Below are 113,481 nucleotides of genomic sequence, written 5' to 3'. Positions count from 1 at the left end.
CTGCGCCCGATTGAAGAAGTTTGTACGTGTAAGGGATTTGTACCCCCATGCCTGGGATGCTGGAGAGGTCAGCCGGTCGAGGCAGAAGGGGTGAAGGCGTGGATGCGGAGCGCATGCTGCAGTCGCTCACCGGGATGCTCAGGGAAAGCCACCTGGCCGGCTTCGACCAGCTGCCCGACTTGATCGCCCGGCACGCCGCAGAAGCGGGCCTGGCAGATGTGCGGATCTACCTGGCGGACCTGCGTGAGGAGGTCCTGCGGGAAGTCACCGGGCTCGGACTGGACGCAGCGCACGGCGGTGACGTCGTATCCGTGGAGGGCACGCTGCCCGGGCGGGTGTTCGCCAGCAACCGCCCTCAGGGGGGCGGCGGTCCTGATCACGCCGGCTGGTGGGTGCCGATCCTTGACGGCACCGAGCGGCTGGGCGTCCTGCGTGCGGACCTGACCGACGGTGCCGACCTGGAGCAGCTCAAGACGGTGGCATCGCTGGTCGGCATGCTGGTGGTCAGCAAGCGGCCCAGCAGCGACGCCGCCGCGCGCCTGTCGCGTACCCAGACGATGAACGTGGCCGCGGAGCTGCAGTGGAATCTGATGCCACCGCGGGCATTCGCCAACCGTGACGTGGTCATCGCGGCCGCGATGGAGCCGGTGTATGAACTCGGCGGGGACGCATTCGACTACGCGATCGCCGCAGGCACGGTCCACCTGGCGGTCTTCGACGCCATGGGGCACGACAGCCACGCCGGGCTGGCGGCCAACCTGGCCGTGGCCGCGTGCCGCAGCCAGCGCCGCCAGGGAGCCGATCTGGCCACCACCGGCGAGCGCATCGAGCAGGTCCTGGTCAGCCACTTCGGCCACGACAGATATGTCACCGCGATCCTGGCCAACCTCAACGCCCGCACCGGACGGTTCAGCTGGATCAACCGCGGCCACCTGCCCCCGGTCCTGATCCGCGGCGGCCGCTGGACCACCACCCTGTCCTGCCCGCCCGCACACCCCCTGGGCACCGAACTGAACCTGGGCGCCACCCTGTGCCGCGAGCAGTTGGAGCCCGGTGACCGCGTCCTGCTCTACACCGACGGCATCACCGAGGCCCGCGACTCACGCGGCCGCGCGTTCGGCCTCAGCCAGTTCACCGACTTCATCATCCGCCACCACGCCGACGGCCTGCCGGTGCCCGAAACCCTGCGCCGCCTCATGCGCGCCGTCCTGGACCACCACGGCGGCGAACTCGGCGACGACGCCACCGTCGTCTGCTTGGAATGGCGCGGCCCCAGCCGTAACACCGAACTGCGTCCATCCGCCTTCCATCTCGCCCGCGGGCCGGACCGGTCCTGACCGGGGTCCGGCCCGCATCGGGCCTTCAGAACCCGGGGCGGCCGACAGACCGTTGCCCTTTCTTGCTGAGCGTCGGCGCCCGGCCGGCAGGACGGGTCCCGTATGTGCTCGCGCTGGTGCGTATCCCACGCGGCCGCGTGGCGGCTGCGGTCAGGGAATGGCGAGGACGATCTTGCCGGTGGTGCGGCCCAGCTCACCGATCTCGTGCGCCTTCGCAGCCTGTCCCAGCGGCAGGACCGTCTCGACCACCGGCTTCAGCGCGCCCCGCTCCACCAGGGCGGCGATCTCGCGCAGGCCCAGGTGGTCGGGCTCGACCAGGACCCATACCGCCCGTACCCCTTCCGGGGCGGCGGGGACGTCGTCCGGGCCGGGCAGAGTGATCAGCCGGCCACCGGCCCGGAGTACCTTCAGCGAGCGCTCGGCCGTCTGCCCGCCGAGTCCGTCCAGCACTACGTCGATGTCGGTCACAACGTCTTCGAACCGTGCCGTGCGGTAGTCGATCACCTCGTCCGCGCCCAGCTGTCGCACCAGGTCGTGCTTGCCGGCACTGGCCGTGCCGATGACGTACGCACCGCGGGCCTTGGCGATCTGCACCGCGAAGTGGCCCACTCCCCCGGCCGCCGCGTGCACCAGCACCCGCTCACCGCGACGCACCTTCGCCGCGTCCACCAGGGCCTGCCAAGCAGTCAGCGCGGCAAGCGGCAGCGCCGCTGCCTCCACGTGCGTCAGGTTCGCCGGCTTCGGGGCGAGGTGCCGGGCCGGCGCCACCACGTACTCGGCGTATCCGCCCGCCTGGCGCGGGAACAGCGGCATCCCGAAGACCTCGTCACCGGGACGGAACATCCCCACGCCGGGTCCGACGGCCTCGACCGTGCCGGACACGTCCCAGCCCACCGCCGGCACGGCGTCCCACTCGATCAGGGCACTGCTGGCCGTTTGGCCACTATGTGACAGGATCTGGCCATGGGTGAAACGCGAGGGATGATCATGGAGGACGATCGGGACCGAGCGGAGGTGGTGTCCCAGCGGCACCGGATCGCCGTGCTCGCCCTGCCCGGAGTCCCGCCCTTCGAGCTCGGCATCCCCTCCCGTGTCTTCGGCAGCGTGGAGGACGCCGAGGGCCGCCCGCTCTACGAGGTCACCGTCTGCACCGCCGACGGCGCCCCCGTGCCCAGCGACGCCGGTTTCATCGTGCAACCCGCGGCCGGCCCCGAAGCCCTCGCCGCGGCGGACACCGTGATCCTCCCGCCCACACACGCCATGCCCGAACTGGGCCGCGGCGGCCCGCTGCCACCCGAGGTCACCGCGGCCATCGCGGGCATCCGGCCCGGCACCCGGCTGGTGTCCATCTGCACCGGCTCCTACGTGCTCGCAGCGGCCGGGCTGCTCGACGGCCGACCGGCCACCACCCACTGGAACCTGGCCCCGGAGTTCCGCCGGGCCTACCCGCACGTCAAGGTCGACGAAGACGTCCTCTTCGTCGACGACGGCGACGTACTCACCTCCGCAGGCGTGGCCGCCGGCGTCGACCTGTGCCTGCACATGATCCGCCGTGATCACGGCGCGGCCGCCGCCAACCGCGCCGCCCGCATGTGCGTCGTACCGCCGTGGAGGGACGGCGGGCAGGCCCAGTACATCGACCGCCCCGTCCCCGAACCCACCGCCACCAGCACCACCGCCACCCGCGCCTGGGCCCTGGAACACCTGGGCGAGCCGCTGTCCCTCGCGCAGCTCGCCGAACACGCCCGGATGAGCCTGCGCTCCTTCACCCGCCGATTCCGCGACGAAGTCGGCATGACCCCCGTGCAATGGCTCACCGCACAACGCCTGGAACTGGCCAAGCATCTGCTGGAGAGCACCGACCTGCCGATCGACCTGGTCGCACACCGGGCCGGCTTCGGCACCGCGAACTCCCTGCGCGCGCACATGAGAGCCGGCATCGGCATCTCACCCGCCACCTACCGCCGCACCTTCAGCCCCAACGACCTTGTCGGAAGCCGCGGTTGACGAACGTCATGTGTGTCGGGCCGCAAAGTGGGGTGGCCATGTGCGGGGCGCTTCACTGGCAGGCGCAGTGCGCGAGTCGCCGGTGCAGCCGAATCGAAGGGCCGGCAGGTGGCCCGCAGGAGCCGTCGCCGGTGCCGGCAGACACCATCGCCGCCGGGGCGGGAGAGCCCCCGGGAAACAGGGGTGGGCCCTGTGCCTGGCCCCGGTTATCCTGCCTCGTCCTGAACAGGCCAGGGAGGTCCCCCTATGAGCAGCACCACGTCGTCCTTTCCCGAGCGGATCGAGCTCTCGGGGGAGGGTCTCGTCCTCCGCGACTGGACGGAGGCGGACCTGGACGCGATGCCGGAGCTGTTCAACCACCCCGACATCGCGTACTGGACACCGATCGTCTCCCCCTTCGGCGAAGCGGCCGCCCGTACACGGCTGGACCGGGACCGGCAGCTGCGGGTGGAGGGCACGGCCATCCTGCTCGCCATCACCGTCGCCGGCGGCGCACCGCTCGGCGAGGTGATGCTGCGGCGTGCACCCGAGGGCACGGAGCTCGGCTACGCGGTCGGCCCGGCGCACCGCGGCCAGGGGCTGGCGGCGCGAGCGGTGCGCGTGATGGCCGCGTACGCCTTCGAGCAGCTGGGCACGGAGCAGGTGATCCTGGAGCTGGAGGCCGAGAACGCCGCCAGCGTCGCCGTGGCCAGGAAGGCGGGCTTCAGACTGCTCGACGTGCCGCTGATCACGGGTGAGGAGAAGGGGCGGCCCTACGCCCTGCAGACGTGGGGTCTGGACCGCCCCTGACCCTCAGCCTCCATCGCGAGCACCGACCGCACGCTCGCCCCAGGCCCATGACCGCCGGCTTCCAAGGTGGAATCCGCTCATGGACCAACAGTTACGGGACCGCCCCTAGTTCGGGCTCGGGTCTGGGTTGGGGTTGCGGTTCCGGTTGCCGCGCTGGTGCGGCCTTCGGTTCCCACAGTTTGGTGGTGCGTACGTAGGCGTGGACCACTGAGGCCATCGCCAGAATGAGAAGTGGGCCGAACACCCAGGGGTGTTCGGCCATCTCCGCTGGAAGATAGCGATATGACACCAGCAGCGCGGCGAAGACGGCTGCGCCGTAGGTGACCAGCCAGATTCCTGACCGATCCCAGCCACGTTCGAGTGAGCGCAGCCCTGCCTCGATCGTGACGGTGAACACCACGCCGGCAACGAGATCCGCGCCGTAGTGGTAGCCGAATCCCAGCGTTGCGCCGAGCGTGGCAATCAGCCAGAACGTGCCTGCGAATCGCAGAATGCGTGGGCCCTTGCGGGAGTGAATGAAAATCGCGGTAGCCCACGCCGTGTGCAGGCTGGGCATGCAGTTGCGTGGGGTGATCTCGTCGAATGGCATGCGGTGCGGGGTGGTGAGCGGTGACGGCGTGTCCGGCCACAGGTTGGCCACGGCCCAGTGCCCGCCGTCGGCGCCATAGGCGAAGACGGGTCCGACCACCGGGAAGAGCATGTAGATGCCCGGGCCGAGAAGGCCGATGACCAGAAAAGTGCGCACGAGATGATGGCTTGGGAAGCGGCGCTCGGCCGCCACGTTTCGCAGCTGGTACATCGCGACGATGACCGCGGCCATCGGGAGCTGAGTGTAGACGTAGTCGAGAACATGGGCGCCGATCGGACCGCTGGCCGAGACGAGCCGGCCCACCTGCCACGAGGGGTTGCCCAGTGCGTGATCGGCGGTTGCCACGTACTGGTCGAGCACCGCCGGGCGGGTCTTCGACGTGATGAGCAACCAGGTGTCGCCAGTCTTGCGGCCGGCCACGAGCAGCAGGCCCAGCCCGACGCCCTTCAGCAGCAGGACTCGTTCCTGGCCTGTGCGGCGCGTGACAGCGATGACCGCATAGCCCAAAACCACCCACAACGCGCCGTTTCCGAAGGGGTGGCCGTCGGTCACCTTGACATGGACCGCCCACCGCACGAGAAAGAAGACGACGTCGATGCCGATCGCGACACCAACCGCGATGAGCCGTTGCCGCCAGGTGAGGACCACCATCATCAATGCCAGACTGGCGTACAGCAGGAAACCCGACTTGGGGGGAAGTATCACCTCTTGCGCCTGAGTGGTGATCGGCCCCGGCAGACCGTAGCGACGTGCGGCAATCTCGAGCGTGATGAGGAATGCGAGGGTCACCACACCCGCTGTGGCCCACAGCATCGCCCGTGGTTGGCGCCCTGCGGCGAACGAAATTCTGTTTATTCGCGGAAACATCCGCGATGGTCTAGGTATCAATGGTTTTGGCCGATTTGTTAGTTATTACTTGAACAGGTCATTCTTCGTGCCGGATAGCATGACTTCGCGGTGAAAGACAGGCGATGAGGGCGCTCGTCTTGAGTTCGATCATGCCATCGGAGCGGTGCGGGCGGGTTGAGTTGGTCATGGGTTGTCCGAAGGTCGGTCGATTCTGGCCGATGTTCCAGCGCCTTGGGAATGACCATGAACCTGGCTCGCGGTCACAAGGCCTTCTACCGCACCGTGGTGCCGGACCAGGGGGATGAGGAGACCTGGCATCGGCCGACCAGAACTGACCGAGCACATTGCTCGCCATCTCGGCCGCCTGGCAGGGATTCAGCCACTGTCAGCCCGTGCTGAGTGGCGGGGTTTACAACGCGTCGAGTTGGTGGTCGGCCCAGACATGGCTTTCGGGTAGCAGGTCGGTGATGAGGACCAACTCGGCGCAAGGTCCTCCCGTGAAGTGGTAGACGTTCACCGCGGTGATGATCCGGCCGTCCTGGGCACGGGCCGCGGCCGCCATGGTGTGGTTGTCCCCTCGACACCGCGCGTGAGCGACATGCGCTGCCGCCTGGATGAGTTCGTGGTCGACGTCGCGGGTCTGCGTGGTCGTCTTCTCTGCCTTCGCCAGGTGTCAGGCGACCTTGACCCGCGTAACGAGGGTGCGCAAGCGAATATCGGCCGGGTTGTCTGTTCCGTCAGTTGATGTAGGGGCGGATCATGCTCTCTTGCGGTAACGAAGACGAGCGAGATGCGTGCCCGGCGCCCGTGAGGCCGACCGGGACGGGGCAGACCGCCGATCTCAGTCAGCACCAGCGTCGATGCCTTGCCCATCGCCCTCAGCAGGCCACGTGGGACATGGGACAGCGGTCCGGATCCGCAAGCCACACCGCTGCGCAGCGCTCGGCGAACCGGCTTCGTCGGCCTGGGGTTCAAGTTCACGGTTGGATCCAGGCCCAGCCCCTGGGCGGACAGCCATGGTGGGGCAACGCCGTCCGGGTCGGCGCCGCCGGCGACCTGAGCGTCCAGTTCGCCCAGGGCGGTGGTGGGCTTGGCCGAAACAGCGCGGCAGGCATCGACGATGGGCACGGCCCTGTCCGCCCTGTCGTGGCGGTTGCCCGTCCGGCCCAGACCAACGAATGCTAACCGTTCATACGAGGTTATCTGGTTGGAGTGGGTCTCGTTGGCCTAACCTCTCAAGTGAAGACAATCGGTTAGGAGTAGGTGCCGTGATAGATCGAGAACGGCACGACAGGCTGCTGGACCTCCTCAACACCACTCCGGTGGCGGGCGGGGTCGTCCAGGATCAGCTGGAAGACCCCGCAAGCCGCCGAACCCTGGCAGAAAGATCGCGGCGGCAGCGGCACCGCAGCCGAGCGCGAACACCTCCTACGGGCCCGTGACGCCCTCCAGGAAGTGGTACTCCATGTGATCATTCTGGGCCGGCGTGGCACCGCTCCGCCACCGCGCAACCATGCGTGATCCGAATGATCAGACGGAAAAGAATAATGACCTGCCCGGTTTCCCGCACCCATCGAGCGTTCGGAAATTCTCGGCTCATTCCCCAATGGCTCATGATCGACAAATAGCGGACGCCACAGACCAAGAACTAGGATCGGCGGGAGTACACGCTTCACAGCGCCATGAGGGGCTGCCCCCGGCCACCCACGCAGGAGGTCCGCGATGGCGACGCTGCTGTCCGTCAACGTAGGAACGCCCAAGAACGTCTCCTGGCAGGGGAGAACCGTCCACACCGGCGCCTGGAAGTCCCCCGTGGACGGGCCACGAATGGCGCGACGGCTGAACATCGAGGGAGACGGTCAGGGAGACCTGGCAGGCCACGGCGGCGAAATACGCGCCGTTCTCGTCTACCAACTCCAGTCCTACCAGTACTGGCAGAAGCAGCTCGGCCGTGACGACCTGACCTTCGGGATCTTCGGGGAGAACTTCACTGTCGACGGCCTGCCCGACAACGAAGTGTGCATCGGCGACAGGTACCGCATCGGCGAAGCCGAATTCGAAGTCACCCAGCCCCGCGTCACCTGCTACCGCGTCGGTATGCGCCTGGGCGAACCCACCATGGCTGCCCTCCTGGTCGCCCACCACCGCCCCGGCTTCTACCTTCGCGTCATCACGGAAGGAAGCGTCCAGGCCGGCGACGAGATCACCCTCACCCGCAAGGGCCCGGAGGAACTCAGCGTCGCGGACACCGACGCGCTGCTCTACCTTCCCGACCGCGACCCAGAAAAGCTGCGCAAAGCGCTGAACGTACCCGCCCTCAGCCCCGGTTGGCAGCAGTCCTTCCGCGAACTCGCCGCCGCTCTGCCACCGACGCAGGAGCCGGGCTGGCCAGGCGAACGCGCCGGCGCCCGGCCATCCAAAGAGGCACCGGGATGGCCGGGCTTCAAGACCATGCGTATCTCCCGCATCGCCCGCGAGACACCCACCGTCTCCTCCATCTACCTCGACACCACCGACGGCACCTCTCTACCGCAGGGCCGCCCGGGCCAGTACCTCTCCATCCGCCTGGCCGTCGGCGAGGCCGCACCCACCGTGCGCAGCTACTCCTTGTCCTCCGCGCCCTCAGCCGGGGCCTACCGGATCAGTGTCAAGCACGAGCCCCACGGCCAGGTCAGCCACTACCTCCACACCAGCCTCCACCCCGGGGACCTCGTGGACGTCGCAAGCCCCCGCGGCACCTTCGTACTCGAAGAAGGCACCGACCCGGTCGTCCTCGTCTCCGCGGGCATCGGGGCCACTCCCGTGCTGGCCATGCTCCACCGACTCGCCGACCAGCAAGCCCCACGCCCCGTCTGGTGGATCCACATCGCCCACGACCGCGCCCATCACGCCTTCGCCGACGAATCCCACGCCCTGCTCGCACAACTCCCCCACGCCCACGAGCACATCTACTACACCGCGGTCAACGCCCCGGCCTCCGAGCCCGACTTGCCCCACGTCACACTGGGTCGGCCGACCGCCGCATCGCTGGCGGCCATGGGCATCCCCGCCGACGCCGATGCCTATCTCTGCGGACCGACCGCGTTCATGAACGACTTCAGCGCGTTCCTGCACGATCTCGGCCTGCGTCCCGAGCGGATCCATACCGAACAGTTCAGCGCGCTTCCCGCCATCAACCCCGGTGTCACACCCACGGCCGTGATCCGGCCGCACCAACCGAGCGGTCCCCCGGGCTCCGGCCCTCTGATCACCTTCGCCCGCAGCGGCATCACCACACCGTGGTCACCGGCTCACGCCTCCATTCTCGAGCTCGCCGAGGCCTGCGACGTCCCCACCCGCTGGTCCTGCCGCACCGGCGTCTGCCACACCTGCATCACCCAACTCGTCGCCGGTGACATCACCTACACCACCCCGCCCCTCGAACCCCCAGAACCCGGCACCATCCTCGTCTGCTGCAGCGAGCCCACCACCGAAGTCATCCTCGACCTGTGACACTTGGCCTGCTTGCCTGCCGCAAAGGAGCATCCCTCGCGAACTTGAGCCAGAACCCCGGCTCGTGAAGCACGGCTCGGCCGGAAGCCACCGGTCGTCCAGTGCCTTCCGGCCGGACGTCGATGCCGAGGTTGTGGTATCGGCGGCAGCGGCTCGATCCGTGCCCACAAGTCGTCGTCGGCCCAGAGCGGGTGAGGAGCGGCCTCGTAGCTCAGGCCGCAGGCTCCCTGATTGGCACCGCCCGTCCGGCCGGCCCGGTGACGACTCAACTCTCAGGCATCAACGGGTGTGACGGCCCTGCGTGAACGGCTCGAAGGTGCGGCTGAAGTACCAGGTGTCCTGGGCGATCCCGGAGCAGGAGTTGGCGTCGGCGGTGCCGACGCAGCCGCCGTTGTCGCGCTGGAGCGCCCAGAACGAGAGGGTGTCGATGCCCTTGGCGACGGCCCATTTCTCGGCCGTGACCGCGTCCTGGGTGGTGAAGGTCTCCTGCGGCCCGTAGTCGTCGATGCCGGGCATCTCGGTGACGCCGATCATGCCCCAACTCCGGCCGAGGGCCCGCCAACGTTTTGGACGGTGCTATTTGTGGCTCTGTCAGAGGTGCGTCGTAGATTCCGGTCGTGCCCGAGCCTTTGAGTGAAGATGTCAGACAGTTGTTGAACGACTTGCCACCTGGCCGACTGATCGGGCCGTGTTGTGCTCCGCATCCCGTGGTGTGGATGAGCGACGGACCGGTCATGGACGCGGCCGACTGGTGGAAGCGTCTGTACACACGTCGTTGTGAAACCGGCCTGTATCCACTGCTGCTTGAGTACCCCGATGACTCATTCCAGCCGGTGGGCGGTGACTACGGGGCTGACGTCGATGCCGCTTCGTACTTCCTGAGCCAGTGGAAGGACGGCTCTTGGTTGCCTTTCCAGGAGTGGCCCGGTCTGGCGAGGCCGGCGGCGGCGGTGACTGACGTTGACGTGTGCGCGGGTGAAGTGGCGTCCGCCCTCGTCCGCGACGGTCGAGCCCGGTGTCTCGCACTCGTCCAGGTCACGCGGGGGGCCGATGCGCCCGCCGCCCTGAGCTGGCTCGGGATGACGAATCACATGACTGCGCAGGAGCTGTCGGCAGTGCTGCGCTCCTGGGAGGACCGGTTCGGTCTCCGTATCGTGGGCTTGGGACACGGAAGCTTGTATGTGTCTGTTGCCGCTCGGCCGACGGATGCCCACCAGGCCCGTGTCCTCACCGCCGAGCACTACCTCGCCTGTCCAGATGTGTTCTACGTGGACCCGAGCCTCGACTGGTCCACCTACCACGAGGACCTCATGAAGCGTCGTGAATGGTGGTTCTGGTGGGACTGAGAATCTTCTACTCGGTGAGAGAGAGGTAGCAAATGTGAGTGGCGGCGACGCCCGCGGAGGCGAGGAAGTCAGGACACCGGCCCACCGGACACCGCCGACGGCATCGCCCTGGCCAGCCGGCCCGCTCCAGCGAGCTTCGCGCCGCCCCCAGGTGTTCCGCAGGTCGGAACCGCATCCGAGGGCAAGCCAGTCGGCCGGTTGGGCACCGCAGCGCGTCCCCACAGCCGCGACGAGTTCGGCGAGGACACGCATACCATGCCGGTCGTGGCGATGTTCGTGCACTTGACGTCGGCGGCGAACGCGCCGCGCATCCGCCGTTCCGGCATTCGTGCCGTCAGTGTCGGTCAGGGCGGTACCCGTGGGGTGTACTGCTTCCCCGTGCTGCCGTCGTACGCCCTCACCCATCAATGATCAATGGTTGCGCGAGCTGGCCCGGTTCGGCAGCAGGGGCGGACTGGTGGCCGTCCACCTACGCGCCCGGAACGATGACACGCGCCTATTGACGGCAGTCCCCAACTCTCATTTCGGCTGGAAACGCCTGCGCGCACGCTGATCAGCACCCGGCCGGCCCGTGGCACGGGAACACCCGTGCGCAACGCGCCCGCCACTCCCCCGCGTCGTTCCGTCGGCCAGGGCCCCGGGTTACTGCAGCACCCTCCCGAGCTCCGCAAGCAGCTGCGCGTCTCCGAACGGCTTCACCAGCCACCCCGTGGCGCCGGCCTTCTCGCTCTCGTCCACCTTGGACGGCTCCGGCTTCGAAGCCAGCACGATGATGGGCGTGGACGTGTAGCGCTCGTCCTTGCGTGCCTCGCGGATCAGCGTGACCCCGTCCACCTCCGGAACCATGATGTCGGTGATGATCGCGTCGTAGGTGCCCTGTGCGGCGAGGAGGTCCAGCGCTGCCCCGCCGTCGGCCGCCTCCGTCACCTCGAAGCCGTTCAGCCGCAGGACGTCGCCGACGGACCGGCGCACCACGTCGGAATCGTCCACCAAAAGGATCTTCTTCGCCACGATGCCCTCTCCGCTTCTCTTCCGGAGCCTTCCCCTGACCACTCACACTTCACCGGCGGTCTGGGAACGAAACCTCATGCGTTCCCCGGTGCCCGGCCGGGCCCGGGCTCGGACGGCCCGGCCGCCGGGAGGCTGAGGAGTGGGGTGTTCTGATCAGAAGGCCGTGTGGGCGAACCAGTGGTCAAGCGTCGCGGATTGGCCCGTCACCTCGAAGGTGGCCTCCTTGTACGACCGACGCCCGTAGAGCAGCAGCAGGAGGTCGGCAGCCTGCGCCCGTACCGTCGTCCGCGCGTCGGACGGCGCGGTGTCGGCTTCCGCTCGGGGCAACAGGCGGAAGCCCTCCGGCTCCAGTCGGACCCGCCACTCTTCGCCGGTGCCAGTGCCGGAGTCGGCGCACTGGAACACGATGGTCTCGCCGCCACCGTTCAGTTGGGCCACGGCCGGGGCGAAGAGATGGGCGTTGGGCAGGTTGACGAGGAATTCGTCGACTCCATCTGCTGCCAGCTCCGGGTCGAGGGGTGACTCGCGGCCGACGGAGAGCTCCGCGTCGACCCGGTGCACCAGCGTTTCGAACAGCATCCTGCGGGCCCAGAACCGGGCGTGCTGGTCCTCGCCCCAGGCCCACATGGGCGCCTCGGGATCCGTGGCCTGGAGCACGGCGGCCACCTGCGGGATGCCCGCAGCCACCCAGTGGGCGTATTCCCGCGTGCTGTCCGGCAGCCCCAACTCCACGTCGCGGTTCCGGGGCGGCTCCTGCACCAACCGGGACAGCAGGGTGCAGAACCAGCGCTGCAGACTCCCCACGTGGCGGGTGAGGTCGGCAATCGTCCAGTCGGGGCAAGAGGGCACAGGAGTTGCCGGGTCCACGCCCTCGACCACCTCGACCAGGCGTGCCGTCTCTCGCTCGATCGCCTGCCGGTAAGTGGTGTACGGCAGCGGGTGCACCGCCGTTCGGTTGCTGTCCACTTCGCATCGCCCTTTCGTTCGCGGGACTCGTCCCGCCGTCATCAACCGCACCGTCGGCGTGCCAGGTGCAGGTGCCAGGTGCCAGGTGCCAGGTGCCAGGTGTCAGGTGTCAGGTGTCAGGTGTCAGGTGTCAGGTGTCACCGGGGATCCTGCATCATGATCCACCATCCCGGGCGCCCGACGTCCTGTGGATCCCCGTGAGCAGCCCGGTCTGAGCTGTGCCACCCATGGCCGGGTACGGGACGGGGGGCGAAACCCCGACGACGGGTCGCGGCAGGCGACCGCGTCACTGCGGCGCGGCCCGACGCCGGTGACGTACACGATGAAGGGCTCGCACGGTGATACGACCGCACGTGGACGGGTGATGCGCCCCGGGCCGTCTCCCGGCGTTGCCGACCAGCTGGTCAAGCGGTACGTCGGCCGGGTTCGCGGAACGCTTCGGGAGAAGCCTGTCCGCCCAGAGGGGGCGGCAAAAAGCAAAGGCAAGGAGGTCACCCACTCCTTGCCACTCTCAACTTATAGCTCATGGGGGGCCTTGCGGCAAGCCCCCGGTCGTGTTGCAGAATCTCCGGCCGAGGCCAGAACCTGCGGGAATCGGGGATTCGCGAAGTACATGCGTTCTGTGACGAAACATGGGTCTGCGGAACGTAGAACTGCCGGTGGGACTCGCGGTGCGGTTGCGGCACTCGGCGCGGTGCAGCCGGCCGAAGTGCAACGCGGAATGGGGGCTTTGATGATGGACGTGATCGTGGTCGGCGGCGGACCGACCGGTTTGATGCTCGCCGGCGAGTTGCGGCTGCACGGGCTGCATACGCTCGTACTGGAGAAGGAGGCGGAGCCGACCAGAGTGGTCCGCGCGCTCGGCCTGCACGTGCGCAGCATCGAGGTGATGGACCAGCGGGGTCTGCTGGAGCGGTTCCTCGCGCTCGGCCGGCAGTACCCGCTCGGTGGTTTCTTCGCCGGCATCACCAAGCCCGCGCCCGACCGGCTGGACACCACGTATCCGTACGTGCTCGGCATCCCACAGCCCACCACCGAGCGCCTGCTGACCGAACACGCCACCGCGCTCGGCGTCGAGATCCGGCGCGGCTGCGAAGTGGTCGGGCTGGGCCAGGACGACCACGGGGTGACCGCAGAGCTGGCCGACGGCACGCAGCTGCGCTCCCGCTACCTCGTCGGCTGCGACGGCGGCCGCAGCACGGTGCGCAAGCTGCTCGGCGTGGGCTTCCCCGGCGAGCCCACCAGGGTCGAGACGCTGCTGGGCGAGATGGAGGTGGCTGCGCCGCCGGAGACGGTGGCCGCGGTGGTGGCCGAAGTCCGCAAGACCCAGGTGCGGTTCGGCCTCGGGCCCATGGGGGACGGGGTGTACCGCGTCGTCGTGCCCGCGGAGGGGGTGACCGAGGACCGCTCGGTCCCGCCGACCCTCGAGGATCTCAAGCGGCAGCTGCGGGGGTTCGCCGACACCGACTTCGGCGTGCACTCACCGCGCTGGCTCTCCCGCTTCGGCGACGCCACCCGGCTGGCCGAGCGCTACCGGGTCGGCCGGGTGCTGCTGGCCGGCGACGCGGCGCACATCCACCCGCCGATGGGTGGGCAGGGCCTCAACCTCGGCATCCAGGACGCGTTCAACCTCGGCTGGAAGCTGGCCGCCGAAGTGGGTGGCTGGGCGCCCGAGGGGCTGCTGGACAGCTACCAGGCCGAACGGCATCCGGTGGCCGCCGCCGTGCTGGACAACACCCGCGCGCAGATGGAGCTGGCGTCCACCGAACCGGGTCCTCAGGCCGTACGCCGGCTGGTGTCGGAACTGATGGACTTCGAAGAGGTGAACCGGTATCTGATCGAGAAGATCATCGCGATCGGGGTCCGCTACGACTTCGGCGAGGGCCACGAACTGCTCGGCCGGCGGCTGCGGGACGTGCAGCTGAAGCGGGGGCGCCTTTACGAGCTGATGCACAGCGGCCGCGGGCTGTTGCTCGACCAGACCGGCCGGCTCTCGGTGGCGGGCTGGGCGGACCGGGTCGACCACGTGGTCGACGTCAGCGAGGAACTGGACGTGCCCGCGGTGCTGCTGCGGCCGGACGGCCACGTGGCATGGGTCGGTGACGACCAGCAGGAACTGCCCGGTCAGTTGCGCAGGTGGTTCGGCGCCGCTGTCGGCTGAGCGCGCGGCTGTGGCCGTGAAACGGCCGGGCTTGTCTCCGGCCGGGTACGGCGCCGTCCGGTGCCGTACCCGGCCGGCTCGAAGCTTCGCGCAGCACGCCGGCTCCGGAAAGTTCCATGTCAACGCCGGCCACGGTTCCATCCCGGGTGTGCCCCGCCGCCCGACGGGCGAGAGTGACGCTCTACTTGAGGCCGCTGAGCATGACGCCGCGGATGTAGTACTTCTGCAGCAGCAGGAAGAGGATCAGGACCGGCAGGATGCTCAGGACGAGGCCGGCCATGACGATGGGCATCGTGCGGGTCGGGTCGACGTAGTCCTGCAGGAGCTGGATGCCGACGGGAAGGGTCATCACGTCCGGGTTGGCGGTCGAGACGAGCAGCGCCCAGATGTACTCGTTCCAGGCGTCGACGAAGGTCAGCAGGCCGAGCGTCACCACGACCGGCTTGGTCTGCGGCACCACGATCCGCCACCACACGGCGAACTCGCCGGCCCCGTCGATGCGCGCGGCCTCGAGGACCTCGTCCGGGATCGAGACCATGAACTGGCGCATCAGGAAGATCCCGAAGCCGTTGACGAGGAAGGGCATGGCGAGCGCCACGATGCTGACGGTCAGGCCCGCGCCGCCGCGCCCCAGCAGGTCGTTGCCGCCCGCCAGCGGCCAGTGCACCAGGATCAGGAAGTGCGGGATGAAGAAGAGGAACGGCGGGAACATCATCGTCGACAGCACGAGACGGAAGATGAAGTCCCGGCCGGGAAAGCGGAGTTTGGCGAGCGCGTAGCCGGCGAGTGACGACGTGAGCAGCACCGAGCCGGTGATCACGGCGGTGGCGATGACGCTGTTGCGGAAGAGTACCGGCAGGTCGAGCTGGTCGATCGCGGCCCTGTAGTTGGACAGCTCGAACGCCTTGGGCAGGAACCGGTACGGCAGCGTGCCGGACTCGCCGGGACCCTTGAAGGACGTCATCACCATGTCGAGGAACGGCACCACCGTGAGCACGGCGCCGGTCACGACCACCAGATACGACAGCCACGGGAAACGGCGGCGGATCATGCGTCCTCCCCTTTGCGCCGGAAGATCCACAACTGCACCAGGGTGACCACGAGGACCACCACGAACAGGACGAAGGCGGCGGCGCTCGCAGTGCCCCAGTCGCCGTAACTGAAGGCCTGCCGGTACATCTCCAGCGCGGCCACATTGGTCGCGTCACCCGGGCCGCCCTTGGTCATCACGATGATCAGCGCGAACGACTGCAGCCCGGTGATGAACTGGGTGATGCACACGAACAGCAGGGACGGCCGCAGCAGCGGCAGCGTGATCTTCCAGAAGACGGTGACGGGGCCGGCGCCGTCGAGCGCGGCGGCCTCGTAGTACGACTCGGGAATGGACTTCAGCCCGGCGGTCAGGATGAGAATCGCCGTGCCGACCGCGGCCCAGGCCTGTACGACCACGACCGAGGGCAGCGCGGTGCCCGGGTCCTGCAGGAACGCGATGGAGCCGAGCCCCAGGGCGTTGAGGACGCCGTTGACGAGCCCGCCCGGCTCGTACATGTACTTCCACACGTTGCCGATGGCGACGACGGTCGTGACGATGGGCAGGAAGTACAGGGTGCGCCACAGCCCCTGGAACCGCAGCTTGTCGATGCAGGTGGCGACGAGCACCGAGCCGGCGAGCGCCAGGGCCACGGTGCCCAGGGCGAACAGCAGCGTATTGGTGAGGATCGGCGCCAGGAACGTGGATCCGTCCGCGAAGAACCCGGCGAAGTTGTCCAGGCCGACCGGGTCGATGTCGCCGAGGTCGAACCCGGCCCAGCGGGACATCGACAGCAACAGCGCGAAGCCGAGCGGCAGGATCAGGAAGACCGCGAAGAACAGCAGCGTCGGCGCCAGGAAGAGATAGGCGACGAGGACCTGGCGGCGCCGGGCCTGGATCCGTGCCCGACCACGGCCGTCGACGGCGGGCCCGGCGGACTGCCGGCTCGGCACCCGCTCGGGCGACTCCGGCGCCAGGGTGTTCACCATGAGCGCGACACCTCCTGATCGACCTGACGACGGGTGGTGCGCAGCGCCTCGTCGACGGACTGCTGGCCGGTCCACAGCGCCTCGATGTTCTTGCGCAGCAGCGACTTGGCCTGCTGTGCGCCCGGCACGTTCGGCTCCGGCACCGCGTACGCCAGCGCGTCCAGGAACGGGCGCAGGTTCGGATCGCTGCCCTCGCCGAGGAGCGTGCGCATGTCGTCGGCGCGACCGGTCAGGGAGCCGACCGACACCTGCAGGGAACTCATCCGGGTCGCTGTCGCGCCCTTCTTGGCGCTCTTCACGCTCACCTTCTCGGTGTTGAGCCAGCGCAGGAACTCCCAGGCCTCGCGTGGGTGCTCACTGGCCGCGTTGACCCCCAGCATGAAGCCGGTGGAAAGCGTGGCGCGCTTGTCGTCGGCCTCGGGGACGGGCAGCGGGGCGACGCCGACGTCGCGGTAGTCCTTGCCCATCTGCTCCTTCAGGCTGCCGGTCCACCAGCCGGCGCTGACCACCATCGCCACCTGCCCGGACGCGAACGCCTTGTAGACGTTGATGCCGGGGGCGCTCGCGCCTTTGACGACGAGACGGTGCTCCAGATCGAACACGGCCCGGCCGGCCGGCGAGTCGATGGCGGTGCTCCTGCCGTCCGCGGAGACGAACGTTCCGCCGGCGGCGTTGAGCAGGGCGAGCGTCTGGCCGACGGTGGTGGAGTCGTCGTAGGTCGACAGCCCGAACCCCTGGACCAGCGTGTTGCCGTACCGGTCCCGCTTGGCGGTGCCGTAGGCCGCCTCCTCCAGCTCACGCCACGTGCGCGGGGGGCCGTCGATGCCGGCCTCGCGCAGCAGCCGCTTGTTGTAGTAGAGGGCGTACGTCTGCACCTCGGTGGGGTAGCCGTAGACCTTGCCCCCCACGGACGAGGAGCGGACCGCGGCCCCGCCGTAGCCGCGCCGGATCTCCTCGGCGTGCTCGGCCGGAGCGGGCCGCAGGACGCCGGCCTGGACGAGCTGGCCGTTCCACAGGCAGTACGGGTGGACGATGTCGGCGCCCTGGCTCGCGGCCTGCCGGACCATGAACGTGGTCAGCAGTTCCGTGAACTCGACGGCCGTCGTCCGTACCTTCACCCGGTGGTGGGTGGCGTTCCATTCGTCGACCGGTCCCTGCAGGGCCTCCTTGAGCTCCCCGCTCGCGTAGTGGGAGAGCAGGGTGAGGACGATCGGATCCCCTGGGCGCCCGGTGCCCTGGTGCGGTGCGGCGCATCCGGCGGCGAGCAGCGCCGAGGGGAGCGCGAGCGCGAAGTGCCGGCGGCTCAGGCCGCCGGTGCGGCGTGACAGCGTCATCCGGCGGCCTCCCGGCGCATCACACGGAACACCCGGGTCGTGGTGAAACCGGCCTTGCGGTACAGGCGGCCCGCCGGGGACTGCTCGCCGGTCCACAGGAACCACGCCGAGTGCGCGCCGCGCGCCCGCATCCGCTCCAGCACCAGGTGCAGCAGGATCTTGCCGAGTCCGGTGCCGCGCATCTCCTCCAGCACACCGAACGGGCCGAACCGCTCGTCCACCGACTCGTACGCGCCGTGCATCGCCCAGCCGACCAGCCGGCCCGAGGGGTTTCGGACGACGACGATCCGGTCGAGCGGCGTGCCTGCGACCAGGCACTCCCGGATCGCGCGTGCCCAGTCCGGGCTGAAGTGGCTCCCGGCGAGCGCGACAAGGTCCACCAGGTCGTCGTCGGACGGGGTGGCGAACCGGTAGCCCTGGGCCGTCAGTTCGTCCGCGCGGAGCGCGACACTCTCCGGGAGTCGATAGCCGACCAGGCCGCGGTCCATCGCCGCCGCCTCGTACAGAGTGCGGAAGTCCAGGGATTCGAGGAGCCCCGCCGCTTCCGGGTACGCCTCGGCGTCCAGGCCGGGGAGGATGTAGTGCGGGGTGTACGAGGAGAAGTCCACCCTGGTACGGCCGTGGCTGTGCAGCCAGTCGAGGACGTCGGTCAGCAGCCGGCGGCCGAGACCGCGCCCGCGGACGGCCGGGGCGACGAAGAAGAACGGGATCCAGCCCTGCTCCGGCTCCAGGTCGGTGCCGGTCATCGGCGTCAGTCGGCGCACGGCGTAGGCGGCGCCGAGGACACGGTCGCCGTCGACGGCGACCCGAAGCCCCTCCGGATCGAAGTTGGCGTCCAGCAGCACCAGGGAGCGGAAGCGGTCCGGGGTGATCGGGTCGGCCGGCGCACTCCGGCGCCACGCCTCCACCAACCGCGGGCCGTCGCCCGCGCGAAAGCCACGAATCCCGGCCCGGGGTTTCGTCGTGCGATCGGTCGTCGGCGGGGATGTCGTCATCGACGGGTAGTCCTTCCATACGCAGGTCGCGGACGGCATGGAACATCGCCCGCGGCGCTGCCTCTGTCTGGTGGGGGGTGCGCTGCGGCCATGGGGATGGGGCCCGCATGGCGGGTCGGCAGCCGGGGCGGCGCCTCCTGGGAGACACCTCGTGGGCGACGCCGGTGGCCGCCAGGGCCCTCCGCGGCTCGGGGTGGCCCCGGGGCCCGAGGGCGTGGCTGAACCGGACCACGGTCGTCTCGGAGATGTTGCCGGCCGCGGCAGGCTCGGGGGTCCCGCCCGACGGACCCGGCCGGGTCGGCCAGGATGTGGTCCGCGATCCGCTGCTCGGCAGGGGCCAAGGCGGGGCCCGGCGGTCGGCGCGGACGCGCAACGGGTTGCTGTGCAGGGCTGTTGAGTCGTATGAGGGTCCGCTTCTTTTCGGGGCAGAGCAGCAGGCCGCAGCGGAAGGCGAGGAGGTCTCAGGGGTAGAGCAGGGTGTCGTCGCCGGCCCAACGGCCTGGCGGCGCCGGCGGATCGCACAGCGGCAGCGGGTCGTCGCCCGCGTCGACGGTGCGCCGCAACCGGTCGGACCCCCACAGCAGGTCGATGAAGTGACGGTGACCGGTCCCCTCCATGCCGCCGTCCGCAGTGCACCAGGCGAAGTCGTCCGGGTACAGCCGCCGTAGCGTGGTGAGCATCGCGACGGCGGTCCGTACGGGAGCGAACGCCTGGCGGTCCGTGATGTGGAGCTGGACCCCGCGCAGCGGCTGTCCGGCGTGTTTGTGGAAGGTCGGTACGTACCGCAGATCACGGAAGTGCACTCCGGGCAGGGCGAGCTCGGCGAGTGAGGGTGCGAACCGCGCGTCGATGTACGGGGCCCCGACGATCTCGAAGGGCTGCGTGGTACCACGGCCCTCCGAGAGGTTCGTCCCCTCGAACAGGCAAGTGCCGGGGTAGACGGTGGCCGTGGCGGGCGTCGGGATGTTCGGCGAGGGCGCGACCCACGGCAGGCCGGTGGCCTCGGCGCTCAGGGCACGCTGCCAGCCGACAGCCTGGATCACCGTCAAGTCAGCGGCACGGCCCGTCACTTCGGGCACGGCTGAGGCGTTGAGATGCCGGGCGAGTTCGCCGCAGGTGAGGCCGTGCCGGACGGGTATCGGGGCGCGCCCGACGAAGCTGGCCCACGCCGGGTCGAGCAGCGGGCCCTCGCTGACGAGTCCACCGAGGGGATTCGGCCGGTCGGCAACCACGAACCGTACACCCGTACGGGCCGCCGAGACCAGCAGGTCGAACATGGTCCACACGTAGGTGTAGAACCTGGCTCCGATGTCCTGCAGGTCGAACACCAGAGCGTCGACGCCGCTGTCGATCAGCAGTTTGTCCAGGCGCTCACCGCTGCACCGGTATGTGTCGTGGACCGGCAGTCCGGTGGTGGGGTCCGCCTGAGCGGCCTCGCTCCCGCCGGCCTGGCCGGTCCCGTGCAGACCATGCTCCGGACCGAACAGGGCGACCAGCCGTGCGCCGGCCTCGAGCAGCGCAGGCGCGGCCGGGCGCAGGTCGGGGAGGACGCCGGTGTGGTTGGTCACCAGCCCCAGCCGACCGGGCCCGGCAAGTCCGGGCGACGCGTGCAGTCGTGCGATCCCGGGCGTCACCGCGACGCGGTCGTCCGTGCTCATCCTTTGCCCCCGTCTGCCGGTGACATCCCGAAACGGCTGACCGAAATTTACTAGCATGTCATGGAATTTTGCAATGACATATCACCAGTTCGCGCGGGGTCTTTTACGGCGGCCGGGACAGCGCGGCGCGAGGTGCGCCGAAGCCTCGGAGAGGTCCTTACAAAGGCCTTGAACATGCCGGTGGGTGAGAGGTGGGTCCAGTCGTCGGCGCGGTCGGCCAACGGCGCCGCCGGCGACGGCGGGCCACCATCACCCGTTGCGACAAGGCCGCCGAGTCCCGAAAGCAGCTGTCACCCTCGTATCACTCCTGATGCGGGCGTGACACTTGACGGCAGTCGCTGGTACACGCGACCGAGTCGTCGGCGCACGGTCCCCGCGTCGAGGACGTCCAGAATCCTGGTCTTCCGCCGGTGTCACCCATCAGGTTCGGCCGGAAGCGGCGTGCGTCGCAACTTCGAGAGCCGTGCGCGTCAGGTTCGGGGTCGTCGGCCGACAGGGAGGTTCCGTCCGGCGGTTCGACCCAGGTCGTGCCGCTGTCGGCCAGTCGGCTCCGGCAGCGCAACAGAAGTCCCCAGCTGCGCTGGGCCTTGGCACTGCCGACCGCAGCCGTCTCATCGAGCACGGCGTACACCCGTCTCCGACCAGCCCGCCCCCTGTGACCCTCGCTGATGCCACAGCAGGAAATCGCAGCCCGATGGTTTTGTGCAGCGCCCGGCCAAAGCCGTGCGGAGGCATCCGAGCCGCGCGCCGCTACCCTGCCGAATACCCGTCAGGTGTTGACGGCGTTCCGGACCTTGCGCACGAGCTTGACGACGCCCCAGACGATGAGGCATCCCAGGACGAGCAGGACCAGGATCGCCTGCCACAGGGGCATCTTCTTCCCGGTGGACGAGCTGCCGTGGGTGCGGCCGTAGGAGTAGCCGCCGCCCCTCGACTTCCTGTGACTGCCGCCCTTGCCGATGCCACCACCGCTCTTGCTGATACCGCCCCCGCTCGCACCGCCCGGCTTCGACGACAGCGCGATGTACGACACGGAGTCAGGCGCCGGCATGGCCTGGGCCGTGGCGGGCGCCAGCCCGAACAGGGCGCCGATCAGGAGGAGTACGGTTGCCAAACGCATAAGAGATCCCCGTGTGGTGGGTCCGAAAGGCGGTCGCGCCAGGGCGCAGCGTTGCACCCTAAGGGTTGTCCCGCAACTGATCTTGGCATGAAGGTGGTCGGTCAGGACTAAATCCTGGGGACCACTGGGGCGCTCCGCCGCCACGATCGCGTCGTTCTCGTGGACTGTCTGGTTTGATCACTTGGTGTCCAAGGTGGCCCAGGGTGCGACGCGGTTGCGGGTGGACCCGCCTGGGGAAATGAGCGGCAGGGTCCTCCTAATACGCGGTACGGTGCGCCGATGTCAGCGATCAAGAAGTTCCAAGTCACCTTTGACTGCGCAGAACCTGAGCGCCTCGCTCGCTTCTGGTGTGAAGTGTTGGGGTACGTCGTACCGCCGCCACCGGAGGGGTTCACCACCTGGGAGGATTTCAACCGCACCCTGCCTCCTGAGAAGCAGGGATCATGGTTCGCCTGCAGTGATCCTTCAGGCGTGGGCCCGCGCCTGTACTTCCAGCGCGTCCCCGAGGGCAAGATCGTCAAGAATCGGGTGCATCTCGACGTCCGGGTCGGCACCGGGCTCGTGGGGGACGAGCGCCTCGCCACGCTCGAAGCCGAGTGCGCACGATTGGTCGCGCTCGGCGCGACCCATGTGCAAACACTGTATGCCGATGAGGAAAACGAGTCGTGCATCCCGATGCTGGACATCGAGGGCAACGAGTTCTGTATCGACTGACCCCCTAGTTCGGCGGGCGGCCCTCGTGGACCCAGGACACTCCGTGCCGACGGCACGCGGCGGTTGATCAGCAGTCCGCGGGGTGACGGCCTATGTGAACGCGGCTGGTGTCGTTCTCGGCCCTGTGCCGCCGCCGCGGAGGCCGGGCAGCCGGGCAGCCGGGCAGCCGGGCAGCCGGGCGAGGTTATCCGTGGTGCCTGGTCCGGGTGGGCAGCGCGAACAGCTTGGAAAACAGGCAGTGAGAAGCCGAATCCAATGACGCCGACATGGATCGACGCCCCGCGGTCGTACCCGAGTCTCGTGGCGCGCCCGCGCGTCCCGCCCGCCGACGGCTCCGCCGAAGGTGCGTCAGTGCACGGTGACCGATGCGGTGGTGGCCGATCCGTCAGTCCAGCCGTGGCGGTGGGCGGTCACCTTCACGGTGATCTTCTGGCCCTTGTCGGCCTTCACCAGGGCGTAGGCGGACTTGGTGGCTCCGGTGATGGTCCTGCCGTTGCGCTTCCAGGAGTAGGAGTACGAGGTGGCGGTCGGTGACCAGGTGCCGTGTGCGGCCGTCAGCTTGTAACCGACCTTGGCGGTGCCGCTGATGGAGGGTGCCTTGGTGGTCTTCAGGGGAGGGCCGACGGCGACCGTGACGGCTGGTGACGTGGAGTTGACCGAACCCGCGCCGTTGCTGACCGTGACCTTGCACGAGATCTTGTGGGTGTAGTCGTCCGAGGTCAGGGTGCGGGTCGCGCCGGTGGCGTCGGAGATGGTCCTGCCGTCCCGCAGCCACGACCATGCGGCGGTCGCGTTGTAGCCGGACCAGGCCGCGGAGCACGTCAACTTGGAACCGGTACGGGCGGTCCCGGCCACCGTGGCCTTTGTGGTGATCTGCGGCTTGGCCAGCAGGGTCTGGGACCGGCTCCACACCTGGGAGGTGTAGCGGTCACTGGTTCCGGGGGCGTACACGGCCGTTCGTCCCAGCACCGTGGCCCGGCCGTCCGGTCCGGCCGCCACTTCGCCCGTCAGGGCGTCCATGTCCGGCACGTCGGCGACCGGCGTGGTGTTGAGTGCGGTCGCCTTGCTCCATATGCCGTCCGCCCGGACGGCCCACTCCAGGTAGTGGTCGTTGCCGTTGTCGATGCCGGGTGTCTGCGGCCACACCACCTGTACGGTGCCGTCGGCGCCGATGGACGCGTCCACCTGCCGGTTGACGTAGCCGGTGGACAGCGTCCTGGGCGCGGACCAGGTGCCGGTGCTCGCGCTTCGGGTGACGGCCTGGACGATCGGCATGCCGGCGCCGGCGTTCCAGCCTGCCCACACATAGGTGATGTCACCGTTCGGGGCCGTGAGGGGGCCGCTGTCGTCGTTGTCCTGGAGGGACGGTACGGCGGTCTTGGCGGGTCCCCAGCTGCCGGCCGGCGAAGTCCTGGTGACGGACTTCAGATTCTCGACCCCGTTGGCCGAGGCGCTCTGCCACAGCACGGTGGTGGCGCCGCGGGCATCCATCGAGACCCCGACATCGCTGGACTGGGCGTCCGTACCCGGCAGGACGGCCGGGCTGCTCCAGTCGCCGCCGGCAGTGGCCCGGGTGGCGGTGGAGACGACGTGGGCCTCGTCGAGGCTGTCGTAGGCGTCCCAGACCGTGGTGGCCGCGCCGTCCGGAGCCACGTCGAGTGCGATATCCCAAATGCCGCCACTGGAGAAGGACCCCAGGCGGTGAGGCACCGACCAGGCCGTCGCGCCGGGGGCGAGGGTGGCGGTCATCACCTCGTGGTTCAGGTATCCGTCGCCCTGGTCCCATACGGCGGTGACGGTGCCGTCGGCCGCCGCGGCCAGCTCGGGCATGGACAGGTCCAGTCCGTCGTAACCCGTGACCGTGGTCGGATCCGACCACATGCCCGCCGCCGGGTCCCAGCCTGCGGAGAGGGTGGCGAGTGTGCCGTCGTTGCCGTTCCCGGTTGTCCAGGCCGCAAGGGCGTGCCCGTCCGCGGTCACGGCCAGCACGGCCTGGGCGGCGGCGTCACCGCTCGTGAACAGAGTGTGGGGAGCGGACCACGTGCCGCTGTTCGCTGGCTTGACGGCGGCCTGGATGTCCCAAGCAGTGGCATCGGCCGCCTTGTTGCGCCACAGGGCGAACGCCGTGCCGTTTCCGGCCACCTTGACGTCGATCAGGCTCTGCTGGCCGTCGGCGCCGGTCAGGCCGGTCGCGGGAGTCCACGGGCCGGCCGACGCCGTGTATCCGGCGGCGGTGGCGGGCACCGCGGTACCCACCGCCAGTGCGGCCGCAGTCGCCGCCAACGCGGCAACCGCGGCTCTCGGACTCCGTACGTTCAGTGCCACTACGGCTCCTGTCTCACACGGGCGCACGTGTCACGCCCGTCCACGTGTACGAACCGGGGGCCCCTGATCGAGCAGGGCCGCGTCCGGTCAAACCTGCGCCGCGATGCCGCACGGCTGCCCGCACCCCACCACGACGACGCACTCCCCCGTCGAACGCGATGACGACAGTATCCGGCCAAGGTTTACAGCAGCCGCTCCTCGCATCTCGGAATGATCAAGATTGCGGCTTCCGGGCGGATCCGAGGAAGGCGCCTCCGCCGTTTCCGTTGGCCTTGGCACCAGGCCGAGGTACGTGAACAGGAGGCCTTCGCGCGCCGGGCGGGTCGCGGAGCGGCTCAACCGCATCCGGTTCTCCTGGCCGCCGACGGTACGCAGTTCGGCCCCGCCGACGCGGTACGCAGTGCGGCGCCGCGCTTGCCCACCGGGCCGCGAAGTCAGTGACGCGTCAGGCGACGTTCGTCCCGGCACCCTCTTGTCCCAGGCGCGGGTGAAGATCTGCGTGATAGGTTCGGCGTCGCTGTGCGCTGCTGCGAACCGAGGAGGTGAGACCGATCAACGCTGTGACAGGTCGGGCCTCCCTCTCTCACATGGCCTGGGGAGAGCCCGCAGAAGGCTTCCCGAAAGGCTTCAATCGCTATGCGCTTCACCTCTGAGTCGTCGTCCGACGGCGTCTCCGAACAGCTATTCACCCTCGGTGAGATTCCCGGCGTGCTGTGGACGCCGGAAGGTGCCACCGGTACTCGTCCCCTGATCCTGATGGGCCACGGCGGCGGCCAGCACAAGAGAGCCACGGACATCGTGACCCGTGCGCGCCGTTTCGTGGCCGAGTGTGATTTCGCGGTGGTGGCAGTCGACGTGCCCGGCCATGGCGACCGGCCGACGGATGAGGAGTACGACCGGATCGCGACGGCGAATCAGGCCCGCGTGGCTGCCGGTGAGGAGTTGGCTCCGCTGATCGCTGGTTTCCAGGCGCTCGTAGCCCGCCAGACCGTCCCGGAGTGGCAGGCGGTTCTGGACGCGGTCCAGCAACTCGAGCACGTCGGCGCTGCTCCGGTGGGCTACTGGGGTGTGTCGTTGGGTTGCGGGCTCGGCGTTCCGTTCGTCGCTGCGGAACCCCGGGTCCGCGCCGCGGTGCTGGGCCTGGGCGGGGCGCTGGCATCGGCCGAGGCCGCCGCGCGGATCACGGTCCCGGTGCAGTTCCTGCTGCAGTGGGACGACGAGCGGGTGCCGCGGGCTCAGGGCTTGGCGCTGTTCGACGCCTTGGCCTCGGCCGAGAAGACTCTGCACGCCAACCCCGGCAAGCATGGGGAGATCCCGGCCTTCGAACTGGACAGCACCCTACGGTTCTTCGCCCGGCACCTCGGCTGATACCGCCGTCCGTGGTCCGCGACGCGCCGATCGGCATCTGTTGACGATCGGCGCGTTCAGCGAACACTGGTCGGCGTGGCCGACAAAGTGCAGGTTCGGGAGACCGAGGACGACGAGGGCCGACGCCTGCTCCGGTTCATCCGGAGAGGCAGCGGGTCGGTGGTGACCCATCACCGGCTCGCCTGGGTCGACGTAGGTCAGCCGCTGACGCTGCCGCGCAAGGTCGCCGGCGCCCGCCAGGCCGCCGTACCCGCGGCGTTGGACGCCCGTCCTGGTGAGAACGGCGCCGGGCAGGTCCAGGTCACTCAAGAGGAGCTGCGCACCCGCAGGGAGGCCGGAGACGTGGTCGTGCTGGACGCGAAACTGCCCGTCACCGCCGGGGACCTGGCATGACCGACAACCTCGTACCGGTGCACCCGGGTCTGGCCGGCGGACCGGTGTACCTCGACTACAACGCCACCACTCCCGTGGATCCGCGAGTGACCGAGGCGATGCTGCCGTACCTGACGGACTTCTTCGGCAACCCCTCCAGCAACCACCCCTACAGCACTGAGCCGCGGCAGGCGCTGGCCAGGGCGCGCGCACAGGTCGCCGGTCTGATCGGTGCCCGCGCCGACGAGGTCGTGTTCACCTCCTCCGGCTCCGAGGCCGACCTGCTCGCGCTGCGCGGTACGGTCCTCACCTCCGGGCATCCGCGCCCCCACGTGATCACGCAAGTCACCGAGCACCCGGCCGTGCTGGGGACCTGCCGCTCGCTGGAGCGCCTGCACGGGGCGCGCGTCACCGTGCTGCCGGTCGACGGCAATGGCCTGGTCGACCCGGCCGCGCTGGCCGCCGCGCTCACCGACGACACGGTGGTGGTGTCGGTGATGGCCGCCAACAACGAGACCGGCGCCCTCCAGCCGATCACCGAGCTCGCCGCCCTCGCACACGAACGGGGGGTGCGCTTCCACTGTGATGCCGCCCAGGCGGCAGGGAAGATCTCCCTCGACGTCGAGGAGCTGGGCGTGGACCTGCTCACCGTCGTGGGGCACAAGATGTACGCCCCGAAGGGCATTGCCGCGTTGTACGTCCGCGACGGCGTGAGGCTGGAGCCGGTGGCCTACGGCGGCGGCCAGGAGCGCGGCCTGAGAGCCGGGACGGAGAACGTCGCCCTCGCCGTGGCCCTCGGTGCCGCGGCCCGGATCGCGGCCGGTGACCCCAGCGACGGCACCCAGGCCCGGATCGCGGCCCGGCAGCGCGGCCTCCACCCGCGGCTGGCGGCCGCGCTGCCGGGCCGCGTCCACCTCAACGGCCCCGACAAAGGGCGGCTGCCGAACACGCTGAACGTCAGCATCGACGGCGTGATCGGCCATGAACTCCTCACCGCCGCCCTCGGGATCGCAGCCTCGACGGGCTCGGCCTGCCACAGCGGCAACCACACTCCCTCCCCGGTGCTGACCGCGATGGGCTTGGACAGCAAGCGGGCGCTGGGGGCGCTGCGGCTGTCACTCGGCCGCTGGAGCACACCCGACGACATCGAGACGGCGGCAACACAACTCGTCAAGGCGGCTGCCGCGCACTGACCGTGCCTGCCGGCCGGCCATCGATCCGACGAAGAGCTGGAGAGAGCGAAGAGCAGGAGAGAGACATGACCGCCCCTACCCCGCAGGCGCTGTCCGCCCGCACCGCGCCAGGATCGTCCACCCTCACCCCGCAGGGAATGTCCGCCCGCACCGCGCACGCCGGCGAACGCCGCGCCCCCGAGGGGCCGTCCGCCTCAGCAGGGACACCCCGCTCGCCGTTCATGTTCGCATCCATCGCATGATCCGACTGTCGGTCGGCCTCGAAGACGCCGACAACCTCGTCGCCGACCACGCCCTGGCCCTCGATGCCGCCCGACTCCTGTGCCCGGCCCGGTGCTGCCGGCCCTCGCCGCAGCACCGGGCGCGCTTCTGTCCCCCTCGGCTCCGGCCGCCTCATCGGAAAGACCGGCCCATGACGAGTACCGCCTCGGCCAGCACCTCCGGCATATCCCCTCAGCCCGAAGCTCAGCGCCGCATTCTGGCCGTTCTGGTCACCTCCCAGATCCTCAGCGGGGCCGGTCTCGCGGCAGGCATCACCGTCGGCGCGCTGCTCGCGCAGGACATGCTCGGCTCCACCGATCTCGCGGGCCTGCCCAGCGCCCTGTTCACCACCGGCTCCGCCCTCGCCGCCGTCGCCGTCGGCCGCATCTCCCAGGCCCGTGGCCGCCGCCCCGGCCTCGCCGCCGGGTACCTCACCGGCGCCATCGGCAGCGCCGGCGTCATCGCGGCCGCCGTCGCCGGCAACCCCGTCCTGCTGCTCATCGCCCTGTTCGTCTACGGCGCCGGGACCGCCACCAACCTCCAGGCCCGCTACGCCGGAGCCGACCTCGCCGCTCCCGCCCACCGCGCCCGCGCCGTCTCCACCGTCCTGGTCGCCACCACCCTCGGCGGCGTGGTCGGCCCCAACCTCGCAGCCCCCACCGGCACCCTCGCCGGCACCTTCGGCATCCCCACCCTGGCCGGACCGTTCCTCCTCTCCGGCGCCGCCTATGCGCTGGCCGCCCTCGTCCTGGCCCTCTGGCTGCGCCCCGACCCCCTGTTGCTCGCCCGCAGCCTCGACCTTCAGCAGCGGGCGGCGGCCGCCACGGCGAAGACCGCGGGCAACCCCGAGCCGACCCCTGCGGAAGAACGCGGTCCGGGCTTGATGCTGGGCGCACTGACCATGGTCCTCACCCAGCTCGTCATGGTCGCGATCATGACGATGACCCCCGTTCACCTGCACGAGCACGGCCACGGCACCGCCGCCTCGGGTCTCGTCATCGCGGTCCACGTCGGCGCCATGTACCTGCCCTCGCCGCTGACCGGCTGGCTCGTCGACCGCTACGGCCGCAGCGCCATCGCCGCCGCCTCCGGCCTCACCCTCCTCGCCGCCGGGATCACCGCGGCAGCCGCGCCCGGCGACTCCGTCGCCCTGCTCGCCCTCGCGCTCACCCTGCTCGGCCTGGGCTGGAATTTCGGCCTCGTCTCCAGCACCGCGATGATCACCGACGCCGTGCCGCTCGCCACCCGTGCCAAGACCCAGGGCATGGTCGACGTCTCCATCGCCATCGCCGGCGCCACCGGCGCCCTCGCCTCCGGCGTCGTCGTCTCCGCCGCCGGCTACCCCATCCTCACCCTCACCGCCGGCATCCTCTCCCTCGCCGTCCTCCCCGCCATCGCCGTCACGGCGAGCAGCCGGTGAACCAGGGCGCCTCGCCCGCCGAAGCCGACCTCACGTCGACGGCAGGATGGATCTGCTCTTAGTCATCCCAGGCTGCGCCTGCGCAAAGCTGAAAGAGGCCGCCCCGCTGGGCTATTGGCCAGCTTCTGTGTCTCCACGAGCCCGATCTGCCGGTGTACGGCGCCTCGCTGATGCAGGGTGCTCGTCGGCTCGCGGTGGGTCGCGCGGAGGCATGCAGGGACCGCATGGAGGGACCGCGCGTCCAAGGGATCAAGCGCTGCGCGGTGTACCCCTTAGCGCTCTCCGGTCGTCGCAGGCAGGGCGTGCAAGTCTCCGGCTACGGCCGATTGCACAGCGGCAGCGCCGCACGCCCCGAGCCGGCTGAGACATATGGCCGTGACCAGGCACTTGGCCCCCGCGTGGCCCGCCGTCCCGGGACCGGCGGGCCGACGCCTCGAAGGGCGCCGACGCGGGGTAAACGGAACCTACGCTTCCGCACGCAAAAACGGAAGCCCCATCTCCCCTTGACCCTTCGACGTGCACAGACGCACCCTGAAGCGCATGAGCCGAGCCACCGACACCCACCGCGTCGTCGAGTACTGGACGGACAAGGACACCCACGTGATCTTTCCCGTCGAACGAAGCGAAGACGTCGACCGCATGAGCGACGAGCAGTTGATCTCGAAGTACGGGAACCCCGAAGACGGGGCAGTCGCGCGCATCGTCCCGTAGATCGATCACTCCACCGCCCGGCCCCACCTCAGGCCCGCTCCAGGGCCGAGGGCCGTCACCCGCAGGACCGTCACCCACGCTGACGGCGGCTACCGCAGCAGTGGCCTGGTCACCGGGGACCGCCGCGAGCGGCCGGTCCGTCCTGGAGGTCCGCTGGGCGATTGGGCGAGCCGGCGCCGCGCATGCCTCGCCCGCCCGCCCGCGTCCCGGCAGGCCCACGTGACCCCCACCAGGCCAAAGGCCGAGCTGCGGAACCTGCTATTTGCCGTCCAGCGCCGCCACCAGGCGCGGCAGGTCGCCGCCGGCCACGATGAGGGCCAGGTGATCGTGGAAATCCCTGCTGCTGACGATCAGGCCGTCGCGGATCCGCAGCACCTGGATGTTGGCGACCTCGACGTTCCGCCCGGTCACCCGGTGGTGCACCTGGTAGGTCCATTCGGCGACGATCACCTCCGGGTCGTCGGTCTCCCGGATCACCACATTCGTCGCGGTCAGCTCCACGGGCGAATGCACGGAGACCGCCGCGAACCGTTCGTCGAGTGCGGCCCGCCCCTCGAACCGGCGCGGCCCGAGCGGCTCGAAGACGGTCTCCACCACGGCGTCCTCGGCGTACAGCTCGGCCAGCTCCGGGAACCGCCCCGTGGTGATGCCCTTGAGCAGCTTCTGGAAGACCTCGCGCGGTGACAGCGCTTCAGACATGATCAACCCCCAGCCGGACCTGTCGCTAGAATCGGACTAGCGACTCCGGATTCAAACGATACGGACTGGCGACTCCGGTTGTCCAGGGTGGGTCTGCCGTCGGCGGAGAAGGGTGGGAGGGATGAGCGGCGCTCAGGAACGCCCGCTACGGGCGGACGCGGCCCGTAACCGGGCCAGGCTGCTGGACGTCGCCACGAAGGTGTTCACCACGCGTGGCGTCGGCGTGCCGACCGAGGAGATCGCCCGGGCCGCCGGGGTCGGGGTCGGCACGCTCTTCCGGCACTTCCCGACCAAGGAGGCACTGCTGGAAGCGGTGATGGTACGCCGGCTGGAGGCGATCGCCGCCCAGACCGCGCAGCTGGCCGCCGAGTCCGAGCCCGCCGAGGCCTTCTTCGGCTGCTTCCGTCTGGTGATCGACCGGTCCGAGGGCAAGAACGAGTTCGCCCAGGCCCTCGCCGCTGCCGGGGTGGACGCGCACGCGGCCCTGCAGGAGTCCAGCAAGGTGATCCGGGCGCAGCTTGCCGAGCTGCTGGCCGGGGCGCAACAGGCCGGGGCGGTCCGCTCGGAGCTGACCCTGCCGGAGCTGATCGCCCTGCTGGTCGGCACCAGCACGGCGATGGAGCACCTCGGAGCCGATCCGGCGGCCCGGCAGCGGATCTTCGAGGTGGTCTTCGACGGGCTGCGTCCGCGCTGAACCGACGCCCTGTCATCCCCGGGCTCTGCGCAACGGGGCGCGTGCCGACCCGTCGTCGCGAGCATGGGCGACGCCCGACTGACAGTTGACAGTGAGGATGTGTGGTGGCCCTTGGAATCGATCATCCTGGAAGTTCCGAGGCGCCAGATCCGACTGCGGCTGGTGAACCGGCCATGGCGGTCCGACCGGCGCCCGTACGGGACGGCAACTGTCCATGCCGACAGCAGACGTACCGTGTCGTCGTCTCTCACCTCGAACACGCCGATGCGCAGCAGTCGGCGAACATGGTTCTGGTGTCGCCGTGGAAGGGTTCGGGCGCTGTCTTCGGCTCGGCGGTGGGCAGCTGTGGAACGGCAAGGACCACTGCGGGCTGTGCGGGTCCGCGGCGGCCGGGGCCTGAGGACCGTCGCAACTCCCGAGGCCGTCGAATAATCCCGTGCCGCGCCACTGGTGGACGTGCAGACTCGCCTCATGGCGGACATGAGGGCGTTCCGGGACGCGGTCACGAGCTGGGCGAGGGGCGGTCCCGAAGGGCCGGCGCGCTCTCTGGCGGAAAGCCTCGGGGCGCGGACCGCGGTGCTCCTGGAAGGGCTGAGCGATCTCGCGGCCGTCGAGGCGCTGGCCACCCGGCGTGGCCGGGACCTGGCCGCCGAGGGGGTGTGTGTCGTGTCGATGGGCGGGGCGATGAGCGTCGGCCGCTATGCCGGCCTCCTCGGGCCGCCCGGCCTCGGTCTGCGCCTGACAGGACTGTGCGACGAGGGCGAACGGGGCTTCTACGAGCGCGCCCTGACGCGGGCGCAGGCACCGCTCCAGGACATCCATGTATGCGCTGCGGATCTGGAGGACGAACTCATCCGCGCGCTCGGCACGGCAGGAGTCGAGGAGATCCTCCGAGCCGAGGGCGACTTTCGCGCCTGGCAGACCTTCCAGCGCCAGCCCGCGCAGCACGGCCGGCCCCGGCATCAACAGGTGCGGCGCTTCCTCGGCACGAAGAAGGGCCGCAAGATCCGCTACGGCCGTCTCCTCATCGAGGCCCTCGCACCGGACCGGACACCGCCCCCGCTCGACGGGCTCTTCGCGAGACTGTGAGGTCGTGGCCGGGCTGCCGTTTCGATCGTGCTCGACAGCGGACCAGCGCGGGGCTGCTCCTCATCGGGAACAACGCCCCAGGGCCATCAGGGTGGTCCCAGGCCGTGTCGGGAGGGCGGCACGGGAACCGTTCGCCATGCTGGGCCGGAGGGCATCCTTCCCGGCGACAAGGAGCACAGCATGCCGACGGACCCGGTCGCACGATTCCTGGCGGCCCTGGACCCGGAGCACCGGCAGGCCATCGGCGCCGAACCGCGCGAGGAACAGCAACGGCTCGCGGCTGCCTGGGAGCGTGAGCTGGAAGCGGACGACGAGCTCGACACCCTCGATGAGCTGTCCCCGCCGGCGGCGGAGGCCGAGGCGGCTCGCCGCGTCCTGGACCGTGAAACCGACTAATGCTCCACGCGGCCGCCCGGCCGAAGTCGCCGGCGAGGCCGAGCGGAGCGTTGACGCGGCACCCTCGGCTCCCTCGCAGGTGCCCGGATCCGCAGCCGATCCCGTGATTCGTGCGGTGGGTGGCTCCACCCTCACCGGCAGGAAGCCGGTGGTTCATCGGGAGCGCGAACGGTCACGTTGAACCGTCGGCCGAGCCGCAGGGAGCGGTCGGGCACGTGCGGCCGGCCGGTGACCGCCGTCGAGAGCGAGCGAGCCGCTGAGACCGGCCCGCTCGCACGGATGTCAGTAGGTCAGGTCAGTACTTCTTCGCCCCGGCCACGATCGCCTCCCGGATGCGGTGGTACGTTCCGCAGCGGCAGACGTTGCGGATCTCATCGAGGTCGGCCTCGCTGATCTCGCGCCCTTCTTCGCGGGCCTGGCGGACCTTGGCGACGGCGGTCATGATCTGGCCGGGCTGGCAGTAGCCGCACTGGGCGACGTCGTACTCCAGCCAGGCCTCCTGCATGGGGTGCAATTGTTTGCCGACGGTGGCGGGCAGGCCTTCGATGGTGGTGATCTCGTCGTCCGGCTCGATGTCCTTCACCGGTACCGAACAGGGGTTGAAGGCCTTGCCGTTGATGTGGCTGGTGCAGGCCTGGCAGACGCCGAGGCCACAGCCGTACTTCGGTCCGGTGACGCCCAGAACGTCCCGGAGCACCCACAGCAGCCGTACGTCGTCCTCGATGTCCACCGTCACGGCCTTGCCGTTGAGGATGAAGGTGTGTTCGGGCACGTGGACTCCTAGTAGGCGCGGCTCAGGCCGTCGGTGGGCGACGCGGGGACGGGCGGGGTGGTGGGCAGCGGCTCGAAGCCGAGCGGTTCCGCGTGGTTGATCGGGAAGGTCGTCGGCATGGTGCCGGTGGCCCGGCCGTAGGCGCAGGCCACGGCGGCCATCGCTCCCGCGACGGCCAGCTCTCCGGCGCCGCCGGGCTTTCCGGTGGTCGGCGGCATGACGACGATCTCCAGCTCCGGCGGAGTGTTCCACTGGCGGGTGTAGAAGTAGTTGTCCCAACTGCCTTCCAGGAAATGCCCGTTGGTGAGGTGAAGGCCGGAGCTGAGCGTGATGGCGATTGCGTCCATGATGCCGCCCATCATCTGGGCCTGCAGGCCTCGGGGATTGACAGCCAGGCCCACGTCGACGGCGCAGACCACCCTGGTGACGCGGGGCCCGCTGTACGCGTCGCGGATCTTCCGGCCGGTGGTCTCCGGCCGGCAGTCGATCTCGGCGAGGACCGCGACGTACGCGTGGTACTCGGGGTGGATGGCGATGCCCTGGGCCGTCCCGGCGGGCATACTCCGGCCCCAGTCACCGACCTCGGCGACCTTGTCCAGGACGGCTCGCGCCCGATCGTCCTTGAGGAGTGCGCGACGGAAACGGTAGGCGTCCCTGCCCATCCGCTTCGCCAGCTCGTCCACCACCAGCTCCTGCGCGCACCGCACGTTGGGCGAATAGATGTTACGCATGGAGCCGGTGTTGAAGCCCTTGTCGGTCTCACTGAGCAGCTGGGTGACGACTCCCAAGTCATACGGGGTCTGCTGGGTGAGCGTGAAGATCGTCTCGGAGAAGGTGAGGCCGCCGACGGGCAGACTGGCGGCTTCGGAGGTGATGATCTCACCGACGCCGTGGCCGAAGTCGGTGGCCACGGAGGTGTGGCGCTGGTGGTAGGTGAGCACCTCGCCGAGCGCGTAGGTGGCCCGGGCCCGCGAGGTGGACATGGGGTGTGTCCGGCCCTGGCGGAAGTCGTCGGTGCGGTGCCACATCAGCTTGACGGGCTTGCCCATCGCCTGGGAGATCTCGGCGGCCTCGGCGGCGGCATCGTGGAACAGCTTGCGCCCGAAGGAGCCACCGCCCTCGGTGACATGGACCTTGACCGCGGTAGGGGGCAGGCCCAGCTTCAGCGCGATCTGCTCCTGCGCGGTGATCGGCGACTTCAGACTGGCCCAGATCTCGGCCGAGTCCTTCCGGACATCGGCGACGGCACAGTTGGTCTCCAGCGCGCTGTTGGAGGCGAAGTGGAAGGTGAAGCGGGCGTCGACGGACTTGGTAAGCAGATCGAGTGCGGGGAGCGGGAGTTCGGCACTGCGGAGCTCGTCCCGTACGGTGGTGTCCGACTTGCCGTCCGCGGTTCCCGGCCCCCAGGTGACCTTCAGGGCGCGGACCGCGTCGATGCACTGCCCGAAGGTACGGCCGCGTACGGCAACACCGGTGGACACCGGCACGACGTCGGTGATGCCGGGCAGCGCCCGTACCTCCTCCAGGTTCGCCACCGAGCGGACCGTGCCGTTGATCGTCGGCGGCCTGCACACCATGGCGGGCAGGGCACCCTGCACCTGCAGGTCCATCGCGAACTTCTTGCGCCCGGTGACCGCCTCGAGCGCGTCGATGCGCCGCTGCGCGGTCCCGACGATCCGGAACTCGGACGGCTCCTTGAGAGTGACGGACACCTGAGAGGACGTCACTGCAGCCGCTTTCTCGGCCAGTTCCCCGTAGGTGAAGCTCTTGCCGGTCACCGTGGAGGTGACGACCCCCGCCTTCGCGGTCAGCGTGTCGATCGCCTCCCCCAGTTCCAGGGCCGCTGCCTTCAGTAGCCGGCCGCGGGCGACGGCGGCCGCCACCCGGATCGGGGTGAAGGTGGAGATCGTCGTGTTGGACCCGCCGGGGTGAGCTGGTTGAACACCAATTCCGGCCGGGCGTCGGCCAGGGAGACGCGGATCCTCTCCAGTGGCAGGTCCAGTTCCTCCGCGATGAGCATGGCGCTGGAGGTGGTGATGCCCTGCCCGACCTCGGCCCGCGGCAGCGCGAAGGAGGCCGTGCCGTCGGCGTCGACGCGGATCGTGATCAGGTTCGCGGTGGGCAGGGTGGCGTGGGTGAGCATGTCGTTGAGGTCGTAGATCTCGGCGGGGCCCGGCACGGAGGGCACCACCGCGTCCGCCGCCGTGGCGAAAATACCCTCGCCCAGCTGGGCCGCCACGGTCAGGGTCGAGGCGGCCACCACGTACCCCAGGAATCTTCGACGTCCGATGCCGTCCGGCTCTCCGACAGCCTCGTTCGGCTGCGGGTGGCGATGAGCTCCCATCAACTGTCCTCCCGACCACGAAAGTGGGGTGCGCACGGATGTGCCGCGACGGAGGCGCGGAGGCGCCCGCCCCCACGAGCGCAACCGGTCGGTTCACGGCGGCTCTTGACTGTGCACGGTTCGCGCGCGGCGCGGAAGATCTCCGTAGCGCATCTCCTCGTAAGCCTCACGGCCATTCACATATGCGGCCGGTGGTCGGCGCCTCCGCGTCCCCGTGGCCGGTGCCCTCCGCCGTCCCCGTGGCCGGTCAAGGCGTCCCCGGGCCCGGCCAAAAGGGCAGACGCCCTCCGCCTTGCCCTGTCCGAAGCGGCGGACGTATCGGGCGGGGAGAGCCCGATGGCGTCGCTGCGCTCCCTGGCCGACCGCCCCTGGGGGACGGAACCCGAGGGCACGACCGCCCGGCACGGGGCCATGTCGGGACGGTCACCTCATCGGCTTCACTATCTCGGAGCGGATCCGGAGCGTGGTCCTGGCCTCGCCCTTCAGGTTGACGGTCAAGGCGGTGTTGAGGGTCATGTCCGCCACCCGGGCCCAGGTGTTGCCGTCCACCCAGGCGCAGACGGGGTAGGTGAGCTTCGCCCCGTCGGCCCAGGTCCGGGTCACCACCTCGCAGCTGACTCTGATGCGGGAGCCGGACGGGGTGACGTCCTTCGTCGGCACCAGCACCTTCACCCGGGTGGTCCTGGCGCCGTTGTCCGCCAGCACGCGGGCGCGCATCGCGTCGGTGTTCCTGAAGCGGCCGTACATGCCGGTCACGACGAGATCGCCCCGGTTGCCGCCGTCCGGGCGGTACACCGCGACGATGCCGTGGGCGGCCTTGGCGTCCCAGCCGAGCCGCCGGCTCCTCTCCAGCGTCCGGCCGAGTGCCGGCGAGTCGTCCCTGGTCAGCTTGTAGCGGCCGTCGAGCAGTGCCCCGGGCACGGTCAAGGTGAACTCGGCCCGGGGACAGCTGCTCTCGATCTTCTTCCCGACCAGCACTGGCGTCGCCAGGAGCGCGATGACCAGAAGGAAGACCCCACCGATGATCCCGGCCACGAGGCCGACCCGGCTCGTCTGCGGCGGGGCGTCCCAGGGGCAGAGGGGCGTCCGGTACGGCGACTGCGGCGCCGGAGGCATGGACACGCCAGAAAGGTACTCGACGGCGGCGAGACGTCAGCGTTCGGCCGCCCCGGTCTTGACGGCTTCCCGCGGGGCAGACACAGCGGGACCGACCATCCACCACAGCGCAGCACGACACTGCGGCGTCCTATGACAGCGCGCACACATTGAGGGACCGGCTCACCCCTGTCGGCGTCACCCATGCCCGCGCCGCCCCCACCAAAAGGAGGGCGTTTCTTCGCACACAGCAAAAACAGGGTGGCTCACCCGTAAGATCGCTGTCCTAAGGCGGCTGTGGCCTGTAGATCTTCCCTGACCCGCCACAATCGCCCACGGGGGATTCAACCTGGCTACCGACCGAGGAGCGAAGGATGTCCCAAAGCACGACCAGCACCACCGAGTTGACTTCGCAGTACGCCACCCAAGTGGCCGGCGACCTTGAGCGCAATGTCAAGGAGCAGGAACGCATTACGGCAGAACTCGCGGCGCTGCAAAAAGAGTTGGCCACCCTGCAGCATGACCACACGGTGCTGGTGAACCTGCAGCAGGCACTTGGAGCCGCAGCTCCGGCCGCCGGGCCTGCCCACATCGACAGCACCGTTGTGCCTTCCCCCAGGAAGAAGACCGGAGCTACGCGCCGGCCCGCGCGGACGGACACTGCGGAACAGCCCAAAGCCAGGAAGAGGGCCGCCACGAAGTCCACGGCCAAGGAGGCGGCCCCGAAGACGGCTCAGCCCACCTTGGTCGAGCTCGTCCGCCGGCATCTGACGGAACAGAAGGAACCCCGTTCTGCCGCGGAAGTCGCCCAGGCGCTCGGCCAGGTGCATACCAAGCGTGGCATCCAGACCAACGTCGTGCGCACCACGCTCGAGAACCTGGTGGCTCGGAACCAGGCCCAGCGCTCCAAGCAGGGCGCTTCCGTCTTCTACACCGCTTCCGACGCGGCAGAGTCGACAGCGGCACCCACGGACGAGGCACGGCCCGAGCCTGCTGAATGACCGTGGGCACAGGGCCCTCCGCCATGGCCCCCATGCATGCATGAGACACCACTCGGTGGTCGGCGGTGGTGTCCCCGCCGGTTGGGGTTTCCGCTGGGAGGCTTCGGGGACTGCGATCGACCCGGACGAGGCACAGCCGTACCTCAACGGCACCAGCCGCCCTGGACGGTGCAACAGAAGACGGACCCGTCGCTCGCGTGAGGCGGACCGGCCTCGAGCGTCCGGCTTGACGGCCACCAGGTCGAGGCATGCCCCGAGGCCGGCCCGAGCCTGCCGGCCAGTGGCGACTCTCCGCTCGCGGCCGCAGTCGTCCTGATATCGACGAAACTCAGCACTCCGCGTGACCCAAGCACGATTCGAGCCCGATGCCTGCCGGAGGGGCCGGCCGGCCGACGTCTTGACGTCAACGGCGGCAGTGAGGATTCTCATGGGCAACACTTTGTGTCGTACATGACAATCCGATGCGTGGCGCAAGGGATCCGCGGGTCTGCCGGCCCCGGACATCCGGGTCCGTCGACTGCGCCATCCCGCCGACCGAGGGAACGTGGGTTGTGACCGTGCGCAGAAGCCCGAACCGTCGCCACCGCAGAGACGTCGCCGTCGTGTCGTTGCTGCTCCTCGTCCTGGCCATCGTCTTGAACCCCACGCCGAGTTCGGCGGCGGACGACGACTGGTGGATTCCGACGTCCCGGCCCGTTCCGGACTCCCAAATCAACGTCACCGGCGAGCCGTTCACGGGCACCGATGCCAAGGGTGAGGTGCGGGGATTCGCCGACGCACACGACCACCTGTTCGCGAACGAGGGCTTCGGATGACGCCTCATCTGCGGCAAGACGTTCTCCTTGGCCGGAATCGCCGACGCGCTCAAGGACTGTCCCGAGCACTACCCCGACGGCTCGCCGGCCGTCTTCGACTTCATCACCTAGGGCGGTGACGGCAGACACGACCCGGTCGGTTGGCCCACGTTCAAGGACTGGCCCGCGCGCGACTCGCTCACCCACCAGCAGAACTACTACGCGTGGGTGGAACGGGCCTGGCGCGGCGGTCAGCGGGTGCTCGCCTCGTCACCAACGGTGTGATCTGCTCGGCGTACTTCTTCAAGGACCGCAGCTGCGACGAGATGACGTCCATCCGGCTGCAGGCGAGGATGACGTACGACCTGCAGGCCTACGTCGACCAGATGTACGGCGGCCCCGGCAAGGGCTGGTTCCGGATCGTCACCGACAACGCGCAGGCCCGCGATGTCATCGAACAGGCAAACTGGCCGTCATCCTCGGGGTCGAGACCTCCGAGCCGTTCGGCTGCAAGCAGATCCTGGACATCGCACAGTGCGACCAGCACGACATCGACGCGGGCCTGGACGAGTTGTACGCGCTCGGCGTGCGCAGCATGTTCCTGTGCCACAAGTTCGACAACGCGCTGTGCGGGGTCCGCTTCGACTCCGGCAGCCTCGGAACGGCGATCAACGTCGGTCAGTTCCTGTCGACCGGCACCTTCTGGAAGACGGAGAAGTGCGCGGGACCACAGCACGACAACCCCATCGGCAGCGCGGCGGCCCCCGGCGCGGAGGCGAGGCTCCCGGCGGGCGTCACGGTCCCCTCGTACGCCGCGGACGCCCAGTGCAACGTCCGCGGGCTCACCGACCTCGGTGAGTACGCCGTTCGCGGCATGATGAAGCGCCACATGATGCTGGAAGTCGACCACATGAGCGTCAAGGCCGTCGGCCGCGCGCTCGACATCTTCGAGGCCGAGTCCTACCCCGGTGCCATCTCCTCGCACAGCTGGATGGACCTGAACTGGACCGAACGGGTGTATGGCCTCGGCGGCTTCATCGCCCAGTACATGCACGGCTCCGAGGCGTTCAGCGCCGAGGCCAAGCGCACGGACGCGCTCCGCGACAAGTACGACGTGGGCTACGGCTACGGCACCGACATGAACGGTGTGGGCGGCTGGCCGGCACCCCGCGGGGCGGACACCGCCAACCCTGTCACGTACCCCTTCCGCAGCGTCGACGGAGGCTCCCTCGTCGACCGGCAGACCACGGGTGAGCGCACCTGGGACCTGAACACCGACGGAGCCGCGCACTACGGCCTGGTGCCGGACTGGATCGAGGACATCCGGCTCGTGGGCGGCCAGGAGGTGGTGGACGACCTCTTCCGGGGTGCCGAGTCCTACCTCGGCACCTGGGGAGCGACCGAGCGGCACCAGGCGGGAGTCAACCTTGCCAAGGGGGCCTCGGCCACGGCCAGTTCGGCCGAGTGGAACCCGTTCACCAGCTATTGCGGCGAGCCGGGCCGTGGACGGCGTACGGGACACCCGCTGGGCCAGCGACTGGAGCGACGGCCAGTGGCTGCGGATAGACCTGGGCTCCACCCACCTGGTCGGGCGGGTCACGCTCGACTGGGAGCGTGCGTACGGGAGGTCGTACCGCATCGAGCTCTCCACGGACGGCGTGAACTGGCAGACGGTCTGGTCGACCACCACCACCACCACCGGCGACGGCGGCCTCGACACCGCGCGGTTCACCGGCACACCAGCCCGCTACGTCCGCATCACGGGCACGGAACGCGGGACGGGGTGGGGGTACTCGCTGCGCGAGGTCGGCGTTGACAGCGGCTGACGACGGCTGCGCCGAGGCCGCGAGTCGTTGTGGGCCACGCACGGTTCAGCCGCCGCTGCCGATGTGAACGCCGAGGCCAGGCCGCGTCTGCGCCTCAGCCGCGCGTGGCCACGTACAGGCTCTGGGTACTGCGGCCGAGCGGGCCCTTCTCGTCGTGAAGAGCGGACTCGGCGAGGCCGATGCCCGCGCCGTCCACCATCGTCCGGGCATCCAGGCAGACCCACTCGCCCTGGGGGTGGCGGTGCAGGCTGACGGTGAGGTCGCTGTTCACGAAGACATAGCGGTGGAAGTCCAGCTCGGCGCTGATGCCGTTGCCCGAGTCGGCGGCCGTCAGCACCCGGCTGAGCGGTGTGACCTCCTCCCCCGCGACCAGCGGAACCCTCATCCGCATCCACGCCGTGGCCGGGCCGCGCTCGAGGAACGAACCCGCGGCGAAGCGCATCTCCATGGCGGTGTGGTAGCCCTGCTCCCACGGGATCGGGAAGAACGCCTTCTGCGGTACCGCACCGGGCCCGGGTACCGTCGGGCCCGGCGACACCTCCGGCACCGAGTCCGGCGCCGTCCTCATCAACAAAGCCGTCGCCCGCATCACTTGCTCCCCGCCGTCGGGTGTCAGGCCGACCTCCACGAGCTCGACGCTGCGCCCGGCGCGCAGCACGCGCGTGGCCACGGTCAGCGGCCGTATGGGTACCGGCCGCATGATCTCGTACGTGAGCCGGGCGACGCGCATGCCCGGCCGTCCGCCCGGCCGCTGCTCGACGGCCAGAGCGAGCAGTGCGGCCGGCGGACCGGCGTGCTGGGAGTCGGCGTCCCAGGGCCCACAGGTGTAAGCGGTGGGCAGGAACCGGCTCGCGGCCTCCCGCTCGTAGAAGGCCTCGGCTCCCGACACCGGCATGGCTGTCCCTCCCTGGCGCGCGGACTGTTCCTCGCCCATGTTACTAAGCGCTTGCTCACATGGGGAGGAGAGCACACCCCGGCGTCTGCCCGAGCGCCTGCAACCCGCTACTGGCGCGGCCGTTCGAAGGTGAGCAGCAGGCCCTCCACCGCACCCGGCCCGACGCGGCCCTTGACGTCGGCGGACGTGATCGCCTTCAGTCCCCAGCCGTCCTCGGCGTGCTTGTTGAGGACTTTCTCCAGCTTGTCGCTGTCCAGGGCATCACCGATCAGCGACTCCCGGAAGCTGACGACCTTGTACTCGTACGTGTAGGCGTGGCTCATGGCTGGGGGTTCTCCTGAGGGGTCGGTGCTGCGGTTGCCGGGGTCAGTCAATCATCGTTCGGCGCCGAACGGGCCGCGAGGTTCCTCGGTCCGGAACAGCGGCCGGCGCCGGTGCGCTCCCCGCCCCAGCCTGCCGATGCGGTGTGCCTGCCGGACGGCGGCCGGCGGCAGTTGTGCAGGTGTGGTCATTGAACGCCCGGTTCGAGGCCTCCCGCGGACGGCCGGAATTTCGCTTGCTCGTCATCTTCAGGTCACCATGGATGTCATGGGTGCTCGCTGCGATCCAGTCCACTGGAGCGCCCCCCTCACCCGAACCTGAAAGAGGGACGCACGTTGGGACGCATGCTCAAGCGCGGGCTCATCCCGCTGGTCGCGGTCGGTCTTGCCCTTCCCGGGGTGTCGGTCAGCACGGCATCCGCGGCCGGCGGACCGCTCACGCTCGCCGTGTTCGGAGACTCTCCGTACGGCAGGTCGGCGTACGCGCCCGCGGGCCAGACCGCCGACACCGCGCAGTTCCAGAAGACCCCGGCGTTCATCGGCACCATCAACAGTGACCCGACGATCAGCGACGTCATCCATGTGGGCGATATTCACTCGGGCAAGGAGTTCTGTACCGAGGAGTACGGCGCCTCGATCGCGTCCATGTGGCAGACCTTCACCAAGCCGCTCGTGTACACGCCGGGCGACAACGAGTGGGCCGACTGCCACAAGGCGTCGAGCCTCAACTCGCCCGGTCAGGGCGGCGGCTTCTACGACTCGGCCTCCGGTGCGATCGACTACATCGGCACCGGCGGTCTGTCGACCGACCCGGCGGACTGCGTCAGCTACCACTGCGGCAACCCCGTCGACAACCTCGCCAAAGTCCGGCAGGACTTCTTCACGCGGCCGGGCCACACCCTCGGTGACGGGAAACTGAACGTGGTGTCGCAGGCCACCGCCTACGACCCGGGCCACCCGGCCGACGCGCAGTACGTCGAGAACGTGCGGTGGGCGCAGGACGACATCGTCTTCGTGACCATCAACGTGCCGGGCGGCTCGAACAACGACACCGACCCCTGGTACAAGATGCCGACCCCGAGTCGGGCACAGATCGACGAGCGGACCAGCCGGACGGCGGCCGATGTCCGCTGGCTGGACGCCGCGTTCGCCGGCGCTCGGGCCCGGCATGCCAAGGCCGTGGTGATCTCGGCGCAGGCCGACATGTGGGACGTCGACGGCAAGACCAAGGACCACCTCGCGAACTACGAACCGATCATCAGCGAAGTCGCCGCGCAGACCGCCGAGTTCGGCCGCCCGGTGCTCATGCTCAACGGCGACTCGCACCTGTACCGCTCGGACAACCCGCTGTCGCCGACAGCGGCCTGCACCGGCGAGACGGACCCGGCCACCGGTGCCGGCGTGTGCGCCCACGACCCGGGCGACAACGCGTGGAACGAGCACCCCTACTACAACGTCTCGAACTTCCACCGGATCGTCGTGCACGGCAGCACCACCCCGCTGGAGTGGCTGAAGCTGACCGCCGATCCCCACGCCAACCACGCCACCACCGCCACCACCTACGGCCCGTTCAGCTGGCAGCGGATGCCACAGCCGCAGCTGTAAACCCCGTCGAACGCACCCTCACGCCCGGCCGCACGGCACGCCACCCGCGGCGCGCGGCCGGTCACGGTGTCCGATGTGGACGCCGTGGCCGGTCGCGTTCCCGCCGGAGAGCCCGGTCACGTCGAGCCGGCGGACGAGTTGTCCTCCGGCCGGCGACCGACGCTCACAGGTTGATCATGTGGCCGGCCAGGCCGTGCACGGCCTCCTTGACCGCTTCACCCAGCGTGGGGTGCGCGTGCACGTTGCGGGCCACCTCATGGACCGTCAGGTCCCACTGCTGGGCCAGAGTCAGTTCGGGGAGCAGCTCGGTGACGTCCGGGCCGATCAGGTGGCCGCCGATCAGCTCGCCGTACTTGTTGTCGCTGATCAGCTTCACGAAGCCGGTGGCGTCGCCGAGTCCGTGCGACTTGCCGTTGGCGGTGAAGGGGAACTTGGCGACCTTGACGTCGTAGCCCAGCTCGCGGGCCTGGGCCTCGGTGTAGCCGAAGCTGGCGATCTGGGGCTGGCAGTAGGTCGCACGCGGGATCATGGCGTAGTCGAGCTCCATGGTCTCCGCGCCGGCGATGGTCTCGGCGGCGACGATGCCCATCGCCTCGGCGGCGTGCGCGAGCATCAGCTTGGCGGTGACGTCGCCGATGGCATAGACGTGCGGGACGGAGGTCCGGCAGCGTCCGTCCACGTCGATCGCGCCGCGCTCCGTCACCCGTACGCCCACCTTGGCCAGGCCGTAGCCCTCGACATTCGGGGCGAAGCCGATCGCCTGAAGAACCTTGTCGGCCTCCAGGACCTGCTGTGAGCCGTCCTTGGCCGTGACCGTGACCCGTACCTGCGGGCCCGACTCGTCGATGGCGTCGACCCGGGTGGAGGTCAGCACATCGATGCCCAGCTTGCGGTACTGGCGGGCGAGCTCGGCGGACACCTCGGCGTCCTCCAGCGGGGTCATACGGTCCAGGAACTCGACGATCGTCACCTTCACGCCGTAGTTGTGCAGCACGTACGCGAACTCCACGCCGATCGCCCCGGCGCCCGCGATCACGATCGACTGCGGCAGTTCCTCGGCGAGGATCTGCTCCTCGAACGTCACCACCCGGGAAGTACGGCGAGTACCGGGGAGCAGCTTCGGCGTGGCGCCGGTGGCGATGATGCAGTGGTCGAAGCCGATGGTGCGCGTCGAGCCGTCGTACCCCGCCACCTCGAGCGTGTGCGGGTCGAGGAAGGTGCCCCGGCCGTCGAGCTCCGTGATCTTGTTCTTCTTCATCAGGTAGTGGACGCCCTTGACCCGGCCGTCGGCGACCTTGCGGCTGCGGCGGTAGGCCTCGCCGTAGTCGAAGGACACCTGCCCGTCGACCCTGATGCCGAAGGTCTTCGCCTCGTGGGTGAAGATGTGCGCCAGCTCGGCGTTGCGCAGCAGCGCCTTGCTCGGGATGCAGCCCACGTTCAGGCATACCCCGCCCCAGTACTTCTCCTCGACCACGGCGACGCGCTTGCCCAGCTGAGCGGCGCGGACGGCGGCGACGTAGCCGCCGGGTCCGGCTCCGAGGACCACGACGTCGAAGCGTTCGTCGAGCTCGGGCATGGGGTTTCCCCTCTCGTGGAGCGGCCTCGGGCATCGGACGGGACCAACCGGCCTCAACGATCATCCCCGCGCCGGACCGGCCGCCGCAACCGCTTCTCGTCGACCTTGCCGGCTTTCGTCCGCAACACCTCCTCCACGCGGCGCGACCTCACTTCCGACGGCCCTCCTTCGGCCGCGAGGTGTGGGCCACAAGGAGCACCAGCAGCCCACAGGTGGCGACCAGCAGCCGGCCCGGGCGGGACGCGTGGGCGAGTCCCGCGGGGCTCGTACCCGCGACCAGACCGCCGGCGAGGGCGATGCCGAGCGCGGAGCCGAGTTGTCGTGCGGTGGACGTGATCGCGCCGGCCACGCCCGCCCGGGCGGGCGGCAGTCCACTGACCGCGGTGTTGGTGATCGGCGCGTTGGCGAAGCCGAACCCGATGCCGATGAGCAGGTAGGCGAAGAGGAGCAGGAACACGCTCGTGTGCTGGTCGAGCTCGACAAGAGACAGGCCGCCGGCCGTGATGAACCCGCCCGCCACAGTCAGCGGCAGCCGCGGGCCGATACGACCCACCAGACGGCCGGACCAGGGTGCGCAGACCGTCGCTCCGGCCGCCATGGGCAGGGTCGCCGTCCCGGCGGCCAGGGGCGTGTATCCCCGGGTGTGCTGCAGATAGAAGGTGTTGAGCAGCAGCGTCGCGTTCAGGGCGACGAAGACGGCTACCGCTCCCAGGACCGCTCCGCTGAACGCAAGGCCGCGGAAGAGGCGCAGGTCCATCAACGGCTCGGCGCGGCGGGACTCCACCCACACGAATCCCGCCGTCGCGGCAGCGGCGACCCCGTAGGCAGCCGACGCCGCGGCCGACGTCCAGCCGATGCGGGGGCCTTCGATGAGGACACCCACCCCGGCCCCGATGACCACGGCCAGCAGGGCCTGGCCCGGAACGTCAAGCCGCCGTGCCCGAGCCGCGCGGGACTCGGGCACGAACACCGCGCTGAGGACCAGGGCGGTCACGATGACCGGGGCGTTGCTCCAGAACAACGACCGCCAGCCGAACGCCGCCACCAGCGCGCCACCGGTGACGGGGCCGACGGCCATGCTGAGTCCGAAGACAGAGGCCCAGACGCCGATCGCCTGTGCGCGCTCCCTCGGGTCGGGCATCGCGTTCACCACGATCGCGAGAGCCACGGGGCTGAGCATCGAAGCACCGATCCCCTGCACCGCACGAGCCGCCACGAGCGCGCCCACCGAAGGAGCGAGTGCGCAGACCAGCGAGGCCGCGCCGAACACCGCCAGCCCTGACTGGAACACCCGCCGGCGCCCGAACCGGTCGGCCAGCGCGCCCGAGGAGATCAGCAGAGCGGCCAGGACGACGGTGTAAGCGTCCACGGTCCACTCGAGGCTGCGCGTCCCGACGTCCAGGCCGCGCCCGATGGCCGGCAGGCCGACGTTGACGATGGTGGTGTCCAGACCGACCAGAAACATGCTCAGGCAGCAGACGGCCAGCACCGTCCAGCGTCTGCGGGCGCTCAGCACGGGCTGAACAGGAGGAATCGTCGTCGTGGTCATGATGCGCCTCTCACATCCGGGATGTACTGCCCGGCCAGGCTCGGACAGGTGTGCGATCACCGACCAGCACTTTTGCGAAGACCGCAAAAGGCCGGACACTGAGCGGTGTGGACGAAGAGCTGGAGCAGATACTCGACGGCATCGGACCCCGGTTGCGCACCCTGCGCCGCGACCGCGGACTGACGCTGGAGGCACTGGCGGATGCGACCGGACTCTCGGTGAGCACGCTGTCGCGTCTGGAATCGGGCAAACGGCGACCGACCCTGGACCTGCTCATCCCGCTCGCGCGTACGCACCGTGTCGCCCTCGACCACCTGGTGGCCGCTCCGGCCACCGGAGATCCCCGGGTGCATCTCACGCCGCTGCGCAAGGGTCACGGCAGCGTCGTGGTGCCCCTGACCCGGTACCCGGGGCGGGTGCAGGTGTTCAAGCACGTACTGGCTCCCCGCGAGCCGAAACTGGTGACCCACGACGGCTACGAGTGGCTCTACGTCCTCGCGGGCGAACTTCGACTCGTCCTCGGAGAACACGAAAGCACCCTCCACCCGGGCGAGGTGGCCGAGTTCGACACCAGGGAACCGCACTGGTTCGGCCCCGCGCACTCAACACCCGTGGAAATCCTGCACCTGTTCGGGCCACGAGGCGACCAAGCCGTCGTCCGTACGAGGCCTTCGGCAACCGAGTGATCAGTGGGTGGCCTGGCGGACGAGTGCCTGCCATGATCGCCATCATGGGGATGACCATCGCACCGGCCGGGGTGGCCGACTTCCACCAGGTCCTTACTGATCACCCCCGTTACTGGGGCGAACGCGACCTCCGGCCGCTGCACCTTCTGGCACTGGTACAGGAGTTCGGTTCCACCTGCTTGGTCGCCCGAGCCGAGGACGGAATCCGTGGGTACATCTTCGGGTTCGTCACCCCGGACGGCACCGGGTACGTGCATCTGATCGCCACGCGGGACGACGCCCGTGGCACCGGTCTCGGGCGTCGTCTGTACACGGCGTTCGCCGAAGCAGCGGAACGTCACGGTGCACGGCGGTTGAAGGCGATCACATCCATCGAGAACACCGGCTCAATCGCGTTCCATCGCAGCCTCGGCTTCGATACGGAGATCGTCGACGACTACAACGGCCCTGGTCGGACCATGGCCGTCTTCCACCGAGATCTGCCGCTCAGCGTCTCGTCGCCCTGACCATCCAGCCGTCACTGGCGATCGCCCCCCAGGCCGTAAGAGGTCGTTTCTTATGGTCAGAGCTAGCCGTTAGGTGGTTCATGACGGATCTGGTGGAGCGGCTGGTGGCGGATGAGTTGTGGGTGCTGTTCCGGCGGGTGGTGCCGCCGACGGAGGTTAAGCGTCCGCAGGGTGGTGGCCGACGGCGTGCGGGCGATCGTGAGGCCTTGGCGGCAATCGTCTTCGTGGCGACCTCGGGCTGCACGTGGCGGCAACTTCCGCCGGTCTTCGGACCCTGCTGGCAGACGGTCTACCGGCGTTTCGCCCAGTGGAGCCGGGACCGGGTCTGGGGCCGGCTTCACCGCGTCATCCTGGATGAACTCGGTGCTCCCGGCGACCTGGACTGGTCGCGATGCGCGATCGACTCCGTCAGCGTCCGCGCGGCAAAAGGGGGCCACTGACCGGACCGAATCCGACCGACCGGGGCAAGATGGGTTCGAAAATCCACCTGCTTACCGACCGAAACGGACTGCCTTTGTCGTTAGGCGTCTCCGGCGCCAACATGCACGACAGCAAGGGCCTTGAGCCGCTCGTGCGGGGCATCCCGCCCATTCGCTCCCGGCGAGGCCCCCGCCGCCGAAAGCCGGCAAAGCTCCACGCCGATAAGGGTTACGACTATGACCATCTGCGCCGCTGGCTACGCCAGCGAGGCATCCGGCACCGCATCGCCCGCAGGGGTATCGAGTCCTCACATCGGCTGGGCCGTCACCGCTGGGTGGTCGAAAGGACCGTGACCTGGCTGGCCGGTTGCCGACGACTGCACCGTCGCTACGAGCGCAAGGCCGAGCACTTCCTCGCATTCGTCGGCATAGCCGCAGCCCTCATCGTAAACCGCCGACTCAATACAGCCCGGATGGATCGGACAGACGGTGCACCTTGAAGTCTGGCTTGCCTCGGTCCACGGGCTCGGACTCCTTCAGGACACCCGAGGCCGCGCCGAGACTCCTTCCCAGGCGATAGAGGACCACGCTTCCGCGGTCAGGTAGCGAGGGGGCCTCGTCGGCGGGAGGATGAGGAGGACGGCACGCACCGCATGGGCGGTGCAGACGGCGACGGCTGCTCCGCGACCTGCGGGAGGCGTCGTGAGCACAGTTGAGCTCACGGTTCAGGCAACGATCTCGATGATCTTGCTGGTTGATCCCTTCGCGCGCGGCATCTTCTTCCGTCTGCTCACCGAGAACGAGCCTGAGCGGCGGCGTGAGTACGTAGGCCGGATCATGGTGACCGTCGCGGTCACGTTGGGCGTGGCGGCCCTCGTGGGCAAGGAGTTGCTCGATCTGGTCGGCATCGATCTGGGGGCCTTCGGGTTCGCCGGTGGTCTGGTGCTCACCCTGATGGGATTCGAAATGCTTTTCGGCGGTGAGCCCCCGCGCGCTCAGGGCGGTGCTCGGGCGCATGAGGAGCCCGAACCGAAGTCGGCCGAGGACTCGATCGTGGTGCCTTATGCCATTCCCTTCATGGCGGGGCCGGGCACTATCACCGCGGTCATCACGATCGCTTCGGCCGGTGGCGGCTGGTCCGGTCCGATCGCGGCGCTCATCGCGGTGGGCATTACCGTGGCGCTGATCCCGGTGGGGCACCTGCTCCTGGCCAACAGGCTGAACCTGTCTCCTCAGAGCACCGCCATCCTGACGCGGTTCGGCGGCCTCTTTGTCGTCACGATCGGGATCCAACTCGCGCTCGGCGGGATCAAGACCTACTTCGGTATCGAATGAGGTCAGGACCGGCGAGTGAGGTCAGGACCGGCGAGGCGGACCTGATCGGTCTGCCGCTTTCACAGGTGGTCTATGGGTGTTGAACAGGCGGCGGTCCGGAGACGGCCGGGTCCAGGTAGGCGGGTCCGGGCAGGCCCTTGCGGCGCATGGCAATACCGGTCAGCGCCTCGAAGATGGCCCGACGGGCGTTCATCGTGGTGGTGTAACCGGGATCCAGGTCCGGGACGACCTCGACGACCTCCACTCCCACCACGGGTGTCTCGTGGCAGATCCGGCGCAAGGCGGGTAGAAGCTCCCGGTTGGTCAGACCTGGCGGCTCCGGGGCTCCGGTGCCGGGTGCGAAGGCCGGGTCCAGCACGTCGATGTCGAGCGATACGTACAGGTACTCCGGCCCGTCCAGCGCCTCGTCGATGGCCTGTTGGAGAACGACGTCGAATCCGCGTCGGTCGATCTCGGCCATGAAGTGTGTGCGCATCCCGTGCTCGCGCATCCAGCCGAACAGCTCGTCGTCGGGTGCCATCGCGCTACGTAGGCCGATCTGGAGGAAGTTCCGCCCGGGGACGTGCTCGTCCTCGATCAACCGACGGATCGGTGTGGCGTGCGTGACCAGGTGACCGAACATGTCGTTGTGGCAGTCCGGATGTGCGTCAAAGTGGACCACTCCGACCTTGCCGGGCCCGTACACATCCGCTAGGGCCGCGGCATCCGGCCACAGGATCGAGTGGTCCCCGCCAAGCACGACCGGAATCGCGCCGGTCTCGGCGATCTCGCGGACCAGTGCGCGGATCGGCTCCATGGAGTTGTCGATGCTGAATGGGTCGACCGCGGCGTCTCCATAGTCGACCACCGTCAACTCGTCGAACGGCCGGATGCGGGTGCTGGGGTTGATCAGCCCCTGCGGAACGTTGGGCAGGATCCGTTCGTCGCCCCGAAGCGCACGTGGCCCATAGGCCGTTCCCCGGTGGCCCAGGCCCATGTCCACCGGCGCCCCGAGGACCGCCACGTCGACGTCGCCGGCGCGCAGGTCGTCCTTGTTGAGGCACAGCGGCACCCCGAAGAACGTGGCGATGCCGGCGTAGGTGGGGACGAAGGTGTACCGCTGCAGGTTGATCGGCCCGGGTTCGCGCTTGGGGTCATGTGAGCGGTCGAGTTCCATCTTCCAGGCATCCAAGGGTATCCCTGCCACGGCCGGCTCCCTCCTGCGCCCTGCGTTGCTGGTCAGAGGACTGGCTTATGGACAGAGCCTCTGGTCCCGCATGCACATACATCCAGGATGCGCGCCCACGAGGCCCCATGCCTGTTTTGTGCCCGACCGGGCGGCGCATCGCACTCACTGATGGCCGCTCGCGAGCACAGTTCCTTCGATGACACGGACCGGGAGGCCATCAAACTCGGGCGCGAAGACGCCGATGACCAGACTCGCCAGGCCATGCGCAACGAGCGCGATCAGCCAAAAGAAACGATTTCTAAGTCCGGGCAGGCGTGGGGACGTCGAGCGAGCTCCGTCAGCACACGAGGGACACGATCCGGCACGCGGCTGCGGCAGGCTGCCGACCTCGCGGATGCGGACGCGGGCAAGGGGGGCCGGGTGCGATGCCACTGGATCCGTCTCCGCCTTGGCCGAGGTGGCCCTGGTAGTCACCGAGGATGTGGGTGGCGAAATCATGGACGGTCCAGCCGGGGACTGCCGTCCTGCTCCACTCGCTGGGCCGCACACCGCGCGGTTCGTCGAGGAGTGGGCCGGGTCCGGCCCCAGTGGGCGAGCGTCGAGCGGCCTGCCGAGCCGTGAGAGGTCGGCCGGGCCGTCGGGCGGGAGACTCATGGAGAAACCCTGAGAGCCTCGACAGGGATTTGGTTGAAAACGTAACGCCATCAGCCCGTTGGGAGCCGCACCGTCCCCGAGATGCAGGGGCGCAGTCGGTCCCATAGCGTGGACATTAAGAGTGCGTCCAGGGTGTTCCTCTCCCTTGCCGTGGGATTCGGCGGACGGTCCCCTCACCGCGAGAATCACCACACCCTCAGGAGACATCATGGCCACGGTTCCCGTTTCCACCCGCCCGGTCTCGGTCAATGTCCTGGCCGGAATCAGACTCGTCAACGGAGCCGCCGGTCTGTTGGCACCGGAGTTGCTCATCCGGCGGTTCGACCCCGACCGCGATCCGCCCAGCCCGGCAGCCATCTACGCCTTCCGCCTCTTCGGCATCCGCACGGTCCTCCTCGGCCTCGGTCTGCTGACCCACAGCGGCGAACGGCTGCGGGCGGACCTGTGCGAGGGCATCCTGATCCACGGCAGTGACACCGCGACAGCGGCCTCGCTCGGTATCCACCGGCAAGTCCCGCCGCACACCGCGGTGATGACCACCCTCATCTCGGCCGTCAATACCGCCCTGGCCATCAGCGCCAGTGCCTCGCTCGCCAACTCGCCGAAGGACAAGCGGACGTGAACGCGGAGCCCCAGGCCACTCCCCCCGCCGAGACGGGCTTCGACTACGTCGTCGTCGGTGCCGGCCCGGGTGGTGGGCCGCTGGCGGCCAACCTCGCCGCCGCGGGGATGCGCACCCTGCTCCTCGAGGCCGGCGGTGCCGAGGAGAACGACAACTATCTGGTGCCCGCCTTCCACGCCGACGCCTCCGAGGATCCCGTCCAGTGCTGGAACTACTTCATCCGGCACTACGCCGACGACCAGCAGCAACGGCGCGACAGCAAGCTCGTAGCGGACAGGGGCGTCCTCTACCCGCGCGCAGGCACGGTCGGCGGGTGCACCGCGCACCATGCGCTGATCACCGTCTATCCGTACAACCGCGACTGGGATGCCATCGCGGAGGAGACCGGTGACGCGACCTGGCACAGCACGGCCATGCGCCGGTACTTCGAGCGGCTGGAGCGCTGTACCTACCGGCCGCGGCCCAAGGAGCCGCCCGGCAACGCGCTGCTGGCCGCGCTGCTCCGGGTTCTGCCCCTCGTGGCGGACCGGTACCGCAACGACGCCCGGCACGGCTTCGACGGCTGGCTGCCGACTGCGCTGGCCGACCCCCGACTGGCCGTCCAGGACGAACAGTTGCTGAAGGTCATCCTCTCCGCCGCTGAGGACACGCTCGCCGACTTCCTCGACCGGCCGCTGGCCCCCCTCGAGGGGCTCGGCTCCTTGGTCGACCCCAACGACTGGCGGGTGCAGACCCACGCGCTGCAAGGGCTGTGGCAGATCCCCATCTCCACGGCGGGCGGCCGCCGCAGCGCGGTACGCGAACGTGTCGAGGCCGTGCAGCGCGCTCATCCGGATCGTCTGGTGGTCCGTACTCACGCGCTGGCCGCTCGGATCGTGCTGGACGAGGACAACACGGCGACCGGCGTCGACTACCTGGACGAGGAACACGCCTACCGGGCCGATCCCCACAGTCTGCCGGGTTCCGGACCACCGGTGCTGCACCGGGTTCTCGCCTCGCGCGAAGTGATCCTGGCCGCCGGGGCGTTCAACACACCCCAGCTGCTGATGCTCTCCGGCATCGGACCACCTGAGGAACTGCGGCGGCACGGCATCCCCGTGCGTGTCGGCCTGCACGGGGTGGGCGCCCATCTCCAGGACCGGTACGAAGTCGGCGTGGTCAGCCGGATGGACCGCGCGTTCCCCGTGCTCAAGGACTGCGACTTCCACGCCCCGAAGCCCGGGACCGAACCGGACCGCTGCTACCGGGCGTGGCAGCAGGGCAAGGGCCTCTTCACCACGAACGGCGCCGTCCTCGGCATCACCCGCAAGTCGCGCCCGGACCTGGACGCCCCCGACCTGTTCATCTTCGGCGGCCCCTTCGACTTCCGGGGATACCGTCCCGGCTACTCCCTCGGCCTGACCCACCACAAGGACCGCTTCACCTGGGCCATCCTCAAGAGCCGTACCCACAACACGGGGGGCCGGGTCCGGCTGCGCTCCACCGACCCGCGCGACACACCCCTGGTCAACTTCCACTACTTCACCGAAGGCACGGACAAGGAGGGCCTGGACCTCGAAGCGATGGCCGACGCAGTGGAGTTCGTGCGCGGAATGAACCGCAGGGCGGGCGCCGTGATCCTCGGGGAGCTGTGGCCCGGCGAGGAGGTCGACGACCGTGACGCCGTCCGCCGGTTCGTCCAGGACGAGGCCTGGGGCCACCATGCGTCGTGCACCTGCCGGATGGGGCGCGTCGACGATCCCTCAGCGGTGGTCGACAGCGCCTTCCGGGTCCGCGGGGTGGACCGGCTGCGGATCGTCGACGCCTCGGTCTTCCCCCGCATCCCCGGCTTCTTCGTCGCCGCCCCCATCTACATGATCAGCGAGAAGGCGAGTGACGTGATCCTCGACGAAGCGACCCACACCTGAACCCCGCACGACCGCGCCATCCCTGCGCGAAACGATCAGGAGCCACCCAAGGAGTATCGCGATGAGCACGCACCGACGCGCCGCACGGCGTTCCCCGGCCGGATACCGCACGTCACTCCCCTGGCGGATCATCACCAGTGCCGCCCAGTACATCGACCGCCGCGTCGGCTGGGACAGACTGCCCGTCGTCGCGGGCCTGCTGACGCTCTTCGGACTGCGGATCAGGCTCCGTCAGAAGAACCTCTACGACACCGGCCGGCTGCCCGCCGTCAACCAGCCCGAACCCGCACCACCGTCCGCGAGTCACCGGGTCAACCGGACCGCCGACGGCAGCCACAACGACCTCGGCGACCCGCGGATGGGCATGGCGGGCACCCGCTTCGGCCGGAACATTCCGCTGGAGTCCATCGCCCCGGCCGCACCGGAGGACGTACTGTCCGCGCCCAGTCCGCGCGAGGTCAGCCGCGCCCTGCTCACCCGCGACGAACTCATCCCGGCCGAATCCGTCAACTCCCTGGTCTCCGCCTGGCTCCAGTTCATGATCCGCGACTGGTTCAGCCACGGTACGAGCCCCACGGACCGGCCCTGGGAGGTTCCCCTGGTGGACGACGACCCCTGGCCGGAACACCCCATGAAGATCCTGCGGACCCCGGACGACCCGACCCGTGACCCGCAGGCGCCCCCCGGTACGCCCGACACCCGTGTCAACGTCTCCTCCCACTGGTGGGACGCGTCCCAGATCTACGGGAAGAACCAGGCCGAGCAGCACCAGCTGCGCACCGGAGAACTGGGCAAGCTGCACCTGTGGGACGACGAGCAGGCCCCTGTCCCGGCGGATCCCTCGCAGGACCCCACGCGCGTCCCCGGCTTCTGGTTGGGCCTCGCCATGATGCAGGACCTGTTCACCCGGGAGCACAACACGATCTGCGACCACCTGCACGGCGCCTACCCGTCCTGGAGCGACGAGGAGCTGTTCCAGCGTGCCCGGCTCGTCAACGCCGCCCTCCTCGCCAAGATCCACACCGTGGAGTGGACACCGGCCGTGATCAGCCATCCCACCACCGTCAAGGCGCTGCGCGCCAACTGGTGGGGCATCGCCGGCGAACGCGTCCACAACCTGTTCGGCCGGATCAGCGACAGCGAGGTCCTCAGCGGCATCCCCGGCGGCGAGACCGACCACTACGGCATCCCGTACTCCCTCACCGAGGAATTCGTGGCGGTCTACCGCATGCACCCGCTCATCCGTGACGACTGGCATCTGCGCTCCGTCGCCGACGACACGACCCTGCGTCACTGCACCCTGCGCGACATCTCCGGCCCGGGAGCGCTGAAGTTCCTGGAGACCACGGAGATGGCCGACCTGCTCTACAGCTTCGGCACGCTCCATCCCGGGCTGGTCACCCTGCACAACTTCCCCGGTTTCCTCCAGGAGTTCGAGCGGCCGGACGGGCATCTGCAGGACCTCGCGGCCACCGACATCCTGCGCTCCCGGGAGCTGGGGGTGCCCCGCTACAACGCGTTCCGACGGCTGCTGCGGCTCAAGCCCGCGGAGAGCTTCACGGAGCTGGCACACGATCCGGCGTGGGCCGAGCAGATCGAGCGGCTCTACGACGGCGACATCGAGAAGGTCGACCTGATGGTCGGGCTGTACGCGGAAAAGCTCCCGGCCGGATTCGCCTTCAGTGACACGGCGTTCCGCATCTTCATCCTGATGGCCTCGCGCCGGCTGAACAGTGACCGCTTCTTCACCACGTACTACACGCCCGAGGTCTACTCCAAGGCCGGCATGGCCTGGATCGACGACAACAGCATGGTCACCGTCCTGCTGCGCCACCACCCCGAGCTGCGTACGGCCCTGTCCGGGCTGAACAACGCCTTCGTGCCGTGGCACAACGCCGCAGGAAGGGACACCTGAGATGGCGGTCACGGAAAGGCTTCGGCAGGAGCGCGCACGCCAACTCGCCGCGGCTGCCGAGCGGTACCGCGCGACCAGCGACGAGCGCCGGGACGTGGAGCGGCAGCAGGATGCCGGCGTCCCCTTCCCGGACTCCCGGCAGGCGCTCGCCGCGCGCGCCATGCGCCTGCTGGACCGGCACGCGGTGCCGGCCGCCCTGGCCGTGGAGGCCGTGCGCGCGGAACCGCTGGCCGCGCCCGACGCCTACGAACGCATCCTCGGGGTGTCCAAGGACCTGCAGGCGTGGAGCTTCCTGCCGCGTGGTGCCCGGGTGGCGCGCACCGTCGCCCGGATATCGGTGCGGGAGAACGGCCGTGAGCTGCCGCTCGGCACGGGCTTCCTGGTGTCGCCGAGCCTGCTGATGACCAACCACCACGTGCTCGCGGACGTGGAGGCGGCCCGGCAGTGCTTCGTCGAGTTCGACGCCCAGGTCACCGTCGACAACACCCCTCAGCCGGCGACCCGGCTGGAACTGGACCCGGACGCGTTCTTCGTGGCCGACCAGCGCCTGGACTTCGCCCTGGTACTGGTCGCCCCCGGCCCGGACGGGCGACCGCCGGGTGAGACGTTCGGCTGGAACCGGCTCAGCGTCCAGCCGGGCAAGTTGGTCATCGGCGAGCCCGTCAACGTGATCGGTCACCCGATGGGGCGCCTGAAAGAGATCGCCGTCCGCGACAACATGCTCCAGGTGCGGCTCGACGACTTCCTCCAGTACAAGACGGACACCGAGCCCGGCAATTCCGGTTCCCCGGTCTTCAACGATCAGTGGGAGGTCGTCGCGCTCCACCACAGCGGGGTGCCGAAGACCGACGACCAGGGGCGCGTCCTGCGCACGGACGGCCAGGTGTGGCAGCCGGGCGACGGCGACGACGCGGTCGACTGGGTGTCCAACGAGGGCGTGCGCGTCAGCTCCATCCTGCGGCACCTCGCAGAACTGCCGTCCGGCACCCGGTCGGGTCCGCTGGCGGACATGGGCACCGAATCCGGCCTGGGCCTGGCGGAGTCCGCGGTGCCGGCAGCGGTGCCCGCTACGGCGCCTGCGGTCTCCGTACCCGGACCGGCCGCCGCGACTGCCCGCGCGCACACGGGGCTGCGCGCCCGGGACGGCGCGTTCGGCGGCGAGCGCCATCTCGTCTTCCTGCACGGGCGCTCCCAGGAGCGCAAGGACCCGGAGGACCTGCGCCGCGACTGGACGGCCGGTCTCAACCAGGGGCTCGTCCGCGCCGGGCTCCCGCCGATCGACCCGGCCGACGCCTGGTTCCCCTACTACGGCGATCGGCTGGTGCAGGTGCTCTCCGCACACGAGGCCGTTCCACGGGTCACCGAGGCCATGAGTCTCTCCCCGGCCGAGGCGGTTGCCCCCGCCTCGCCCTCGGCCCGAGCGGTGTACGAGGAGATGATCGGCGAGGCCGCCGTCCGGTGGAACATCCCCGAGGAGAGGCAGCCGGACGTCGAGCGGATCGGCCTGGGCGACGTCGTCGGAGGCCTTCACCGGCAGCTGGGCTGGCTGGCCGCGAGGAGTGACCTCGACGCGTGGACCATTGCCCTGGTCCTCCATGACGTGGCCGCGTATCTCGACGACCGGCGCGTCCGGGACGCGGTCCTGGACTGTGTGCTGGAGACGCTCCCGGAGGAGGGGGAGGTGATACTCGTCAGCCACAGCCTCGGCACGGTGGTCGGCATGGACCTCACCACACGGCTGTCTCCCGCGCTGCGTACGATCCACCTCACCACGGCGGGCAGCCCGCTGGGACTGGACAGCGTGTACAAGAGGCTGCTCATCAGCGGGCCGAAGCGCCCCGACGTGGTGGCGGACTGGCTCAACGCGTGGTCCCCGTCCGACGCGGTGGCCATCGGATGCCCGCTGGCCGACGAGTGGGCGGGCACGGTGACCGACGTCGCCGTCGTCAACGCCCGCGACCGGGCCCACAATATCGCGGAGTACCTCGCCCACCCCGAGGTCGCCGGTGAGATCGGCGGCCGGCTCGGGCTCGGCTGATCGCGTGTGACCGCTGCTGCCCACGCCGGCCACGAATCCCCATGCTGTGCCCGCGTGAAGGACCTTGGCAGTCAGATCGCGTACGGGGACAGCGGCGGCGCCACGAAGACGTTCACCCATCCGGTGAACCTCGGTTGGCCGGCGGCCCTGAACCGGCAGGCCCGGGTCCTCGGCCACTGCTGCGGATACGGCCGTGTCATGGCCGAGTGAAGTCGGTCGGCAGTAGCGGGATCACCCTCTGACGAGGCAGAAGGGATGCCCGGCCGGATCGGTGAGGACCCGCCACCTGTCCTCACCCGGCTGGTGATCCGGCTTGCCCGCGCCCAGCCCCAGCAGCCGGGTCTCGGCCTCGTCCAGGTCCTCGACCGTGAAGTCGAAGTGGAACTGCTGGGGAACGGTCTGGTCGGGCCAGCGCGGAGCCCGGTAGTCGCCGACCCGTTGAAAGCCGATGAAGAGTCCGTCCTCCCCCCTGAGGCCGGCGAACGCGGCGTCCGACTTCGGGTGGCGCGCGAGGCCGGTGGCCTGCTCGTAGAACGCCACCAGAGCCAGCGGATCGGCGCAGTCGAGGGTGATCGCTGTCACCCTCATCTGCGGGAACATGGCACCTCCGGACTGATCGGCGGACGCTCGCTGTGCACACCCTAGAGGTGGCCGCCTGCCCGTCGGCTCACCTGCCACGGGCGACGGTACCGTCGCGCGGCCGGCGGGGCGGTCACAGCCTCCGCACGACGGCTTCCCCGATCCCCGAGGTGGACCCGGTGACCAGGGCAACGTCGTGGCCACCGCGGGCGACGGGGCTCACGGCTCGTGGTGGAGGACGACTTCGGTAGCCGGTCGGGCGCGGCAGACGAGCGTGGTGCCGGGCGACTGCCCGCTACCAACGGCGCCGCCGATACGCCGTACGCCGTATCGGCGCTCCCGAGGACATGGCCCGCGCGGGCGCACTCCGGCATTCCGCTGCCGGAGGCGCGACCGCGCGGGCGGTCGCCCCGGGCGCAGTCGCTTATACCGCGAGCCACACCGCGTGGTCGGGCGGGAGCAGGCCATCGGAGACCGGTCCGCTCGACAGCAGGACCGAGGTGTGGGCGGGCAGCCGGTACGCCTCGGCCGAGAGGTTGACCAGGCAGACGAAGCCGGGGGCGCGGTCGAAGGCCAGGACTCCCTCGGGGGCCTCCCGCCAGGTGAGGGTGCCGTCGCCGAGCGCGGGGTGCTCACGGCGCAGGCGCAGGGCGCGGCGGTAGAGCTCCAGCATCGACGTCTCGTCGCCGGTCTGCGCCTGGACGCTCAGTTCACCCCACACGGCGGGCTGCGGCAGCCAGGGCGTGTCGGCGGCGTCCTCGGGGCTGAAGCCGTACGGTGCGGCCTTCCCGGACCACGGGATGGGCACGCGGCAGCCGTCGCGGCCTCGGTCGGTGTGTCCGGACCGCTCCCAGACGGGGTCCTGAAGGACGTCCTCGGGCAGGTCCTCGACCTCCGGCAGGCCCAACTCCTCACCCTGGTAGATGTACGCCCCGCCGGGCAGGGCGAGCATGAGCAGGGCGGCCGCGCGGGCACGCAGGGTGCCCAGTTCCAGGTCCAGGGGGCCTTCGGGACGGTACGGCTCGTTCGCGGTCCACCGCCTGACCGCCCTGCGTCCGTAGCGGCTCGGGTGGCGCACGACGTCGTGGTTGGACAGCACCCAGGTGGCCGGCGCGCCCACCGCGCCGAGCATCGCAAGCGAGTCATCGATGACCGCGCGCAGGTCCTTCGCACTCCAACTGGACATGAGGAAGTCGAAGTTGAACGCGGTGTGCAGGCCGTCCCGGCGGACGTACGCGGCGAGCCGCTCGGGGGTGTCGGCCCACGCCTCGGCGACGAACGACCGGTCGCCGGGGAACTCGTCGGCCACCCTGCGCCAGGCGCGGTAGATGTCGTGGACCTCGTCGCGGTCCCAGTGGGGGTGGTCGACGTGCTGCCGGGGCCGCTCGTCGGCGGTCTCCCGGGAGAGGAGGGGGCCGAGCACCGCCGGTTCCTGGTGGGGCGGCAGGTCGGGAAGTTCGGGGTGCTTGATGAGTCCGTGGGCGACGTCGATACGGAACCCGTCGACGCCCCGGCTGAACCAAAAGCGCAGGATCGACTCGAACTCCGCGCGTACGTGGGGGTGTTCCCAGTTGAGGTCGGGCTGCTGGGGTGCGAACAGGTGCAGGTACCACTCCCCGTCGGGCAGCCGGGTCCAGGCCGGGCCGCCGAAGCAGGAGACCCAGTCGTTGGGCGGTTCGGCGCCCTCGGGTCCGCGGCCGGGCCGGAAGACGTACCGCTCGCGTTCCGGGCTGCCGGGTCCGGCCGCCAGGGCCGCCTGGAACCAGGCGTGCTGGTCGGAGGTGTGGTTGGGCACGATGTCGGGGATGACGCGGATGCCGTGCCGGTGCGCTTCCTCGATGAGTTGCTCGGCCTCGGCCACGGTGCCGAACAGCGGGTCGATCGCGCGGTAGTCCGCCACGTCGTAACCGTGGTCCGCCATCGGTGACTTGTACCACGGGTTGATCCAGATGGCGTCGATACCGAGCGACTTGAGGTACGGCAGGCGGGAACGGATACCGGCGATGTCGCCGACGCCGTCACCGTTCGCGTCGGCGAAACTGCGGATGTAGACCTGGTAGATGACGGCGCTGCGCCACCACGGTGCGGTGCGGGACATGGTGTGGAGTGAGTCCTTAGGGGGTCTGGGACGGTACGGGGGGTCCGGGACGTGCAGTGCCTACTTGGCCGCGCCGGCGGTGAGTCCGGCGACGATACGGCGCTGGAAGAGCAGCACCATGGCCACCAGGGGAACGGTGACCAGGACGCCCGCCGCCATCTGGCTGCCGAACGGGGTCTCGAACTGGGTGGCGCCGGAGAACTTGGAGATGGCGACCGGTGCCGTCTGCATGGCGGACTTGTTGGTCATCGACAGGGCGATGAGGAACTCGTTCCAGGCCGCGATGAAGGTGATGATCGCGGTGGTGAAGATGCCCGGTGCGGCGAGGGGAATGATGATCCTGCGGAACGCCTGGCCACGGGTGCAGCCGTCGATCATGGCCGCGTGCTCCAACTCGTCCGGCATCTGCCGGAAGAACGTGGTCAGGTTCCACACCGCCAGCGGCAGCGCGAACGACATGCTCGGCACGATCATGGCCTGGTAGGTGTTGATCCAGCCGATGTCCGTGAACAGCTTCAGCAGCGGAACCACGATCGAAACCACCGGGAACATCGAGGTGGCGATGATCAGCGTGAGGATCAGCCGCTTGAACCGGAACTGCAGCCGGGCCATCGCATAGGCGGTGAACGTGGCCAGCAGAAGCGCCAGCGCGCTGGTGACGCCCGCCACGATCAGGCTGTTGAGCAACGCGCGCGTGAACCCCTGGGACGGGTCGAACACGGCCCGGTAGTTCTCGAACGACACCGGGCTGGGAAGCAGCGAGGTGTCGAAGATGTCGGAGGTGCGCCGCAGGCTGGACACCAGCATCCAGTAGAACGGGGCCAGACAGTAGGCCACCACCGCGGCGACGCCCACGTACAGCAGCCGGTTGCGCCATTTCGCCGTGAGGGTCATGCCGTCACCTCCGTGCGGCGGAACGCCAGGATGCTCCGGCGCCCGCTCCTGCTCGCCTTTGCGGCGTCGCGGTCGCCGACGAGGTCCGCGCCGAGCAGCCGGACGAAGGCGAGCGCGATGAGGAGGACATAGAGGAAGAGGATCACCGCGTAGGCGGAGGCCGGTCCGAATCGGACGTTGGAGGCCTCGTTCTGCGCCAGCATGGACAGGGTCTCCACCGAGTTCTTCTGCGCCCCGACGAGTATGTAGGGCAGGTCGAACATCCGCAGCGCGTCCAGGCACCGGAACAGCACCGCCACCAGCAGCGCGGGCTTCACCAGGGGGAGGGTCACGTGCCAGAACTGGCCCAGGGCGCCTGCTCCGTCGATGCGGGCCGCCTCGTACACCTCCTTGGAGATCACCTGCAGGCCGGCCAGGACCAGCAGCCCGATGAAGGGGGCGGTCTTCCACACCTCGGCGACGATGACCGCGACCTTGGCGTGGAAGCCTTCGGTGGTCCACAGGATCTGGTGGCCGATGATGGCGTTGGCGATGCCGTCGCTGTTGAAGATCCACCGCCACAGCAGGCCGGAGATGGCCGTGGGCACCGCCCAGGGCACGAGGATGCCGGCTCTCACCAGGGCGCGGCCCCGGAACGCCTTGTGCATGATCAGTGCCATCGCCACACCGATCACCGTCTCCAGTCCCACGGTGACGACCGTGAAGAACGTGGTGTTCCAGAAGGCGTTCCAGAACCGATCCCCGGCGGCGCCGAACACGTCGGCGTAGTTGCGCAGTCCGACGAACGGCTCGGTGGTGCGGATGAAGCCGGACTTGGGGTCCAACCCCTTCGGCCCGTACAGCGATTCGTTCAGCGCCATGAGCGTCGGGTAGAGCACCACGATCGCCAGCACCAGCAGCGTCGGGGAGACCAGCAGCGCCGCCATCCGACCCGAGCCGGCGGTCGCCCGGGCCCGGCGGCGCGGACTCACCGGTGCGGATCGCCGCCCGGAAGCGTTGTCGCGTTCGTGGACGGTGGTGCCGGGCGGGATCGTCGTGTCGGTCATGACCCGCTCCTCACTGCGCCGTGGACTTCTGCAGGGCGCTCTGCAGGTCCTTCAGCGCCTGCGCGCTGCTCTTGCTGCCGGTGAGCGCGGCGTACGCCTCCTGCTGGATCGCCGAGGTCACGTCGCCGTACTGCACGACGCGCGGACGCGGCACGGCGCGCAGGATGGACCGCTTGAGGACGGGCAGGTACGGATACTGCTTGACCAGCGACGCCTCGTCGTACAGGTGCGCGTACGGCGGGGCGAGGGAGGCGTCCCGCAGGAACGTGCTCGCGCTGTCCTCACTGCTGAAGAACTTCATGAAGTCCACGGCCGTGGCCTTGTTCCTGGCGTAGGACGACAGGGCGAGGTTGTGCCCGCCCAGGCTGGAGGAGCCGGGTCCGTTCAGTCCGGGCAGCGGTGCGACCGCGAACTTCCCCGCCAGCTTGCTCTTTTCGGCGAGCGCGTACACATACGGCCAGTTGCGCAGGAACATCAGCTTGCCGGACTGGAACGCCTGACGACTGTCCTCCTCCTGGTAAGTGATGGCCTCCCTGGGAATCGTCCCGTTCTTGACGGAACCGGCGAGGAAGTCCAGGCCCTTCCTGGCTTCGGGAGTGTCGACGTCCGGCTTGCCGTTCGCGTCGGTGACGACACCGCCCGCGGAGCCGACGGCCTCGGCGAAGTTGACGGTCAGCCCCTCGTACTTCTGGAACTGACCGGCGTAGCACGACATGCCCTTGGCCTCGGGGAGCTTCTTCGCCTTGGCGCAGTCCGCCGTCATCTGCGACCAGGTGGTGGGGGGCTGCGCGATGCCGGCCTTCTTGAGCAAGTCGGTGCGGTAGTAGAGCAGTCCGCCGTCCGAACTGGCGGGGGCCGCGTACAGGGCGCCCCGGTACTTCGCCGTCTCGACCACGGGCTTGAGCATGTTCCGCAGCGGGAACTGCTTCTCGGGCAGGCGGTCGATCCACTGGTGGGCGGCGAACTCCGAGGTCCACACGACGTCGAGGGAGAGCACCGTGTAGGCGTCGGACTTCGTCTCCGCGTTCTGGATCATCTGCTGCCGCTGCGAGTCCGCGTCCGTCGGCAGCTGCACGAAGGTGACCTTCTCCTTCGGGTGCAGCGTGTTCCAGCGGTCGATGACCTTCTGCACGACGCCGGACGTGTCCTTTCCGGCCACGTAGGTGATGGGGCCACGGCCCTTGAACGACGTGCTCCCGGCCCGCTCTCCGGAGCCGCTGCCCCCGGACGAGCCGCAGGCGGTGAGGAGGAGCCCGGCGGCGACGAGCGTCGCCGAGCACTGGAGGGCTCTGGTGGTCCTGATCTTCACTGTCTCTCTCCTGGTCGTGCGGAACCGAAGACGCGGCTTGTCGCTGTTGAGACTGTGTTGTCATGGCACTTCACGGGACGAAAATGCAGTTCAAAGCCTTGAACAATGGGTTCGTGGCGGCGACTTCAACCCCAGCGAGACAACGCTTGCACGCTAGGAGTGCACCTGGGGGAAGTCAATCCGTAACTCGTCGGTAGCTCGAACAGATTTAGAAGGACTGCGCAGCTTATTAAGGGACAAAAGGGACCTATTTCCCGCACGTGCGGCGGCGTGACAGCGCTGTCACGGCAGGGTGGGAAATGAGGCATCGCCTGTGCTAACTTCCGCTCATGTCACCCGCCCAACGGCATCCCACGATGGCCGACGTCGCCGAACGGGCCGGCGTCTCTCCCTCCACCGTCTCCCGCACCCTGCGCGGGCTGCCGACCGTCTCGCCCGAGGTCCGCGCCCGGGTCGAACAGGCCGCCCGTGAGCTGAACTTCGCGGTCTCGCGCCAGGCCGCGAGCCTCGTCACGGGTAGGACGGGGGTCGTCGCGGTGCTCGTACCGACGCTCAACTCGTGGTTCATGGGATCGGCGCTGTCCAGCCTGGGCCCGGTGCTGCGCGCGGCCGGCATGGAGTTGAACGTCTACGTCATCCCCGACCTGGCCGAGCGCACGTCGTTCTTCGAGCGTCTCCCGGCCCGCCGGAACGCCGACGCGCTGCTCGTCTTCGGATTCGACCTCACCGACGAAGAGACCGCGCGGCTGGACGACCTCGGGATGCCGGTCATCTACGTCAGCCAGCACGCCGAGGGCCGGCCGAGCGTGTACGTCGACGACGTGGCCGGAGCCTTGAAGGCCACCCGGCATCTGCTCAACCTGGGCCACCGCCGGATCGCGTTCGCACCGACCACGGGCGCCAGCGGGTTCACCTTCAGCTCGCGCGAACGGCTGCTCGGCTACCGGCAGGCGCTCGCCGAGGCGGACATTCCCATGGACGACGATCTGGTGGTGACGATGGCGGCCGACGACCGGCGCGGCCTCGTCGCGGGGGTCGGACACCTGCTGAGCCTGCGGGAGCCGCCCACCGCTCTCTTCGCCGAGCAGGACGAGTTGGCCGCCGCCGTCATCCACACCCTGCGCCAGGCCCGGATACAGGTACCCGAGCGGATGTCCGTCATCGGCTTCGACGACCACCAGGTGGCCGAGTGGTTCGATCTGTCCACGGTGGCCCAGTCGCCGTCGGAGATGGGCCGGGCAGCGGGTGAACTGGCCCTGAAGCTCATCGACGACTCCGAGGCGGACCATGCCCGGCACGTCGTCCTGCCGACCCAGTTGATCCCGCGGGCCACCACCGCCCCCGTGGCCGCGCCCCAGGACGACGACCAGAACCACCAGCAGCCCTCTTGACCGCGCGGCAGGGCCGAGCAGGCACGCGGAGGAAGGTGGCCGGCTTCGCCGTCGGTCCGGTCCGGCGGTCTCACCAGGCCATGGCGTCGAACAGCGCGGCCGCGTCCGGTTCCCGGCTGCGGCCCAGTGTCTGCTCGGCCCAGATCACCTTTCCCCGCGGCGCATAGCGTGTGCCCCACCGGTCCGCGAACTGGGAGACCAGGAACAGGCCGCGGCCTCCTTCGTCGGTGGTGGCCGCGCGCCGCAGCCGGGGCGAGGTGTTGCTGCCGTCCGACACCTCGCAGACCAGCGTGGCCCCCAGCAGGATCCTGACCCGCACGGGCGGAGCGCCGTACCGGATCGCGTTGGTGAGGAGCTCGCTGAGGATCAGTTCCGTGGTGAACACCGAGTCCTGCAGTCCCCAGTCGTCCAGGCGGCGGCTGACGTCCGCACGCACCTGGGACACGGCCCTCACCTCGGACGGCACCTCCCAGGTCGCGACCCGGGACGGGTCGAGCAGCCGAGTCCGGGCGACCAGCACCGCCACGTCGTCGGTGGGGTGCTCGGGCAGCATCTTCTCCATGAGGGCGTGGCAGGTCTCCTCCGGTGTCTGGTCCGCATGGGCAATGGTCGAGCGGAGGATCTCCAGGCCCTCGTCGACGTCCCGTCCGCGGTTCTCGATCAGGCCGTCGGTGAACAGGACGAGACGGCTGCCCTCCGGCAGTTCCAGCTCGCCGGCCTCGAAGGGGTGCCCGCCCACCCCCAGGGGCGGCGACAGGGGAAGGTCGGGGAAGGTCACCCTGCCCCGGGCATCCACCACGGCCGGTGCGACGTGTCCGGCTCGGGAGAGGGTGCAGTGCCCGCCGACCGGGTCGTAAATGGCGTAGAGGCAGGTGGTGCCGGTGAGCGGTGCACGGTCGTCGGCGGCGGTCGCCGTCTGTGTGTCCAGCCGCGTCACCATCTCGTCGAGGTGGCCCAGGAGTTCGTCCGGGGGCAGGTCCAGCGAGGAGAAGTTCAGCACCGCGGTCCGCAGCCGTCCCATCGTGACCGCGGCATGCAGGCCATGCCCCACGATGTCGCCGACGACCAGCGCCACCCGGAAGCCGGGCAGCGGAATGACGTCGAACCAGTCGCCGCCCACGCCGGACTGCGCCGGCAGATAGCGGGAGGCGATCTCCAGCACGTCCTGCTCCGGAAGGCCCAGGGGCAGCAGACTGCGCTGCAGCGTCACGGCCAGGGCGTGCTCACGGGAGTACCGGCGCGCGTTGTCGATCGCGACGGCCGCCCGGGCGACCAGTTCCTCGGCCACCGCGACGTCCTCCTCCTCGAACCGCGGGGAGTCGGCGCCCCGCCAGAAGTTGACCATGCCAAGGACAATCCCTCGGGCCCGCAGAGGGACCGTGATCAGTGAATGGATGCCGTAGTCCAGCGCCTCCCTCGCCCCCTCCGGGTCCTGGGCCCGCCAGTCCTGGGCGGTGTGCAGATCCGGTACCCGGACGGCCTTGCCGCGTTGCAGCGCCGCCACCATGGGTGTGTCGGCCACCACGAACTGGATCAGATCTCCCACCGGCTGCAACGGATGCCCGGCCCGCGATTCGCGCAGGGCGGTGCGCCGCATCCGGTGCACCGCGCCCGTGGGCTCCTCGCCGCGCAGCACGGAGTCGAGGAGTTCCACGGTGACGAAGTCGGCCATGCGCGGGACCGCCACCTCGGAGAGTTCCTCGGCCGTGCGCTGCACGTCGAGTGTGGTGCCGATCCGCATGCCAGCCTCGTAGAGGAACGACAGCCGGCCCCGCGCCACCTCGGCCTGGCCGGACAGCGCTGTCAGCTCCGTGGTGTCACGGAAGGTGGCGACCAGGCCCTGGGCACCGCCGTACGGTGCGGTGTGCCGGATGTTCACCGCCAGCAGCCGGCCTCCGACGCGGATCACCTCGTCGGTGGCGGCTTCAGCGGAGACCAGCATCCGTGTCAGACCGGACCCCAGCCCCAGCTCCGTCACCTGCCGCTGGTCCGCGTTCTCGGGAAGGCCCAGCAGCCGGCGCGCCTCGTCGTTGGCGAGCAGCAGTCGCCCGTCGCCACCGACGATCAGAACGCCCTCGCGCACCGCGTGCAGCACCGCGTCGTGGTGCTCGTACATCCGGGTCATCTCGGCCGGGCCGAGCCCGTGGGTCTGCCGCAGCAGCCGCCGGCTGACCAGAGCCGTGCCACCGGTCGCGAGGACGAGGGCCACCCCCACCGCACCGAGCAGCATCGGCAGCTGCTGGTTCAGCACGTGGCCCAGGGGCGCGAACTGGATTCCGGCACTGATCATGCCGACCACACGTCTGCTCGCGTCCATCACGGGGACGACCGCGCGCACGGCGTTGGTGGGCCGGCCGTGGAACGTCTCCGTGAACGCCTCCCCGGCGGCGGCGCGGCCGACGCCCTGTGCCTTCGTGCCGATCAGCGCGGGGACCGGATCGGTGACGCGGACTCCGTGTTCGTCGAGGACGCTGATGAAGTCGACGCCGGATCCCTGCTTCGCCTGCTCGGCCGCCGTCTGCAGCCGTGCCGTCGGGTCCGGTGACTGCAGCGCGAGTGCTGTGCCGGGCGCGTGCGCGAACGCCTCGGCCGCGGCCAGTGAACGGTTCCTGGCGCTGCGCTCGGCGTCGTACCGCCCCTGCAGGACCAGGGCGGCGGCCGACACCGCGACCACCACCAGCATGATGAGGGCCTGCAGCAGAAAGACCTGCGCGGCGAGGGTGCGCACGCTCAGGGACGGCGCAAGGCGGCGTCCCGGTGACGGCCATGGGCCTGGACGACGGGACGGCTCGGATGACCTCCGTGTGCCGGGCGGTGGCGCCGCCCTCCCCCATGGCCAGCGGGAACGTCCGCTCATGCCCCTTTTCTAACACTGCGGCTCCTCGCTCGGCGACCGGTGTGTCCGCCGTCGCCGAGGGTGACGACGAGGCGCGACGACTGCCCTGGCCCGGATCGCGGCATGCCCGGCGGGGCAGCCCACACGCCGGCCGCCGTCCTCTTCATCGGTGCAGCTCGGCCCGGCCCTGCGGGTGGCAGGACCGGGCCGGGCGCCTTCTGGGCGTGATCTGTCAGCCCTGACGGGCTTTGAAGCGGGGGTTCTTCTTGTTGACGACGAACACCGTGCCGCGGCGGCGCACCAGCTGGGCGCCGGGCTTGGACTTCAGTGAGCGCAGGGACTTGCGTACCTTCATGACTCGGTTCTCCTCGTGCTCAGGCGCACACGGCGGTCAGCCGCGATGCGTGGCCGGACGGCCGTAGCGGCGCTGGAAGCGTTCGATGCGCCCGGCGGTGTCCACGACCCGCGCGGTGCCGGTGCAGAAGGGATGGCCGGCCGACGAGATCTCCACGTCGATCAGCGGATAGGTGACGCCGTCCTCCCACACGATCGTCTTGGACGCGGCCGCGGTCGAACGGATGAGGAACAGGGTGTCGGCGGCCCGGTCGCGGAAGACGACCGGCCGGGTTTCGGGATGGATGCCAGACCTCATGGGGCTTGTCTCCTCGTGGCCGTCCGCCGGGAGGGGCGACGGCGTGGTTCAGCGTTCCTCGCGGAAGGTGACGTGCCGGCCGACGACCTGGTCGTACTTGCGCAGGACGAGCCGGTCGGGGTCGCTCAGACGGTTCTTGCGCGTCACGTAGGTGACGCCGGTCCCTGCCGTCGACTTCAGCCTGACGACGGGACGCACGGTGCTGCGTGCCATGAGGTTCTCCCTTCGCACACCCGGTCTTGACCCGGGCATGTCATTTGTGCTCAACAAGGCGGTGCGCTGCGGCATTCCCGGTTCCCGTCGTGCCGCCCGAGCCGGAAACCGGCTGGGCCGCACGACCGGAACGGTGGTCGTGAAGGGCGGTCGCCTACGCGGCGGAAACGCTCCACGAGGCTTCAGCCGAACGATCGTCCTCATGGGCAGAAGGTGAGGCCCGGGGACACTGTCCCCTTCACCACCACGGTGCTTCCAACCACACGAGGCCCGCAGGCATTCCCACCCTCCGCGTGCCGTACGGCGCCCGCCGCCAGGCGCATCCGGAGCCGGCCACTGACCAGGTGGACGGCCTGCTCACCTGACCGGCGACCCCGGCGATCAGGGGCGCCGGGCCCGGCAGGTCGGTCCGACCCCCGTCCGGAAGGCCACCGTCGGTGCCCCGGCCCGCCATGGCCGCCGCCACCGTCACCAACCCGGTCCTCGCCGAGGTCGTCCGCCCGGGATTCGTCGAAGGACGTCACCGGGGCAGCCTGGTACTGCTCGCCGCCGACGGCTCGGTGGAACTGGCACTCGGCGACGTGACATCCCCCCTCTTCCCCCGCTCCTCCAACAACCCATGCAGGCGGCGGGTGTGCTCCGCGCCGGCCTGAAGCTCGCAGGCGAACGGCCGGCCCCGGCGGCCGCGAGCCACTCCGGTCAGGGCTTCCACCGCGACCTGGTGGGCCTGATGCTCGACGAGCACGCACTGAGCCCGAAGCACCTGCGGTGGCCGCCCGCCCTCCCCCTGGACCAGGGGGGACAGGAGGCCTACCGCTACGAGGGCCTGCCGCCGCAGGTCTTCGGCTCGGACGCGGGCGACCCGGACGCCGTGCCGGGCACGCTCCACGGACGTCACCGAGTGGGCCGTCGTGTCACTTTCGCCAGAACAGGTGGTGTGTCACCCCGCTCGGGCTGGGCACGACATCGAGGTGGAACCGGTCGAGCAGTTCATCCGGGGACTCCCAGAGTCGCAGTCCGGACCCGAGCTCCACCGGCGAGACCGCTACATGCATGGTGTCGACGAGGTCGGCGTCGAGGAACTGCCGGATGGTGGTGACGCCGCCGCCAAGTCGGACGTCCTTGCCCTGCGCCGCCTCCCGTGCCTGCTCGAGGACTGTGGCCGGGTCGCCGTCGACGAAGTGGAACGTGGTGTCGGAGAGCGTGAACGAAGGACGCTTGTGGTGGGTCATGACGAACACCGGGGTGCGGAAGGGGGGCTCGTCGCCCCACCAGCCGCGCCACTCATGGTCGTGCCAGGGCCCGCGCTGCGGCCCGAACTTGTTGCGGCCCATGATCTCGGCACCGATGTTGCGTGCGTAGTCCCGGATGAAGTAGTCGTCGAGTCCCCGGCTCCCCCCGGGGTCGGTGCGCATGGGCCAGCTCGCCGTGGCGCCGGCCCAGGCGAACATCTTCCCGGGATCGACGTGGCCGAACGGCCTCTCCAGGCTCTGGTCCTCACCGGCACCGATTCCGTCACGCGAAACGTTGAAGTTCTGCACCCTCAGTAGCTGAGTCACCTGTTTCTCCTGCACTGTCGACTACGGTGGTGAGACTCACCGGGCCGGAAAAACTCATCGCTGCGTACGTGACAGGCCAGAAATCCGGCTACCTGGTTCCCTCTGATCATCGAACATGTCCTAGCCGACCAAGCGGCGGCGCCAGTCCAGCGGCGTGACGGTGATGGCCCCGCCCGGGTCATGGTCCCACTCGGCGTGGAGGCCGGCTGCTTCGAGAGCGGCCACTACCTCGTGGCCGATTGCCGCGGTGGTCTCGGAAGTTCCGTCGAAGCCGCCGTAAAGGAGCGTCAGTCCGTGGCCGGCCGCGGCGGCGTCCGTGCACTGGGAGTGGAAGTAGACGAAGCCGCGGGCGTCGGGGCCGCCTTCGCCTCCGATCTCGGACTGGCCGCAACTGCGGCAGCAGGTGAAGTTCTCGCGAGCGGTGATACCGGCCTCCTGCAGCGCGCTGAACGCGCGGGTGAGGCGTTCCGGGTCGGTCTCCCCCTGCCATGTGGCCTGCTCCGCGACGCGCTCGATCCACATCCGGTCGGCGAGCTCCTTCGCCTGCTCGCGCGAAACGGGTCGGCGGTCCTCGGTCACGAGGTATTCCTCTGCGAGCTCCGCCAGTTCGGCGCGGGAGACGTAGCCGCCGACCAGCACCTGGCGCACGCACCGCTCCAACTCCTCGCGTTCCACTGCGTCGAGGTCGAGCGGCGGCACTTCGCGGGTGGGGCCCATGTCCAGCAGTGACCAGGCCGGACCAGCGTCCCAACCGGTCTCCTGGCGGGCCCAGCCGGTCAACGCGGCGATCACGGCGTCGGGCCTGTCGACCAACGCCTGGAAATGCCGGTCGGCGGCGCCGTCGCGGTGCTCCAACGTGTAGCCTCCACCGGCCTCGTGCCAGACCTGAGCGAAGACGTCGGGCAGGTCGGGTATCCGCTGGACCACCAGGAACCGGTCACCGTCGGCACCGATACGCCGGACCAGACCGGCCAACTCCTCGCCGGACACCCGGACGTGCCGCTCCCCGTTCTCCGTCTTCACCGCGATCTCGAGCATGCGCAGACTCTGTCACACCCCTCTGACAGCCGACCCGCGGCGACGCGTTCCACGCCGGGCCGGCAGGATCCAAGTGCCTCTACCGCAGGCCCGCCACCTTCACCGCGTCGTCGCCGTGGCGCGGTGCGAGCGCCGCAGTGGAGTCCGGGCCGGACGCAAAGGCCGCCGCCTCCCGCGGTGTCATGGGCGCCTGCGCCTACGATCGCACCGTGAGTGTATGGACGAAGAGCCTGGACGCGGCGGGCATCCGGGAGCCGGGGCTGCGCCAGGACTACGACTCTCCGCGGCACCTCGTGCGGCGCTTTCGCCGGGCTCCGTACCTGGCGGCGACACTGCTGCTGCCACGGCCTGTACTGCCGCACGTCGTAGCGGCGACCACGGTGATGCACCACGGTGACAACCTCCTGGACACCGGGCCCTCGTCGCAGCGCAGAGCAGCGTGGGCGTCCTGGGAGCAGGAGGTACGCGAAGCGTTGACGACGGGCGAGAGTGACTCCGCCCTGGTCCGCACGCTGGTGAACACCGTGTCCGCACATCCGCGGCTGCGGCAGACGGTTGAGTCCTACCTGTCGACCGCGACGGCCGAACTGGACTTCGCCGGCTTCGCCACCGAGCAGGACTACCAAGCCTACGTCGACGCCTACTCGTTCCCCGCTTTCATGCTGGTCGGCGCCTTGCTCGGGCCCAAGACCGACGACACCCGGTACCGGGCCGCGTGCCGGACCTTCATCGAAGGCAGCCAGCGTCTCGACTTCGTCAACGACCTCGCCGAAGACGTGCGGGAAGGACGAGTGGGTGTCCCGGCCGCAACGCTGGAACACTTCTCCCTCACCCTGGAAGACCTGGCCGTCGGCGACGGCGGGCCGGCCCTGGAAAAGCTGGTGGAAGACCAAGTCACCGCGGCCCGCGGCGCTTTGGTGGCCGCCAGGGAACTGCCGGCGTTGACCCCGGCGCCCAACCGGCGGCTGATGAGCGCCCTGGTGGAGATCGAACTGCTGACCGCCGACGCGGTTCGCGCGCGAGGCGCCGCAGTAGTGCGCGGTTCCGTGTCCCCGCCCCCGACGAGCACACTGCGGGTGCTCGCGCGCCGGCTCCGCAGTCGTTCCTGAACGCCCCTGCCCGACGGAACTCCGCGTCGCGTCCCTGACGCTGGGGTCCGGTGCATGGAGGCAGGTCCCACTGCTGTCACCGGGCCCCAGCTATGACCTCTCATGCCCGTGAAGGTGGCGCCTACACCGATTTCTCCGGATACGGTGACCGTCCGGACAGCCCTGTGGGCCCGGGCAAATGCCCGGGCCCACAGGGGCGCCGCGTGCTTCCGACGGGCTACCAGCGGTACCAACGGCCCCTACGGCCGCCGCTGTCCGCGGAACGGACAACGAAGCCGAGCAGCCAGACGATCAGCACGATCACCGCGATCCACCACAGTGCCTTCAGCGCGAAGCCCGCGCCGAAGAGGATCAGGGCCAGCAGGAGTACAAGAAGCAGGGGAACCATAGTTATCAACCTCCGCTGCTCCTGGTTCCCTGCGATTCCGCGAACACTCGCTCGATTCGGCCCGTTTTTTCTTTGAATGCGCGGGCATAGGTTTTGGTTTCCCGATCCGGCCACACCCCGCGGGCCTGCGCATCGGGGCCGAGGTCGCGCGGATGTGGGGCTCGAGGAGTCGGAGGAGCTTGGCGCGGTAATCTGCCGATCATGGTGGACTGGGGGATTCGGCCGGCTTCGGTGGCGGACGTCGAGGCGGTGGCCGAGCTGCGGGCGGTGGCGCTGCGGGCCGATCTGGAGCGGCTCGGGCGGTACGACGAGCGGCTGGTGCGGCAGCGGCTGCGGGACGGGTTCGTGCCCGCACACACCTGGGTGATCGAGGTGGGCGGCGCATTCGCCGGGTGCGTGTCGTTGCGGCCGGCAAAGGACGCCCACTGGCTGGAGCACTTCTACCTGGCCCCGCACCTGCAGGGCGGCGGCATCGGTACGGCCGTACTGCGCGGGCTGCTGGAGCAGTGCGACCGCGACGGCACCCTGGTCCGGCTGAACGTGCTCCAGGGCAGTCCGGCCCGGCGGCTGTACGAGCGGCACGGGTTCACCGTCGAGACCGAGGATCCGGTGGACGTGTTCATGATGCGTGAGCCGGCCGTGGCCGTGTGCCCCGACACCCCCTGCGCAGGGGTATCGGGGGTCACCGGCGTCGCGGCCGGGAGCGGTGTGCCGGCGCAGGGCCAGGTCTCACTTCGTCCCTGAGGGAGCTCGGCGCGGCAGCTTCCAGTTCGGTCGCGGGAAGTGACAGGTGTAGCCGTTCGGATAGTGCTCCAGGTAGTCCTGGTGCTCGGGCTCGGCCTCCCAGAAGTCGCCCACGGGCTCGACCTCCGTGACCACTTTCCCCGGCCACAGTCCGCTCGCCTCGACGTCCGCGATGGTGTCCACGGCGACGCGGTGCTGCTCGTCGTCGGTGTAGTAGATCGCGGACCGGTAGCTGCGCCCGATGTCGTTGCCCTGGCGGTCCTGCGTGGTCGGATCGTGTATCTGGAAGAAGAACTCCAGGATGTCCCGGTAGCTCGTGGCCGTGGGATCGAAGAGGATCTCGATGGCCTCTGCGTGGTCGCCGTGGTTGCGGTACGTGGCGTTCGGTGTGTCGCCACCGCTGTACCCGACACGCGTGGACACCACGCCCGGCTGCTTGCGGATCAGGTCCTGCATGCCCCAGAAACAACCGCCCGCCAGTACGGCTCGCTCGGTTCCCTCTGTCATCGGTCGCTCCCTCACGTTCGAACCTCGGCCCGGCGTGGTCGTTGACGTGCCGGCCGCGCGTTCATCCAGCTTATTGCTACGTGAGGGTAACCATCCAAGGGTGCAGGGCGGTCGCCCCCTTGCGGTGAACGCCGACCGGAGCGGGAACCGAAGGCGTTCGCGTCGGCCGCGTCCTGTTCCGCCGCCGCTCCGGCGGTCAAGCCGCTCCCCCGCCCGCGCTCGGGGTCGGGCCCGCGGCTATCGAGAAGGCGAGGACGAGACCGCTGTCGGCTGCGCGGGCGGACGTCAGCGCGACGCCGCGCGGAAGTTCGGTGACGGCCACGGTCCGGGGCTCGAGCTCGGCCCGCAGTCCGGAGGCCGCGGGCAGGGAAGCGAGGTCGTCCACCGCCGCGCTGCGGCCGAGGATGCTGATCGTCGTGGGCGTGACGGTGAACGCGTTCGACGTCGTGGTCACCTCGGCCCGCACGGTGACCGGCAACCCCAGACGGCCGACGCTCCCGCTGAGCAGCAGGTCGCCGTCCTGCCCGCCGGCTGTCAGGCCCTCACCGAGCGAGCCCACGCGCCGGGTCACCTGGTCGTATCCGACGGTGGCGGTCCCGGTGCCGCCGGCGCTGTCGCCATCCGTCGTGACGTCTTTCAGGCGGACCGTCACATCCATCACGGTGTGCTGACGGCGTACGCCCTCGGCGCTCACCTCGACGTCCCCGACCTCACCGCCAAGTGTGCGCAGCCCTGCGAGCGGCGTGGTGAGAGCGGCGTGCACCGGGCCTTCCGGCTTCAGTCGGTGCGAGGCCCGGGCGGCGACCTGCCCCTCGGTCCTGTGTTCGACAAGCAGATCGGTCGCGCAGGTGAGGGCGGCCAGTGTCGCGGTCACGGCCACGAGGATGCGGGGCCTCTTCCGACGGTTCGATGTCACGTGGGCACTCATTCCGGATCGTCGGGTCGGGGGCGGGTGGTGAGACGGTCAGGCGTGCAGCTGCGGGAGGATCCAGTCGAGGCGGCGGGGTATCCACCAGTTCGCCCTGCCCATGAGGAACATGGCGGACGGCACGAGGACGAGCCGGACCACCGTGGCGTCGACGATCACGCTGATCGCCAGTCCCAGGGCGAGCATCTTCACGACCACGGTCGGCGAGGCGGTGAAGGACAGGAACACCGCGGTCATGATGAAGGCGGCGGCGGAGATGACGCGCGCCGTCGCGGACAGTCCCTCTCCCACGGCACGCCGGTTGTCACCGGTGCGATGCCAGGCCTCGGCGATCCGGGAGAGCAGGAAGATCTCGTAGTCCATGGACAGTCCGAAGACGATCGCGAACATCATCATCGGCACGTACGACTCGATGGGCACCGGTTCGGACAGCCCCAGCAGTGAGTCGCCCCAGCCCCACTGGAAGACGGCGACGAGCACACCGTAGGACGCGGCCGTGGTGAACAGATTGAGGACGACGGCCTTGAGGGGGATCACCACGCTGCGGAAGACCGTCATGAGCAGCAGGAAGGCGAGGACCAGGACGATGCCGATGACGGTCGGCAGCCGTTCACCGACCGTGTCGCGGAAGTCGGCCTGGCCGGCCACGCTGCCGGTGAGATAGGCCTCGGCGCCGGTGCCGCCGAGGGCCTCGGGCAGCGTACGCCCGGAAAGGGTGCCGAGCAGGGCATCGGTGGCGGCGTCCTGCGGGCCCGTGGCCGGGGTGAGCGTGGTGACGAGGATCCGCCCGTCGGCGCTCGGCTCGACGGGGGTGAAGGACGCCACGCCCTGGGTGCCCTTGAGAGCAGCGGTCACCTCGTCGGAGATCCGGTCGGCGGACGCGTTCACGTCGCTCACGTCGACCACGGCGACGATGGGGCCGTTGGCCCCCGTGCCGAAGCCCGGCCCGGCGGCGTGCGCGATCCAGTCGTACGCGGTACGGGTGCTGCTGCCGGGCCGGTCCGCGCCGGCGTCTACGTGGCCGAGGCGGATCGACAGCAGCGGTACGGCGCACACGCCGAGGACCGCGAGGCCGGTGGCCAGGAACTGCCAGGGGCGCCGGGAGACGAGTTCCGCGTAGCGGTGCCAGCCGTCGCGCGTTCCCGTGCTCTCGGCGACGGGGCGGCGCAGACGGAGCCTGTCGATGTGCCTGCCGACCAGGCCCAGGGCTGCCGGGACCAGGGTGAGGGCGGCACCGGCGGTGACGACGACCGCGAGGGTGGCCGCCAGGCCGATCTTGCCGATGAAGCTCAGCCCGCACCCGTACAGACTGAGCATGGCGACTGCGACGGTCAGGGCAGCGATGAGGACGGCACGTCCGCTGGAGCCCGCCGTGCGGGCCGCGGCCTCGACCGGATCACGCCCCTCGATGAGGTCCTGGCGGAAGCGCGTGGTCAGGAACAGGGCGTAGTCGATGCCCACGCCCAGGCCGATCATGCCGACGAGGGTCGTGGCGGAGGTCGCGAGGCAGACCGTGGTGGCGACGATGCCCACGATCCCCAGGCCGACTCCGACGCCGACCAGCGCGGTGACCAGCGGCAGCAGCGCGGCGAGGATGCTGCCGAAGGCCAGCAGCAGGATGACCAGGGCGGTGACGACGCCGACGCCCTCGCTCAGTTTGTCGTCGGCGGGTTCACGGACCACCTGTTCCAGGTCGCCGCCGTAGGCGACGCCCAGGCCCGCCGCCCGGGCGGGTTCCGTCGCCGTGTCCAGTCGCGCCGTGTAGTGGTGGCCGAGGTTCTTCAGCTGCTCGTCGAAGGAGACGGTGGTGTAGGCGGTGCGTCCGTCGTCGCTGGTCACGAGCGGGGAGGCGGCGGTGACGTGCGGCACGCCGCGCACGTCGGCGAGGGTTCGGTCGAGTGCGGCATGCCGGTCGGCCAGGGTGCCCGAGCCGGTGTGGAAGACGACCTTGCCGCTGGGCCGGCCTGCTTCGGGCATGGAGGTGGCGAGCAGGTCGGCGCCGGCGTGGGAGGCGGTGCCGGGCAGGCTGACCTGGTCACTGAAGGTGGGTGCGGCGATGTGCCGTCCGGCCAGAGCGGCGAGAAGGAGCAGCAACCAGGCGACGATGACCGCCGTCGGATGCCGGGCACAGAGGCCGCCGAGGCGGGCAAGGCCGCCGCGGACCGGCGCGGGGTCCGTCAGCGGATGCGCGTCGGCGCGCGTTTCGGCCGGCGCTGTGGGGTGCTGCGAGGGTCGGGGCACCGTGTTCTCCCAAGAAAGTGTCACGAGTGACACGAACTCTAGAGAGGGATGACACGAATGACAATTGGCATCCATGACAGATTTTGGCGCGCTGCGCTTCACATGACAGGGGTGTCAATTGACAGTCGCGACACCATGGCGGAGGCTCGGCCCATGCCGAGTGAGAGCACCCCCGCCGGACTGCGCGAACGCAAGAAGGAGGAGACGCGGCGCCTGCTGCTGGAAGGCGCAGCCCGCCTGTTCAAGGAGCACGGCTTCGAGGACACCACGGTCGCGGACATCGCCGCGTACGCGAACGTCTCCGTGCGTACGTTCTTCCGGTACTTCGAGAGCAAGGAAGCACTGCTGCTGCCGGACGGCGTCCAGATCTTCGCCTACGTCGAGAACGCCCTGTCCGAGCGTCCGGCGGACGAGGAGCCCCTGGACGCGGTGTGCAACGCGCTGCTGGCGGCGGCCAAGCCGTTCTCGGCCTCCACCCTGACCGCCCTCGGTCACCCGCTCGAGGACATCGAGAACGTCATCACGACCCGTCTCGTGCAGGCCTTCTCCGACTTCGAGGAGCGGCTCACCATCCTGGTGCAGCGCAGGTTGCCCCCGGACACGCCCGACGCCGACCTCCAGGCCGCCGTGATCGCGTGCGCGGCCCTTTCCGCGGTGCGCGCGGTACTGCGGACGCGCCGGGCCCGTCGTGCGGCCGGCATCACGGACACGGGTCCGGCGCCCCTGCAGCGGGCCTTGGGGATGCTGCGCGCGATCGGTTCTCCTGAACGGCCGTGACGGCGTGTGAAAAGGAGAAGCACCCCGCAGGCTGGAGTTGACCGCCGTCGCAGGCCGGCCGAGCGTCGATGACCAGGGAGTTCTCATGGCGTCGAGAGGTGCGGAGCGAAGGGGAGCCACCCGCCAGGGCCACTACGGAGAGGAACTCTTCGGTCCGGAGCACCTCCAGGAGGCCGAACGGATCGACGCCGCCGCACTGATCTACGACCCCGTCACCACGCACCGTCTGCGGGCTCTGGGCGCGGGGCCGGGCAGCCGGTGCCTGGACGTGGGTGCGGGGACCGGAACGGTGGCGCGCCGGCTGCTGGAGGAGGCGGGCGTCGAGGAGGTGGTCGCCCTGGACCGGGACACCAGCGGCCTGGACGCCCTCGCGGGCCCCCGGGTGCGGGTGGTCACCGCCGATCTCACGGACGAGAGCCTGCGCCTGGGCGGCTTCGACCTGATCCATGCCAGGTTCGTCCTCATGCACCTGCCCGAACGGCGCCGCATCATCTCCCGGCTCGCGGGATGGCTGAACCCGGGAGGCCGGCTGGTGATCGGCGATGCCGTCGAGGTGCCGAATGCCCTGGACACCTCCTCCGCCTACCGGCGGACGATGGACGCCATGTGGCAGGCGCTGAGGTCGACGATCGGCACCGACACGTCCTGCGTCCCGGCCTGTCCGCACTTCCTGAGGGAGGAAGGCCTGCGGGACGTCGCCGCGGAACTCTTCTGCCCACCGCTGGTCGCGGACAGCCCCCTGGCTCGCTTCTGGTGCGAGACCTGGGAACGGATGCGGCCCGCGTTGCAGGAGACCGGCCGGGTGGACGCCGCCGTCGTCGACGAGGCACTCGCCTACCTGGCCTCGCCCCGACTCGCCGAACTCGGGCCCGGCATGGTGATGGCCTGGGGGCAGCGGAGCTGAGGCGGGCAAGGCCGGCCGGTGACGCGCCCTCGTCACCCTTGGACCCTGCTCCCCCCGCCCCTTAAACCCCGCCCAACTCCCCCGCGACGGCCCCGCCCTGGCTGTCCGTCACGCAGCTCACGGCGGGGTCGGCAGCGGGCGGCGGCCGGACGTGTGCACCAACTGCCCGGTAATGTCCCGTCCTTGGCGGCATGTGTGGGCCACCTCTCGTTCCGCTCGCGTATCAGCAGGTCAGCGCCGTCCGGCTGATCTCCCGGGCAACCCCGAACGGCCGTGCCAAGTGGCCCGGCCAAGGGGACGAGGCTAGCGTCGTACTAAAATTTCCGGCTTGTTACGGAGCTGGAGCCGGACAACCCCAGGCAGACCTGCGGGCCCGCCAGCGCCCCGGAGGCTTCCGGGCACGAGACGCGAGGACCGGATGGCAGCCATACACGAGGGCAGCGCTCTCGGCCTGCTCGACGAGGAAATCCGCGAACAGCTCGGCGACACCGCACGTTTCTCCGCGGGGCCCGCCGCCTCGCCGCGCACGCTGGTCGATGTCTTCGACGCGTCCGTGCGTTCGTACCCGGACGAGCTCGCCCTGGACGACGGCAGCACGCGCCTCACCTACCGCGCGCTCGCCGTCGAGGTCGAGCGGCTGCGCCGGCGACTCGCCGAGGCGGGGGTGGGGCTCGGGGACCGGGTCGGCGTGCGGGTCCCCTCCGGGACCAATGATCTGTACGTCGCCGTTCTGGCCGTACTCGCGGCCGGTGCCGCCTACGTTCCCGTCGACGCCGAGGACCCCGACGAGCGGGCCGAGCTGGTGTTCGGGGAGGCGGAGGTGCGGGCCGTCATCGGGGCCGGCCACCGGATCGACGTGGGCGACTCGTCCGGCGAGCCTGTCGGACGGCCCGGTGTCGAGCACGACGCCTGGATCATCTTCACCTCCGGGTCCACCGGCACACCCAAGGGCGTCGCCGTCACACACCGCAGTGCCGCCGCCTTCGTGGACGCCGAGGCGGCCCTGTTCCTCACGGACGAGCCGATCGGGCCCGGAGACCGGGTCATGGCGGGACTCTCCGTCGCCTTCGACGCCTCCTGCGAGGAGATGTGGCTGGCCTGGCGGTACGGGGCGTGTCTGGTGCCCGTGCCCCGGTCCCAGGTCAGGAGCGGTGCCGACCTCGGCCCCTGGCTGGTCGAGCAGGAGATCACGGTGGTGTCCACGGTGCCGACGCTGGCCGCGCTGTGGGAGCCCGAAACCCTCAACGACGTACGCCTGCTCATCTTCGGCGGTGAGGCCTGCCCGCCCGAGCTGGCGCAGCGGCTGGTCACGGAAGGGCGCGAGGTGTGGAACACCTACGGGCCCACGGAGGCGACCGTCGTAGCCTGCGCTTCGCTGATGACCGGCGGCGGGCCCGTGCGCATCGGACTTCCGCTGAACGGCTGGGAGCTCGCCGTCGTGGACGAGGGCGGGAAGCCCGTGGCCATGGGCGGCAGCGGGCAGCTCGTGATCGGCGGAGTCGGGCTCGCGCGATACCTCGATGCCGGGAAGGACGCGGAGAAGTACGCGCCGCTCGAGTCCCTCGGCTGGGAACGGGCGTACCGCAGCGGTGACCTCGTCAGGGCCGAGCCCGAAGGGCTGGTCTTCCTGGGGCGGGCCGACGAGCAGATCAAGCTCGGCGGCCGGCGGATCGAGCTGGGCGAGGTCGATGCCGCGTTGCAGGCGCTGCCGGGCGTCGCGGGCGCGGCCGCCGCGGTGCGCACCGCCCGCAGCGGCAACCAACTGCTCGTCGGGTACGTCGTCACGCAGGACGGCTGGGACCAGGGGGCCGCGGTCGAGAGGCTGCGCGCCGAGCTGCCCGCCGCCCTCGTGCCACTGCTCGCCCCCGTCGACGAGCTGCCCACCCGCACCTCCGGGAAGGTCGACCGAGGCGCGCTGCCCTGGCCCGTGGAGGGACTGGAGTCCGGTGGTGGGAAGGCCGAACAGCTCTACGGCACCGAGGCCTGGCTCGCCGAGCAGTGGACGGAGGTCCTCGGCATCCCGGTGAGCGGCGCCTGCGACGACTTCTTCGCGATCGGCGGCAGCAGCCTCGCCGCCGCGCGGCTCACCACCCTGCTGCGCACCCGCTACCCGAGCGCGGCCGTCCTCGACATCTACCAGCAGCCGGTGCTGCGCAAGCTGGCCCGGCGGCTCGAGGCCTCGGCGCAGGAGGACGGCACGGCCCGGACGGTCACGCCGGTGCCGGTGCGCGCCCAGGTCGTCCAAACCCTCCTGCTGCTGCCGCTGTTCACCCTGCTCGGGCTGCGCTGGACGCTCGCCCTGGCCGCGGTCGGCAATCTGCTGCCCGGCTACTCCTGGCTGCCGACCGCCTCCTGGTGGCCGATCGCCGCCGGTGCCCTGCTGCTGTTCAGTCCGCCGGGGCGGATCGTGGTGGCGGCGGGCGGTGCACGGCTGCTGCTGCGGGGCGTGCGGCCCGGGCGGTATCCGCGCGGCGGGAGCGTCCATCTGCGGCTGTGGACCGCGGAGCGGCTCGCCGAGTTCAGCGGGGCGACCTCGCTGACCGGGTCGTGGCTGGAGCGGTACGCGCGGGCGCTGGGCGGCAAGGTCGCCGCCGACGTGGACCTGCACTCGCTGCCGCCGGTCACCGGCATGCTCAGGCTGGGGCGCGGGGCCGCCGTGGAGTCCGAGGTGGACCTGTCCGGCCACTGGCTGGACGGCGACCGGCTGGAGATCGGACCGGTGCGGGTCGGCGCCCACGCGGTGGTCGGGACGCGCAGCATGCTGTTCCCGGGGGCCCGCGTGGGCAAGCGGGCCGAGGTGGCGCCCGGTTCGGCGGTCACCGGTCAGATCCCGACCGGCCAGCGCTGGGCCGGCGCGCCCGCGGCCAAGCTCGGCAAGGCCAAGCGCAACTGGCCCGAGCAGCGTCCGCAGCGGGGCACGTACTGGCGGTTCATGTACGGCGTGACCGGCTTCGGGTTGAGCGCTCTGCCGCTGCTCGCGGCAGTGGCGGCGCTCCTGGTGGCCGGGCTGCTGGTGAGGCCCGGCGACGGGATCGGCGAGGCGCTGCCGCACGCGGCGCTTGCGCTGGTACCGGCGACGCTCGCCTTCGGACTGGCGTACGCGTTGCTGATCCTCGTCGCCGTACGGCTGCTCAGCCTGGGCCTGCGCGAAGGCACCCATCCCACGCACGGCCGGATCGGCTGGCAGGCGTGGACCGTCACCCAGCTGATGGACCGCTCCCGGGAGACGCTGTTCCCGCTGTACGCCGGGCTGGTGACACCGGTGTGGCTGCGGCTGCTCGGGATGCGCGTCGGGCGGGGCGCCGAGGTGTCCACCGTCCTCGCCCTGCCGACCCTGACCACCGTCGGTGACGGTGCCTTCCTCGCGGACGACACGCTGACCGCGCCGTACGAGCTCGGCGGCGGCTGGATGCGGATCGGGCGCGCGGAGATCGGACGACGGGCCTTTCTGGGCAACTCGGGGATGACGGCCCCGGGCCGTAGCGTGCCGGACGGCGGTCTCGTCGGGGTGCTGTCCGCGACACCCAAGAAGGCCAAGAAGAACACCTCGTACCTGGGCCTGCCGCCGGTGAAGCTGCCGCGCAGCGCGAACGACGGTGACCGCAGCCGTACCTACGACCCGCCCGTCCGGCTGCTGTGGGCACGCGGATCGGTGGAGCTGGGCCGGATCGTGCCGGTGCTGTGCTCGGCGGCACTGGCCGGGCTGACGGTGGTCGCGCTGTCCGCGCTCGGGGTGTGGGCGCCGCTGCTGTCGGGGCTGGTGCTGCTCGCGGCGGGTGCCGTGGCGGCCATGGTGTCGATCGTCGCCAAGTGGCTGCTGGTGGGGCGGCACCGCGCCGGGGAGCATCCGCTGTGGAGCTCCTTCGTGTGGCGCAACGAGCTGGCGGACACGTTCGTCGAGGTGCTCGCGGTGCCGTGGCTGGCCGGTTCGGTGCCGGGCACGCCGGTGACGACGGCGTGGCTGAGGGGCCTCGGCGCACGTATCGGCAGGGGCGTGTGGGTGGAGAGTTACTGGCTGCCGGAGACGGATCTGGTGACCTTGGAGGACGCCACGACCGTGAACCGGGGCTGTGTGCTCCAGACACACCTCTTCCACGACCGGATCTTGAGGACGGATACTGTGGTGCTCCGTGAGGGCGCCACCCTGGGCCCTGGCGGGATCGTGCTGCCCGGCAGCACGATCGGGGCCCGTACGACGCTGGGTCCCGCGTCGCTCGTCATGGCCGCGGAGTCCGTCCCCGACGACACCCGGTGGCTCGGCAACCCGATCGAGGCATGGCGTCGCTGAGCGCGGGCCGCTCGGCGCCGACGGGCGGTGCACCGGCGGCACGGAGGACCAGCACAGCGCAGGGAGCAGACGCAGCAGTGGCAGTTCAGCAGTCCATGGGTCCGGACCCGTACTTCCCGGCCAACGGCGATCCCCGTTACCGGGTGCACCGCTACGAGCTCACGCTGGACTACCGCCCCGGCCCGAACCGGCTGGCCGGCACGGCTCGGATCAACGCCATCGCGGGCCGGGCGCAGCTGACCGAGTTCCAGCTGAACCTGGCCGACTTCAGGATCGGCCGGGTGCGGGTGGACGGCCGGCAGCCGCACTACACGCATCGGGGCGGCCGGCTGCGCATCCGGCCGGCGAAGCCGCTGCGGGCCGGGGCCGCCTTCACGGTCGAGGTGCACTGGTCGGGCAACCCGCGGCCGGTGGCCAGCCCCTGGGGCGGGCTCGGCTGGGAGGAGCTGGAGGACGGGGCGCTGGTGGCCAGCCAGCCGGTCGGGGCGCCGTCCTGGTACCCGTGCAACGACCGGCCGGCCGACAAGGCGTCGTACCTGCTCTCGATCACCACGCCGTCGGCGTACTCGGTGGTCGCGGGCGGGCGCCTGCTGACCCGTACGACGAAGGCGTCGACGACCACCTGGGTCTACGAGCAGGCGGCGCCCACGTCCAGCTATCTGGTCGGGCTGGCGATCGGCAAGTACCAGACCGTGCTGCTGGGCGACCCGGGGCCGGGCGGCGTGCCGCAGCACGGGCACATCCCGGCGCAGCTGCTCCCGCGGTTCTCGCGGGACTTCGCCCGGCAGCCCGCGATGATGGAGCTGTTCCAGGAGCTGTTCGGCCCGTACCCGTTCGACGAGTACGCCGTGGTCGTGACGGAGGAGGAGCTCGATGTGCCGGTGGAGGCACAGGGGTTGTCCCTGTTCGGCGCCAACCACGCGGACGGGGCGCGGGGTTCGGAGCGGCTGGTCGCGCACGAGCTGGCGCACCAGTGGTTCGGCAACAGCGTGTCTCTCGCCGACTGGCGGCACATCTGGCTGAACGAGGGCCTCGCCAAGTACGCGGAGTGGCTGTGGTCGGAGCGCTCGGGCGGCCGTACCGCCCAGCAACTGGCCGCCTCCGCGCACCGGTCGCTGTCCACGCTGCCGCAGGACCTGCGGCTGTCGGACCCGGGCCGCAAGCTGATGTTCGACGACCGGCTCTACCAGCGGGGCGGCCTCACCGTGCACGCGGTGCGCGTCGCCCTGGGCGACGAGGCGTTCTTCCGCATGCTGCGTGGCTGGGCCGAGCAGCACCGGGGGGCGGCCGTGACGACGGCGACGTTCACCACGCACGCGGCCCGCTACGCGGACGAACCCCTGGACGGCCTGTTCGCGGCATGGCTGCACGAGACGCGACTGCCCCCGCTGCCCATGGCCGACTCACGGCTGGCCGTCTAGGGATGTGACCGCATGGGTTCGCCGGGCTGGTGGTCGCGGCGGTTGGATGTGCGATGACGTCCGTTCCGGTCGCTGGAGGCGTGGTGGCCGAGCGTGTCCGTGGACCGGCCCTGGCCTGCCTTCGCACCCACACAGCCGTTGGCCGCGTAGCATGTCCAGCAGGAGCGCGGCCCCCTGAGGTCCGAATCCGACCCACAGCCAAGGCAGTTGTGGCCTACTAGGGGCACCGGGATCCAATGAAGGAGCGCAGGAGTGGAACGGAGTCGGGGGGCGGATGATGTCTGTGACGACCTTCGTTTTGTCGCCGCGTGTGGAGAGACCGGGTGGCAGCTGTGAGTGACCGTCACACAGAGCTTTTCGTAGCCCCGGACAAGAGCCGGTTCGGCCGCGTGGCACTGGCAATCGTACCGGCGGTCATCGTGCCGGGCATAAGCATGACGCGCATGCTCGCGGGCGGGCGCGGCACCAGTGAGGGTCTCGGGCCGACGGCGGTACCGGCGGTCATCGTCCTCGTCGCGCTCCCCTTCCTGTGGTACGTGGCCTATGCGGTCCTGCACACCATGAACACGTATGTGGCACTCGTGGACGGCGCTGTCCTGGTGCGCAACTGGGCGCGCCGGCTGACCATCATCGAAGGGCCCGGCTTCGTGACCCGGACCCATATCGACTCCAGCGGGATCGCCGGCGAGGTGCTCATCGTGGGGGACGACCGTGCCGCCGTCATGCTCAATCCCCGCCAGTGGCGTGAGGCCGAACTCAACAGGGTGTGGCGTAAGGCGGCTCTTCAGCAGCAGTCCGGGGGTATGCCGACCCCACGTGACCTTCGCAAGCGTTACCCCACCATCCGGATACCTCTCTACATCCGGCATCCCGGCATCGTCTATACATTCTGGACCATCCTCGTGATTCTCTACATCGGAGTGGTGGTCAACGTCTTCGCCCGCATCTGAGGGTGCGGCGAACCGGACGCCGACGAGGTGGGTGCAGGCCACGGATTCCCTCGCCGCGTGACAGAACCGCGTCCAAGATCACGGGGAAACCTCAGACTCCAGGAACGCCCAGAGTTCCGGGTTTTCAGACGGTCCGCCGATGCTGCCCGGCCTTTGCTGATGAGCTGCGTTCCGGCCGGGAGGTGCGGTCGGGCCGCGGGCGGTCACAGCACTGGCAGAACGCCCGCACAACGGCAGCGACGTGCTGCAGGCAAGGGCGTGCACGGCGCGCCACTCCTGGGGAGCGGCGCGCCGTGGTTCGGTGGCCGCGTGCAGCGGCTGAGCCGCCGGCACGCCGGGGACGTCAGCGGCGGTGGTCGCCCCGGTAGTCGCGGTCGTCGCCGCGGTAGTCGCGGTCGTCGCCGCGGTGGTGGCGGTGGTCGCCCTGGTAGTCGCGGTCGTCGTCGCGGTAGCGGCCCCAGGAGGTGGCGTCGACGAAGCGGCCGTGGTCGTTGCGCAGGGTGGCGGTGTCGGCGCTCCGGTCCCACACGGAGTGGCGGCGGTCCTGGTAGAGGTCGGTCTCGCTGTCGCGGCCGAATCCCGTGTGGACGCGGACGGTTGCGCGGCCCTCCAGCCAGTAGCCGCGGAAGGTGTAGGTGTTGCCGTCCCGGTCGGACAGCGTCCAGCCGCTCAGGTTCACGCCGCGACGGCCATGGTTGGCGATCTCCACCCACTCCCGGTTGAGGGACTGGTTGGACCGCTCGTAGCGGTCGTGGGTGCCGTACTGCACGTCGCCGATGGTCACTTGAGCGCGGTCCCAGTGCGCCCCGGGACGATCCACGGCGGAGGCGGGCAGCGCGACCGCGCCCACGGTGACGGCGGCCACGACGGCGGCTGCGGCCAGACGGAGCGGATTCACAGAAGCGGAAGCGGACACAGGGTCCCCCTTGCAGAGTGCGGGCACGCCCGGGGATCACGGAATCGGGCCCGTGGGCCGGGGTGCGGTGGTTGAGAAGCGGCCTGTCGGCCGCACACGCACACCCTGCCTGCCCGAAGAGAAAAAACGGGGCATACACGATCCGTATTACACGTTGCGCACATATCGGTGACACTCGTCTGCAACATGCATCTAGGTAGTGAACCGTCCATGTGTGCCTTGTCACGCCGCCCTTCACTGGGACACACATCGACCTGCCACCCGAAAGTGGGCAACAACCGTCGGGCGCGCAGGCTGGGCGCCGACCGCGAGCTGGGCTTCGAACACCCCTTCGCACGGGAGGGCTACGCGCTGTTCGGCCGCCATGCGGTGGGGTGGTGCCCTTCCCGTTCGCGCAACCACGGGTCACGTTCTGCTCGACGGCGGTCCGAGACCTGCCCGGCTCCGTGTCCGCTGCCGTCGACGGCAGCGGCCCGGTGGCCGCCGTTGCTGCAGGTGGACTGAGGGCGATACCGGGCCGCTGCGTTCTTCTGTCGAGGCGGTGAGGCAGGTGCTACTCGGTCACCTTCAGCAGCTTGTTGGGCGTTCCGCTGCTGACGTCGGTGAGCTTGCCAGCGGTTGCCGCCCCGGTCAGGGCCGAGGCGACCTGGGCAGGTGTGGCGTCCGGATGCGCGGCGAGGTAGACGGCAGCGGCTCCGGTGACATGGGGGGTGGCCATGGAGGTGCCGGAGATCGTTTTGGTCCCCTGGTCGCTGTCGTTCCAGTCCGAGGTGATGTCCGAGCCCGGTGCGTACAGGTCGACCGCGGAGCCGAAGTTGGAGAAGCCGGACTGGGCGTCGCCGACGGTGCTGGAGGCGACGGTGATGGCCTCCGGCACACGGGCGGGTGAGCTGTTCTTGGCGTCGGCCGAGTCGTTGCCGGCGGCGACCGCGAAGGTGACGCCCGACGCTATGGCCTTGCCGACCGCAGCGTCGAGGGCCGGGTCGGTGCCTCCGCCCAGGCTCATGTTGGCGACGGAGGGACCCTTGTGGTTCTTGGTCACCCAGTCGATGCCGGCCACGACCTGCTCCGTGGTGCCGGAACCGTTGCTGTCCAGGACTCTCACGCCGACGATCTTGGCCTTCTTGGCGACCCCGTGCGCGGTTCCGGCGATGGTTCCCGCGACGTGGGTGCCGTGGCCGTTGCCGTCGTCGGCGGTGCTGTCGTTGTCGACCGCGTCGAACCCATAGCTGGCGCGGCCCTCGAAGTCCTGGTGGCTGATGCGTACACCGGTGTCGATGACGTACGCGGTCACGCCCTCCCCGGCCTTGTCCGGGTAGGCGTACTTGTGGTCGCCGGCCGTGTCGGTCTGGTCGATCCGGTCCAGCCCCCAGGAGGGCGGGTTGTCCTGGGTGGCGTCGATGTGGAACTTCTTGTTCTGCACCACGGTGGCGACCGCCGGGTCGGCAGCCAGGCGCTTGGCTTCCGTCTCGGTCAGGCTCGTCGCGGAGAACCCGTCGACCGCCGATCCGTAGGTCCGGGCGAGCCTGCCGCCGTACTGTGCCGCCAGATCCGCCTTCTGTGTTCGCGACGCGTTGTGGTCCAGCAGGACGATGTAGCTGCCGGAGACGGCTCCTTCGGCGTGCAGGCCGTAGACCTTTCCCTCCGCGGGGCGTTCCGCGTGGGCGACGGGCGATACGACCACGGCGATGCCGATGACGGCGATGCCGATGACGGTCGCGGCCGAGGCGATCGCGGTAGCGAGCTTGGCCTTGCCCGTGCGTTTGTGATGCGTCGTCAAGAGGGGTCTCCTCGTCGGGTGGGGGGATGCCGCCGGCAGCGAACGCCGGTGCGCCAGGGAGCGTGCCGACTTGTCGCGAGCAGATCAACCCCGTGCGGTCGGGAGCAGAGCCGTTCCCGCGCACACCTCCACCGGATCCCCTCACCTACGACGGAACCCGCCGGTGAAACCCCTGCTCTCGGCTTTACTTGAAAGCGGAAAGCAACATCGAAGGAACCTTCGTGAGTCTTTCTGCACAGGACACCCACTCCTGCGGCCGTCGACCCGGAGAGCGAACGTACGGCCCCCGCGTTCAGGGGCTCCAACGGCGCTCACTCCCCGGCGCCTTCCCCGAAGGCGGTCGTCTCGCCCGCGCCTGCCGCAACCGCCCGGACCGCCTCGGCCGGCCGGCCGGCGCACCATATTCGCGCGAACGAACTGCACGGCACCCCGGGTGGGTCCCGACCCCGGGTGGGTCCCGCCGCCGTGCGGACGGAACCCCCCGGTGCGAGCGCGTGCGGTGAGGACGACTTGGTCTGCGTCTTCTGTGGCAGCGAGGTGCCCGAGCGCCGGCACGTGGACCCCGCTGCCTGAGGCCGCGCGTCACGACCACGCGTCGAGGATTGCGTTCCCTGATGTCGCCCCTCCGGCAGCGCGCCGACGGGTTCCCGCGGTGCGCCGAGCCGCCGCGCGGGCGCCGCCGGACGGGTGACGGCCCACCGGGTGACGTCCGAGGAGGCAACGGCACGCCGTCACATGCCCGGACCCGGCCGGCACCCCGCCCGGATACGGAGCGCTTCGGTGGCGGCATCGCCGCTGACATCTGTCAAGACGGCTGAGCCGAGTGGACGGCCCTGGCGGGCGAAGCGGGCCGGCCCACGATAAGAGGAGAGGCATGAGACAGTCCCGAATAGCGTCCTATGGGGCCTCCCTTCTCCTCGCGGCTGCTTGCGCCCTCGCTGGTCCATCGACCGCGGAACCGGCGCCCAGCACGGTGGCCACGGGCTACGTGGCCCTCGGTGACTCCTACTCGGCCGGTGTCGGAGCCGGCAGCTACCTCAACTCCGGCGCGAAGTGCCTGCGCAGCAGCCGGGCGTACCCCGCCCTGTGGGCCGCGGCCCACGCGCCGTCCTCGTTCGGCTTCACCGCGTGCAACGGTGCTCGGACCAGCGATGTCCTGGCAAGCCAGCTCGGCCCGCTCGGCCCTCGTACCGGCCTGGTCAGCATCACGGTCGGCGGTAGCGACGCGGGCTTCGGCCGGGTCATGGCGACCTGCGTGCTGCCGGGTCGTACCGCGTGCCTGTCCGCGATAGCCGGTGCGCTTTCCTCCGTGGACGGGACCCTCGCGGGCAACCTCGACCGTCTCTACGGGGCCATCAGAAGCAAGGCACCCGCCGCGCACGTCGTGGTGCTCGGCTACCCGCACTTCTACCACCTCAACGGCACCTGTTCGGGCGGCCTCCAGGACATCGAGAGGTCCGCGCTCAACGATGCCGTGGACCGCCTCAACGACGTGATCGCCGAGCGGGCCGCCGTCCACGGGTTCACCTTCGCCGACGCCCGGACCGCCTTCACCGGGCACGAGATCTGCTCGTCCAGCCCCTGGCTGCGCAGCGTCGACTGGCTGGACCTCACCGAGTCGTACCACCCCACGGCTCCCGGACAGGCCCTCGGTTACCTGCCCCTGCTGATGGGCGCGATCTGAAGGCTCGTCGGGGCGACAGGAACGCCGCAGACGCGGATGCGTGAGACTGAACGTCCGATCAGGCAGGCTGGGCGTGTCGATTCGTCGGCATCTCCGCAACGGCCGCCAGCTCACGGGTACGTTCCGCATGATCAGTGCACAGTCCAGAGTCGCGCTCCCGCGCGGGAAGCGGTCCGGGTTGTCGAAGAAGGACGACGCGGCGGAGCGGACCCGGCCGGTCGGGGTGTGCCGATGCCGGGTGCGCTCGGCCGTCGACTCGAGAGGTTCACATCCCCGCGGAGGCTCTGCGCTGTGCCTGGTCGAACTCCGTGAGGGGGTCACCGCCGGTCCGCCAGGGCCAGGCGGTGACGACGCCACCGAGTGCTTCGATGACCGCATGGGCTTCGCGGCGCCGGTCGGCGGCCATCAGTGCGTAGGCGAGAAGGTTGAGGTCGGCGAGAGCCCTGGCATGACGGAGGAAGCCCGGCTGCACCCAGGTGTGGACCACCCGGTCGAGGGCCTGGGTGGCCATCGCCTGGGACCAGTGATTGCGCGCCACCAGCGCTTCGAACCCACCCCGGTCCAGGACGGAGTGGTACTGAAAGACCTGGGCGGTCAGTTCCGTCGCCGCGCAGGGCGCGTTCGCGGGCATGCGAGCGCACAGGCCGTCCACGAACTCCAGGACCTGCATGCGTGACCCCGCTTCTTCCGGGGTGAGATAGGTCAGCATGCTCAGGTACGCCTCGCGGTTCCAGCGATCGCGAGCGAGCACCTCGTTCCACACTCCGAACACCTGGGGTTGTTCCCAGCGTTCCAGGCGTGCCGCCCCCAGCAGGGCGACCCAGGGGGTGGGATCCTCCGGGGCGAGTTCGGCGGCCCGAAGGCAGCTCTCGATGACGTCGGCCCTGTCTTCCAGGTGCCCCTGCGAACGGGCGCTCGCCACCTGGGTCCAGGCGTGCAGCGCGAGCGCGCTCGGGTTGCGCGGGTCGCGTGCGGCCCAGGTCCGCGGCAGATGCGAGTGGGCCAGAAAGTCCGCCAGGACACCGATGCGGTGCGTCCGGCGGTCCCAGTCTCCCGGATCCTGGTCCAGGAGACGGGAGATCTGCGCCACGCACAGGTCCGTCGTCGCGATCGTTCCGGTCCTCGTGGTCGCCAGCAGGGTCTTCAGAAGTCTGCCCAGGTCCTGGTCGTCGAGTTCCGGGGCGAGACGTGCCCGTTTACGGCGACTTGAAAGAAAAGCCATGTCGGGAGGCTAGAGGTGCTCAGGATTCACACAAGGTTTCCGCCGAGATCGTTATGGATTACACGTCTCACCGGAGGGTTACCCGTCCGTACGGCGATATGGGCCGGGGTGGCCGGCCGCGGGCGGCACCGCAGTGCGCGCGCGTGCGGGGGTCTCGGGTGTGCCCGATGCGTGGAGGGCAGGGCTCCGCTCGGGCTGCCCATTCCTTCGCCGCCCTTGGGCATCCGGGGAATTCCCTCCGGCTACGGCAGTGACCTGTCCCTGACCGGCCTGCTCGACCACACACAGGTCAAGCACGTCATGTTGTGACACGGCCCCTTGTGCCTGCTCGCCGTTCAGCTCTCGTAGGGCATGACCTTGAGGACCTTGCCCCGCGGGCTGGCCTCGAGGTAGCCGCTCCGGCCGTAGCTGTTGGTGAGGTAGACGGACATGCCGACGGGGCTGTCGAAGGTGTCGTCCGGCAGGTTCAGCACCAGGTAGCGGCTCCGCACGTGGTCGACCTTCAGCTTCCGCTCGGCGTCGGCCGGCAGGGACGGGACCTTGTCCCCGTCGAAGTCGTCCAGGCTGACCGCCCTCTGTCCGCTCGTCAGCGTGTTGCTGATGATGCCCTTCTCCACGCCCTCCCCCGGACGGTAGGTGGACGAGTCGTACTGCGTGTCGCTGCCCTTCACCATCAGGTCGGCGGAGACATATCCCGGATACACCGTGAGAGATCCGTACCGGTCCCGGCCCGTCTGTTGCTTGAACGCGCTGATCGCGCCGCGGATACCGGCCGGAGTCAGCAGGTTCGCCGTCGTGCTGATCCGCCCCTTCACCGAGGGCGTGACGTCCGTGGCGGCCGAGGCACCGGCCGGCGGCGGCTTGGTGGTGGAATCGCCGGTCGCGGAGGATCCGGACGTGTGCGAGCCCCCGTGCGGCAGTTGTGTCCGGACGAGAACTCCGGTGAGCGCGGCTCCGGCGACGGGCGGGCCCACCAGCGCCCGGCGCCCGCGACGGTGCGGACGCACGGGGACGGTGAGGTATGCGGGAGGCGCGGGAGGCGCCCCCTGCGGGCCGGGGTACGTCGTGGGGCCGGGGGGTGCGCCGTACGGCCCAGGCGGCGTCGCGGGCTCGGGGCCGAAGCCCGTGGATGCCGGGCCGGGAGCCTGCGTCGCGGACGGGGGTGCAGCCGGCAGGAGGGGGGCGGCTCGGCCTCGCGGGCGGCGTCGTCCAGCAGGCGATCCAGCTCCTGGGCACCGGGCCGTGCCGCGGGGTCCCGGACGAGGACCCGGGTCAGGACGTCCCGCGGCGGACCGGCCTTGACCGGTGGCGGGACCGCGTCGCCGAGGACGGCGGCGAGGGTCGCCGGCGTCGTGCCCCGGCGCAGCGGGTGGTGGCCCTCCACGGCCGTGTACAGCATCATCGCCGGCGACCACAAGTCCGAGGCGGCCGGCCCAGGGGTGGCACACGAGCGGTGCGCGCCCGGGCCCGGGGAGCCCCTGCTCGCGGTGCGCCGTTTCGGCAGGTGCGAGGACTCCCGGCATGCTCGTGTGAGCCCTGCATGCGCCCCTGCCCGCGCGAGAAGAATGCGCCAAGCCGGTGGACGGGCGGCCGGCTCACGGCCACCCGTCGCCCAACTCTCCAAGGAAGGCAGGTCGGTTGCGATGCTGCTGCGACTGCCCACCTCCGTCTCCGAGGCGCGGGAGTGCCTGGCCGAGGGAGCCGTGCCGATCGGCGGGGCCACGTTGCTGTGGGCCGAGTGGCAGCGGGACGGGTTCCCCGAACGGGCCATGTCGTTGCGCGGTCTCCCGCAGGCCAATGTGATCGGGGGCGGGACGCTGGGCGCCGCCGTGGTGCTGAACCGGATCGACGACCGGGTTCCGGACGTCCTGCGCCTGGCCGCCGCCGCTGTCGGGACCGGGGCCGTACGCCGCACGGCAACGGTCGGCGGCAATCTCGTGGGCAGCACGCTGCGCTGTCTGCTGCCCGCGGCCCTCGTGCTGGACGCGCGTGCGTCGGTGCTGGGGCCCGAAGGTGTCCAGGAGACCGATCTGGCAGAGGTGACGGCCAAGCGCCCCCTCCTGCTGAGCCTCCACTGGCATGAACCCGTCGCCAGCTCCTACCGCAAACTGCCGGCCGAAGCGGGCGGAAGGCCGCCCCTCGCCGTCGCCCTGGCCCTGTACACCGACGGCACCGGACACAGCCGCCTGCATGCCGCCGTGCGGGACGGATACGACGTGATCAGCGACAGCACGATGTGTGACACCGGCGGCGACGAGGCGCTCCACGCGCTGCACAGGACAGGCCTGGGCGATCTTCCCCCGACCGTGTGGGAGACAGTGAGCGAACAGGTCACGGAGCTGCTGCGTCCTGCCGCGGATCGACGAGCGGGCGGGCGGCCTCCCGGATGACGGCCGGCGCGGGCCGCGGCCTCCGGCTCACCCCTGGTCCGCCGAGGACGCCGGTTGCCCGGCCGGCCGGCCGATAGCCCCTCGTGCGAGCAGCAGCAGGGCGTCGACCAGGTCGTCCGCAGGGCTGCCGGTGGCCAGGCGACGGAGTTGCAGGCCCATCACCAGGGCGACCGTGGTGGCCGCCAGGTGTTCCGCGTCCGGCACCCCCAGAGCGGTGAGGATCTGCGCGGCGAGCCGGTCGTAGGCCCTGAACGCCTCCGCTGCCGCCTCCCGCAGTCGCTCGTCGCGACCGGCGTGGAGGTACAGCTCGAACGGTGCGAGATGGGCGCTGTCGAGTGCCGTGCCGCACGCGACCTGGCCCGCCAGAGAGGCCGCGTCCTCGATGTCGATGTCCTCGGTCTGGCACTGGTCGGCCAGCTCGGTGAAGTACCGCGCCTCCTCGCGTACGAAGTGCAGCAGGCTCTCCCGCAGCAGGTCGTGCTGGGTCTCGAAGTGGTAGGTGACCGAGCCGAGCGACACTCCGGCTTCCCTGGCGATCCGCCTGTTGGTGACCGCCGCGACCCCGTCCTCGCCGATGATCCGCAGGACGGCGGTGATGATGCGCTGGCGCGTCGTGGCGGAGAGGGCGGCGTTCGGCATGCCACGCATTGTTCCATCAGCGCTCCGCCACCTCGGACTCGGCGGCCCGCCCGGGGCCGACGGCCACTCAACCTCCTTGCCGCCGCTCGTTGTTCGCGCCGTCTCTGCCGTTCCTGCGGTGGACAGGACTCCCGGCCCTCCCTATTGTTCGTTCGAACGAACAGAACGGGAGGGTAGCCGTGCACATCGCTGGGGCAACTGTTCTACTGACCGGAGTCACGGGCGGCATCGGCGGCGCGCTCGCCGCCGGGATGGCCGCACGCGGCGCGAACCTCGTGCTCACCGGCCGGCGGCAGGAGGCACTGGAACCCCTCGCCGAGCGCTACGGTGCGCGAACCGTCGTGGCCGATCTCGCCGACGCCGACGATGTGCGGCGCCTCGCGCGCGAGGCCGCCGGTACGGACATCCTCATCGCCAATGCGGCGCTGCCCTCCAGCGGCGACGTCCTCGACTACACGCCCGAACAGATCGACCGGGCGCTCGCCGTGAACCTGCGCGCACCCGCGATGCTCGCACGCCTGCTCGCTCCCGCCATGGTGACCGCCGGGCGCGGGCACGTCTGCTTCGTCGGATCGCTGTCGGGGATGGCAGCCACCAAGTCGTCGTCCATGTACAACGCGACGAAGTTCGGGCTTCGCGGCTTCTCCCTGGCCTTTCGCCAGGATCTGCACGGCACGGGCGTCGGCGTCTCGATCGTCCAGCCGGGCTTCGTCCGTGACCTCGGCATGTTCGCGAACACCGGTTCGCCGACGCCCGCCGGCGTGCGCACCGTTGCGCCGGAGCGGGTCGTCAACGGCGTGACGCGGGCGATCGAGCGCGATGTCGCCGAGATCAATGTGGCGCCGCTCGAGCTGAGGTTCCTCACCAAGATCGCGTCGCAGTTCCCGGGACTCGCGGAGCGGGTGCAACGGCTGGCCGGGGCGGAACAGACCATGGACTCGATCGTGGCGGCCCAGCGGTCGAGCCGCTGAGCGGCACCGTTCGGTGACGGCCCTGCCGAGGGACAACAGGTGGGCCCGGCCGGCAGGTCGGGGCGCTCAGTGCACCCAGTCGCCCGGGCCACCGCCCCGCCACTCGATCCACTCGGCACCCGCCACGTCCTCGGGTTCCACGTCCTCCAGGCCGGCGCCTCGCAGGAACTCGACGATGTCGAGGATCGTGTACGCCATGCCCACGAAGGAATCGGCTACGCGGACGCGGCGGCCGCCGTCCGGTGCGGGTGGGTACACGATCACCTTGGGCATGGCGCCACCCTCACCCGCAGCGAGTCGTGCCGCACTCAGGGCACCGCCGTTCGGGCGCGGTCATGGCGCACCGGGCGGCGACCGACGCAAGGTCGACGAGCGAACCCTCGGGTTCGGACCGCGCGCACCGGTGCGAGGTCAAGGCCACGGGGATGACATCACCAGCGCGATCGCGGGTACCCGCGAGAGCCGGAGGTCCATGATGTTCGAGGCAGGCGATATCCGTGAATGGCGGGGTCACGACGTGGTGGACCCCGGCGGCCACAAGATCGGCCATCTGGAGTCGGTCTACGTGGACACAGCCACCGACGAGCCCTTGTTCGCCACCGTGACCATGGGCCTGCCCACCCGTCGCCGCCTGGCGTTCGTACCGCTTGCCGGGGCCACGGTCGGTCCGGGCTATCTGAAGGTCACCCACAGCAAGGACGTGGTCAAGAAGGCCCCCGCCATCGACACCGACGGCGAACTGCGCGCCGCGGAGGAGCCGGGTGTCTTCGCACACTACGAACTGGACTATTCGCCGGGCGCCGGCGGCGAGCGACGCCTCGCCCGCCGCTGATGCGCCGTAGCCGTCGGGAGGTCCGATGAGCTTGTTCCTGCTTCTGATCCTCGTTGCCATCGTGCTCGGAATCATCGGATTCGCCGTTCATGGCCTGTTCTATCTGCTGGTCATCGGCGCCGTCGTCCTTGTCGTCGATCTCGTCTACGCCGCGATGCGCTTCCGCCGAGGGGGAAGGAAGCACCGCCTGGCCCGGTGACCCGGAAGGCCGGCCCATGGGGTCGGGCCGGCCTCCTGGCTCCCGCCCCGGGCGTTCCGGTCGCCGGTGCGCCGGAGTGGACCTGGTGGCTCGGCGACCGGGGACGGCGGGTGCCCGGTCAGGTCAGACCGAGGACGGTCAGGGTGCGCTCGGCCATGCGCTGCTCGCCGAGGGCGTTGGGGTGGACCGGGACGATGTTCCGCCCGAAGAGCAGCGGCTCGATCCACCGCGTGCCGACGGCCTTGCACGCGTCGTGCCCCTCGGACGCCTTCCCGAAGTCCACGTAGGTGGAACCGGTCTCTTCGGCGGCACGGGCGACGACGGCGTTGAGGTGCGCCTGCAGGGCGTGCAGGTACGGCACGTCGCCGGAGGCGACCGGCAGTTTGGCGAAGCACGACGGGTCGGCCGTGGCAGGCGTGATCCACGGGTACCCGAGCACCGCCACGCGGGCGCTGGGCGCCTTGGCGCGGACGCTGCGAAGAGCTGTCTTGAGCGCCGGGTAGGTGTTCGCGTCGATCGCGTCGTCGAAGGAGGTGCCGTACTTGTCCTTGCAGGGGCTGCCCTTGCCGCCGCTGAGGACGCCGAGGGCGCCGCAGGAGACGATGGCGTTGATGAAGGTGCCGTTGTCGTTGCCGCCGATCGTCAGCGTCACCACGTCGGTGTCCGCGTTGACCGCGTTCACCTGGGGTGCGACTCCTGGGTACTGCGCCTCGGTGAAGTCCTTGGTCTGGGCGGCGCCGCAGGTGACGTCCGTCAGACGGGCCCCCGCGCGCTCGGCGATGACATGCGGGTAGTTGGCGGTGGAGCGCAGGCAGAGCAGGTTGGTGGGATCGACGGGAAGCACGCCCGAGGCGGCGCTGTAACTGTCGCCCAGGGCGGCGTAGTCCAGGGATGCGGTGGCGTGGGCGGTGGTGCCGGTGACGCCGAGGGTCAGCGCACCGGCGACCGCGATTGTCGCGGTCATGACACGACTCAGGGCATGCATGGGGCTCTCTCTTCTCGGGAGGGGTACACGGAGCAGGCGGGCAGGGGAAGCCCGGGGGCTGCTGGTGCGCGAGAATGCGGCGGCTCGAGCAAAGGGAGTACCGGGCCGACGACGCATGGGCGAAATAGGCACACGTCGACGGCCCTGAAGTACCGGTCGCGGAATTACCGCGCGGTTCTACTGATAGGTAATGTGCGGGCACCGGCCCATCGAGTCAACAATGTTGACCGGACTTCTTGAAACGCCGACTGTCGCCGAAGGGGGCCGGACCGCCGCCTATGCTGTGCCGCATGCTGCAGACCGGATCCGGTTCCACCACCCGCGATGCCATCCACACCGCCGCTGCCCGGCTCTTCCGGGACCAGGGGTTCGCCAGGACCACCGTCCGCCGGATCGCAGCGGACGCCGGCACCGACCCGGCGCTGGTGATCCGTCACTTCAAGAGCAAAGCGCTGCTGTTCCTGGAGACGATGCACCTGACCATCGACGACGAACCGCTGCTCGACGTCCCCCTGGAGCAGTTGGGAGAACGGCTCGCCGAACTCCTCCTCGATCTCGACGGATCGGCCCAGGGCATCTTCCTGGCCCTGGTGCGCGGCAGCAACGAACCGCAGATCCTCGACCGGCTGCGGGAAACGCATGAGAGCGTGTTCATCGAGCCCTTGCGCAACCGTCTGTCCGGGCCCGACGCCGACCTGCGGGCTCGGCTGACGGCGTCGTTGGCCGGCGGCCTGCTGTACGCGTTGTGGGTGGCGAGGGACGAGAGTCTGCTCCGGACCGACCGCAAGGACCTCATCGCCCGCTACGGCGCGCTCTTCCAGGAAGTCCTGACACCCCGTTCGTGAGCATCGGCCCCTGTCCGTGACACGTGGGCAGGCGGGCGTCCGGGTTCACGGCTTCCCGTCGGTCCTCGCCGGCGGCGGGGGCCGCAGCCGGGGTGCTCTGGAGCAGAGGGCTCCGCCGCAGCCCGTCAGACCCGCGACACACCACAGAGCGGGCCGGAGCCGAGACGCGGGAGGAGGGCTCCGGCGACTCCGCCGACGAAGACACCGAAGACGGTGGCAAGGCGTCGCGCGCGGCAGCCACGGTTCTCCGGGCGTGGCCGAGCCGCGTGGCAGGGCGTCCATGGTGCCTTGACGAAGGAGACCTGCAGGACGGTGGTGGGCCTGTCCGGGATGCCCGCCTGGAGCATCCCACGGTTGCGCCATCCCAGGGTGGCGGCGAGCAGCACAACGGTGAGGGACGTGACGTGTTCGGCCGGTGCCCGCGTTCCGCTTGTTGCGACGACGACCAGTCCGGCGAGCAGTACCGCCGCCACCTCCACGTGAGGGCATGCACGAACCAAGTCGCCCTCGGCGGTCGAGTCCCGCGATGACGAAGTGGGCGGCGACCACCCCGGCCACGAAGGCGGGCCAGGGCATCGGCCGGGCGGGCGAACGGCGTTCCCGCGCGCGCCGCCCCGAGGTCGAGCAGCAGGACGTTGCCGGTCGCCAGTGCGGCGAAGGCATGGCCGGCCGCTCCTCCCGGGGCCCTCGTGCCCGGCCGGCACCGGCCGCTGTTGCCTCGTACATCGGATCCGCCTACTGGTTCACCTCCTCCACGTCCTTCGCCCACCCGGCGATGACCATCGGCCGCGCGCTCACGGACGCCGCCGGGATCGCCGCGGCGTCCGTCGTCCCGTTCATCGCGGCCCAGCTCGTCGGGGCCGGGCTCGGGCCGGGCTCGGCAGCGGTGCTGTTCGGGCGCCCGGCTCCCGGCGGAGTCGACGTCGCCGTCCCTGCCGGCTGGACGGAACCCGCGTCCGGCCGACTCCGTGTCTCACGCTCAGTTCAGCCGGAACTTCTGCGCTGTCGATCCGTTGCAGTCCCAGATCTGCAGCCGGGTGCCGTTCGCCGTGGCGCCGCTCGGCGAGTCCAGGCAACGGCCCGACTGCGGGTTCAGCAGCGAACCGTCCGCCTGCTGCACCCACTTCTGCCCACCGGCACCATCACAGTCCCACAACTCCACCTTCGTACCGTTCGCCGTGCCGCTGCCGTCGATGTCCAGGCACCGGCCCAGCGTGCTCAGAGAGGTGTCGGCGCGGTGGAACCAGTGCTGGTCGACCGCCCAGGACTGGCAGTCCCACAACTGCACGGCAGAGCCGTTGGAACCGGTGTCGTCGGCCGCGACGTCGACGCACGTGCCGCCGGGGCCGGCGACCGGGGCTCCGCCGTTGACGGAGAACTTCTGGGCCGCGGCGCCGTTGCAGTCCCAGATCTGCAGCCGGGTGCCGTTCGCCGTGGCGCCGCTCGGCGAGTCCAGGCAACGGCCCGACTGCGGGTTCAGCAGCGAACCGTCCGCCTGCTGCACCCACTTCTGCCCACCGGCACCATCACAGTCCCACAACTCCACCTTCGTACCGTTCGCCGTGCCGCTGCCGTCGATGTCCAGGCACCGGCCGAGCGTGCCGAGAGAGCCGTCGGGGTTGTGGGTCCAGTACTGGTCCTCGGCGTAGGACTGGCAGTCCCACAGCTGCACCGCGGCACCGTTGACCCCGGTGTCGTCGGCCGCGACGTCGACGCACGTGCCGCCCGGCCCGGTGACGGTCCCCTGCGGTCCGTTCGGGACGTTGGTCTCACCGGTGTAGCCGACCGAGACGATGTTCGCCTGCACCGCGTTCTCGGCGGCGTCGGTCGGGTAGCCGGAGACCATCACCCCCTCGAAGAACGTGCCCATGTTCCAGTTGCTGTTATCGCCGCCGATGCCGAGGATGATGCCGCCCTCCTGGTGCATCGGCTGGTAGCCCCCGCGCGTCGGCAGGGCACCGTCCCACCACGTGGTGAGCCCTCCGGACCGCGCGTCGCCGCCCTTCAGGGCGTATCTCGTCCGGCCGTCGTTCTTGAGCACCGCCGTGACGAAAGCGCTGTCGTTGCCGCGGTTGGCCGTGTTGGAACCGTTGTCGCCCTGGAACATGCCGTTCTCCAGATCCGCCTCGACCCAGGGGCCCGAACCGCGGCACGGCGCGAAGTAGCACGTGGTCGCGATGCTGACGGCGTCCATGTGACCGTTGCCGGTGTCGGCGGGTGTGCTCTCGGCGTTGCCGTAGTCGAAGCAGCAGGCGGAGCCCACATGCGTACCGCTGGCCACCATGTAGGCGCCCTCGGCCTGGCCGTTCACGGCGACGCCGGAGGCGACTCCCGTGTATCGGTAGCCCACCCCGGGTGAGATCCACACCCCGTAGACCTTGTGACCGCCCGCGGTGACCGCGATCTCACTGGCGTCCGCACCGCGGTCCGCGCCCATGCCGGAAGTGCCCGCCGGGCCCGGAGTCAGGTCGTTGTGCCGCGAGGTCTGGTCGTAGATCTTCGTGATCCGGCAGGTCGTACCGCCGCAGAACGTGTCCTGACGCGCGGCGTCCGCATAGCCGCCGGCGGCCAGCGGTCCGATGTCGGCGGTCGTACCGTCCGAGGCCCGGGTGACCTGGTACAGGGGGCCGTTGTAGGACGAGAAGAGCGCGCGCACCGTACTGTGCGCGGCGACGCACCGGGTGCCGGCTCCGCCGTAGATGTCGCATGGCTGCGAGCCGGCGGCCCGGGTCGGCCCGGCCAGGCCCACCAGGGTGCCCAGCACGAGCGCCAGGACGGCAAGGATCGATCTCTTTCCGCGCATCGTCTGCTCCTCGAAGGACGGGACGTGCTTGCAACGGGCGGACATGACAGGCGAGTTCGGGATTCGTCTCGACCGCTGCGGAAGGTACGGACCATGGTCGGTCACGTCAAGATTTGTTGCTTCCGTCTTATTTAAAGTTCTGTACCTGTCCTGAATTGTTGCTTCGGGGCGACCGTCCACACAGGACCGGGGGCGCCGAGTTCGACCGGCCTCCTGACTGCCGTCGAGGTCGAGGTCGAGGTCGACGTCGACGTCGACGGAGTACAGCGCGGGCCCGGGCCGCACGGGCGGGGTCAGTACCAGGCCGTACTCGTGGACGAGGGCCCGGTCGGCCGCGGCAGCCGCCACCTCCGGGGGGCAGCCGAGCCGCGAGCCTTTGCCGGCCACCGCGAAGGGCAGTGCGAAAACCGGCGCTGCGCCCAGGTCTGGCCCCGGCGCAGCCGCTGGGCCGACAGAACGGGCCGGTACCCCAGATCGGCGGCGCTCTCCTTCATGCGCTCGCCGGCACGTGGGGCGACCTTGCCGGTGCCGTTGAGGGCGTAGGGGGCTGTCGTACGCCAGTCCACACCGCCCGGGCCACGTCGGCGATCGGTCGCCCCGCTGCGTGACCTCTCAGTGGACGGGAGCGGAGATCTCCCGCTTCAGGATCTTCCCGCTCGGGCCCATGGGCAGCGCGTCCACCAGCCACAACTGGCGCGGATACTTGTAGGCCGCCACCCGCTCCCGCACGTACTCCTGGAGTTCCGCGGGGCTCGCCTCGGCTCCCGGGCGCAGGACGACCGCCGCCGCCACCTCCTCGCCGAGCCGTTCGTCGGGCACGCCGAGGACCGCCGCGAGGGCGACGGCGGGGTGCCGTGCAGGACCTCCTCGATCTCCCGGGGGTAGACGTTGTAGCCGCCGCGGATGATGAGGTCCTTCTTGCGGTCGACGATGTACAGGTAGCCCTCCTCGTCCTGCCGGGCCAGGTCGCCGGTGCGCAGCCAGCCGTCGGGAATGGTGGCTGCGGTCTCCTCGGGGCGGTTCCAGTAACCCTTCATCAGATTGGGCCCGCGCACGACGAGTTCACCGACCTCACCCGGGATCACGTCCCGGCCGGTGTCGTCCAGCAGCCGCACCTCGACGTCGCGGATGGGTGTCCCGATGGATCCGGGCTTGCGCGGGCGGTCGGGGTGGTTGAAGGAGACGACCGGGCTGGTCTCGGACATGCCGAAGCCTTCCAGCACCATGCAGCCGAACCGCCGCTCGAAGCCGTGCAGGATCTCCACCGGCAGGGACGCGCCGCCCGAGATGCACGTGCGCAGGGTGGACACGTCGGCCTCGGTGGCGCCCGGGTGCTGGAGCAGTGCCGCGTACATGGTGGGCACGCCCTCGAAGACGGTCGCCCGGTCACGGGCGATGGCGTCGAACACGGTCTGCGGAGCGAAGCGGGGAACGAGGGTGAGCGCGGCGCCGCTGTACACGGCGACGTTCATGGTGCAGGTCTGCCCGAAGATGTGGAACAGCGGCAGACAGCCCACGATGACGTCCTCGGGTGTCATCCGTTGCACATGGACGACGTTGACCTCGGTGTTGTGGCGGAGTCCCGCGTGGGTGAGCGCGGCGCCCTTGGGGCGGCCGGTGGTGCCGGAGGTGTACAGCAGCACGGCGACGTCGTCCCCGGATACGGGGGCGATCTCCGGGCGCGGCTCCAGCCGTGCCAGCTCGGCGGAGAAGGAGGCGGGATCGACGGCGATGCGCCGCACGCCGGCCGCGACCGCGCCCTGGGCCCCCTCGCCGGGCGCCTGGTGCCACTCGAAGAGCAGCAGGGCGCCGGAGTCCCGCAGGTGGTACTCGGTCTCCCGCGCCTTGAGCAGCGGGTTCATCGGTACGACGATGCCGCCGGCGCGCAGGATGGCGTAGTACAGAACGACGAACTCGGGTACGTTCGGCAGCATCAGTGCGACCCTGTCGCCGGTCCGCAGGCCCTCGGTGCACAGCAGGGCGGCGGCCCGGGCGCTCAACCGGTCCAGCTCGGCGTAGGTGGTGGTCGCCGTCCCCAGCCGCAACGCGGTTCTGTCCGGGTGCCGGCCCGCCGTCTTGGCCAGGAACTCCGCCAGATTCGCCATGATGCCTCCTCGCATGCATGCTCGCTGCGCTCGCCGGACTCCCCCGCCGAGGCTCACGGCATGGTCACCTCCGTACCGGTGGGCGTCCATGGCCGGGCGAACAGCTCACCGGGGGGAGGATTGTGCCGCGGGACAAAAAGCACCTCGTACGCTGCGCATATGAGTCTGTCCGACGTGAGCGCGGCGCTGCGGGTGCGGCTGCCGGAACTGGGTGAGCGGATGGCGCGGCGCATCCGTGCGGAGGTCGAGTCCTACGCCGACGAGTCGCTGATTCCGTTCGCTTCGCTGTGGGAGTCCTGTACGGCCAACGCCGACCAGCTGCTCGGGCGTTTCGCGCTCGACGCGGAACCCGATGTGCGGCCCGCGGAGGAGACGGGTCGGCTCCGGGCCGAGCAGGGAGTGCCCCTCGCGGACACCCTGCACGCCTACCGGATCGGCTTCGGCTACCTGTGGGCGCAGATGGTCGACGAGGCCCAACGGCATCCGGAGGTCACGGACACCCATCTGGTGGCGGGTTCGTCGGAGATCTGGGCACAGTTCGGCCGCTACGCGGAGGCGGTCGCGGCGGCCTACCGCGAGGCCAGCGCCGAGCTGGCCCTGCAACGCGAGGCGCGCCGCTCGGCTCTGGTCGAGGCGCTGTTCACGGGTGCCCTCGCGGACCGGACGACGCTGTGGGAGACGGCACGGCAACTCGGCCTGCCGGAGCGTGGCCCCTACGCGGTCGTGGCCGCCGCCGTGCCCGATCCGGGTGGGGAGCCGCTGCCCGGCATCGAGGCGGCCCTGCGCCAGGCCGGTGTGCCGTCGGCCTGGCGGCTGCTGCCGCACGAGCAGCTCGGGCTGCTCTCGCTGGCCCATCCCGACGCCGAGACGGTGAGCGGTCGGGCGCTGCGGCACCGTCCCGCGCGGGTGGGGGTCAGCCCCCGGTTCGACTCGCTGCGCGACACACCGCAGGCGCTGCGCTTCGCCCGTCTGGCGCTGACCGGGCTGCCCGGCGAGGGGCCGGGCGTGGCCCGTTTCGACGACAACCCCCTCGCCATGCTGGTCGCCGCCGCTCCCGCCGAGGCTGCACGCCTGGTCGAGGCCGTCCTGGGTCCGCTCCTGGAACTGCCGGCGCCCGAGCGCGCACGGCTGCTGCAGACGCTCGGGCACTGGTTCACGGCCGGAGGCGTCACTGCCAACACGGCGAACCGGCTGTTCATCCACCCGAACACGGTGCGCTACCGGCTCCGGCGGGTGGAGAAGCTGACGGGACGTTCCCTCACCGACCCCGCCGCCCTCGCCGACCTCGGCGCCGCCCTGCGCGCGCTGCGACTCATTCCCGATTACCGATAGTAATCGCTCGGTGCATCCAGTTACGAACCGTCTCCCTCGAAGGTTTCCGGGCCGCAAGTGAGATTAAGCGCTACTTCGGGGCACTAGAACAGGAGGAATGCTGCTATCGGCAGGGAGGCACATCATGATCGCCCTCGGCATCATCCTGCTCATCGTCGGTTTCTTGACCGGCATTTCGATCCTGTGGACCATCGGCATCATCCTCGTGGTGATCGGCGCGATCCTGTGGATCCTGGGCTCCATGGGCCACGCGGTCGCCGGCCGACGCCACTACTGGTAGGCGCCGAAGCCTTCCCACCCCGCGTCGCGCCTGGGTTTCCAGGACTGCTTTGGGTGGACAGTTCCGTGTCGACCAACGCGAGCTGCTCGTCGAAGAACTGGTCGCTGAAGGTCGGCGACCGAGAGAAGGTCATCATGAACTCGGCGCCGTCGCCGTTGGGGACGACGCCGGTGGCTACCTGCCAGGACGGGGTGTCGCCCAGGTAGTCGTGGTCCAGGACGCCGAACGGGGCGTCGGCGTGCAGCCGTAGCCCGGGGTCGCCATGGCCCACCAGTCGCGGTCGCCGTGGGCTCGAGGGATGGTGACCACGACCCACGTCGACCAGTCGGCGGGATCGGTGGGAACGGGTGTTCATTGACGAGCCGGCGGATCCAGCTCTCGAGCTGCTCTCGCTGCGTGGCCTCGAGTGAGGCGAAGAAGCAGGCGTCGTTGCGGTCGGCGAGCTCGGCGAGCAGGGGGACCCGGGCGCGGCCCCGGTCGGTGAGCACGATCAGCACGGTGCGCCGGGAGACCGGGTCCGGCTCGCGCCGGATCAGCCCCTTGGCGATCAGGTGGTCGACGAGCCGGGAGACGGCGCCGGGGCCGATGGCCGGGTGCCGGGCCACGGCCGTGGTGCTGGTGTGGCCCTGGAAGACACTCGCCATCACGCCCCACTGGGAGTCCGTGACGCCATGCGTACGGCCATCCTCACGATCACATCGTCACCTTCCGCGAGGCCTTGCGGTTTGCGCACCGCGTTCTTGAGGGGCAGCAGGTAACAGCCGTCCTTCGGGAAGAGCGACGTCGTAAAGGTGATCTCTCCGATCCGGGCCTCGACAGGGATCACGCCCCAGCCGTACGTGGCCATCGCGGCCACCTCGCGGATGTCCGTGGACTCCTCGTCCGGCACGGGGACGAAGTAATAGGGCGACGGCCCTCGCCACTCGATCACACGGCTGGAGAAGACGAGTTCCATCAGGTCGGTCCCGTTCCTCGGGGGGCCACATCGCGCTCAGCGTACCCGCGGCACCATGACCGCCATCGAACGATGACGACGCGGTCGTCCACGGTACGGCGAAGCTGGTACGCATCCGGCTGACCTCGGTACGGGAGCCCTGTGCATGAGCAGGACGGCGCAGGGGCGAGCCGGCGACGGGACCCATGCGCCGTGCCCAGGCGTGGTGCGGGCGTGGGTACAGCTGTTGCCGGACGGAGAAAGGCGCTTGGCAGAGGGACGGTTCACGGCTCGCGCCTGCCGTCCTCTGCCACGGCCCCCAAGCCACGGAACTCCACGCCGAGTGGGCCGCACCTGCCGAGTGGGCCGTACCTGCGGCGGTGTCAGAGCTTTGCGCCGAAGTCCTGGGTCCACCACGGGCCGCCCGAGCCGCGGTGGACGCCCACGCCGATCTCCTTGAACGAGCAGTTGAGGATGTTGGCGCGGTGGCCGGGGCTGTGCATCCAGGAGTCCATCACGGCCTGCGGGGTCTGCTGGCCCTGGGCGATGTTCTCCCCGTACGTGGACCAGCGGTAGCCCGCGGCGGTGATCCGCCGGCCGGGGTCGGCGCCGTCCGGGTTGGTGTGGTCGAAGAAGTTCCGTGCGGCCATGTCGTCGGAGTGGCCCTGCGCCGCCTTCTCCAGTTGCGCGTCCTCGGTGAGGGGTCCACAACCGGCCGCCGCCCGCTCCTTGTTCACCAGCTCGACCACCTGCGCCACGGTGTCCGAGGGAGTCGGCCGCACCTGCGGTGTGCTGGACGCGCTCCGCGTGGAGCGGGCGGAGGGTGCCGCAGACGACGCGCTCTTCTTCGCGGGGTGGGGGGCTTTGCGGGAAACGCCGTTCTCTTTCGACGCCGACGCGGACGGCGTCGCAGAGGCCGAGGCCGGCTGCGAGGTCTCGACGGTACGGGGTGCGGAGAGGTCGACCACGCGATCGCCGGCGTTCCGTGCGGCGGTCGCCCCGTCGTTCCCCGCCCCGGAGTCCGTCCCGAAGTACCCGAGGCCGCCACCCGCGACGCAGGCCGCCACGACGGCGCCGCCGACGGCCCGGCGCCGGATGCGCCGGCGCCGACGGGCCTCGCCCCGGGAAGCGGCCCGGCCGCGGGAAGCGCGGTGCCCGGACGAGGAGCTCGTCACGGCGCGGCCCGTGGAGGCGTCCCGTCGTGACGCCGAGCCGGCCGCGGCCATTGCGCCCGTGGCGGGATGCGTCTTCGCCAGCAGCGCGGTCGAGACCGCGACCAGGGCCAGGCCGGCCAGCAGTCCCTCGGCGGGCATCAAACCGCTCCACAGCCCGGAGCAGCGCACGCAGCCGCGGGCGTGCCGGGCTATTCGTTTGCGCCACAGGGTCGAGGGCCGGCCGTCCCACGAGGCGAGCACGCCCCGGAGTTCCTCACACGGCGGCTGCGCGTCGAGGGCCCGTACCACCACGCGGGCCGCCTCCAGTTGCGCCTTCATCCGCTGCACCCGGACCGCCGTGTGCCGGGGTGACAGCTCCACGGCCGCCGCCACCTCGCCGCGGGTCAGCTCGCCGGCGCACTCCAGCCACCACAGCGACAGCAGACCCCGATCGTCCGGCTCCAGCCAGCGGGTGGCGCGCGCGGTTTCCTGGCGCTGGCCGGACAGTTGCAGCTGCACGATGGTCAGGTCCACGAAGTCCGCGCCCGGATCCGCGAGTTCCTCGGCCTCCTCCACGGTGCCCGGAGCGAACTGCCGGTCCTGCCAGTGCGCCCGCACCCGGTTCATCGCGATCGCCACGAGCCAGGAGCGGAAGCTTTCGGGGGTACGCAGACCGCCCAGTGCGTCCAGGGCACGGAGCATGGTCTCCTGCACCACGTCGTCGACATCGACCGAGCCGTTCAAAGCACGCCCCACGATGTTGTAGACCAGCGGGAGGTACGCGCTGACCAGGGCGTCCTGGGCCTGCGGGTCGCCCGCCCGGGCAGCGGTCACCAGTGCCGCAGACTCCACCGCGTGCTGTGTACTCATCTCAAGCTTCCCTGTCCTCGATGCCGAACGGTGCTGTCCGATATCTGGGAGACCGCTCGCCGAGCCCCGGATAACAGTTCCTCGCAGACCCGTTCGACGAGAGGTTCGTCGCACCGGCCGGCGATCGCAAGGAGGGAAGTCACAGGGCGCCGTGGGCGGAAGCCGCCGTCAGGCCCGCGCCCCGCCGTCGACTCGAAGGACCGTGCCGGTGACGAAGGAGGAGCGGTCGCTGAGGAGCCAGGCCGCTGCCTGGGCGATCTCGTCGGGGTCGGCGGCCCGGCGCAGCGGGGTGAGCGCCTTGAGCCGCTCGAGGAGCCCGGGCGATTCCGCTTCCCACGTCCGGATCATCTCGGTCAGTGTGCCGCCGGGAGCGATCGCGTTGACGCGGATGCCCTCCGGACCGTAGGTGACGGCGGCCGACTCGGTGAGGCTGTTGACCGCCCGCTTCATCGCCCCGTAGGCGGGCAGTTCGGGGTTGCCCCTCAGGCTACCGATGGACGAGTTGTTGACGATGGCCCCCGTCCCGGCGGTGGCCCGGATGGCGGCCACCTCGGCGGCGAGGGCGACCCAGACGCCCTTGAGGTTCACGGCGTAGACGTGGTCGAAGTCGGCCTCCGGCAGCTGGTCCATGGGGCCGGGCCGCTGGATGGTCGCGCCGTTGTTGAAGGCCACGTCGAGCCGGCCGTACAGGTCAACGGCGCGGTCGACGGCGGCCCGGACGCTCACCGGGTCGGCCAGGTCGCACACCACGTGGTCCGCGGTGCCGCCCGCAGCCCGGACCTCCTCGGTCACTGATTTCAGCTGGTCCTCCGTCCGGGCCGCGAGCAGCACCTTGGCGCCCTCCCGGGCGAACAACCGGGCTGCGGCGGCGCCGATACCGCGTCCGGCACCGGTGATGAAGGCGACCTTGCCGGCCAGCAGGCCCTGGGCGGTGGGGGTGGGTGTGTCGGTGGTGGGTGTGTCGTTCATGGCAGCGAGCCTGCGCCGGTGCCTGGAGCGTATCCAGGCACCCGCGGTACCTGGATACGCTCCACGCGACCCGCGCACACTGAGGGTGTGGACAGACGAGAACTGGCGGCCTTCCTGCGCAGCAGGCGCGAGCGGATCACTCCCGCCGAGGCGGGGCTGCCCGCCGGGCCGCGCCGCCGAACCCCGGGGTTGCGGCGCGAGGAGGCGGCGCACCTGGCCTTCATCTCGACCGAGTACTACACGCGGCTGGAGCAGGCACGCGGGCCGCGACCGTCGCGCGAGGTGCTGACGGGGCTGGCCCGGGCGCTGCGCCTTTCGGACGCCGAGCGTGACCATCTCCACCACCTCGCCGGCGCACCGCCGGGCCCGCCGCCCGGGCCCGCGCGCGAGGTGCGGCAGAGCATCCTCGATCTGCTGGGCCGGCTGCCGCATGCCGCCGCGATCGTGACGTCCGCGATGTTCGAGGTGCTCGCCTGGAACGAGCTGGCGGCCGCCCTCATGGAGGATTTCTCGGCTGTGCCGCGGCGCGAGCGCAATCTGGTGCGCCGGGTGTTCCTCGGGCCGCGCCCGGGTGGGCGGCGGTTGTACGGGGTGTCCGACGCGGGCGCCTTCGCGCGCGTCTCGGCCCGGCGCCTGCGTGCTGCCGCCGCCCGCTACCCCGACGACCCCGAGATGGCCGGACTCGTCGAGGAACTCCTCGACGGGAGCGAGGAGTTCGCCCGGCTGTGGGCCGCCCATGACGTGTCCCCCGAGCCGACCCTGCGCAAGACCTTCGCGCACCCGCTGGTCGGCCCGGTCACCGTCAACTGCGACGTCCTGGACATCACCGACCGGGACCAGCAGGTGGTGCTCTACACCGCCGCCCCCGGCTCGCCGTCCGAGGAGGCGCTACGACTGCTGTCGGTCATCGGCACCCAGCGCATGGACGCGTTGCGTTGAGCGACGCCGGGCCGCTTCTGGCGCGCGACGTCCCGAGCGCGCCGTGGCCGGTCCGACAGGGCCCGCAGCAGCCGGCCGTGGGACGTGCGGGCCGCTACGAGGAAGCTGTCCCAGGGGGATGTCCACGGTGGCCGTCGGCGTCCGTGACGACCGCGCCCGCCTCCCGGGCGACCCGGGCGCCGGGCAGCACGTTGGCGTGGTCGCGGCGGCCCGGTCGCTCCTTGGTCCTTCGTTCAAGTCCGCGCCGGCGGGCAGGCGCCAGGCCTGTCCGGCGGCTCATGCCGGAATCGCCGGGGCATGGCACGCCCGGCCGCGGCGTTGTTGTCGTCGGTTGCCGGTTCCCCCACGCCGGGCTGCGTTCGTCCGCCTTGCCGCTGGACGCACCGTGCCCCGCTCCCCCGTAGCGACAACGCACCGTTGCCCGAAGCCGGCCTGATCGGCCGGACCGACCCTAACGGCACAGTTCGTCCCCCAGGGCGGTGCGCGCGTAGCGGACGGTACGGCCGCTGCGGGTGCGGCTGAGCAGGCCCGCGTCGTAGAGGACGGCCAGGTGCTGGCTGACCGCTCCCGGTGTGACCTCGAGGCGGTGGGCGAGTTCGGTCGTGGACGCCGGTTCGGCGAGCAGGCTCAGCAGACGGGCGCGGGGGCGACCGAGGAGTCGTATCAGAGCGCGGTCGGTGACCGGTGGCGGTGCCTCGGAGAGCGTGGCACGGCCGCGGGCCGGATAGATGAGCATGGGTGGGCGTGACGCGTCCAGCACGGTCTGGGCGCCGCGGGCGAAGAGGGTCGGCATCAGCACCAGGCCGCGGCCCGCGATGCGGATGTCGGCCGACGGCCAGGGGGCCGTGTCGCCCGTGCGGGTCAGCAGCAGTTGGTCGCCGGTCCACACCAGCCGCGGGTCGAGCCCGGCGAAGAGCGCCGCCGCCCCCTGCTCCGCCAGCACCCGTGCCTGATGGGCCAGATCGGCCTCCAGGATGCTGTGCACCCGCGGCCACCAGCCGTCGCTGAGGCAGGTGTGCCAGTAGGCGTCGAGGGCGTCGGCGAGGCGGGCGAGGAAGGCCGCCGGGTCGGCCATGCCCCGCGCGACGACCGGCGGGAGCGCGTCGCCGGTGCGATAGGTGGCGTGGAAGTCGGCGGTGACGACCTGCGGCGGGGTGCGGCGGACCTCGTCGAGTTCCTCGGCGAAGACGGGGCGGGCACGGGCCGGGCGCGGAGTGAGGAAGTCGGGCACCCACAGCCAGGGGGCGATCAGGGCGGTGAGCAGTTCACGGTCGAGGGACTCAAGGCGCGGGCGGATGCGGCGCAGCCACGGCCGGTGGTGCGGGTACCGGGCCGGGTCGTGCAGACAGCGCAGCGAGAACACCGCCTCCTGCAGCGGGGAGTAGGCGAAGGAGGTGGTAGCGAGGTCGTCGACGACGAAGCGGAACTCGATCATTGAGCGCCACGCTAAATCATTGTCGGCCGTGAGCGGGGACGGGTTGGCTGTCGGGCATGACCACGACACCAGTCTCGCGGGACCCCGACCAGGACGGCAGTACCGAGGCGCTCCGCGCCACCCGCGCGGGCGGGCTCCTGCCGGCCGACGCGGCGCTCCGTCTCGCCACCCTCCTGACCGCCGTCAACTCCCTTGGAAACGGCCTGTATTTCCCGCTCGGCGTCCTGTACTTCACGCGCATCGTCGGCCTGGACGCGACCGCGGTCGGGCTCGGGCTGACGGTCGCGGGCCTGGTGGGTGTCGCCGCCGGGCTGCCCGCCGGGAGGGCCGCGGACCGGTGGGGCGCCCGGCGGGTCGGGGCTCTGCTGTGGGGCGGCACGGGGATCACCACGGCCGCGTACACACTGGTGCACTCCTACGCCGGGTTCCTCGTGGCGGTGATCTGCGCGACCGGGCTCCAGATGGCGAGCCGAGGGGTGCAGGGCGCGCTGTATGCCGAGGTGCTGCCCGCGGCGACGCGGGTGGAGGCCCGGGCGTATCTGCGGATGGTGACGAACGTCGGGATGGGTCTGGGCGGTGCGCTGGGCGCGGTCGCTCTGCAACTGGACACGCGCGCCGCGTACATGACGGTGATCGTGCTGAACGCCCTGTCCTTCGCCGGTCCCGCGCTGCTGTTGCCGCGGCTGCCGCTGGCGGCGCATGCGCGTGAGCGTGTGGCCCTGGACGTCGACGCCCCGGCCGCCGACCGGTGGCGGGCGGTGCGTGATCTGCCCTTCCTGGCGGTGACCGTGCTCAACGCGGTGCTGGTCGTGCAGTACACGCTGTCGGAGGTCGGGCTGCCGTTGTGGATCGTGGAACGGACCGAGGCGCCGCGCTGGACGGCGGCTCTGCTGATGATCGTCAACTGTGTGCTGGTGGCGCTCCTCCAGGTGCGGGTGGCCCGCCGTGCCTCCCAAGTGCCCAGGGCGGTACGGGCGATGGGCTGGGCGGGGCTGCTGCTGGCGGGGTCCTGCGCGGTGTACGCGCTGTCCGCGGGCCTCTCCCCCGTGTGGGCGGTGCTGTCGCTGACCGCCGGTGCCGTGGTGCAGGTCCTCGCCGAGGTGCTGTCGGCGGCGGGGGGCTGGACGCTCGGCTACGAACTCGCCGACGCTCGCGCGCACGGCGTGTACCAGGGAGTGTTCGGCGCGGGGATGTCGGCGGGGATGATGGCGGGACCGGCGCTGGTCACGGTCACCGCGATCGCCCACGGCACCCTCGGCTGGGCGGTGCTCGGGGTCGTGTTCGCCGGGGCCGGGCTCGCCGTGGCGCCCGCCGTGCGCTGGGCCCAACGCGACGGCTCCTGGCGGGGCGAACCGGCCTGACGTCGCTCCGTCCCCGCCGAAGGAGCGCAGTGGCTCGTCCCACTGCATGGCCGGTCCGCGCCTCCGACGGGCGCGCACCGCGCGGGGCGGCCGCGGATGTCGGGGCTGATGGTCAAGGGGTCGGCAGGTCAGGGGCTCGGCAGGGCCCGGGCCGGTGTGTCGATGTCCAGGGCTGCGGCGCGCAGGGCCGCCGCCACACGCGTGACCGCTGCGGTCGGTGGGTGCGGCAGGCGGGCCAGGAGCAGGCGGCGCTGCTCCTGGGGGCCGCCGCGGACCGGCAGGACGCGTACGCCGGGCGGCGCGGCGGGGGCGAGCGCGGCGGGCACGGTGGTCAGTCCGCAGCCGGCGGCCACGAGGTGGAGCTTGGCCAGCCAGTCGCGGGCGGTGTGGGCGATCTCGGGCCGTTCGTCCAGGCCCGGCCATACCCCCATCAGCCGGTCCTCCCCGGAGGAGGAGCCGGCGATCCAGCGCTGACCGCGCAGGTCGGCCACGTCGACGAAGTCGCCGCGGGCGAGCGGGTGGGCGACGGGCACCGCCAGGCACAGGGCGCGTTCGGTGAGCGTCTGCAGCGCCAGCGGGGGCGACTCGGCATCCGGCGGGCGGAACGGTGGCACCGACGCCAGCACGGCCAGGTCCAGGCTGCCGGCGCGCAGGGCGCGTACCAGGGCGGGGGTGCTGGTGCCCTCCCGGCCGGTGATGTGCAGGCCGGGGTCCGTGCGGCGCAGCGCGGTCAGGGCCCTGGGCACCAGGACGGCTCCGGCGCTGGGGAACCAGCCGAGCCGGACCGTCCCGGCCTGCCCGGGCAGACCGGCCAGTTCGCGTGCGGTCGCGTCGATCTCGGCGAGCACGACCGTCGCCCGGCGCATGACGACACGGCCGGCCGCGGTGAGCCGTACGCCGTCGCGCCTGCGTTCCAGCAGTTCGGCGCCCGCGGCCCGTTCGATCGCGGCGATCTGTCGGGAGACCGCCGACTGGGTGTAGCCGAGCGAGGCCGCGGCCGCGGTGAAGGTCCCCTGCTCGGT

94 protein-coding genes and 8 pseudogenes (1 of these 102 only partly in view) are annotated in these 113,481 nt (G+C 70.3%); 49 read left to right on the top strand and 53 right to left on the bottom strand.

What is annotated here, in order from left to right:
- The first annotated feature begins 98 nt into the window (after positions 1-98).
- Positions 99-1,337, top strand: coding sequence for a SpoIIE family protein phosphatase (locus tag ACFZDC_RS24905; protein ID WP_391327201.1), 1,239 nt, complete (start codon positions 99-101; stop codon positions 1,335-1,337).
- Positions 1,338-1,487: 150 nt separating this feature from the next.
- Here ACFZDC_RS24905 and ACFZDC_RS24900 read toward each other — a convergent pair.
- A pseudogene (locus tag ACFZDC_RS24900) lies at positions 1,488-2,249 on the bottom strand (NADP-dependent oxidoreductase); the annotation flags it as partial.
- 69 nt (positions 2,250-2,318) lie between these two features.
- Between ACFZDC_RS24900 and ACFZDC_RS24895 the strand changes: the two are divergent.
- Together ACFZDC_RS24895 and ACFZDC_RS24890 are read left to right on the top strand one after the other, a co-directional pair.
- A complete protein-coding gene (locus tag ACFZDC_RS24895) occupies positions 2,319-3,344 on the top strand; it encodes a helix-turn-helix domain-containing protein (protein WP_391327334.1) in 1,026 nt (341 codons plus the stop codon).
- Positions 3,345-3,590: 246 nt separating this feature from the next.
- On the top strand, positions 3,591-4,133 hold the full coding sequence (locus ACFZDC_RS24890; RefSeq protein ID WP_391327199.1) for a GNAT family N-acetyltransferase: 543 nt from the start codon (positions 3,591-3,593) through the stop codon (positions 4,131-4,133).
- Positions 4,134-4,224: 91 nt separating this feature from the next.
- On the opposite strand, the gene ACFZDC_RS24885 is transcribed toward ACFZDC_RS24890, so the two are convergent.
- Both ACFZDC_RS24885 and ACFZDC_RS24880 read right to left on the bottom strand, forming a co-directional pair.
- Positions 4,225-5,535 carry a DUF5933 domain-containing protein gene (locus ACFZDC_RS24885; protein ID WP_391327197.1) on the bottom strand — a complete coding sequence of 437 codons (1,311 nt, stop codon included), beginning with the start codon at positions 5,533-5,535 and terminating at the stop codon, positions 4,225-4,227.
- Between the two features lie 445 nt (positions 5,536-5,980).
- A complete protein-coding gene (locus ACFZDC_RS24880) occupies positions 5,981-6,241 on the bottom strand; it encodes a cytidine deaminase (RefSeq protein WP_391327333.1) in 261 nt (86 codons plus the stop codon).
- Positions 6,242-7,293: 1,052 nt separating this feature from the next.
- Between ACFZDC_RS24880 and ACFZDC_RS24875 the strand changes: the two genes are divergently transcribed.
- Entirely contained in the window at positions 7,294-9,063 is a 1,770-nt protein-coding gene (locus ACFZDC_RS24875; protein ID WP_391327196.1) for an MOSC domain-containing protein, read from the top strand.
- Positions 9,064-9,357: 294 nt separating this feature from the next.
- Here ACFZDC_RS24875 and ACFZDC_RS24870 read toward each other — a convergent pair.
- Positions 9,358-9,603: pseudogene (locus ACFZDC_RS24870) on the bottom strand (chitinase); the annotation flags it as partial.
- A gap of 176 nt (positions 9,604-9,779) precedes the next feature.
- On the opposite strand from ACFZDC_RS24870, the gene ACFZDC_RS24865 reads away from it, so the two are divergent.
- Both ACFZDC_RS24865 and ACFZDC_RS24860 read left to right on the top strand, forming a co-directional pair.
- Positions 9,780-10,409, top strand: a complete 630-nt coding sequence (locus tag ACFZDC_RS24865) for a DUF4253 domain-containing protein (protein WP_391327194.1) — start codon at positions 9,780-9,782, stop codon at positions 10,407-10,409.
- Between the two features lie 255 nt (positions 10,410-10,664).
- Positions 10,665-10,884 (top strand): annotated as a pseudogene (locus ACFZDC_RS24860) (HEAT repeat domain-containing protein); the annotation flags it as partial.
- A gap of 167 nt (positions 10,885-11,051) precedes the next feature.
- Here the strand turns inward: ACFZDC_RS24860 and ACFZDC_RS24855 are convergent.
- Together ACFZDC_RS24855 and ACFZDC_RS24850 are read right to left on the bottom strand one after the other, a co-directional pair.
- Positions 11,052-11,420: a response regulator gene (locus tag ACFZDC_RS24855; RefSeq protein WP_391327192.1), complete on the bottom strand. Its 369-nt coding sequence runs from the start codon at positions 11,418-11,420 to the stop codon at positions 11,052-11,054.
- Between the two features lie 153 nt (positions 11,421-11,573).
- Positions 11,574-12,386, bottom strand: coding sequence for a maleylpyruvate isomerase family mycothiol-dependent enzyme (locus tag ACFZDC_RS24850; RefSeq protein ID WP_391327190.1), 813 nt, complete (start codon positions 12,384-12,386; stop codon positions 11,574-11,576).
- Between the two features lie 733 nt (positions 12,387-13,119).
- Between ACFZDC_RS24850 and rox the strand changes: the two genes are divergently transcribed.
- Positions 13,120-14,547, top strand: coding sequence for a rifampin monooxygenase (gene rox, locus ACFZDC_RS24845; RefSeq protein WP_391327188.1), 1,428 nt, complete (start codon positions 13,120-13,122; stop codon positions 14,545-14,547).
- A 181-nt stretch (positions 14,548-14,728) separates the two neighbouring features.
- On the opposite strand, the gene ACFZDC_RS24840 is transcribed toward rox, so the two are convergent.
- From ACFZDC_RS24840 to ACFZDC_RS24815, 6 genes are all read right to left on the bottom strand, one after another.
- Positions 14,729-15,598, bottom strand: coding sequence for an ABC transporter permease subunit (locus tag ACFZDC_RS24840; protein ID WP_391327186.1), 870 nt, complete (start codon positions 15,596-15,598; stop codon positions 14,729-14,731).
- Positions 15,595-16,566 (bottom strand): ABC transporter permease subunit, encoded by a 972-nt coding sequence (locus tag ACFZDC_RS24835; protein WP_391327184.1) that lies wholly within the window; start codon positions 16,564-16,566, stop codon positions 15,595-15,597. Before ACFZDC_RS24835 ends, ACFZDC_RS24840 begins: the two co-directional genes overlap by 4 nt.
- On the bottom strand, positions 16,560-17,900 hold the full coding sequence (locus ACFZDC_RS24830) for an extracellular solute-binding protein (RefSeq protein ID WP_391327182.1): 1,341 nt from the start codon (positions 17,898-17,900) through the stop codon (positions 16,560-16,562). The genes ACFZDC_RS24835 and ACFZDC_RS24830 overlap by 7 nt, the downstream gene beginning before the upstream one ends.
- On the bottom strand, positions 17,897-18,895 hold the full coding sequence (locus tag ACFZDC_RS24825; RefSeq protein ID WP_391327180.1) for a GNAT family N-acetyltransferase: 999 nt from the start codon (positions 18,893-18,895) through the stop codon (positions 17,897-17,899). Before ACFZDC_RS24825 ends, ACFZDC_RS24830 begins: the two co-directional genes overlap by 4 nt.
- Positions 18,896-19,356: 461 nt before the next feature.
- Complete coding sequence (locus tag ACFZDC_RS24820) at positions 19,357-20,553, bottom strand: exo-beta-N-acetylmuramidase NamZ domain-containing protein (protein WP_391327179.1); 1,197 nt, start codon at positions 20,551-20,553, stop codon at positions 19,357-19,359.
- 769 nt (positions 20,554-21,322) lie between these two features.
- Positions 21,323-21,667 (bottom strand): hypothetical protein, encoded by a 345-nt coding sequence (locus ACFZDC_RS24815; RefSeq protein ID WP_391327177.1) that lies wholly within the window; start codon positions 21,665-21,667, stop codon positions 21,323-21,325.
- Positions 21,668-21,952: 285 nt separating this feature from the next.
- Here ACFZDC_RS24815 and ACFZDC_RS24810 point away from each other — a divergent pair, with 285 nt between their 5' ends.
- On the top strand, positions 21,953-22,387 hold the full coding sequence (locus ACFZDC_RS24810; protein ID WP_391327175.1) for a VOC family protein: 435 nt from the start codon (positions 21,953-21,955) through the stop codon (positions 22,385-22,387).
- 348 nt (positions 22,388-22,735) lie between these two features.
- Here the strand turns inward: ACFZDC_RS24810 and ACFZDC_RS24805 are convergent, their stop codons facing one another.
- Positions 22,736-24,712, bottom strand: a complete 1,977-nt coding sequence (locus ACFZDC_RS24805) for a hypothetical protein (protein ID WP_391327173.1) — start codon at positions 24,710-24,712, stop codon at positions 22,736-22,738.
- A gap of 636 nt (positions 24,713-25,348) precedes the next feature.
- Between ACFZDC_RS24805 and ACFZDC_RS24800 the strand changes: the two genes are divergently transcribed.
- The 6 genes from ACFZDC_RS24800 to ACFZDC_RS24775 all read left to right on the top strand — a co-directional run bounded on the left by ACFZDC_RS24800 (position 25,349) and on the right by ACFZDC_RS24775 (position 30,037).
- Positions 25,349-26,080 carry a dienelactone hydrolase family protein gene (locus ACFZDC_RS24800; protein ID WP_391327172.1) on the top strand — a complete coding sequence of 244 codons (732 nt, stop codon included), beginning with the start codon at positions 25,349-25,351 and terminating at the stop codon, positions 26,078-26,080.
- Between the two features lie 75 nt (positions 26,081-26,155).
- Positions 26,156-26,473, top strand: a complete 318-nt coding sequence (locus tag ACFZDC_RS24795) for a hypothetical protein (protein ID WP_391327170.1) — start codon at positions 26,156-26,158, stop codon at positions 26,471-26,473.
- Positions 26,470-27,645 carry an aminotransferase class V-fold PLP-dependent enzyme gene (locus ACFZDC_RS24790; protein WP_391327168.1) on the top strand — a complete coding sequence of 392 codons (1,176 nt, stop codon included), beginning with the start codon at positions 26,470-26,472 and terminating at the stop codon, positions 27,643-27,645. The genes ACFZDC_RS24795 and ACFZDC_RS24790 overlap by 4 nt, the downstream gene beginning before the upstream one ends.
- A 65-nt stretch (positions 27,646-27,710) precedes the next feature.
- The gene (locus ACFZDC_RS24785) at positions 27,711-27,887 is read left to right on the top strand and encodes a hypothetical protein (RefSeq protein WP_391327166.1); all 177 of its coding nucleotides are present in this window, start codon (positions 27,711-27,713) and stop codon (positions 27,885-27,887) included.
- A gap of 170 nt (positions 27,888-28,057) precedes the next feature.
- Complete coding sequence (locus ACFZDC_RS24780; RefSeq protein WP_391327164.1) at positions 28,058-29,326, top strand: MFS transporter; 1,269 nt, start codon at positions 28,058-28,060, stop codon at positions 29,324-29,326.
- A gap of 540 nt (positions 29,327-29,866) precedes the next feature.
- Positions 29,867-30,037: a hypothetical protein gene (locus ACFZDC_RS24775; RefSeq protein WP_391327163.1), complete on the top strand. Its 171-nt coding sequence runs from the start codon at positions 29,867-29,869 to the stop codon at positions 30,035-30,037.
- A 258-nt stretch (positions 30,038-30,295) separates the two neighbouring features.
- Here ACFZDC_RS24775 and ACFZDC_RS24770 read toward each other — a convergent pair whose 3' ends face one another.
- Positions 30,296-30,736 carry a nuclear transport factor 2 family protein gene (locus ACFZDC_RS24770; protein WP_391327161.1) on the bottom strand — a complete coding sequence of 147 codons (441 nt, stop codon included), beginning with the start codon at positions 30,734-30,736 and terminating at the stop codon, positions 30,296-30,298.
- A 121-nt stretch (positions 30,737-30,857) separates the two neighbouring features.
- Between ACFZDC_RS24770 and ACFZDC_RS24765 the strand changes: the two genes are divergently transcribed.
- The 3 genes from ACFZDC_RS24765 to ACFZDC_RS24755 all read left to right on the top strand — a co-directional run bounded on the left by ACFZDC_RS24765 (position 30,858) and on the right by ACFZDC_RS24755 (position 32,915).
- Complete coding sequence (locus ACFZDC_RS24765; protein WP_391327160.1) at positions 30,858-31,430, top strand: TetR family transcriptional regulator; 573 nt, start codon at positions 30,858-30,860, stop codon at positions 31,428-31,430.
- Between the two features lie 471 nt (positions 31,431-31,901).
- Complete coding sequence (locus tag ACFZDC_RS24760; RefSeq protein ID WP_391327158.1) at positions 31,902-32,519, top strand: TOPRIM nucleotidyl transferase/hydrolase domain-containing protein; 618 nt, start codon at positions 31,902-31,904, stop codon at positions 32,517-32,519.
- Between the two features lie 180 nt (positions 32,520-32,699).
- A complete protein-coding gene (locus ACFZDC_RS24755) occupies positions 32,700-32,915 on the top strand; it encodes a hypothetical protein (RefSeq protein WP_391327156.1) in 216 nt (71 codons plus the stop codon).
- Between the two features lie 295 nt (positions 32,916-33,210).
- On the opposite strand, the gene ACFZDC_RS24750 is transcribed toward ACFZDC_RS24755, so the two are convergent.
- The 3 genes and pseudogenes from ACFZDC_RS24750 to ACFZDC_RS24740 all read right to left on the bottom strand — a co-directional run bounded on the left by ACFZDC_RS24750 (position 33,211) and on the right by ACFZDC_RS24740 (position 37,153).
- Entirely contained in the window at positions 33,211-33,687 is a 477-nt protein-coding gene (locus ACFZDC_RS24750; RefSeq protein ID WP_391327154.1) for a 2Fe-2S iron-sulfur cluster-binding protein, read from the bottom strand.
- Between the two features lie 8 nt (positions 33,688-33,695).
- Positions 33,696-36,031 (bottom strand): annotated as a pseudogene (locus ACFZDC_RS24745) (molybdopterin cofactor-binding domain-containing protein).
- Positions 36,032-36,454: 423 nt separating this feature from the next.
- Entirely contained in the window at positions 36,455-37,153 is a 699-nt protein-coding gene (locus ACFZDC_RS24740) for a hypothetical protein (protein ID WP_391327152.1), read from the bottom strand.
- A 347-nt stretch (positions 37,154-37,500) separates the two neighbouring features.
- On the opposite strand from ACFZDC_RS24740, the gene ACFZDC_RS24735 reads away from it, so the two are divergent.
- Positions 37,501-38,127, top strand: a complete 627-nt coding sequence (locus tag ACFZDC_RS24735) for a hypothetical protein (protein ID WP_391327150.1) — start codon at positions 37,501-37,503, stop codon at positions 38,125-38,127.
- Between the two features lie 602 nt (positions 38,128-38,729).
- Positions 38,730-40,747 (top strand): annotated as a pseudogene (locus ACFZDC_RS24730) (discoidin domain-containing protein).
- Positions 40,748-40,841: 94 nt separating this feature from the next.
- Here ACFZDC_RS24730 and ACFZDC_RS24725 read toward each other — a convergent pair.
- Positions 40,842-41,642: an acyl-CoA thioesterase domain-containing protein gene (locus ACFZDC_RS24725; protein WP_391327148.1), complete on the bottom strand. Its 801-nt coding sequence runs from the start codon at positions 41,640-41,642 to the stop codon at positions 40,842-40,844.
- A 107-nt stretch (positions 41,643-41,749) separates the two neighbouring features.
- Positions 41,750-41,965 carry a DUF4177 domain-containing protein gene (locus ACFZDC_RS24720; RefSeq protein WP_391327146.1) on the bottom strand — a complete coding sequence of 72 codons (216 nt, stop codon included), beginning with the start codon at positions 41,963-41,965 and terminating at the stop codon, positions 41,750-41,752.
- Between the two features lie 342 nt (positions 41,966-42,307).
- Here ACFZDC_RS24720 and ACFZDC_RS24715 point away from each other — a divergent pair, with 342 nt between their 5' ends.
- On the top strand, positions 42,308-43,567 hold the full coding sequence (locus ACFZDC_RS24715; protein ID WP_391327144.1) for a hypothetical protein: 1,260 nt from the start codon (positions 42,308-42,310) through the stop codon (positions 43,565-43,567).
- 163 nt (positions 43,568-43,730) lie between these two features.
- Here the strand turns inward: ACFZDC_RS24715 and lpdA are convergent, their stop codons facing one another.
- On the bottom strand, positions 43,731-45,143 hold the full coding sequence (gene lpdA, locus ACFZDC_RS24710) for a dihydrolipoyl dehydrogenase (RefSeq protein ID WP_391327142.1): 1,413 nt from the start codon (positions 45,141-45,143) through the stop codon (positions 43,731-43,733).
- 148 nt (positions 45,144-45,291) lie between these two features.
- Complete coding sequence (locus ACFZDC_RS24705) at positions 45,292-46,692, bottom strand: DHA2 family efflux MFS transporter permease subunit (protein WP_391327141.1); 1,401 nt, start codon at positions 46,690-46,692, stop codon at positions 45,292-45,294.
- 107 nt (positions 46,693-46,799) lie between these two features.
- Between ACFZDC_RS24705 and ACFZDC_RS24700 the strand changes: the two genes are divergently transcribed.
- From ACFZDC_RS24700 to ACFZDC_RS24685, 4 genes are all read left to right on the top strand, one after another.
- The gene (locus tag ACFZDC_RS24700; protein WP_391327139.1) at positions 46,800-47,378 is read left to right on the top strand and encodes a helix-turn-helix domain-containing protein; all 579 of its coding nucleotides are present in this window, start codon (positions 46,800-46,802) and stop codon (positions 47,376-47,378) included.
- A 32-nt stretch (positions 47,379-47,410) separates the two neighbouring features.
- A complete protein-coding gene (locus ACFZDC_RS24695) occupies positions 47,411-47,884 on the top strand; it encodes a GNAT family N-acetyltransferase (RefSeq protein ID WP_391327137.1) in 474 nt (157 codons plus the stop codon).
- An 80-nt stretch (positions 47,885-47,964) separates the two neighbouring features.
- Positions 47,965-48,803 (top strand): IS5 family transposase gene (locus ACFZDC_RS24690; RefSeq protein ID WP_391327136.1). Its coding sequence is split into 2 segments (ribosomal slippage): positions 47,965-48,312 and positions 48,315-48,803, totalling 837 coding nucleotides; the frame shifts between segments, so codons are not numbered across the junction.
- A gap of 202 nt (positions 48,804-49,005) precedes the next feature.
- The gene (locus ACFZDC_RS24685; protein WP_391327134.1) at positions 49,006-49,638 is read left to right on the top strand and encodes a MarC family protein; all 633 of its coding nucleotides are present in this window, start codon (positions 49,006-49,008) and stop codon (positions 49,636-49,638) included.
- Positions 49,639-49,708: 70 nt separating this feature from the next.
- On the opposite strand, the gene ACFZDC_RS24680 is transcribed toward ACFZDC_RS24685, so the two are convergent.
- On the bottom strand, positions 49,709-50,824 hold the full coding sequence (locus tag ACFZDC_RS24680) for an arginase family protein (protein ID WP_391327132.1): 1,116 nt from the start codon (positions 50,822-50,824) through the stop codon (positions 49,709-49,711).
- 844 nt (positions 50,825-51,668) lie between these two features.
- Here ACFZDC_RS24680 and ACFZDC_RS24675 point away from each other — a divergent pair.
- The 5 genes from ACFZDC_RS24675 to ACFZDC_RS24655 all read left to right on the top strand — a co-directional run bounded on the left by ACFZDC_RS24675 (position 51,669) and on the right by ACFZDC_RS24655 (position 58,152).
- On the top strand, positions 51,669-52,082 hold the full coding sequence (locus tag ACFZDC_RS24675; RefSeq protein ID WP_391327129.1) for a hypothetical protein: 414 nt from the start codon (positions 51,669-51,671) through the stop codon (positions 52,080-52,082).
- A complete protein-coding gene (locus ACFZDC_RS24670; protein WP_391327128.1) occupies positions 52,079-53,989 on the top strand; it encodes a GMC oxidoreductase in 1,911 nt (636 codons plus the stop codon). The genes ACFZDC_RS24675 and ACFZDC_RS24670 overlap by 4 nt, the downstream gene beginning before the upstream one ends.
- Positions 53,990-54,050: 61 nt before the next feature.
- A complete protein-coding gene (locus ACFZDC_RS24665; protein ID WP_391327126.1) occupies positions 54,051-55,904 on the top strand; it encodes a peroxidase family protein in 1,854 nt (617 codons plus the stop codon).
- Between the two features lies 1 nt (position 55,905).
- On the top strand, positions 55,906-57,942 hold the full coding sequence (locus tag ACFZDC_RS24660) for a trypsin-like peptidase domain-containing protein (protein WP_391327124.1): 2,037 nt from the start codon (positions 55,906-55,908) through the stop codon (positions 57,940-57,942).
- Positions 57,943-57,996: 54 nt separating this feature from the next.
- Positions 57,997-58,152 carry a hypothetical protein gene (locus ACFZDC_RS24655; protein ID WP_391327122.1) on the top strand — a complete coding sequence of 52 codons (156 nt, stop codon included), beginning with the start codon at positions 57,997-57,999 and terminating at the stop codon, positions 58,150-58,152.
- 21 nt (positions 58,153-58,173) lie between these two features.
- Here the strand turns inward: ACFZDC_RS24655 and ACFZDC_RS24650 are convergent, their stop codons facing one another.
- The 5 genes from ACFZDC_RS24650 to ACFZDC_RS24630 all read right to left on the bottom strand — a co-directional run bounded on the left by ACFZDC_RS24650 (position 58,174) and on the right by ACFZDC_RS24630 (position 63,868).
- A complete protein-coding gene (locus ACFZDC_RS24650) occupies positions 58,174-58,542 on the bottom strand; it encodes a VOC family protein (RefSeq protein ID WP_391327120.1) in 369 nt (122 codons plus the stop codon).
- A 403-nt stretch (positions 58,543-58,945) separates the two neighbouring features.
- Positions 58,946-60,619 (bottom strand): alpha-amylase family glycosyl hydrolase, encoded by a 1,674-nt coding sequence (locus ACFZDC_RS24645; RefSeq protein WP_391327118.1) that lies wholly within the window; start codon positions 60,617-60,619, stop codon positions 58,946-58,948.
- A 60-nt stretch (positions 60,620-60,679) separates the two neighbouring features.
- On the bottom strand, positions 60,680-61,513 hold the full coding sequence (locus ACFZDC_RS24640; protein ID WP_391327116.1) for an ABC transporter permease subunit: 834 nt from the start codon (positions 61,511-61,513) through the stop codon (positions 60,680-60,682).
- On the bottom strand, positions 61,510-62,559 hold the full coding sequence (locus tag ACFZDC_RS24635; protein WP_391327114.1) for an ABC transporter permease subunit: 1,050 nt from the start codon (positions 62,557-62,559) through the stop codon (positions 61,510-61,512). Before ACFZDC_RS24635 ends, ACFZDC_RS24640 begins: the two co-directional genes overlap by 4 nt.
- Positions 62,560-62,569: 10 nt before the next feature.
- Positions 62,570-63,868 (bottom strand): extracellular solute-binding protein, encoded by a 1,299-nt coding sequence (locus ACFZDC_RS24630; protein WP_391327112.1) that lies wholly within the window; start codon positions 63,866-63,868, stop codon positions 62,570-62,572.
- A 329-nt stretch (positions 63,869-64,197) separates the two neighbouring features.
- On the opposite strand from ACFZDC_RS24630, the gene ACFZDC_RS24625 reads away from it, so the two are divergent.
- On the top strand, positions 64,198-65,259 hold the full coding sequence (locus ACFZDC_RS24625; protein WP_391327110.1) for a substrate-binding domain-containing protein: 1,062 nt from the start codon (positions 64,198-64,200) through the stop codon (positions 65,257-65,259).
- Between the two features lie 70 nt (positions 65,260-65,329).
- On the opposite strand, the gene ACFZDC_RS24620 is transcribed toward ACFZDC_RS24625, so the two are convergent.
- The 4 genes from ACFZDC_RS24620 to rpmG all read right to left on the bottom strand — a co-directional run bounded on the left by ACFZDC_RS24620 (position 65,330) and on the right by rpmG (position 68,960).
- Positions 65,330-68,116: a SpoIIE family protein phosphatase gene (locus ACFZDC_RS24620; RefSeq protein ID WP_391327108.1), complete on the bottom strand. Its 2,787-nt coding sequence runs from the start codon at positions 68,114-68,116 to the stop codon at positions 65,330-65,332.
- 211 nt (positions 68,117-68,327) lie between these two features.
- Positions 68,328-68,450 (bottom strand): type B 50S ribosomal protein L36, encoded by a 123-nt coding sequence (gene ykgO / locus ACFZDC_RS24615; RefSeq protein ID WP_391327106.1) that lies wholly within the window; start codon positions 68,448-68,450, stop codon positions 68,328-68,330.
- Positions 68,451-68,486: 36 nt separating this feature from the next.
- Positions 68,487-68,747: a type B 50S ribosomal protein L31 gene (locus ACFZDC_RS24610; protein WP_391327103.1), complete on the bottom strand. Its 261-nt coding sequence runs from the start codon at positions 68,745-68,747 to the stop codon at positions 68,487-68,489.
- Between the two features lie 48 nt (positions 68,748-68,795).
- A complete protein-coding gene (gene rpmG / locus ACFZDC_RS24605) occupies positions 68,796-68,960 on the bottom strand; it encodes a 50S ribosomal protein L33 (protein WP_391327102.1) in 165 nt (54 codons plus the stop codon).
- 452 nt (positions 68,961-69,412) lie between these two features.
- On the opposite strand from rpmG, the pseudogene ACFZDC_RS24600 reads away from it, so the two are divergent.
- A pseudogene (locus ACFZDC_RS24600) lies at positions 69,413-69,786 on the top strand (asparaginase); the annotation flags it as partial.
- Positions 69,787-69,874: 88 nt separating this feature from the next.
- Here ACFZDC_RS24600 and ACFZDC_RS24595 read toward each other — a convergent pair.
- Both ACFZDC_RS24595 and ACFZDC_RS24590 read right to left on the bottom strand, forming a co-directional pair.
- Positions 69,875-70,519 carry a dihydrofolate reductase family protein gene (locus tag ACFZDC_RS24595; RefSeq protein WP_391327100.1) on the bottom strand — a complete coding sequence of 215 codons (645 nt, stop codon included), beginning with the start codon at positions 70,517-70,519 and terminating at the stop codon, positions 69,875-69,877.
- Positions 70,520-70,639: 120 nt separating this feature from the next.
- Entirely contained in the window at positions 70,640-71,557 is a 918-nt protein-coding gene (locus ACFZDC_RS24590; protein ID WP_391327098.1) for a DUF6891 domain-containing protein, read from the bottom strand.
- A gap of 209 nt (positions 71,558-71,766) precedes the next feature.
- On the opposite strand from ACFZDC_RS24590, the gene ACFZDC_RS24585 reads away from it, so the two are divergent.
- The gene (locus ACFZDC_RS24585; RefSeq protein ID WP_391327097.1) at positions 71,767-72,666 is read left to right on the top strand and encodes a squalene/phytoene synthase family protein; all 900 of its coding nucleotides are present in this window, start codon (positions 71,767-71,769) and stop codon (positions 72,664-72,666) included.
- A gap of 217 nt (positions 72,667-72,883) precedes the next feature.
- Here ACFZDC_RS24585 and ACFZDC_RS24580 read toward each other — a convergent pair whose 3' ends face one another.
- Positions 72,884-73,054, bottom strand: a complete 171-nt coding sequence (locus tag ACFZDC_RS24580; protein ID WP_055705189.1) for a hypothetical protein — start codon at positions 73,052-73,054, stop codon at positions 72,884-72,886.
- A 201-nt stretch (positions 73,055-73,255) separates the two neighbouring features.
- Here ACFZDC_RS24580 and ACFZDC_RS24575 point away from each other — a divergent pair, with 201 nt between their 5' ends.
- A complete protein-coding gene (locus tag ACFZDC_RS24575) occupies positions 73,256-73,798 on the top strand; it encodes a GNAT family N-acetyltransferase (protein ID WP_391327095.1) in 543 nt (180 codons plus the stop codon).
- Here the strand turns inward: ACFZDC_RS24575 and msrA are convergent.
- The 3 genes from msrA to ACFZDC_RS24560 form a co-directional block, all read right to left on the bottom strand.
- Entirely contained in the window at positions 73,784-74,305 is a 522-nt protein-coding gene (msrA, locus tag ACFZDC_RS24570) for a peptide-methionine (S)-S-oxide reductase MsrA (protein ID WP_391327093.1), read from the bottom strand. The two genes, ACFZDC_RS24575 and msrA, sit on opposite strands and share 15 nt — an antisense overlap.
- 196 nt (positions 74,306-74,501) lie before the next feature.
- Positions 74,502-75,179 carry an LmeA family phospholipid-binding protein gene (locus ACFZDC_RS24565; RefSeq protein ID WP_391327092.1) on the bottom strand — a complete coding sequence of 226 codons (678 nt, stop codon included), beginning with the start codon at positions 75,177-75,179 and terminating at the stop codon, positions 74,502-74,504.
- A 90-nt stretch (positions 75,180-75,269) separates the two neighbouring features.
- Positions 75,270-77,474 carry an MMPL family transporter gene (locus ACFZDC_RS24560; protein WP_391327090.1) on the bottom strand — a complete coding sequence of 735 codons (2,205 nt, stop codon included), beginning with the start codon at positions 77,472-77,474 and terminating at the stop codon, positions 75,270-75,272.
- A 153-nt stretch (positions 77,475-77,627) separates the two neighbouring features.
- Between ACFZDC_RS24560 and ACFZDC_RS24555 the strand changes: the two genes are divergently transcribed.
- The 5 genes from ACFZDC_RS24555 to ACFZDC_RS24535 all read left to right on the top strand — a co-directional run bounded on the left by ACFZDC_RS24555 (position 77,628) and on the right by ACFZDC_RS24535 (position 85,814).
- Positions 77,628-78,251, top strand: coding sequence for a TetR family transcriptional regulator (locus tag ACFZDC_RS24555; RefSeq protein ID WP_391327088.1), 624 nt, complete (start codon positions 77,628-77,630; stop codon positions 78,249-78,251).
- Positions 78,252-78,336: 85 nt separating this feature from the next.
- Complete coding sequence (locus ACFZDC_RS24550; protein ID WP_391327086.1) at positions 78,337-79,155, top strand: methyltransferase; 819 nt, start codon at positions 78,337-78,339, stop codon at positions 79,153-79,155.
- A 418-nt stretch (positions 79,156-79,573) separates the two neighbouring features.
- Positions 79,574-83,443 carry a Pls/PosA family non-ribosomal peptide synthetase gene (locus tag ACFZDC_RS24545; RefSeq protein ID WP_391327084.1) on the top strand — a complete coding sequence of 1,290 codons (3,870 nt, stop codon included), beginning with the start codon at positions 79,574-79,576 and terminating at the stop codon, positions 83,441-83,443.
- Between the two features lie 77 nt (positions 83,444-83,520).
- The gene (locus tag ACFZDC_RS24540) at positions 83,521-84,864 is read left to right on the top strand and encodes a M1 family aminopeptidase (RefSeq protein ID WP_391327083.1); all 1,344 of its coding nucleotides are present in this window, start codon (positions 83,521-83,523) and stop codon (positions 84,862-84,864) included.
- A gap of 434 nt (positions 84,865-85,298) precedes the next feature.
- On the top strand, positions 85,299-85,814 hold the full coding sequence (locus ACFZDC_RS24535; protein ID WP_391327082.1) for a hypothetical protein: 516 nt from the start codon (positions 85,299-85,301) through the stop codon (positions 85,812-85,814).
- Between the two features lie 343 nt (positions 85,815-86,157).
- Here ACFZDC_RS24535 and ACFZDC_RS24530 read toward each other — a convergent pair whose 3' ends face one another.
- Complete coding sequence (locus ACFZDC_RS24530; protein WP_391327080.1) at positions 86,158-86,712, bottom strand: lamin tail domain-containing protein; 555 nt, start codon at positions 86,710-86,712, stop codon at positions 86,158-86,160.
- Positions 86,713-87,283: 571 nt separating this feature from the next.
- On the bottom strand, positions 87,284-88,510 hold the full coding sequence (locus ACFZDC_RS24525) for a S8 family serine peptidase (protein ID WP_391327078.1): 1,227 nt from the start codon (positions 88,508-88,510) through the stop codon (positions 87,284-87,286).
- A gap of 874 nt (positions 88,511-89,384) precedes the next feature.
- On the opposite strand from ACFZDC_RS24525, the gene ACFZDC_RS24520 reads away from it, so the two are divergent.
- The gene (locus ACFZDC_RS24520) at positions 89,385-90,194 is read left to right on the top strand and encodes a GDSL-type esterase/lipase family protein (RefSeq protein ID WP_391327076.1); all 810 of its coding nucleotides are present in this window, start codon (positions 89,385-89,387) and stop codon (positions 90,192-90,194) included.
- Positions 90,195-90,459: 265 nt separating this feature from the next.
- Here ACFZDC_RS24520 and ACFZDC_RS24515 read toward each other — a convergent pair whose 3' ends face one another.
- Both ACFZDC_RS24515 and ACFZDC_RS24510 read right to left on the bottom strand, forming a co-directional pair.
- The gene (locus ACFZDC_RS24515) at positions 90,460-91,416 is read right to left on the bottom strand and encodes a hypothetical protein (RefSeq protein WP_391327074.1); all 957 of its coding nucleotides are present in this window, start codon (positions 91,414-91,416) and stop codon (positions 90,460-90,462) included.
- Positions 91,417-91,751: 335 nt separating this feature from the next.
- On the bottom strand, positions 91,752-92,423 hold the full coding sequence (locus ACFZDC_RS24510; protein WP_391327072.1) for a hypothetical protein: 672 nt from the start codon (positions 92,421-92,423) through the stop codon (positions 91,752-91,754).
- Between the two features lie 636 nt (positions 92,424-93,059).
- On the opposite strand from ACFZDC_RS24510, the gene ACFZDC_RS24505 reads away from it, so the two are divergent.
- Positions 93,060-93,806 carry an FAD binding domain-containing protein gene (locus ACFZDC_RS24505; RefSeq protein WP_391327070.1) on the top strand — a complete coding sequence of 249 codons (747 nt, stop codon included), beginning with the start codon at positions 93,060-93,062 and terminating at the stop codon, positions 93,804-93,806.
- A 27-nt stretch (positions 93,807-93,833) separates the two neighbouring features.
- Here ACFZDC_RS24505 and ACFZDC_RS24500 read toward each other — a convergent pair whose 3' ends face one another.
- Positions 93,834-94,445: a TetR family transcriptional regulator gene (locus ACFZDC_RS24500; RefSeq protein ID WP_391327068.1), complete on the bottom strand. Its 612-nt coding sequence runs from the start codon at positions 94,443-94,445 to the stop codon at positions 93,834-93,836.
- Between the two features lie 179 nt (positions 94,446-94,624).
- On the opposite strand from ACFZDC_RS24500, the gene ACFZDC_RS24495 reads away from it, so the two are divergent.
- Complete coding sequence (locus tag ACFZDC_RS24495) at positions 94,625-95,416, top strand: SDR family NAD(P)-dependent oxidoreductase (RefSeq protein ID WP_391327331.1); 792 nt, start codon at positions 94,625-94,627, stop codon at positions 95,414-95,416.
- A 66-nt stretch (positions 95,417-95,482) separates the two neighbouring features.
- Here ACFZDC_RS24495 and ACFZDC_RS24490 read toward each other — a convergent pair whose 3' ends face one another.
- On the bottom strand, positions 95,483-95,689 hold the full coding sequence (locus ACFZDC_RS24490; RefSeq protein WP_391327066.1) for a hypothetical protein: 207 nt from the start codon (positions 95,687-95,689) through the stop codon (positions 95,483-95,485).
- A gap of 202 nt (positions 95,690-95,891) precedes the next feature.
- Between ACFZDC_RS24490 and ACFZDC_RS24485 the strand changes: the two genes are divergently transcribed.
- Together ACFZDC_RS24485 and ACFZDC_RS24480 are read left to right on the top strand one after the other, a co-directional pair.
- Positions 95,892-96,248, top strand: coding sequence for a PRC-barrel domain-containing protein (locus ACFZDC_RS24485; RefSeq protein ID WP_391327329.1), 357 nt, complete (start codon positions 95,892-95,894; stop codon positions 96,246-96,248).
- Between the two features lie 25 nt (positions 96,249-96,273).
- Positions 96,274-96,447 (top strand): hypothetical protein, encoded by a 174-nt coding sequence (locus tag ACFZDC_RS24480; protein WP_391327064.1) that lies wholly within the window; start codon positions 96,274-96,276, stop codon positions 96,445-96,447.
- Between the two features lie 118 nt (positions 96,448-96,565).
- On the opposite strand, the gene ACFZDC_RS24475 is transcribed toward ACFZDC_RS24480, so the two are convergent.
- The gene (locus ACFZDC_RS24475) at positions 96,566-97,411 is read right to left on the bottom strand and encodes a GDSL-type esterase/lipase family protein (RefSeq protein WP_391327062.1); all 846 of its coding nucleotides are present in this window, start codon (positions 97,409-97,411) and stop codon (positions 96,566-96,568) included.
- Between the two features lie 311 nt (positions 97,412-97,722).
- Here ACFZDC_RS24475 and ACFZDC_RS24470 point away from each other — a divergent pair, with 311 nt between their 5' ends.
- Positions 97,723-98,277 (top strand): TetR family transcriptional regulator, encoded by a 555-nt coding sequence (locus ACFZDC_RS24470; RefSeq protein ID WP_391327060.1) that lies wholly within the window; start codon positions 97,723-97,725, stop codon positions 98,275-98,277.
- Between the two features lie 125 nt (positions 98,278-98,402).
- On the opposite strand, the gene ACFZDC_RS24465 is transcribed toward ACFZDC_RS24470, so the two are convergent.
- Positions 98,403-98,750 (bottom strand): hypothetical protein, encoded by a 348-nt coding sequence (locus ACFZDC_RS24465; RefSeq protein WP_391327059.1) that lies wholly within the window; start codon positions 98,748-98,750, stop codon positions 98,403-98,405.
- A gap of 203 nt (positions 98,751-98,953) precedes the next feature.
- Here ACFZDC_RS24465 and ACFZDC_RS24460 point away from each other — a divergent pair.
- A pseudogene (locus ACFZDC_RS24460) lies at positions 98,954-99,217 on the top strand (antitoxin); the annotation flags it as partial.
- A gap of 39 nt (positions 99,218-99,256) precedes the next feature.
- Here ACFZDC_RS24460 and ACFZDC_RS24455 read toward each other — a convergent pair.
- Both ACFZDC_RS24455 and ACFZDC_RS24450 read right to left on the bottom strand, forming a co-directional pair.
- Positions 99,257-101,080 (bottom strand): arabinofuranosidase catalytic domain-containing protein, encoded by a 1,824-nt coding sequence (locus ACFZDC_RS24455; protein ID WP_391327057.1) that lies wholly within the window; start codon positions 101,078-101,080, stop codon positions 99,257-99,259.
- Between the two features lie 612 nt (positions 101,081-101,692).
- Positions 101,693-103,185 (bottom strand): annotated as a pseudogene (locus tag ACFZDC_RS24450) (long-chain fatty acid--CoA ligase).
- A gap of 159 nt (positions 103,186-103,344) precedes the next feature.
- Between ACFZDC_RS24450 and ACFZDC_RS24445 the strand changes: the two are divergent.
- Both ACFZDC_RS24445 and ACFZDC_RS24440 read left to right on the top strand, forming a co-directional pair.
- Positions 103,345-104,517, top strand: a complete 1,173-nt coding sequence (locus tag ACFZDC_RS24445) for a helix-turn-helix domain-containing protein (RefSeq protein WP_391327055.1) — start codon at positions 103,345-103,347, stop codon at positions 104,515-104,517.
- Positions 104,518-104,641: 124 nt separating this feature from the next.
- Positions 104,642-104,797: a DUF6131 family protein gene (locus ACFZDC_RS24440; RefSeq protein WP_258782539.1), complete on the top strand. Its 156-nt coding sequence runs from the start codon at positions 104,642-104,644 to the stop codon at positions 104,795-104,797.
- Here ACFZDC_RS24440 and ACFZDC_RS24435 read toward each other — a convergent pair.
- The 4 genes from ACFZDC_RS24435 to ACFZDC_RS24420 all read right to left on the bottom strand — a co-directional run bounded on the left by ACFZDC_RS24435 (position 104,788) and on the right by ACFZDC_RS24420 (position 108,724).
- Entirely contained in the window at positions 104,788-105,441 is a 654-nt protein-coding gene (locus tag ACFZDC_RS24435; protein WP_391327053.1) for a MarR family transcriptional regulator, read from the bottom strand. The two genes, ACFZDC_RS24440 and ACFZDC_RS24435, sit on opposite strands and share 10 nt — an antisense overlap.
- Positions 105,441-105,752: a DUF1905 domain-containing protein gene (locus ACFZDC_RS24430; protein ID WP_391327051.1), complete on the bottom strand. Its 312-nt coding sequence runs from the start codon at positions 105,750-105,752 to the stop codon at positions 105,441-105,443. Before ACFZDC_RS24430 ends, ACFZDC_RS24435 begins: the two co-directional genes overlap by 1 nt.
- 362 nt (positions 105,753-106,114) lie before the next feature.
- A complete protein-coding gene (locus tag ACFZDC_RS24425; protein ID WP_391327049.1) occupies positions 106,115-107,755 on the bottom strand; it encodes a sigma-70 family RNA polymerase sigma factor in 1,641 nt (546 codons plus the stop codon).
- Between the two features lie 168 nt (positions 107,756-107,923).
- Positions 107,924-108,724 (bottom strand): glucose 1-dehydrogenase, encoded by an 801-nt coding sequence (locus tag ACFZDC_RS24420; RefSeq protein ID WP_391327047.1) that lies wholly within the window; start codon positions 108,722-108,724, stop codon positions 107,924-107,926.
- Between the two features lie 87 nt (positions 108,725-108,811).
- Between ACFZDC_RS24420 and ACFZDC_RS24415 the strand changes: the two genes are divergently transcribed.
- Entirely contained in the window at positions 108,812-109,663 is an 852-nt protein-coding gene (locus ACFZDC_RS24415; RefSeq protein WP_391327045.1) for a helix-turn-helix domain-containing protein, read from the top strand.
- A gap of 451 nt (positions 109,664-110,114) precedes the next feature.
- Here the strand turns inward: ACFZDC_RS24415 and ACFZDC_RS24410 are convergent, their stop codons facing one another.
- Positions 110,115-111,098, bottom strand: a complete 984-nt coding sequence (locus tag ACFZDC_RS24410) for an ArsR family transcriptional regulator (RefSeq protein ID WP_391327043.1) — start codon at positions 111,096-111,098, stop codon at positions 110,115-110,117.
- 56 nt (positions 111,099-111,154) lie between these two features.
- Between ACFZDC_RS24410 and ACFZDC_RS24405 the strand changes: the two genes are divergently transcribed.
- The gene (locus ACFZDC_RS24405; RefSeq protein WP_391327041.1) at positions 111,155-112,459 is read left to right on the top strand and encodes an MFS transporter; all 1,305 of its coding nucleotides are present in this window, start codon (positions 111,155-111,157) and stop codon (positions 112,457-112,459) included.
- 128 nt (positions 112,460-112,587) lie between these two features.
- Here the strand turns inward: ACFZDC_RS24405 and ACFZDC_RS24400 are convergent, their stop codons facing one another.
- Positions 112,588-113,481, bottom strand: partial view of a LysR substrate-binding domain-containing protein gene (locus ACFZDC_RS24400; protein ID WP_391327039.1) — the 3' portion only. Its footprint extends 51 nt past the window's final position; only the last 894 of its 945 coding nucleotides appear in the window; its start codon lies off the right edge, out of view; it ends in the stop codon at positions 112,588-112,590.

Origin of the sequence: Streptomyces sp. NPDC007905 (genome assembly GCF_042959345.1) — a bacterium.
GTDB lineage: Bacteria > Actinomycetota > Actinomycetes > Streptomycetales > Streptomycetaceae > Streptomyces.
Note: the sequence above shows the minus strand (reverse complement) of the source record. Positions and strands in the feature narration are given on the sequence as shown.

Coding starts and splice junctions, on each gene's coding strand:
- ACFZDC_RS24890 (WP_391327199.1), top strand. CDS start 3,591: ATGAGCAGCACCACGTCGTCCTTTCCCGAGCGGATCGAGCTCTCGGGG.
- ACFZDC_RS24550 (WP_391327086.1), top strand. CDS start 78,337: ATGGCGTCGAGAGGTGCGGAGCGAAGGGGAGCCACCCGCCAGGGCCAC.
- ACFZDC_RS24430 (WP_391327051.1), bottom strand. CDS start 105,752: ATGGAACTCGTCTTCTCCAGCCGTGTGATCGAGTGGCGAGGGCCGTCG.
- ACFZDC_RS24420 (WP_391327047.1), bottom strand. CDS start 108,724: ATGAACGACACACCCACCACCGACACACCCACCCCCACCGCCCAGGGC.
- rpmG (WP_391327102.1), bottom strand. CDS start 68,960: ATGGCACGCAGCACCGTGCGTCCCGTCGTCAGGCTGAAGTCGACGGCA.
- ACFZDC_RS24555 (WP_391327088.1), top strand. CDS start 77,628: ATGCCGAGTGAGAGCACCCCCGCCGGACTGCGCGAACGCAAGAAGGAG.
- ACFZDC_RS24840 (WP_391327186.1), bottom strand. CDS start 15,598: ATGATCCGCCGCCGTTTCCCGTGGCTGTCGTATCTGGTGGTCGTGACC.
- ACFZDC_RS24470 (WP_391327060.1), top strand. CDS start 97,723: ATGCTGCAGACCGGATCCGGTTCCACCACCCGCGATGCCATCCACACC.
- ACFZDC_RS24725 (WP_391327148.1), bottom strand. CDS start 41,642: ATGCCGGTGTCGGGAGCCGAGGCCTTCTACGAGCGGGAGGCCGCGAGC.
- ACFZDC_RS24720 (WP_391327146.1), bottom strand. CDS start 41,965: ATGAGCCACGCCTACACGTACGAGTACAAGGTCGTCAGCTTCCGGGAG.
- ACFZDC_RS24435 (WP_391327053.1), bottom strand. CDS start 105,441: ATGGCGAGTGTCTTCCAGGGCCACACCAGCACCACGGCCGTGGCCCGG.
- ACFZDC_RS24835 (WP_391327184.1), bottom strand. CDS start 16,566: ATGGTGAACACCCTGGCGCCGGAGTCGCCCGAGCGGGTGCCGAGCCGG.
- ACFZDC_RS24500 (WP_391327068.1), bottom strand. CDS start 94,445: ATGCCGAACGCCGCCCTCTCCGCCACGACGCGCCAGCGCATCATCACC.
- ACFZDC_RS24885 (WP_391327197.1), bottom strand. CDS start 5,535: ATGCTGTGGGCCACAGCGGGTGTGGTGACCCTCGCATTCCTCATCACG.
- ACFZDC_RS24735 (WP_391327150.1), top strand. CDS start 37,501: ATGTCCCAAAGCACGACCAGCACCACCGAGTTGACTTCGCAGTACGCC.
- ACFZDC_RS24875 (WP_391327196.1), top strand. CDS start 7,294: ATGGCGACGCTGCTGTCCGTCAACGTAGGAACGCCCAAGAACGTCTCC.
- ACFZDC_RS24625 (WP_391327110.1), top strand. CDS start 64,198: ATGTCACCCGCCCAACGGCATCCCACGATGGCCGACGTCGCCGAACGG.
- ACFZDC_RS24515 (WP_391327074.1), bottom strand. CDS start 91,416: ATGGCTTTTCTTTCAAGTCGCCGTAAACGGGCACGTCTCGCCCCGGAA.
- ACFZDC_RS24505 (WP_391327070.1), top strand. CDS start 93,060: ATGCTGCTGCGACTGCCCACCTCCGTCTCCGAGGCGCGGGAGTGCCTG.
- ACFZDC_RS24770 (WP_391327161.1), bottom strand. CDS start 30,736: ATGTCTGAAGCGCTGTCACCGCGCGAGGTCTTCCAGAAGCTGCTCAAG.
- ykgO (WP_391327106.1), bottom strand. CDS start 68,450: ATGAAGGTACGCAAGTCCCTGCGCTCACTGAAGTCCAAGCCCGGCGCC.
- ACFZDC_RS24810 (WP_391327175.1), top strand. CDS start 21,953: ATGTCAGCGATCAAGAAGTTCCAAGTCACCTTTGACTGCGCAGAACCT.
- ACFZDC_RS24590 (WP_391327098.1), bottom strand. CDS start 71,557: ATGCTCGAGATCGCGGTGAAGACGGAGAACGGGGAGCGGCACGTCCGG.
- ACFZDC_RS24695 (WP_391327137.1), top strand. CDS start 47,411: ATGATCGCCATCATGGGGATGACCATCGCACCGGCCGGGGTGGCCGAC.
- ACFZDC_RS24640 (WP_391327116.1), bottom strand. CDS start 61,513: ATGACCCTCACGGCGAAATGGCGCAACCGGCTGCTGTACGTGGGCGTC.
- ACFZDC_RS24575 (WP_391327095.1), top strand. CDS start 73,256: ATGGTGGACTGGGGGATTCGGCCGGCTTCGGTGGCGGACGTCGAGGCG.
- ACFZDC_RS24800 (WP_391327172.1), top strand. CDS start 25,349: ATGCGCTTCACCTCTGAGTCGTCGTCCGACGGCGTCTCCGAACAGCTA.
- ACFZDC_RS24825 (WP_391327180.1), bottom strand. CDS start 18,895: ATGACGACATCCCCGCCGACGACCGATCGCACGACGAAACCCCGGGCC.
- ACFZDC_RS24535 (WP_391327082.1), top strand. CDS start 85,299: ATGACGCGCATGCTCGCGGGCGGGCGCGGCACCAGTGAGGGTCTCGGG.
- ACFZDC_RS24490 (WP_391327066.1), bottom strand. CDS start 95,689: ATGCCCAAGGTGATCGTGTACCCACCCGCACCGGACGGCGGCCGCCGC.
- ACFZDC_RS24425 (WP_391327049.1), bottom strand. CDS start 107,755: ATGAGTACACAGCACGCGGTGGAGTCTGCGGCACTGGTGACCGCTGCC.
- msrA (WP_391327093.1), bottom strand. CDS start 74,305: ATGACAGAGGGAACCGAGCGAGCCGTACTGGCGGGCGGTTGTTTCTGG.
- ACFZDC_RS24445 (WP_391327055.1), top strand. CDS start 103,345: ATGAGTCTGTCCGACGTGAGCGCGGCGCTGCGGGTGCGGCTGCCGGAA.
- rox (WP_391327188.1), top strand. CDS start 13,120: ATGATGGACGTGATCGTGGTCGGCGGCGGACCGACCGGTTTGATGCTC.
- ACFZDC_RS24675 (WP_391327129.1), top strand. CDS start 51,669: ATGGCCACGGTTCCCGTTTCCACCCGCCCGGTCTCGGTCAATGTCCTG.
- ACFZDC_RS24665 (WP_391327126.1), top strand. CDS start 54,051: ATGAGCACGCACCGACGCGCCGCACGGCGTTCCCCGGCCGGATACCGC.
- ACFZDC_RS24620 (WP_391327108.1), bottom strand. CDS start 68,116: ATGAGCGGACGTTCCCGCTGGCCATGGGGGAGGGCGGCGCCACCGCCC.
- ACFZDC_RS24410 (WP_391327043.1), bottom strand. CDS start 111,098: ATGATCGAGTTCCGCTTCGTCGTCGACGACCTCGCTACCACCTCCTTC.
- ACFZDC_RS24580 (WP_055705189.1), bottom strand. CDS start 73,054: ATGGTTCCCCTGCTTCTTGTACTCCTGCTGGCCCTGATCCTCTTCGGC.
- ACFZDC_RS24865 (WP_391327194.1), top strand. CDS start 9,780: ATGAGCGACGGACCGGTCATGGACGCGGCCGACTGGTGGAAGCGTCTG.
- ACFZDC_RS24715 (WP_391327144.1), top strand. CDS start 42,308: ATGCTCAAGCGCGGGCTCATCCCGCTGGTCGCGGTCGGTCTTGCCCTT.
- ACFZDC_RS24895 (WP_391327334.1), top strand. CDS start 2,319: ATGATCATGGAGGACGATCGGGACCGAGCGGAGGTGGTGTCCCAGCGG.
- ACFZDC_RS24705 (WP_391327141.1), bottom strand. CDS start 46,692: ATGACCACGACGACGATTCCTCCTGTTCAGCCCGTGCTGAGCGCCCGC.
- ACFZDC_RS24455 (WP_391327057.1), bottom strand. CDS start 101,080: ATGCGCGGAAAGAGATCGATCCTTGCCGTCCTGGCGCTCGTGCTGGGC.
- ACFZDC_RS24765 (WP_391327160.1), top strand. CDS start 30,858: ATGAGCGGCGCTCAGGAACGCCCGCTACGGGCGGACGCGGCCCGTAAC.
- ACFZDC_RS24545 (WP_391327084.1), top strand. CDS start 79,574: ATGGCAGCCATACACGAGGGCAGCGCTCTCGGCCTGCTCGACGAGGAA.
- ACFZDC_RS24480 (WP_391327064.1), top strand. CDS start 96,274: ATGAGCTTGTTCCTGCTTCTGATCCTCGTTGCCATCGTGCTCGGAATC.
- lpdA (WP_391327142.1), bottom strand. CDS start 45,143: ATGCCCGAGCTCGACGAACGCTTCGACGTCGTGGTCCTCGGAGCCGGA.
- ACFZDC_RS24780 (WP_391327164.1), top strand. CDS start 28,058: ATGACGAGTACCGCCTCGGCCAGCACCTCCGGCATATCCCCTCAGCCC.
- ACFZDC_RS24405 (WP_391327041.1), top strand. CDS start 111,155: ATGACCACGACACCAGTCTCGCGGGACCCCGACCAGGACGGCAGTACC.
- ACFZDC_RS24635 (WP_391327114.1), bottom strand. CDS start 62,559: ATGACCGACACGACGATCCCGCCCGGCACCACCGTCCACGAACGCGAC.
- ACFZDC_RS24790 (WP_391327168.1), top strand. CDS start 26,470: ATGACCGACAACCTCGTACCGGTGCACCCGGGTCTGGCCGGCGGACCG.
- ACFZDC_RS24485 (WP_391327329.1), top strand. CDS start 95,892: ATGTTCGAGGCAGGCGATATCCGTGAATGGCGGGGTCACGACGTGGTG.
- ACFZDC_RS24775 (WP_391327163.1), top strand. CDS start 29,867: ATGAGCCGAGCCACCGACACCCACCGCGTCGTCGAGTACTGGACGGAC.
- ACFZDC_RS24610 (WP_391327103.1), bottom strand. CDS start 68,747: ATGAGGTCTGGCATCCATCCCGAAACCCGGCCGGTCGTCTTCCGCGAC.
- ACFZDC_RS24645 (WP_391327118.1), bottom strand. CDS start 60,619: ATGTCCCGCACCGCACCGTGGTGGCGCAGCGCCGTCATCTACCAGGTC.
- ACFZDC_RS24785 (WP_391327166.1), top strand. CDS start 27,711: ATGACCGCCCCTACCCCGCAGGCGCTGTCCGCCCGCACCGCGCCAGGA.
- ACFZDC_RS24820 (WP_391327179.1), bottom strand. CDS start 20,553: ATGAGCACGGACGACCGCGTCGCGGTGACGCCCGGGATCGCACGACTG.
- ACFZDC_RS24760 (WP_391327158.1), top strand. CDS start 31,902: ATGGCGGACATGAGGGCGTTCCGGGACGCGGTCACGAGCTGGGCGAGG.
- ACFZDC_RS24475 (WP_391327062.1), bottom strand. CDS start 97,411: ATGACCGCGACAATCGCGGTCGCCGGTGCGCTGACCCTCGGCGTCACC.
- ACFZDC_RS24660 (WP_391327124.1), top strand. CDS start 55,906: ATGGCGGTCACGGAAAGGCTTCGGCAGGAGCGCGCACGCCAACTCGCC.
- ACFZDC_RS24520 (WP_391327076.1), top strand. CDS start 89,385: ATGAGACAGTCCCGAATAGCGTCCTATGGGGCCTCCCTTCTCCTCGCG.
- ACFZDC_RS24650 (WP_391327120.1), bottom strand. CDS start 58,542: ATGTTCCCGCAGATGAGGGTGACAGCGATCACCCTCGACTGCGCCGAT.
- ACFZDC_RS24440 (WP_258782539.1), top strand. CDS start 104,642: ATGATCGCCCTCGGCATCATCCTGCTCATCGTCGGTTTCTTGACCGGC.
- ACFZDC_RS24755 (WP_391327156.1), top strand. CDS start 32,700: ATGCCGACGGACCCGGTCGCACGATTCCTGGCGGCCCTGGACCCGGAG.
- ACFZDC_RS24830 (WP_391327182.1), bottom strand. CDS start 17,900: ATGACGCTGTCACGCCGCACCGGCGGCCTGAGCCGCCGGCACTTCGCG.